General features: G+C 28.2%; 80 protein-coding genes (2 of these 80 running past the window's edge). 29 read left to right on the forward strand and 51 right to left on the reverse strand.

Features of this window, described 5'->3' with window-relative positions; all coding sequences use genetic code 4:
* The 3 genes from coaD to ACXYRR_RS00615 all read right to left on the reverse strand — a co-directional run.
* A protein-coding gene (gene coaD, locus ACXYRR_RS00605) for a pantetheine-phosphate adenylyltransferase (protein WP_458597284.1) crosses the window boundary here: on the reverse strand, positions 1–245 show its 5' portion. It extends 187 nt beyond the left edge of the window; 245 of the gene's 432 nt are visible here — the first part of the coding sequence; the start codon lies at positions 243–245; its stop codon lies beyond the left edge, outside the window.
* The gene (locus tag ACXYRR_RS00610) at positions 220–1,407 is read right to left on the reverse strand and encodes an acetate/propionate family kinase (protein WP_458597285.1); all 1,188 of its coding nucleotides are present in this window, start codon (positions 1,405–1,407) and stop codon (positions 220–222) included. The genes coaD and ACXYRR_RS00610 overlap by 26 nt, the downstream gene beginning before the upstream one ends.
* Positions 1,408–1,468: 61 nt before the next feature.
* Positions 1,469–1,987: a dUTP diphosphatase gene (locus ACXYRR_RS00615; protein ID WP_435130350.1), complete on the reverse strand. Its 519-nt coding sequence runs from the start codon at positions 1,985–1,987 to the stop codon at positions 1,469–1,471.
* Between the two features lie 157 nt (positions 1,988–2,144).
* Between ACXYRR_RS00615 and ACXYRR_RS00620 the strand changes: the two genes are divergently transcribed.
* Together ACXYRR_RS00620 and ACXYRR_RS00625 are read left to right on the forward strand one after the other, a co-directional pair.
* On the forward strand, positions 2,145–2,975 hold the full coding sequence (locus tag ACXYRR_RS00620) for a hypothetical protein (protein ID WP_458597286.1): 831 nt from the start codon (positions 2,145–2,147) through the stop codon (positions 2,973–2,975).
* On the forward strand, positions 2,960–4,078 hold the full coding sequence (locus ACXYRR_RS00625; RefSeq protein ID WP_458597287.1) for a hypothetical protein: 1,119 nt from the start codon (positions 2,960–2,962) through the stop codon (positions 4,076–4,078). The genes ACXYRR_RS00620 and ACXYRR_RS00625 overlap by 16 nt, the downstream gene beginning before the upstream one ends.
* Positions 4,079–4,130: 52 nt before the next feature.
* Here ACXYRR_RS00625 and ACXYRR_RS00630 read toward each other — a convergent pair whose 3' ends face one another.
* The 13 genes from ACXYRR_RS00630 to ACXYRR_RS00690 form a co-directional block, all read right to left on the reverse strand.
* Entirely contained in the window at positions 4,131–8,552 is a 4,422-nt protein-coding gene (locus tag ACXYRR_RS00630; RefSeq protein WP_458597288.1) for a DNA-directed RNA polymerase subunit beta', read from the reverse strand.
* On the reverse strand, positions 8,542–12,189 hold the full coding sequence (rpoB, locus tag ACXYRR_RS00635) for a DNA-directed RNA polymerase subunit beta (RefSeq protein ID WP_458597289.1): 3,648 nt from the start codon (positions 12,187–12,189) through the stop codon (positions 8,542–8,544). The genes ACXYRR_RS00630 and rpoB overlap by 11 nt, the downstream gene beginning before the upstream one ends.
* 289 nt (positions 12,190–12,478) lie before the next feature.
* Positions 12,479–14,164, reverse strand: a complete 1,686-nt coding sequence (locus tag ACXYRR_RS00640) for an ABC transporter permease family protein (RefSeq protein ID WP_458597290.1) — start codon at positions 14,162–14,164, stop codon at positions 12,479–12,481.
* Positions 14,157–14,870 (reverse strand): ATP-binding cassette domain-containing protein, encoded by a 714-nt coding sequence (locus tag ACXYRR_RS00645; protein WP_458597291.1) that lies wholly within the window; start codon positions 14,868–14,870, stop codon positions 14,157–14,159. The genes ACXYRR_RS00640 and ACXYRR_RS00645 overlap by 8 nt, the downstream gene beginning before the upstream one ends.
* 1 nt (position 14,871) lies before the next feature.
* Positions 14,872–16,074 (reverse strand): ABC transporter thiamine pyrophosphate-binding lipoprotein p37/Cypl, encoded by a 1,203-nt coding sequence (gene cypl / locus ACXYRR_RS00650; protein ID WP_458597292.1) that lies wholly within the window; start codon positions 16,072–16,074, stop codon positions 14,872–14,874.
* A 142-nt stretch (positions 16,075–16,216) separates the two neighbouring features.
* Positions 16,217–18,622 (reverse strand): MAG1360 family OppF-related protein, encoded by a 2,406-nt coding sequence (locus ACXYRR_RS00655; RefSeq protein WP_458597293.1) that lies wholly within the window; start codon positions 18,620–18,622, stop codon positions 16,217–16,219.
* Positions 18,623–18,630: 8 nt separating this feature from the next.
* Positions 18,631–19,644: an ECF transporter S component gene (locus tag ACXYRR_RS00660; RefSeq protein ID WP_458597294.1), complete on the reverse strand. Its 1,014-nt coding sequence runs from the start codon at positions 19,642–19,644 to the stop codon at positions 18,631–18,633.
* A 145-nt stretch (positions 19,645–19,789) separates the two neighbouring features.
* The gene (locus ACXYRR_RS00665; RefSeq protein WP_458597295.1) at positions 19,790–22,282 is read right to left on the reverse strand and encodes an MSC_0775 family lipoprotein; all 2,493 of its coding nucleotides are present in this window, start codon (positions 22,280–22,282) and stop codon (positions 19,790–19,792) included.
* A 17-nt stretch (positions 22,283–22,299) separates the two neighbouring features.
* Positions 22,300–23,202: an MAG4940 family membrane protein gene (locus ACXYRR_RS00670; protein WP_458597296.1), complete on the reverse strand. Its 903-nt coding sequence runs from the start codon at positions 23,200–23,202 to the stop codon at positions 22,300–22,302.
* Positions 23,203–23,459: 257 nt separating this feature from the next.
* Positions 23,460–24,392, reverse strand: a complete 933-nt coding sequence (locus tag ACXYRR_RS00675; RefSeq protein WP_458597297.1) for a hypothetical protein — start codon at positions 24,390–24,392, stop codon at positions 23,460–23,462.
* A 9-nt stretch (positions 24,393–24,401) separates the two neighbouring features.
* Positions 24,402–29,072: a hypothetical protein gene (locus tag ACXYRR_RS00680; RefSeq protein WP_458597298.1), complete on the reverse strand. Its 4,671-nt coding sequence runs from the start codon at positions 29,070–29,072 to the stop codon at positions 24,402–24,404.
* A 110-nt stretch (positions 29,073–29,182) separates the two neighbouring features.
* Positions 29,183–33,604, reverse strand: coding sequence for a PolC-type DNA polymerase III (locus tag ACXYRR_RS00685; protein WP_458597299.1), 4,422 nt, complete (start codon positions 33,602–33,604; stop codon positions 29,183–29,185).
* 1 nt (position 33,605) lies between these two features.
* Positions 33,606–34,613 (reverse strand): phosphatidate cytidylyltransferase, encoded by a 1,008-nt coding sequence (locus tag ACXYRR_RS00690; RefSeq protein WP_458597300.1) that lies wholly within the window; start codon positions 34,611–34,613, stop codon positions 33,606–33,608.
* Between the two features lie 70 nt (positions 34,614–34,683).
* Between ACXYRR_RS00690 and ACXYRR_RS00695 the strand changes: the two genes are divergently transcribed.
* The 6 genes from ACXYRR_RS00695 to ACXYRR_RS00720 all read left to right on the forward strand — a co-directional run bounded on the left by ACXYRR_RS00695 (position 34,684) and on the right by ACXYRR_RS00720 (position 46,184).
* Positions 34,684–35,427, forward strand: a complete 744-nt coding sequence (locus tag ACXYRR_RS00695) for a phosphotransferase (protein WP_435130382.1) — start codon at positions 34,684–34,686, stop codon at positions 35,425–35,427.
* A 19-nt stretch (positions 35,428–35,446) separates the two neighbouring features.
* On the forward strand, positions 35,447–35,800 hold the full coding sequence (locus ACXYRR_RS00700) for a hypothetical protein (protein ID WP_458597301.1): 354 nt from the start codon (positions 35,447–35,449) through the stop codon (positions 35,798–35,800).
* Positions 35,801–35,861: 61 nt separating this feature from the next.
* The gene (locus tag ACXYRR_RS00705) at positions 35,862–36,416 is read left to right on the forward strand and encodes a hypothetical protein (RefSeq protein ID WP_458597302.1); all 555 of its coding nucleotides are present in this window, start codon (positions 35,862–35,864) and stop codon (positions 36,414–36,416) included.
* A 45-nt stretch (positions 36,417–36,461) separates the two neighbouring features.
* Positions 36,462–39,161 (forward strand): cation-translocating P-type ATPase, encoded by a 2,700-nt coding sequence (locus ACXYRR_RS00710; RefSeq protein ID WP_458597303.1) that lies wholly within the window; start codon positions 36,462–36,464, stop codon positions 39,159–39,161.
* A gap of 43 nt (positions 39,162–39,204) precedes the next feature.
* Positions 39,205–40,833, forward strand: a complete 1,629-nt coding sequence (locus tag ACXYRR_RS00715; RefSeq protein ID WP_458597304.1) for a hypothetical protein — start codon at positions 39,205–39,207, stop codon at positions 40,831–40,833.
* A 20-nt stretch (positions 40,834–40,853) separates the two neighbouring features.
* A complete protein-coding gene (locus ACXYRR_RS00720) occupies positions 40,854–46,184 on the forward strand; it encodes a hypothetical protein (protein ID WP_458597305.1) in 5,331 nt (1,776 codons plus the stop codon).
* Position 46,185: 1 nt separating this feature from the next.
* Here the strand turns inward: ACXYRR_RS00720 and ACXYRR_RS00725 are convergent, their stop codons facing one another.
* From ACXYRR_RS00725 to ACXYRR_RS00795, 15 genes are all read right to left on the reverse strand, one after another.
* On the reverse strand, positions 46,186–46,380 hold the full coding sequence (locus tag ACXYRR_RS00725; protein ID WP_458597306.1) for a hypothetical protein: 195 nt from the start codon (positions 46,378–46,380) through the stop codon (positions 46,186–46,188).
* 216 nt (positions 46,381–46,596) lie between these two features.
* Positions 46,597–46,851, reverse strand: a complete 255-nt coding sequence (locus tag ACXYRR_RS00730) for a hypothetical protein (protein WP_458597307.1) — start codon at positions 46,849–46,851, stop codon at positions 46,597–46,599.
* Entirely contained in the window at positions 46,841–47,854 is a 1,014-nt protein-coding gene (locus ACXYRR_RS00735) for a hypothetical protein (protein WP_458597308.1), read from the reverse strand. Before ACXYRR_RS00735 ends, ACXYRR_RS00730 begins: the two co-directional genes overlap by 11 nt.
* Positions 47,854–49,140, reverse strand: a complete 1,287-nt coding sequence (locus ACXYRR_RS00740) for a glucose-6-phosphate isomerase (RefSeq protein WP_458597309.1) — start codon at positions 49,138–49,140, stop codon at positions 47,854–47,856. The genes ACXYRR_RS00735 and ACXYRR_RS00740 overlap by 1 nt, the downstream gene beginning before the upstream one ends.
* Positions 49,141–49,148: 8 nt before the next feature.
* A complete protein-coding gene (locus tag ACXYRR_RS00745) occupies positions 49,149–51,587 on the reverse strand; it encodes a putative immunoglobulin-blocking virulence protein (RefSeq protein WP_458597310.1) in 2,439 nt (812 codons plus the stop codon).
* 153 nt (positions 51,588–51,740) lie between these two features.
* A complete protein-coding gene (locus tag ACXYRR_RS00750) occupies positions 51,741–54,341 on the reverse strand; it encodes a coiled-coil domain-containing protein (protein WP_458597311.1) in 2,601 nt (866 codons plus the stop codon).
* Between the two features lie 22 nt (positions 54,342–54,363).
* A complete protein-coding gene (tsf, locus tag ACXYRR_RS00755; protein ID WP_458597312.1) occupies positions 54,364–55,245 on the reverse strand; it encodes a translation elongation factor Ts in 882 nt (293 codons plus the stop codon).
* A gap of 9 nt (positions 55,246–55,254) precedes the next feature.
* Positions 55,255–56,112 carry a 30S ribosomal protein S2 gene (gene rpsB / locus ACXYRR_RS00760; RefSeq protein ID WP_435130408.1) on the reverse strand — a complete coding sequence of 286 codons (858 nt, stop codon included), beginning with the start codon at positions 56,110–56,112 and terminating at the stop codon, positions 55,255–55,257.
* A 681-nt stretch (positions 56,113–56,793) separates the two neighbouring features.
* Positions 56,794–57,411 carry a hypothetical protein gene (locus tag ACXYRR_RS00765; RefSeq protein WP_458597313.1) on the reverse strand — a complete coding sequence of 206 codons (618 nt, stop codon included), beginning with the start codon at positions 57,409–57,411 and terminating at the stop codon, positions 56,794–56,796.
* Positions 57,396–58,112 (reverse strand): hypothetical protein, encoded by a 717-nt coding sequence (locus ACXYRR_RS00770; protein ID WP_458597314.1) that lies wholly within the window; start codon positions 58,110–58,112, stop codon positions 57,396–57,398. Before ACXYRR_RS00770 ends, ACXYRR_RS00765 begins: the two co-directional genes overlap by 16 nt.
* The gene (locus ACXYRR_RS00775; protein WP_458597315.1) at positions 58,076–59,179 is read right to left on the reverse strand and encodes a S8 family serine peptidase; all 1,104 of its coding nucleotides are present in this window, start codon (positions 59,177–59,179) and stop codon (positions 58,076–58,078) included. Before ACXYRR_RS00775 ends, ACXYRR_RS00770 begins: the two co-directional genes overlap by 37 nt.
* Before the next feature lie 139 nt (positions 59,180–59,318).
* Complete coding sequence (locus ACXYRR_RS00780) at positions 59,319–61,529, reverse strand: type 2 periplasmic-binding domain-containing protein (protein WP_458597316.1); 2,211 nt, start codon at positions 61,527–61,529, stop codon at positions 59,319–59,321.
* Positions 61,530–62,321, reverse strand: coding sequence for an ABC transporter permease (locus ACXYRR_RS00785; RefSeq protein ID WP_458597317.1), 792 nt, complete (start codon positions 62,319–62,321; stop codon positions 61,530–61,532). It abuts the gene before it with no gap.
* Positions 62,314–63,156: an ABC transporter permease gene (locus ACXYRR_RS00790; protein WP_435130416.1), complete on the reverse strand. Its 843-nt coding sequence runs from the start codon at positions 63,154–63,156 to the stop codon at positions 62,314–62,316. The genes ACXYRR_RS00785 and ACXYRR_RS00790 overlap by 8 nt, the downstream gene beginning before the upstream one ends.
* Entirely contained in the window at positions 63,140–64,576 is a 1,437-nt protein-coding gene (locus ACXYRR_RS00795) for an ABC transporter ATP-binding protein (protein WP_435130417.1), read from the reverse strand. The genes ACXYRR_RS00790 and ACXYRR_RS00795 overlap by 17 nt, the downstream gene beginning before the upstream one ends.
* 395 nt (positions 64,577–64,971) lie before the next feature.
* On the opposite strand from ACXYRR_RS00795, the gene efp reads away from it, so the two are divergent.
* The 8 genes from efp to ACXYRR_RS00835 all read left to right on the forward strand — a co-directional run bounded on the left by efp (position 64,972) and on the right by ACXYRR_RS00835 (position 73,732).
* Complete coding sequence (gene efp / locus ACXYRR_RS00800) at positions 64,972–65,535, forward strand: elongation factor P (protein WP_458597318.1); 564 nt, start codon at positions 64,972–64,974, stop codon at positions 65,533–65,535.
* 2 nt (positions 65,536–65,537) lie between these two features.
* Positions 65,538–65,849, forward strand: a complete 312-nt coding sequence (locus ACXYRR_RS00805; protein ID WP_458597319.1) for an MMB_0454 family protein — start codon at positions 65,538–65,540, stop codon at positions 65,847–65,849.
* A gap of 62 nt (positions 65,850–65,911) precedes the next feature.
* Positions 65,912–66,919, forward strand: coding sequence for an MAGa3780 family membrane protein (locus ACXYRR_RS00810; RefSeq protein ID WP_458597320.1), 1,008 nt, complete (start codon positions 65,912–65,914; stop codon positions 66,917–66,919).
* Positions 66,909–67,958: a nicotinate phosphoribosyltransferase gene (locus ACXYRR_RS00815; RefSeq protein WP_458597321.1), complete on the forward strand. Its 1,050-nt coding sequence runs from the start codon at positions 66,909–66,911 to the stop codon at positions 67,956–67,958. Before ACXYRR_RS00810 ends, ACXYRR_RS00815 begins: the two co-directional genes overlap by 11 nt.
* 51 nt (positions 67,959–68,009) lie before the next feature.
* Positions 68,010–70,853: an excinuclease ABC subunit UvrA gene (uvrA, locus tag ACXYRR_RS00820; RefSeq protein WP_458597322.1), complete on the forward strand. Its 2,844-nt coding sequence runs from the start codon at positions 68,010–68,012 to the stop codon at positions 70,851–70,853.
* Between the two features lie 20 nt (positions 70,854–70,873).
* Positions 70,874–71,806 (forward strand): HPr(Ser) kinase/phosphatase, encoded by a 933-nt coding sequence (gene hprK, locus ACXYRR_RS00825; protein ID WP_435130429.1) that lies wholly within the window; start codon positions 70,874–70,876, stop codon positions 71,804–71,806.
* Positions 71,799–72,782, forward strand: coding sequence for a prolipoprotein diacylglyceryl transferase (gene lgt, locus ACXYRR_RS00830; RefSeq protein WP_458597323.1), 984 nt, complete (start codon positions 71,799–71,801; stop codon positions 72,780–72,782). Before hprK ends, lgt begins: the two co-directional genes overlap by 8 nt.
* A gap of 23 nt (positions 72,783–72,805) precedes the next feature.
* Positions 72,806–73,732, forward strand: coding sequence for an NAD(P)/FAD-dependent oxidoreductase (locus ACXYRR_RS00835; RefSeq protein ID WP_435130433.1), 927 nt, complete (start codon positions 72,806–72,808; stop codon positions 73,730–73,732).
* 42 nt (positions 73,733–73,774) lie between these two features.
* On the opposite strand, the gene nusG is transcribed toward ACXYRR_RS00835, so the two are convergent.
* The 3 genes from nusG to rpmG are packed head-to-tail and all read right to left on the reverse strand — an operon-like array spanning position 73,775 to position 74,750.
* Positions 73,775–74,374, reverse strand: coding sequence for a transcription termination/antitermination protein NusG (nusG, locus tag ACXYRR_RS00840; protein WP_458597324.1), 600 nt, complete (start codon positions 74,372–74,374; stop codon positions 73,775–73,777).
* A 7-nt stretch (positions 74,375–74,381) separates the two neighbouring features.
* A complete protein-coding gene (secE, locus tag ACXYRR_RS00845; protein ID WP_458597325.1) occupies positions 74,382–74,597 on the reverse strand; it encodes a preprotein translocase subunit SecE in 216 nt (71 codons plus the stop codon).
* A complete protein-coding gene (gene rpmG, locus ACXYRR_RS00850) occupies positions 74,598–74,750 on the reverse strand; it encodes a 50S ribosomal protein L33 (protein ID WP_458597326.1) in 153 nt (50 codons plus the stop codon). It lies immediately after the preceding gene.
* Between the two features lie 155 nt (positions 74,751–74,905).
* Between rpmG and ACXYRR_RS00855 the strand changes: the two genes are divergently transcribed.
* Genes ACXYRR_RS00855 through trmB form a run of 4 tightly spaced genes read left to right on the forward strand, consistent with a single transcriptional unit; the run spans position 74,906 to position 77,750 of the window.
* The gene (locus ACXYRR_RS00855; RefSeq protein WP_458597327.1) at positions 74,906–75,346 is read left to right on the forward strand and encodes an RpiB/LacA/LacB family sugar-phosphate isomerase; all 441 of its coding nucleotides are present in this window, start codon (positions 74,906–74,908) and stop codon (positions 75,344–75,346) included.
* Complete coding sequence (locus tag ACXYRR_RS00860) at positions 75,346–75,585, forward strand: DUF2188 domain-containing protein (protein WP_458597328.1); 240 nt, start codon at positions 75,346–75,348, stop codon at positions 75,583–75,585. The genes ACXYRR_RS00855 and ACXYRR_RS00860 overlap by 1 nt, the downstream gene beginning before the upstream one ends.
* Before the next feature lie 43 nt (positions 75,586–75,628).
* Positions 75,629–77,134 (forward strand): phospholipase D-like domain-containing protein, encoded by a 1,506-nt coding sequence (locus ACXYRR_RS00865; protein WP_458597329.1) that lies wholly within the window; start codon positions 75,629–75,631, stop codon positions 77,132–77,134.
* Between the two features lie 7 nt (positions 77,135–77,141).
* Positions 77,142–77,750 carry a tRNA (guanosine(46)-N7)-methyltransferase TrmB gene (trmB, locus tag ACXYRR_RS00870; RefSeq protein ID WP_458597330.1) on the forward strand — a complete coding sequence of 203 codons (609 nt, stop codon included), beginning with the start codon at positions 77,142–77,144 and terminating at the stop codon, positions 77,748–77,750.
* A gap of 18 nt (positions 77,751–77,768) precedes the next feature.
* Here the strand turns inward: trmB and ACXYRR_RS00875 are convergent, their stop codons facing one another.
* Positions 77,769–78,308 carry a hypothetical protein gene (locus tag ACXYRR_RS00875; protein WP_458597331.1) on the reverse strand — a complete coding sequence of 180 codons (540 nt, stop codon included), beginning with the start codon at positions 78,306–78,308 and terminating at the stop codon, positions 77,769–77,771.
* Positions 78,309–78,429: 121 nt separating this feature from the next.
* Here ACXYRR_RS00875 and ACXYRR_RS00880 point away from each other — a divergent pair, with 121 nt between their 5' ends.
* The 8 genes from ACXYRR_RS00880 (at position 78,430) to ACXYRR_RS00915 (ending at position 96,356) form a co-directional block, all read left to right on the forward strand.
* Positions 78,430–80,451 (forward strand): Mbov_0121 family peptidase domain-containing ABC transporter, encoded by a 2,022-nt coding sequence (locus tag ACXYRR_RS00880; RefSeq protein ID WP_458597332.1) that lies wholly within the window; start codon positions 78,430–78,432, stop codon positions 80,449–80,451.
* The gene (locus tag ACXYRR_RS00885; RefSeq protein ID WP_458597333.1) at positions 80,432–80,830 is read left to right on the forward strand and encodes an MAG1140 family protein; all 399 of its coding nucleotides are present in this window, start codon (positions 80,432–80,434) and stop codon (positions 80,828–80,830) included. The genes ACXYRR_RS00880 and ACXYRR_RS00885 overlap by 20 nt, the downstream gene beginning before the upstream one ends.
* A gap of 17 nt (positions 80,831–80,847) precedes the next feature.
* Positions 80,848–81,318 carry an rRNA maturation RNase YbeY gene (gene ybeY / locus ACXYRR_RS00890; RefSeq protein WP_458597334.1) on the forward strand — a complete coding sequence of 157 codons (471 nt, stop codon included), beginning with the start codon at positions 80,848–80,850 and terminating at the stop codon, positions 81,316–81,318.
* A gap of 1 nt (position 81,319) precedes the next feature.
* Positions 81,320–81,718 carry a cytidine deaminase gene (cdd, locus tag ACXYRR_RS00895; RefSeq protein WP_458597335.1) on the forward strand — a complete coding sequence of 133 codons (399 nt, stop codon included), beginning with the start codon at positions 81,320–81,322 and terminating at the stop codon, positions 81,716–81,718.
* Entirely contained in the window at positions 81,718–82,596 is an 879-nt protein-coding gene (gene era, locus ACXYRR_RS00900; protein ID WP_458597336.1) for a GTPase Era, read from the forward strand. The genes cdd and era overlap by 1 nt, the downstream gene beginning before the upstream one ends.
* Positions 82,597–82,959: 363 nt before the next feature.
* Positions 82,960–90,093, forward strand: coding sequence for a beta-N-acetylglucosaminidase domain-containing protein (locus tag ACXYRR_RS00905; protein WP_458597337.1), 7,134 nt, complete (start codon positions 82,960–82,962; stop codon positions 90,091–90,093).
* A gap of 10 nt (positions 90,094–90,103) precedes the next feature.
* Positions 90,104–94,453, forward strand: coding sequence for a glycoside hydrolase family 20 zincin-like fold domain-containing protein (locus ACXYRR_RS00910; protein WP_458597338.1), 4,350 nt, complete (start codon positions 90,104–90,106; stop codon positions 94,451–94,453).
* The gene (locus tag ACXYRR_RS00915; protein WP_458597339.1) at positions 94,407–96,356 is read left to right on the forward strand and encodes a hypothetical protein; all 1,950 of its coding nucleotides are present in this window, start codon (positions 94,407–94,409) and stop codon (positions 96,354–96,356) included. Before ACXYRR_RS00910 ends, ACXYRR_RS00915 begins: the two co-directional genes overlap by 47 nt.
* A 59-nt stretch (positions 96,357–96,415) precedes the next feature.
* On the opposite strand, the gene ACXYRR_RS00920 is transcribed toward ACXYRR_RS00915, so the two are convergent.
* The 16 genes from ACXYRR_RS00920 to ACXYRR_RS00995 form a co-directional block, all read right to left on the reverse strand.
* Positions 96,416–98,353, reverse strand: coding sequence for an ABC transporter ATP-binding protein (locus tag ACXYRR_RS00920; RefSeq protein ID WP_458597340.1), 1,938 nt, complete (start codon positions 98,351–98,353; stop codon positions 96,416–96,418).
* Positions 98,343–100,091 (reverse strand): ABC transporter ATP-binding protein, encoded by a 1,749-nt coding sequence (locus ACXYRR_RS00925; protein ID WP_458597341.1) that lies wholly within the window; start codon positions 100,089–100,091, stop codon positions 98,343–98,345. The genes ACXYRR_RS00920 and ACXYRR_RS00925 overlap by 11 nt, the downstream gene beginning before the upstream one ends.
* Entirely contained in the window at positions 100,091–100,411 is a 321-nt protein-coding gene (locus ACXYRR_RS00930; protein ID WP_435130465.1) for a hypothetical protein, read from the reverse strand. The genes ACXYRR_RS00925 and ACXYRR_RS00930 overlap by 1 nt, the downstream gene beginning before the upstream one ends.
* On the reverse strand, positions 100,411–104,175 hold the full coding sequence (locus ACXYRR_RS00935) for a DEAD/DEAH box helicase (protein WP_458597342.1): 3,765 nt from the start codon (positions 104,173–104,175) through the stop codon (positions 100,411–100,413). Before ACXYRR_RS00935 ends, ACXYRR_RS00930 begins: the two co-directional genes overlap by 1 nt.
* Positions 104,176–104,181: 6 nt before the next feature.
* A complete protein-coding gene (locus tag ACXYRR_RS00940) occupies positions 104,182–104,538 on the reverse strand; it encodes a PTS glucose transporter subunit IIB (RefSeq protein WP_458597343.1) in 357 nt (118 codons plus the stop codon).
* Positions 104,539–104,754: 216 nt separating this feature from the next.
* Positions 104,755–105,804, reverse strand: coding sequence for an FtsZ/tubulin family protein (locus tag ACXYRR_RS00945; protein ID WP_458597344.1), 1,050 nt, complete (start codon positions 105,802–105,804; stop codon positions 104,755–104,757).
* Positions 105,804–106,958: an MAG3720 family protein gene (locus ACXYRR_RS00950; RefSeq protein ID WP_458597345.1), complete on the reverse strand. Its 1,155-nt coding sequence runs from the start codon at positions 106,956–106,958 to the stop codon at positions 105,804–105,806. The genes ACXYRR_RS00945 and ACXYRR_RS00950 overlap by 1 nt, the downstream gene beginning before the upstream one ends.
* 11 nt (positions 106,959–106,969) lie before the next feature.
* Positions 106,970–107,872 carry a 16S rRNA (cytosine(1402)-N(4))-methyltransferase RsmH gene (gene rsmH, locus ACXYRR_RS00955; RefSeq protein WP_458597346.1) on the reverse strand — a complete coding sequence of 301 codons (903 nt, stop codon included), beginning with the start codon at positions 107,870–107,872 and terminating at the stop codon, positions 106,970–106,972.
* The gene (locus ACXYRR_RS00960) at positions 107,872–108,297 is read right to left on the reverse strand and encodes a division/cell wall cluster transcriptional repressor MraZ (RefSeq protein ID WP_458597347.1); all 426 of its coding nucleotides are present in this window, start codon (positions 108,295–108,297) and stop codon (positions 107,872–107,874) included. The genes rsmH and ACXYRR_RS00960 overlap by 1 nt, the downstream gene beginning before the upstream one ends.
* A 209-nt stretch (positions 108,298–108,506) precedes the next feature.
* A complete protein-coding gene (locus tag ACXYRR_RS00965) occupies positions 108,507–109,181 on the reverse strand; it encodes a potassium channel family protein (protein WP_435130478.1) in 675 nt (224 codons plus the stop codon).
* 8 nt (positions 109,182–109,189) lie between these two features.
* The gene (locus tag ACXYRR_RS00970) at positions 109,190–110,977 is read right to left on the reverse strand and encodes a potassium transporter TrkG (RefSeq protein ID WP_458597348.1); all 1,788 of its coding nucleotides are present in this window, start codon (positions 110,975–110,977) and stop codon (positions 109,190–109,192) included.
* 15 nt (positions 110,978–110,992) lie between these two features.
* Entirely contained in the window at positions 110,993–111,229 is a 237-nt protein-coding gene (locus ACXYRR_RS00975) for a YneF family protein (protein WP_458597349.1), read from the reverse strand.
* Positions 111,230–111,245: 16 nt separating this feature from the next.
* Positions 111,246–112,367 carry a zinc-binding metallopeptidase family protein gene (locus tag ACXYRR_RS00980; protein ID WP_458597350.1) on the reverse strand — a complete coding sequence of 374 codons (1,122 nt, stop codon included), beginning with the start codon at positions 112,365–112,367 and terminating at the stop codon, positions 111,246–111,248.
* A gap of 65 nt (positions 112,368–112,432) precedes the next feature.
* Complete coding sequence (locus tag ACXYRR_RS00985) at positions 112,433–113,026, reverse strand: hypothetical protein (protein ID WP_458597351.1); 594 nt, start codon at positions 113,024–113,026, stop codon at positions 112,433–112,435.
* Positions 113,016–113,738: a 23S rRNA (guanosine(2251)-2'-O)-methyltransferase RlmB gene (gene rlmB, locus ACXYRR_RS00990; RefSeq protein WP_458597352.1), complete on the reverse strand. Its 723-nt coding sequence runs from the start codon at positions 113,736–113,738 to the stop codon at positions 113,016–113,018. The genes ACXYRR_RS00985 and rlmB overlap by 11 nt, the downstream gene beginning before the upstream one ends.
* Before the next feature lie 15 nt (positions 113,739–113,753).
* On the reverse strand, positions 113,754–114,974 hold the full coding sequence (locus tag ACXYRR_RS00995; RefSeq protein ID WP_458597353.1) for a class I tRNA ligase family protein: 1,221 nt from the start codon (positions 114,972–114,974) through the stop codon (positions 113,754–113,756).
* 151 nt (positions 114,975–115,125) lie between these two features.
* Between ACXYRR_RS00995 and ACXYRR_RS01000 the strand changes: the two genes are divergently transcribed.
* Positions 115,126–115,343: the 5' portion of a DNA-methyltransferase gene (locus tag ACXYRR_RS01000; protein ID WP_458597354.1), read on the forward strand. 571 nt of this gene lie beyond the right edge of the window; the window shows 218 of its 789 coding nt (coding positions 1–218); the start codon lies at positions 115,126–115,128; its stop codon lies off the right edge, out of view.

A 115,343-nucleotide genomic window follows, 5' to 3' on the forward strand; every position in this document is an offset into this window, starting at 1 on the left:
TCAGCAGTAAGCATATTTTGATTTTCTAAAACCTTGACATTATCAAGAAATTTAGTTTTTTCTTTCAAAATAGCAGTATTAGTTTTAAAATCGTTACTAGGTTTATCTGGGTTTTGACTTACTACAACATAAATATGGTCAAATAGATCTGCTGCTTTACGAATTATATCCAAATGTCCCTTGTGTATAGGGTTAAAAGATCCAGCATACAATGCTGAATTAATTTTTATAGATTGCTTTGGCATTACGTGCAATCACCAATTCTTCGTTTGTTCTAATTACATAAACTTTAACTTCTGAATCAGGTGTAGAAATTAATTGATAATCACCGATTGAACCTTCATTTAATGTTTTATCTAACTTAATCTTCTTAAAGAAAAGTCTATCAACTATATCTTGTCGAGTTGCTGCTGAGTTTTCACCAACTCCTGCTGTAAATACTAGTGCATCAAGGTGATAACCAATCTTATTTGCATAAATAGCAGTGTAATCCGCAATTTTTTGAGCATATAAATCAAGAGCAAATCTTGCTTGTGGATTTGAATCTGCTGCATTACGAACATCGCGCATATCAGATGAAACACCTGATACACCTAATAAACCACTTTTTTTGTTCAATAAATCAGTGAATGCATTAATATCCATTTGAGTTTGCTTAAGGACAAATTGGTGAATAGATGGATCGATATCACCACTACGAGTTCCCATCATAATTCCTGCTAATGGAGTAAGTCCCATTGAAGTATCAATTGATTTCGAATCTTTAACTGCAGCTAAACTCGCTCCATTTCCAAGGTGTAAATTAACAAAAGAAACAGTTTTTTGTCCTAGAATTTCAGCAAGTTTTTCAGTAATAAATTGATGTGAAATACCATGCATACCATATTTTTTGATATTAAATTTGCTTGCTAAATCATGTGGTATAGCATATGTATAATTAACTTTTTCAATACTTTGGTGAAATGCTGTATCAAAATCTGCACTTAATTTAGCATCTGGAAAAACTTTCTTAAAACCTTGCATCGCTTGCACAGCACCTGGATTATGTAATGGTGCATAAATTGCACATTCTGAAATTAAATCAATTTCTTTTTGTGTAATTTTGGTTGTAGAAGCAAAATAATCTCCACCATGTACTACTCTAAATCCGATAAATTCAATTTCTGCTTTATCTTCAATTAATTTGATTTGTTGCATTAATTTATATACTTCTTCAACTGCAACTTCATGATTTGGCATCACAACATCTATTTCGTGTTTTTGTCCATTAAATTTGATGGTTATATTACCTTTAGGTAAGGTGATTCGTTCAGCAAGCCCACTCGCGATTAACTTTAAAGTATCCTTATCAAAAAGGCTTAGTTTAATTGAACTACTACCTGCATTAATAACTAAAATCTTTTTCATTATATCTCCTAATTATTTTATATTTTACCAAAAATATTGGTAATAATCATTATTATTTAAATTAATAATTGCTATATAAGCGTTTAAAATTCTTCTGATTTTTATAAAAATATGCCTGAATCATTTGTCCATATGTAAAACCAAGCATTACAAAACTCCCTAATGCAATTTCAAAAACCTTTGTGATTTGAGTCTTCAAACTCTGTATATCAGCATTATTGGCCATTTGCATAATTTTACCAATGCCTATAAAAAGTTGTTGAAACTGTTGATTGATATCATCTGAAATTTGTCTCGGTTTTATAAATGGATTTACATCATAAGCATAAGCAAGGTTGATTAAAAAGTGTAATAAGTCCGCAAATTCTTCAGTAACATTTCTTAAATTAACATTTTTGTTAATTTTCCAATATTTGAAACTTTGTACTTCGTTTACAAATTCACCTGCTTCAATCATTAAAGCTAAGGTTTTTTGGGTTAAAACATCTGATTTAGTGAGTTCAGGATGGTTAAGTTGCTGCTTTTGCTCTATTTTTTGATCCAGTTTCTTTTGTAATTGAAATAATAATGATAAATCCATGAATATATTTTAATACAATTTTTATTTTTGTTTATTAATCATTTTTTTGTTTCTCATATTATTTTCATAATTAAAATGATTTAATATTTGTTTTAAATTTATTTTCAAAATATTAAAAGATTTTTTATATAATAAATATATATAAAAAGGAGAGAAAATGATTGTTTATCCATTACAAGAAAAAATTAATAATGCAAAGATGCTAACATCTGATGAAGAAAATATTAAATTACGAATTACTGAAGCAATATTAAAAAATAAAGAAAAAGATTTTGCAAAGCAATATAATGATTCAGATGTAGAAGACATCTTAGAAGGTCTTTTTAAGATAGCTAAACAAAAACAGACAAACCCGTTAAAAACTGTACGTGAAATTATAGAATCTAAAAGATATACAAATAATGAAAGATCAATTGATTGAGTAAATTTACAAGGGTTTTATAATATAACTTATAATATTTCGAATGAATATAAAAATAAATTTATTATTAATAGTTATATAAGCGAATATCAATGAAAGAGTCTATATTCATCATTTCGTTCATATGTTTATAATGTTATTTCATATAGAAATTTTATGCAAAATATTATAAGCAAGGTTGCTGCATTTATTTCAGAAAATTTAAATAGAGCTTCCGATTCATTTGATGCATTTATAGAAGCTTCCGATAGTTTGCCATCGCAATTAGCTGCACCAGTAAAATTCGCTTATGCATTGTCACAGGTGATAAAAGAAATTTCACAAATAAAAATACCTAGCGAAAGTGTAAAAGCATATGCAGAAGTCATTGATCAAATGTTTCAAAAAAGAGTATCAATGAATTTAATTTCTGATGTATTAATGAAATTGTATAATAAATCATCTGAGGTCCACTGAATTTATAAAATTTCAATTTCTTATTGAATATATCATAATGAAGCATATAGATTATCTGTGTTAGCAAATAGATATTGAAGTGAAGCAGAAACTAAATGAATAAATTCATAGCATCCTCTAATAAAAATACAATACTTTATAAATTTAAGATAAGGTATGATGTACACTCTTATATGTTTTATTATATAATTTTGATAATCTTATCGCTTTTATATATAGCATCATTAGTTAATGTTGGATTATTTATATATTTAGATATTTTTTATGGTGTCGGTTGAGTTATGTTAGGAATTTCAATAATTTTTCTATATTTATTAGCAAGATTTTTATCTAAATTTTTATTTATTTATATGTATAGACATAATCTAAGGCTGTATGCTTCTTATGCATTGCAAGTGTATATGATTCTTAGATTAAAATTTGGGACTTTTAAAAAATTATTAATTGATGAAAAACAAAAAATAATTTTAAAAGTTGCAAGAATACTAAATAAATATGGTTTGGTTTCTGATGAAGTTTCGGGATTACAAATATTAAATATACAAATAAATAAAAATAATTTAATTTTTTATAAAACAGATTCAAAAGTCAATGATATTAACATAAATGATGTATTAAAACCAAAAATAATTTATCAACTAAATCAAAATGAAATTAAAATAACTATAAATAAAGAGATATTATTTAAAAACTATATTCAGAAGAAAAATGTTTATAGAATATCATGTGAATTTTATTTAATGGATAGCATCTTTAATATGATAAAAAATATTAATAATAAAGATTTTAATTATTATCTTAATATAATGCAACAGATTGATAAAACTTGATTTATAACAACTAATGCAAAGTTAGTTTCTATTTACTTAGATGTAATACTAAAAAATTTAATAGAAGGCAATTTTGAGCATATTACATATGATTATAAGCAATTGAATTTCTATAAAGAAGCATTCAAAGAAGTAAAAATAAATTTATCTGATGAAGAAGTTGTTACATGGGATTTATGAAGTATTCTTTATTATTTGCATAATGATATAAATGTAAAGGCTATGTTAAAGATTGTAAGAGAAAATAGTTATTCGGATATAAAGGATACACAAGAAATAAACCTAAATAATTTTTTCTTACAGATCAAAGATGAAGAAATATTAAAGAAGATAAAACAAATACAATTTAGTCGTAAAAAATATCTAGCTAAAATAGACACATAACTTATTTATCAATAAAAAAGACACTATAACAAACATGTTATAGTGTTGAATTTTATTCAAATGTTTCGTATTCAAATTCTCCAAAGTCATTGTCATGCACTGATTCAAATTGATCTTCATAAGATGATTCGGTTAATTCATCGAAGTCTACATGAATGTTATCTAAAGTATCGTTATCAATAGGAGCATTCGGATCATATTTTGATTTAAAATAGGTTCTGGGATTTCGGATATCATATTTTCCTTTTAGTTCAAAATTACTGTTTGTTCCAGCAGGAATTTTATGTCCTAAAATGATGTTTTCCTTTAAACCTTCAAGTTTATCAACACGATTTCCAACAGCAGAGTTAACTAATATCTTAGCAGTTTCTTGGTAAGAAGCAGCTGACAACCACGAATCTGAAAGTAATGGTACTTGTTTTGCTCCACGGATTTTCACTTCACCATAAGCAGGTTTTAACCCTGCAGCAAGTAGTTTTCCGTTTTCTTTTTGATATACAAATGTATCAATTAATGCACCATTAAAGAATTTTGAATCCCCAGGATCAGTAATCATAATTTTTGATAATAATTGACGGATGATAATTTCAATATATTTATCAGCAATTGTAATTCCTTGAAGACGATAAAGTCTTTGAGTTTCTTTAAGTAAGTAGTTTTGCACCGCACGAGGTCCAGCAACTTCTAAAAGATCTTTTAAGATAATAGGGCCTTCGAAAATCTTTTGTCCAGGAACAACATTATCACCTTTTTTAACACGCAATTTTTGAGAAAGTTTTCCGTTATATTGTGTTTCAATAATTTCACCATTATGTGCAGTTGAACGAACTGTTACAATATAAATATCTGTTTTTTGTCCTGTATCACGGTTTTTAGCTTGTTCGATTTTAACAACCTTACCAAAAACTTTTGAAATAATAGCAGGTTTTCCTCACGGAAAATCATAAGCATCGATAAGCTCGATGAGACGACCAAATCCTCCGGTAATATCTTCAACCCCAGCAACCCCACCAGTATGGAATGTACGCATTGTAAGTTGTGTCCCGGGTTCCCCGATTGATTGAGCTGCAACAACCCCGACCGCTTCACCAGTACTTACGACACGATTGGTTGCTAAGTCTTTTCCATAACAGTGTTTACATACTCCATTACGTGTATGACATGATAATACAGAACGGATATCTACTTTCTCTAATTTTAATTCCTTGGTAATTTTATCTGCGATATCAGGAGTTATTAAGATGTTTGCCTCAACTGCAATATTTCCGTTTTTATCAAGAATCGCAGAGTTGGTATATCTACCTTCAATCCGATCCCATAATGATTCAATAACTGTATCAGTTTTGGTATCTTTAATAGCCTTAACCTCAAAACCAAAATCAGATCCACAATCTTCTTCACGAACAACTATTCCTTGCCCGACATCTACTAATCTACGTGTTAAATATCCAGACTTAGCAGTATTTAAAGCAGTATCGGTAAGTCCTTTACGCGCCCCGTGAGTTGATGAGTAAAATTCATATGCGCTAAGTCCATCAAGGAAAGAAGATTTAACAGGGATTTCAATTGTAGAACGAACCACACGATCATTTTCAGCATCAGCCTTTAAAATTTTGGTGTTGTTGCTCATTAAACCACGCATACCAGCAAGCTGAGTAAAGTTTGATGCATTACCACGGGCTCCTGATGTCATCATCATAAATAATGGGTTTTCAATATCTGATTGTGTAACTTTTTTAAGTTCTTTTTCAATTTCTTCTTTAACCTTTGATCAATGCTGAATTGTTAAATTGTAGCGTTCATCATCAGTTAAGTATCCATCTTCGTAGAATTGACGCAGTTTTGCAGTATGTTCATCTCCTTCTACTATTTTTTCCTTGGTTGATTCTAATGTCTTAACATCGTTCATCGAAATAGTTGTTCCAGAAATGGTAGAATATTGAAAACCTAAGTCCTTAATTTTATCTAAAATTGTAGCGACATAATTTGTATATTTGAATCAAACATTTTCTAAAACTTTTGTATATTCATCGATTGTTCAACTTACTAATGAGTTATCAATTCCTTTTAGATGATTGTTATAATTAATTTTTTCAAACTCTTCAACTAAAAATGTGTTAATTAATTTAGCATGTTCTAATGGAATATAATCACCATTATAATCACGCAATGCTTCACAATCATTTAATCTAAAAGTGTAGTTTGAATAAGTTGTAGCATCAATTATGTTAGCGACATCTTCTTTGGTTACTACATACACATATTTTTCGTAAATTTTACGAATTATCTTTGCAATATCTTTTTTAGCTAATCCACGGGTAACTTCAAGATGTTTAATTACATCCCGAAAGTTTTCACCATAATTTAGTGTATAACGATCTAAAGCATTTTCAGAAGTATGAATTACTTCTTTTTCGATTACAATTTCTTTACCATCAGAATCTTGTTTATATGTTTTTTCGCTGTATTTACCAAAAACAAATTCAAATTCATCTGGGAAAGCTTGATTTAAAATAAATTTACCAACTGATGAAATAATATAAGGTTTATTGGTCTGTTCTGATATGAATTTTTTATTTAATGCAGCAATAGGTAAAACAATTCGAGCATGTAAATCTAGATAATCTCTTTCATAAGCTAGCATCATTTCATCGAATGAACCATAATAATTTCCTTCACCTTTAACACCTGCTTTTTCAATAGTTAAATAGTAAAGTCCTAAAATCATATCTTGTGACGGGTTAATAATTGGTTCACCATCTTTAGGACCTAAAATATTTTTTGAAGCAAGCATTAATTCTTTTGCTTCAAGAACGGCTTGATCACTAACTGGGATGTGTACTGCCATTTGATCCCCGTCGAAGTCGGCATTAAATGCTGTTGTTACTAACGGATGCAATTTGATTGCTTTTCCACGAATTAATACAGGATAAAATGCTTGGATTGAAAGACGGTGTAAGGTAGGAGCACGGTTTAATAGTACCGGTCTATCTTCAATTGCGCGTTCTACATATGGTCAAATTCTTGGATCAAGACCTTCGATGAGTTTTTTAGCTGTTTTAACACTTGTAACCCCATCTTCATTAGAAATAAGTTCGCGAACAATTCAAGGTTCAAATAATTTAGCCGCCATATCACGAGGAATACCGACTTCATACATTTTAAGTTTAGGACCACCGACAATAACACTACGTCCTGAATAATCAACACGTTTTCCGAGTAAGTTTTGACGGAAGCGCCCTTTCTTACCTGTTAAAGCATCTGAAATAGATTTAAGTGGTTGTCCATCTTTTGAAGAAACCGGAGCTGGTTTTTTTCTACCATTGTCAATTAAAGCATCAACTGCTTCTTGAATCATCCGATATTCATTTTGCTTGATTAACATTGGAGCATCTTGTTCGATTCATTTCTTTAAACGGGTGTTACGAATAATGATGCGACGATAGAGTTCGTTAATATCACTTGTTGAGTGTCTTCCACCATCTAATTGTACCAATGGTCTAAGATCAGCAGGAATAACTGGTAAGTTATAAATTAACATATCGGTAGGTTTTTGTCCAGAGCGAATAAATGAAGTTATAATAGTAAGACGTTTGTATAATTTGGTTCGTTCTTGGATTTTTGAAGCAGAATTATTTACTCCGTTTTCTTCAATTTCTAAGTTTATTGCATCAATATCAGCTTGAACTGCTGCTCTTTCTGCTTCTAAATCAATATGTTTAAGTAGGTATTCAATAGCATTTGAACCTGTTCCAATTTTAGCATCGGTAAATTCTTCAATAACTTCATTGTAAGAATAAAAGTCAATTCCAAATGATTTTCCATCTTCAGATTGTGCATATTCAAGCAGTTCATCTAATGTTTGTTGAATTTCTTCGATAGCATCTGGATCATCGTATTCTAATGTTAACATTTCACGAAGAACTTCAAGATAAAATTCAGGTGCTTCGTTAATATTTACAATAGTATTCTTTTTAAGTGATTTTAAATTACCTGTTTCTAAAACAATATGAGATTTATAATAAATAAGTTTTTCTAAATCAGCCTTTGTTACCGGTTTATTACTATCGTGAACTCTAAGACCTAAAAGTTTTGAAATAATAGAGTGATCAATTTTGAAAAATCAAAAGTGTACAACAGGGTTTTCAAGTTTGATATGTCCCATTCTACTACGACGTGAAATTTTGGGTAAAATCACTGGTTTATATTTTTCACATTGTGGATTTTTAGTACAGATTTGATTTTCATCAGTTTTTTTGTATTTAGTACCACACACAGGACATTTATAATCAGTTACTGGACCAAAGATTAATTCATCAAAAAGTCCATCTTTTTCTGGTTTATATGTTTTATAGTTAATGGTTTCAGGTTTAGTTACCTCGCCATAAGATCATTTTTCAACATCTGCTTTTGTAGCAAGTGAAAGGGTTATTCTGTTGATGGGTGATTTTTTATCAAAAGTATTATTCATCATCACCTCCTGTTTCAAATTGAATCATATCAAATTCGGTTATTTGGTCGCTTTCATCGATTGTGTCAGAAAGTTCTAATTTCATTCCTAAACCTTTAAGTTCGTGACTTAAAACATTAAATGATTCAGGTGTTCCTGGAGTTGGTAGTTGTTTTCCGGAAACTAATGCAGAATAAAGGGCATTACGTCCTAAAATATCATCGGATTTATAAGTTAATATCTCTTGTAAAACATTGGTTGCACCATATGATTCAAGTGCTCATGTTTCCATTTCACCAAATCTTTGACCACCATTTTGTGATTTTCCTCCAAGAGGTTGTTGAGTAATTAGTGAATATGGACCGACAGAACGAGCATGCATTTTATCATCCACCATATGGTTAAGTTTAAGCATATACATTACACCCACAGAAATAGGTTTATCGAACCTACGTCCTGTAATGGGATCAATTACAATTTGTTTACCTGTTTTATCTAATCCTGCTTCTTCTAATGCGGCCTCAATATCTTGTTTTTTTACTCCATCAAAAGACGGGGAAACAAATTTGGTGTTCAATTTACGAGCAGCCATTCCAAGATGAAGTTCTAAGATTTGTCCAATGTTCATCCGTGATGGTACCCCTTGTGGATTAAGCATAATATCAAGTGGTGTTCCATCTTCTAAATATGGCATATCTTCTTCTGGTAAAACAATTGAAATAACACCTTTGTTTCCATGGCGACCTGCCATTTTATCACCAACTTTAATCTTACGTTTTTGTGCAATTGAAACTTTAACAATTTTCTCTACACCTTCTTCTAAAACATCATTATTTTCTTTTGAAAGAACTTCAACATGGATAACAGTTCCTCCATGACCATTTTTTACTTTCAAGGATGTATCTTTAATTCCGGTTGAACGACTTCCTAAAATAGCTTGAAGTAACTTTTCTTCTTGTGAAGGGTTTTCTTCACCTTTTGGAGATGTGCGACCCACTAAAACATCACCGGGTAACACTTCGGAACCTACTTTTACAATACCTGTTTCATCAAGATGACGAATCGAATGCTTAGAAACTTGTGGGATATTAGCTGTTAATATATCGTTTCCAGCACGAGAACTACGGAATTGGATAATTTGTTCTTCAACATGAATAGATGTATAAACATCATCTTTAACCAGTCTTTCGTTAATAATAACAGCATCTTCAAAGTTGTATCCGTTTCAAGTGGTAAAACCAACTAAAACATTCTTACCTAGTGCTAATTCACCGTCCTTAAAAGAAGAACCATCAGTTAATAAATCTCCAGCTTTAACTTGTTGTCCTTTACGAACTAGTGGTTTTTGCTGAATAACTGTTCCTTGGTTACTTCTTTCAAAATTACGCAGTGAATATTTATCAGTTACACCACTTTCGCTACGCTTTACAAAGATTTTTGAACTATCAACATATGTAACAGTTCCTGAGTTTTTTGCAATAAGGTTATAAGAAGAGTATTTAGCAATATCTGCTTCAATTCCAGTTGCAATTAAAGGTGCTTCAGCTTCTATTAATGGAACTGCTTGACGTTGCATATTCGATCCCATCAGTGCACGGTTAGCATCATCATTTTCTAAGAATGGTATACCTGCAGCAGCAACGGAAACCATTTGTTTTGATGACACTTCCAAAAAATCAACATCTTTTGGGGTTCCAACAATATAGTTGTAATCACGTCTTATAGTTAGTGTAGGAGTAATAATTTTGTTGTTATCATCAATTTGTACTGATGATTGGGCAAATGAATATCCGATTTCTTGGGCAGCTGTTAAATAACGAACATCGTTATAATCAACAACGCCATTATTAACTTTATAATAAGGGGTTTTTAAGAATCCAAGTTCATCAACTTGTGCAAATGTTGCATAGTTTAAAATCAAACCGATATTAAGTCCTTCAGGTGTTTCGATCGGACAAATTCTTCCATAGTGAGTTGAATGAACATCCCGAACTTCAAATTGAGCTGTATCACGACTAAGACCACCAGGACCTAATGATGTAACACGGCGTTTGTTAGAAACTTCTGCTAATGGGTTAATTTGATCCATAAATTGTGAAAGTTTTGAAGAGTTAAAAAAGGTTTTCATCTGATTGGTTATGAGTTTATTATTAGTTACGTTTTTTGCAGTAACTTTTTCGGCTTCCTTTGAACCAATACGTTCGCGAGTAGTTTTTTCAAGTTTTGCTAAAGCAATCATCAATTGTGCTTCCAATAATTCACCAACAGAAACAATTCTTTTGTTAATCAATGAATCCGGGTCATCATCTTGACCTACTCCAACAGTAAGATTGAAATAGTAACTAATAGCAGCAACAATATCGGAAATTAATAAGTGTGTTTCGATTGATTTAGGATCATTACCAATTATAATAATAGGTTGCTCCGGCTTAGTTTCCATTCATTTTTTAGACGGATATACTTTGACTTTAATAATTTTAGTTCGTTTTCTTAATTCTGGATTATTGTATCCGTGATGGTTTTCGTAATGATGTGAATTTGTTTCACTAGCAGGACGATAAACTTTATGATAAACATGTTCTGGATCGATGTCTTCTAACTTCTCTGATGGTAGAACACGTGTATTAAATCATCCTTGGATTTCTCGTGCTTTTTTATAATCAATAAATGAACCTTTGCTTAATAAGATTTCACCGTTTTTTGTTTTTAAATCTTCAGCAAGGTATGTTTTAGTAATACGGTCTACTAAAGAAAGTTTTTTATTAAGCATGTAACGACCCGTTACAGAAAGGTTGTATCTTTTTTTATCAAACAACATACTTGGAAGCAATGATTTTTTTGCTTCTGCTGTTTCGCGATCTCCTTTACGAATGGTTTTGAAGATTTCCTCTTGTGAAAAATCAATAATTTCTTGTTGATTATATTCTTCATTACCAAGAATTTTATCCTTTTTCAAGGTTTCAACTAGCAATTCATTCTTACCAAAAAGTTTATACAGCATTTTTGGAGTAAATCCAAAAGAACCAAGCAAGGTACCTAATGCAATACTTTTATTCTTATCGACTTTAACTTTTACAACATCCAGATTCGATGAAGTAACCTTGTGCGAAACTTCAAATCATGAACCGATTCTTGGCAAAATTTCAAGTTTGTTAAACAAGTCATCTGATTGCTTGTTACGTACACCTAATCCGAAATAAGCACCAGGTGATCGGATAAGTTGGCTCACAATAACTTTTTCAGAACCGTTAATAATAAAACTACCACCAGAAGTTATATATGGAATTTCTCCTAATAAGACTCTTTCTTGTTTTACAACTCCGGTTTTTACATTTTCTACATTTAAATTAACATAAACTTTTGCACTAAAGTTCATACCTTTAGCTTTACATTTGTTGATTTCATCACCTTCACTAGTGATTTTTTTATATGGTAATTCAACATCAAAACTAGATTTTAAGCACTCAAGTCTAATTTGTCCAGTTGTAATAGGATAAATTTCCATTAATGCATTTTGAATACCATTCTTCATAAATTCTGCAAAAGATTCTTTGCTTGTTTGAAGAATATCAAAAAGAGGTAGAGATTGTTTGGTGATAGAATAATCTCTACGTTCAGTTTTTGGACCAAATTTACGAATTCGATATTTTTTTTGTTCCATTTTAACCCTTTCGAAAATTGCAATTTTCTTTTTTATGAATTTCATTTTTGTGGTATTATCATAAAAACATAAAAAGTGAAATAAATTATACCATAAAATAAAGTAAAGAGTATGCAAATATTTTAGAAAAAAATCTCCAAAAAGTCTTAAAATAGTTGGACTTTTTAGAGAAAAAGTTGTTGATTTTTATTTTTTAGATGCTTTGTAATTATCTTAAAGTAGTTAATTTTTTATTTATTTTAAAAGTAAAATCTTAATTTTAAAATAAATTGTCTTTTGATTTAGTTTATTAATAAGTTTGAACTTGCTTTTTAAATCTTTTACACAACTTTTTATAGATGTTTATAACAAGTTCGCATAATCATTTTCATAATTTGTGCAGTAAAAATGTTTTATAAAGTAAAAATAATAATTCAAGTAGTACATAAATAAAGAAAGCCGGTAAAAAAGCAGGGATAATTTTTCCAAATTCTTGTTTTTCTTCATAACGACTTATATATGTGTAAATTATAATGTTAGAAAACACCCCATATGTTATGAAATTTCGATAAGTTCCTTCGCTCTCAAAGAGCAGTAAGGAAATAATAGCCTTTTTATACATAGGAAGCAAGATGTTTTTATAAATAAATCATCTGCTATAACCTAGTTTTCTTCAATGTTTAACTTTACTTTCATCGATTCGATTAATAACTTCTGAAAACTGCTTGCTCATAGCTCTAAATGCGATGATGATAACGGCTAAAATAATTGCAGTTTCAAAGTAAAAGATTGAATTAAATAATATAAAAAAGATTAAAACAGAGATTGATTTTAATAGCACTATAAATAATTTAAAAAAGTATGTTTGAATCGGTTTAAATAATTTTTCACTCATCAAGATTGCATATAAAATAGCTAGCAAGAATGCTAAATAAATCGCTATATAGGTCTGTTTGAAGATACTTCAGTAAGAATTATATATATTTGGATCTATAGTAACTTCTGAAAAATCAAAAATAAACAAGTTGTTAAATCACAATTTTAAAAACTCTATATTAACTTTTGTTTGTGATAAATCTACAAAACTTGTTATTATAATAGCGAAAAAAACTGCAAAAATAAGATATTTAAGGATTTTTTTATAATTATATGCTAATGAATATGGGGTTTTTTCTGATGGATTTTTAATTTTAGGTGACACAAATAAAAATTTATTAAATAAAATTAAAATCCCCTCAAAAAAACCAACTAAAATAACAACAAAAAGGATACTTATTCCTAAATATTCAATTTTTTCCTTGAAAAAATTGAATACAAATCCGATTCCATAGATCCCGACTGAACCTAAAATAGAATTTCAACGGATATTAGATTCGATTGCTAATAAGGAGTTCATTATAAATTTGTTTTTGTTTGATAAAACAATATTGATATAAAAACTTTTATAACGTGGCATTCCTAAATTAATATCTTGTCAGAACTTTTTGGTATTACTTGATTCAAAGATATCACAAAAATATCGATGCAATCATAATCATGTTGTGTATCAAAAAATCATAAACGCAATCATATCTTTTTGATAAGATGATCCGAATATCATTATTGGCACCAAAATCGGCATTGAACGTAATAAGATAATAGCAATTCGCACAATTCATGTTCATCAGTTTTTTCTTCATAAATTTAATGAACTAAAATAAGCAGTTATAAAAGCAAGCAAAAGTCCGACAAAGGTTCCACTAAAAACAGATTTAATGGTAATTCACATATATTTAATATTTAAAATTCATAAATTTTCATTAATAAAATCAGGTGAATTAGAACGGAATTCAAAGAGATTTTTTAAATTAACCCAAAAAAGCTTTAAACCAATTTTTGATGGTTTGATGTTAAGTTGATATATAAATATAAATAAAATAATTAAGGAGGTTATTAATAGGGTTCATTTAGTTAAAGTTTTTTGTCAAACTTTAACTAAAAATTTCTTTTTAGTCAAAATATTTCCTTAGCTCATCAGGATCATATTCACCTTTATAATATATTTTTTGAATTTCTTGATTTTTAATTGCAATGATTTTGTCAATATATTTAACTGCATCAGAAAGGTTATGCAGTGCAATAATAATATATTTATTTTTTTTAATACTTTGCAGGTAGTCAAAAACTAGTTTGGCATTAGTGATGTCTAAATTACTAGTTAACTCATCACATAGGAGGATTTTAGTGTCGTTAAGGAGATTTAAGATGATAGCAAAACGTTGTTTTTGCCCAGCAGAAAGCTGTTCTATTGGTTTAAAAATAAATTCTGACATTCCAAAATGATTGCAAAGTTGAAAAATTTCTTCTTTTTGCTGCTTGGTGAAAATTCTAAGTCATTTAAATAAAGGATTTTTGTATTTTTTGTAAAAATGTTGTAAATTTTTATAAAAATCTAAAGAAGTTATTAAATTATCATCAGGAGCAATATAGATTATGTCGTTTTTATACTTTTTTAACTTGTTTTTAGGTATTTTAGCGCCATTGTATAAATAATAACCTGAAGTAATTAATTCAAAATCAAAAAAGGATTTTAAAATTGTACTCTTACCAGTTCCGCTTTTTCCGATTAAACCAACAATGCAATTGGTCGTGATGTCTAAATTGACATTTTTTAAGATAATTTTATCGGTATATTTTAAATCAACATTTTTAAAACGAATCATTTTAACCTAAGATGTTATCAACAATTGGTCAAAACTCAACATCAGGATTATCAATTTTACGATATCCATTGAATCCAACGGTTGGACCAAAAATATCTTTATCATTTTTGTATAAGTTTACAAATGCAGTTGTAACTTGATTAATTGCATCTGAACTTACATTAGGTCCAAAAACTCCTACATTATATGGTAAAACCTCTGTGACAATAAATTCTTCAAGTTTTTCATTCGGTCTAGTGCTTTGATTAATTTCATATGCATCATGTGGTTTATATTTGGTTCATGCTCACGATGTTTCATCATCAAAAAAGATGTGTTTTTTTGCTTCGTTAGGGTTGTTCATTTCTTTGATTTTACCCCCAATTAAGATGTTGTCTGGTGTTTCGGATGCAACTGTTGCTAGTGGTTTAAAACTTGCTCCAAAGTGTTTTTTAAGTAGTGCTTGTTGTAATAAGTATTTACCACCAGATGTGTTTTTACCGGTGACAATACCATATTTGATAAATTCATTTCAGTTTTTGCTATTTCAAGCTTGCTTGATTTTAGAACGAATATCATCAGTTCCTATCAATACTATTGAACCTCTTTGGTAAGGGACTAAATCTGTTTTAGCATTATATAATGATTGATAAATTTGTCCATCTCAATTGTAACCATTATTTTTGTCATCTCATTGAGATCTTGGTTTAGCATGAAAAAGTGTATCTTCATTTTTTGCAATTTTTCTTAAATCATCATCATCGAGTCCATCGGTATAATGTCCGTGTGCCTTGGTAGTGAAATCATATGTAATATCACCATTAAATTGACGAGTTAGTGTCTGGATGCCTAGTTTAAAACCAAGTTCTCCGACTTTTGCTTTATTCGATTGTAGATAACCAGCTGAAATAAAAGCAAAATCAGATGTACCTTTGGTTAAATCATCGAAAGTAGCTTTGTAATCTTCTTGTCCTCGGAAGATTACTTCAACTTTAACATTTGATTTTAAAGCTTTGAGTTCATCGTTTAATGAATTTTCTAATTTACTTTTGTATTGGTCAAGTGTTAAATTTCCAAGTGCATATTGTTCAGGGGTTCCTAAACTTAATTTTACACTTTGGTTTTCTTGTTTATCTGCTTTAGTAGAAGTTCCACAAGAAACTGCAACTGATATTGATGCAGTTGATGTAAGAATTCCTAAACTAAATAATTTTTTGAATTTCATTTTTCTCCTATCTTAATATAGGACAGAAAAATTTTTAAGAAAGACTCACCACGCTAGCATTACCTAGATCGGCTCTTAAGAGTGTTTCTCAACCTACAAAAACTTGCAAGTACCTCTGCCCTTGCAAATATTATACAAAATTTTAAAAATTATCTAAATCATTACTTGAAATAATATATATCTGATTATTTCATTCATCGTAATCTAAAAAAGCATTTTCTTTATCATTATTCTCGCTATTGCTTGATAAATCAAATTCTATTTCATTAAAAACAGAAGTTAAGGAATATTGCTCAGAATTTTGGGTTTTATCAATAATTATGGTATCAAAATTTTGATTTATCTCTCCTTTTCCTTGTTGTTTGTATGTTTTTAAATTAGTATAGACTTGATGATTAATGCCTGAATGTAAGTTTATTATATATTCATTGGTAAAAAATGCATCAGTAGGCTCCTCGTCCATTATTTTGTGTTCATTAATAAGTTCGTTAGCAAATTTTGTAAAGGGCTTTGAAATAACTTGACTATAATCGCCTGATTCAACAAGTTTGCGATCATTGAAAAGAAAAATTTCATCAAATTCGTTTTTCAAGATATTAAAATCATCGGTTGTATAAATATATGGAATCTTATATTTTTGTGAAAAGACATTTAAAACACGAATGAACTCATTTTTATGATCATATGAAATATCATTTTTTAAATCTTTAATGATTAATAATTTACTGTCATCAACTCAATATTTGATAAGTTTAATTTTAATTTTATCAATGTTTTTTAAGTATTTAAAAGGGATTAAAAAGTTCTTTTGCGAAATTGATATATTTTCAAGTAATGAAACAAATTTTAACATCGCAATAATTTCGTTTAACAATGTTTTTGATAAAGGTTTTTTGTTACTGCAATACTCACTAATATGTTCTAAAAGATTAATCATCCATGGTTTTTTAATAAGTGAATTATAAAAGGAGCTAAGGTTTTCGAAAATATTAGTTGAATTTTCATCTTTATCTGTAATTGAATTAAATAAAAAAGAAACCTTTTTAAATGATGTGTTAAATGACTTAATTACATTTTTTAAATTTATTGAAAACTGATTAATTTTGTTATTTTTGTGAGTTAATAAGTTATCAAAAATTTTGTTTTCAACATAATTACTTCAATCTAATTCGGCCGATGCTGACTGTAACTGTTGATTTAGATTTTTCATTTCAACTAAAAATTTGTGATTGTGAATTTGTTTATAATTGGTATTATCAAATTTACGAATTTTTGACTTGACATCGTTGATTTTATTAATAATCTTTTGATAATGCAGTTTTGAAAGTAAAGTGTAATGATCAACATTGATTTCTAATTCATATTCAATATAATTTTTTAGTTGTTCTTTTATTAATGAATGATTTTTTTCTTTGGTTTTATATCTATTATGAATAAAAAAATCTATTTTATTTGTTACATCGTTATAAAGAAGTTTTAATTCTTCATTATTTAAATAATATAGATTTTTCTTATTTTTTTTTCAAATAAATAATGACTTTCTTTTTGCACAGTAATCTTTATATAATTCAACAAAATCTGAGTGTTGTATATTTGCATATTTAAATTTATATTTTAAAAGTGATATTTCCTTATTTAAATTATAAATTTGCTGGTTGATAAACGTTTTAGAAGTGGTTTTTGTTGTTTTTAAAAACTTATAATAATAATTTATTTCAGTTTTTAAATCTCGTTTTTTAATTTCACCTGAAACTTTTGTAATTGATGTATTATTTATTTTTTGTAAATATTCGTATCTTTTTTTTAGTTCACTAATTTTTTCTTTTTGCAAGATAAAATTAGAATTTTCAAAGGTTGAAAAAACACTTTCGATATCGGATTTTAGTTCTTTCAAAAAGTCCACAAAGTATTTAAAAAGCATATTTTGATACTCATACAGGTTGTAGCGATATTTATAAATTATTTCTTCTAATTCTTTATTTAAAAGCAATTTACTACTTTGTAAAGCACTAATTTTTTTATCTAAGGTATCTTTCTCTCTCTTGTATTCTTGGTTAATGTTAATAATTAAAGGGATAAATTCTGTAATTCTTTTAAAGAAGAGATTTTTTAAAATAAAAGTATTTTGATTAGTGATGTTTGTGATTTTTTGTAAATATCAATCATATTTATATTCAGAATCTATGCAGGCTTTTCAAATCTCGTTGAATGGGATGCTTAAGTCCTTGTTATTACTTATTTTTGATACATCAAAAAAAGATATTTTGTTTAATATTTTCTTTTTATTTGTGATTAAATTAAAATTTTGTTGATTTTGATCATGAAAACCTAAAACAACTGACTTGTTTGTTTTAATAACATCTCATAGGGTCTCAAATGTTAAATTAGTATTAACAGCAGGAATAAAAAAAAGAGATGTATAGGAGCTAATTAAAAGTTTTGGAATGCTGATACTGAGTTTGTTATTTTTTTTAGATGTAAAAAAACCTTTTTGAAAGTCTTCAAATAAATTTTTAAGCACGAACAAAAACTTTGCATCATTGCTCATATATTCTCCTAACGATATGATAAATTACTGTTTTTATTAATTAATTTTGAAATAATCCCATATGTATAATAAATAACTAAGGTATTAAATCATATTTTTACAGGCCCTGTAAGAATGTGTTGAGTGATTCAAAAGAAAATATCTTTTTGTTCCCCATTACCTAATGAAATCAAGTCTGCATACGCTAAAACAGGAACATTTACAAGCTCCAGAAATGCACAAAAAACTACAATAGGAATCAAAGTTAAAAATGTTTCAGTTTTAAAGAAAAATCTTCCAAATAACACAAAGAAAATCATTAATGATGTTCCTGTACTCATTAATCCTAATAAAACTCAACGGTTTTTAATTATACCTTTTTCAATTGCCTCAGGTGAAGCGGCTGAAATAAACCAAGCAACCGAAGCGATTACTACTAAAAGCAGGACAATTGCAGTGATTAAATAGATATTTTTTAGATAATTATCTGAAGCAAGTTGATCAATATATTTCTTTTTATTGTTCAATTTTATCATTTTCATTGCTGATTTTTCGGCTTTTTTTATTTCACCATTTGCTTTAAATTGTAAATACTCCATCGCAAGAATACTTAATTTTTGTCCTATTCTTTGTAGTCTAAACTCCTTGCTAAATGCAGTTTTAAGAATTTGATTAAAATATATCCCAAGTAGTCCGGAAACAAAACCATTTAATGCAGTAGCAACTGTATACATTGGATTATAACCAGCAGGTGGAATAAATAATAAAGATAACAAATCACTTATGATTCCAACAAAGACCCCTACAACTGGTCCAAAGATAAAACCTGCTATTTTTACAGGTAATCCGATAAATGAAAATTTATATGTAGGTAAATTGACAACGGGTAAAATTTGAGCCACAACGATGGTAAAACTAACAGAAATTGCAATTAAAATAGCAACCATCACCATATTTTTAATGGTTCATTTTTTAAACAAACTAATTTCTTTTCAATTTTTACCTTTGACTGTATTTTTCACCGTATCAAAAAAGCGTTTCATATATTTATTTTATATTATTTTTATTGATGTTAAAATTATAAAAGTTTTTTACATCATATTTTTAATCATTTGATAATAAAACTGGATAATTATTCAAAAAAGTTTATTATTAAAATCTCCATTTGAAAAAGGAGATTTTATAAAATTATTTATTATCACTAATTCTAAAGAAGTCTTCGATATCAAATCTATAACTTTGTGGTCCTCTGATTTTAAATAGGATGTTTGGATCAAAAACTGATCTACGAATTTCAAAACCTTGGATTGGATTTGACACTCATCTTAATAATTCGCTTGGAACAGTATCTTTTGTTGGTGTCCCTGTGATAGGATCAACTTTAAAAATTGGTTTTTTACCCGCTTCTATGTCAGTGTTTCTTGCAATATATATCCCATCAACACGAGCAGTAAATGGATTAACTTTAGGATCTTGTGGGTTATATTTTTCAACACGTTCACCATAAAGGTTTGCGGATGTTAATGCTTTTTGAAAGTCGTTGTCGTTTGTCAATAATGTATTATTTGCATAAGTAGTTACATGCACATGTGGCATTCAACCTCCGTTAGTTGCTGATGTTCCTAAATAAGCAAGTGTATCCCCTTTTTTAAAAGGTTGTGGGTGTGCCGGAGAAACATTATCTAAAATATCATATACTCTAGTCGACTTGTCTTTTCCAATTGTGATTGTTTTAGGTGATCAATTAAAGGTTTTATTGTTCATTGTCAAGTTAGCATCTAAGTGGATAAATCCGATGTATACTCAACGATCATCGTTTGTATCATAAGTTCCGAAGTATTCTTGTAGAATTTTAGGTGAAAGGTTAAGTTTTGTTAATTTAACTCTTGTGAGCATAACTGTTCCTACACCTTGTCCTGTTTTGATTTGTGCAAATGAAAGGTGTGCATTATATACTGCGACAACTTCACCATCATATGGAGCGATAACTGGGGTGTGTTCTTTGGCTAAATAGTCTTCACCAACATGGATAGCGATCGGGGTTTTAACATCATCTAAATAAAATGAACGAGTTGAATCATAACCTCCTGAAAATAAGTTGCTTCCATAATCGTTATAAATTGACTGATTAACTCTTGATAAATCAGAATATGTAAGATGTCCAGCATGGAAGTTATATGCATGTGGATTTGCTTGCATAAAGTTGCTATCAAAGATTTCAGCAAATTTACCTACTCCAATATGTTTTTGTAATTTCACGATTTTACCATCATATAAAGCGGTAAAAGTTAAATATCCATTGCGATAATCAGTTGATTTAAATGAGTCTTTAAGGTATTTAAAATCATAGTTTATTGGTAAAATGGTAATATCTGAAACATTGTCTTTGAATCCTTGTTCTTCAAAGTTTTGGTTATAAATATTTCAGTTTGCAGGTTTTGCTAATAAGTTTGCCCGAATTTTTTCATCACGTAATACTGTGTTGTCTTTATCAAATGTAAGGTTAATTATTTTGTTAAATCCTACATTTGCAAAAGGAAATTTTTCATATCCTTTTTGGGTATTATCATAACCATTTGCAATTCTGATTTTAACAGTTAACTGATCGATTTTTGGTGAGTGAGTAAAATTAACATCATCAATAAAAATTTTAATAATTTGTTTATTTTTATATGGACTAAGTAAATTAGAAAAATCTGGATATGTTAAATTAAACATCGATGCAAGTTGTTTACGATTTAAATCATCAAAACTATAAATAGCATTTGATTTATCATCGATTAATGCTTGAATTTTAGCAAAAGCAGGATCAGATTTATCTTTAATAGATATTTTAATTACATCTCCTTGTGTTAAATTTTGCAATTTTTTAGATAAATCATTTACATCTTTGTAATTTTTTTCATCACTTGTTGATAATTTTATTCCTTTAAGAACAAAATTAACTTTGGTTTCAGCCTTTAAATTTAAATTCTTTCCTGTTGCTTCAACAGGGATAAGAATTTTCATTGGAATTATGATGTCATTATTATTATTGATATCTTGGCGAATGTTGTGATAGTCATATTCATATGATAACTTAGCAGCTTGTTCATCAGTTACTAGTTTTTTGTCTTTTAATATTTGTGTAAATGCAGAATCGTTAAAATCGAGGTAATCAGTTATATAGTTGTTATTACTTAGGTTTTTAAAAGTTATATTTGATGCATTAGTATTAGCTTTAAATTGTAATACTTGTGAAGATACATCGTTATATTTAAAATAATCACTAATTCTTCTTAAAAATAATGTTTCATTAGTCAGTTTTGTTTTATTATCTGCATTCCCTTTGGCACGAAGTGCTTTAAGTTCAACTTGCTGTGGGTCTAGTGGTGTACCTGGTTTTGGTTCAGGATTGGTTTTTGGTTGTGTATTTGCTGCTTTTTGAATTGCTGCATTAATATCAGATAAAATTGCACTAAGATCTTCAAGGGTGTTTGCTTGTCCGATTCTGTTTTGGAAATCCTGTTTTTGTTCAGGTGTAAGTTTATCAGAAGCAAGTGCTTTTGTAATTTCATCTCTTTTTTGTTGTTTTGGGTCAACTTCCTTTTTAACGGTCGCTTGGTGTGAACAAGCGATTGCAACTGGAGCAATTACAATAGGGGATAAAGACAAAAATAATTTTTTAAATTTTTTAAACATAGAGCCTTTCTTATAGATTAGAAATTAAGTTTCATTGGAACACTTTTGCCTATTTCAACTGCAACAATTCCGTAAATGAGTGGGATAATAACAGTAAATAAAAGTGTTGTGGTGATTTTTATAGTCTCTAATAACATTAATTGTTTTATTTGTTTTGTTTTTTGATCATTTGATTTGATACTTTTTAGATGATATAAAATTTCAATAACTATTAATAAATAAGCAATCACATTAAAAACTATATCAAAGGCAAAGAAACCAAAAAAACTTGAAATAAATAAAAAGATTCAAACAACTATTAATGTTATAAAAAGTTTGAAGTAAGGGTTTGTTCCATAATTTGTGTCGTTGATATAACCTAACATTGGAACGATAATAACAAAAGTTGTAATAAAAATAAATTCTTTGATAATATATTTTCATCAACTTTCATTATATGGATGTCTTACTTTTAATAAATCTCAAATTTGTAAAGTTTGAAAAATTTCTTTATATTCCTTACTTTTAGATAATGAATTTTTTACTAAGAAAAATATTCCAGCAAAAACAATTAATCCACCAAAAGCACCTGAAAATTGCCCGCCTATTAAATAGTAAACACCTTTATCTAATGTCCCTGCCTCACCTGTAGAAATGCTAAATCCTTGCAATCTAGTTTGTAAAATCACACTTAATGGATTTAGCTGTGGAAATGCAGGAACATTTGCGGTGAAGTATGATAAAGCTCATGGTATGATAAATGCTAAAAAAGTAGCTAATGTGAATCCGATGGTATTAAAAAGCTTTTCGTTTTTGGGTTTATGCATATATTTTATTAAAAGTCATAACAAAATAAAAAATACAAGTGTAAAAGAAGCGAAAAACTCAAATAGAAAAGCACTTTTGTTTCAATAAGTTGATAATAACTGTTTTGCTGTCATAATTTCCTTAGTTATATGTTTTATTGGTAAAGCATATACTTTGTATGAAAAAGTAAGTTATGAAAATAATAGCACAAAATTATACAAGTAAACTAAAAAGATTAAAAAAATAGCAATAATTAAGGTAAAAATTGCTATTTTTTTCATTTTTTAATTTTCACAAAAATAAATTTTATTAACATTATTTTGTGTAATATTTATAAAATATTTATAAATACGACTTTTTTATCTATATATAGTATTTAAACAAATTTAAATTATTTTTTAATTTTACTTTTTATGGTTAATGGTTTCATGATTCTTGATGAGAAAAAAATATTATCACCATCAGAAATTGATTCATCAGGTTTTTCCTCTATTTCATCTTTTGTTCTCAAGGATTTCATAATTCAACTCATCTCAGCAGGCTCTAAATTAGGGTCTAAATATTCCTTTACATTTAATCCATCAGATAAGCCTTCATAAATAAGATGTAATTGATTAAGACTATATGCATAGGGTTCAAAGTTATTTTCTTCTACAAACTTCTTAAACCTTCTTGTTATTTCGTATGATAATTCTTTATGTTCTTCAATATCACTAATTTCTCATAAAATATCTTTATGGATTATATTAATCTTTCTATTGATTGCTTCTCATTCTTTTTTTGCTGCATTATTGTTTGGATCATCAGATGATTTGGATATCTCTGCGATTTCATCATTATATTCTGATTCCATTTCAGTTATATTAGTTATGATGTAAAAGTAAAATTTTATTTCATTACCTAAATAAAGGATATTAAAGTTTGTTGAATTATTTTCTGATGTTATTTCAATTAAACCTCTATATTCGGTGTCATATTTTGTAAAATCTAATACCGAACTTAATAAATGTTCATGTGCAAAAACATCAATGGTGTTTTTATCTAAGATAATTTTTTTATTTTTAACAAACGATGTTTGAAAGAGTTTTTTATCAATTCTATATAACGTGGATACATTCATATAAACAGGAATAAAATCTAGTGAATTATTTAAGAAAATATCATATTCATTTTCAAAATCCTTAATACTTCTTCTAGTTTTATTACGTTCATAAGCCAGTAAAAAATATGTCATTCCTTTAAAATCAAATAATTTACAAAGAATTGCACCTTTTAATTTTGATAAAACAACTTTGTTTTCAAGTTCTTTTAGAGTTTTTTGCATTATACCTTCCTAGTTAGTCTTTTGATTATTTTTGATTGTTATGTCATCATCTCAATAAATATCTGTATATTTTTTAGGATATAAGAAACTATTGTGTTTGATATATTCATAAAATGAATCTTGATTAATTTTATTGTCTTTTGAACCGAAAACATTGCGTACTTGTCCAGCGAATAAGTGTGCCGAAATAGCTCCATCAAATGAATTTCATCCTTCGGTTATCAGACCTACTACATTACCTTTTTCATCGTATACACCACTACCTGATGCACCACCGGCTAAATCAATCCCTTCACGGTTGAATGATATCTTGGTTGATTTATATCTTGTATCTTCGTAATCTAAATCATTCATAAAGTATGGCATATACATTAATAAGTATTCTCGATAACGGATTGATTTAACCGTTTCAGGACCAATCGTTCTTTCACCAGGAAAGGAAGCAACATATCAATTTAATGCATCGAAATCTTGTAAGTATTTAACCTCATTACTGAGTTTTGTAGGTGCCAAGTTTTTTCAGTTTAAAATGTATTTAATTGATTCTTTTGTTTGTGCATCCATTTGAATTTTTGATAAATCTACTCCTTGATATTGCTCAAAAATAGATCTTAAATCAATTGTTGCAATTACTAAGTCTTGATTTGCTGCTTTGTTATCTTTTTGATATCTTCCTTCGTTATCAATGAAACTTCCGATATTATAGTAATCTTTAATCAGTTGATAGTTATATTTATAATTTTCAAATTCATAAATTTTAGTCAATTTTCCATCTTGTACACTAGGACCAGTTTGGTATGTTCCTGCAGCAGGATGATCTAATAAAGTTGGAATGTAAAAACTTGTAGGAGTATTTGGAACTGGAACATGCACAGCAACATGGTGGTTAGTCATTACATAGAAGCGATAATCATTATCATCATCTGGTTTAACCTTACCAATTAAGTTTCAAGTTCCTACACTGATTCTAAATGCACGTTGTCGCATTAAGTCAGCAGCATCTGATTTATCTTCTTTAAATAAACGTTTTGATTGTCAAGTTTTTATATCATCAACTGACATACCTGGAGAAAAGCTAAAATCATAGTTTTTATTTATATTTTCATTATTTAGGTATGATATTTTTGGATTAAAGTTTGATAATGCATCAACTTTATCTGAGTTGTATTCGATTTTAACATTTTCATTTGTATGAATTACAGCGATTCTAGCAGGTCCGATGAAAACATTTTTTTCTAAACCTATATTATGTGTGGCTATATCTTGGGTAAAATTATAATCTTTATCCTTAGAAATTACTTTTAAGGTAATAGTATTGTTAGAACTATCATAATATAAATTAAAACTAAATTTTGCATTTATTTTATTATAGTTGTGTTCTTGAACAGCTTGTGAAGTAAAAATTTGATAAAAATAAAAGTTTAAGTTCTCTAATTTACCAGTTTGCTTGAGTTTGGTTAAATTAAAAGGTAAACGAACTGTTGAATTTATTGTGTAAGCATAGTATAAGTCATAATTTGTGCGATCATGTAATTCAAATTCAAAATCAAACATCATTAATGATTCATTTTCAGGAATTTGATCAAGGTTTTTAAAATTAGATAATTTCTTAGTTAATGAAGTGGTTTTGTTTGAATTATCAATGTTAAATAATTTTGCTTTAACTTGTTCTCTTGGACCAAAAAGTTGAATTTTTTTGGTTTCTGAATTTTTGTTAAATTTATATACAATCGGGTTTGGATATGCTTGATTTAAAAATTCACGATCCTTGATGAATGTATAATCGGATAAATATTCTGAAACAGATCATAGATTATATAAACTAAAATCAACAGTATCGTTTGCGTCATTTGCTAGTCATTTTTTTCTTAAATCATAGCGACTAAAATCATTTGTGGTTCTGCGTTCAATTCCGTTTGCAGAGAAATTATTTTGATCAACACTTGCATAATTAAAATGATATGCCAGTGTTTTTTGTAGGTTTGCAGCAACATCAATAGTAGCTAATTGTTTATAGGTAACAGGTTTTACGATCCGGACTTTTTTTAGTGTATATTTAATATATTCATTAAAATTAGGTAGTTCAAATTTTCATAAATCATCAAATCTTACCATTATGTGCTTTGTGGGTTCAAATCCTAATACTAATTGATTATCATAGTTTTGTGTTTCTTTTTCAAACATAAAATCAAAGTACATATTTTTTAGGTATTTTAAGTTATGTGAATTAAAATTAAAGAAAGCAGAGGCATAAACTTTTTTAGTATTTTGATCCATATAATAATTAAAATCACTTAAATTATTATTTTCAATTGTTGTTATATTAAATTGGTATTTTTTATATTCACTTAAATCAATAAATCCATCATTTAATAAAATATTAGTTATAACATATGAAATATTTGCATTTGAAAGTTGATTTATATCAAAACTTGCAATATTATTATTAATTGTTGGGGTTATAGTTCGAATAAATGGAATATTGTGATCAATTCCTTTAACTATAAAACTTAGATTATTAGCATTTGTAACATTAGAATTTAATGTAACATTCACTTTTTGAGCATTTTGATCAACTGTTATTGAATTAATATCATATGTATTTTTGCTTGAATCAAAATTAATTTCAGTTAATGGTAAATCATGCATTTGCGTGGTGGTGCTAGTATTATAAACAAATGATACAATTTGATCACCAGCTAAAATGGTTGCATGATAATCATCAATTCTTCTAGTAGCAGTTACTTCAACGATGTTATTATTGCGTCATACCTTTAATTTTGTATTATTTAGATATGCTAAACGATCTGGATAAGTCTTCTTCCGAACTTTAACAAATACATCGATGTTATTACCTGTTTTAGGTTGTATTGAAATGCTTCTGATGTTTGCATCAACAGTAGTATCAAAATTAAATGTATATGGATGGATTCCAAAACTACTATTGAATGTTTTAATACTTTGATTGTTGTCATCTATCAATCCAATTAAGTCAATTGTCGCAGAGTGATCATATGGTATTTCATATAGATAATGATCATATTTCATTGAGGTTGCTGATATACTTTCTTCAACATTATTCTTACGAATTTTTAGTGTGTATGCTTTTGCAAAAGAGTTAGGAACTAAATAATTTAATCTGTATTTTTGATGTGTAGAATCATATATATAACTTTTTAATTGAGCAAATGTACTATTATTTTGCTTGTTTTCGCTTGTTTCTTTTTGAGTAAAATAATCACTATGATTTGTGTTGTTTGATTTAATACTATCCAAAGTTAATTGATCACTTGTTTTGCTAGTTGCTGTATTTTGTAAATCATAAACAACAGGAATGTTATTTTGTTTAATTGCACTATATTTAGGTTCTAATAAAGCATTCGATTGTATTTTTTGATTTGGTGTTGTAAAAGTTTTATTATTTTGGAAAGTCATGTTTACATTTAATGGATTTGAACTACCTGCATCAGAATAAAGACTTACACCTTTAATAATATATGTTGTGTTCGGATCTAGGTTTAAAAAACTGATTTGTTTATGTTTCAAACTCGATCTAAGTGATCTATATTCTTGATTTTGATTGCTTGATTTTACCACTTTTAACTCTATATAACCATTAAAATCAGAATTTGTATTAAAACCTAACACATAACTATCTTGATTTTGACTTAGATTATCATTAAAAGTTACATTTATATTTAATGAAGGTGTATTAAATTCTGGATAATTATTAATTGAAATGTTATCAAGCTTAGAAAGTTGATTTTCGCTTCCTTGTTCAAAGAAATCTATTGATTTAATGCGATATTTACTATTAAAATCAAGATTATTAAAACTAAATGAAAGATTTTTATCATTTATAGTAACAATATTTGATGTAATATCTTGGTTAATAACTTGATTATTACTGTCTATTGGATTTACTGTAATTAGTGCAAATTTATTTGCTAAATCTTGATCTGAATCAAGTTTTAGCAAAACATTGAATTGATTTTGGTAGCTAACACTGCTAACAGTTGCATTAATATCAATTTTTTGGTGATTATTTGGATTTTGATTTTCAGAACCAGGATTTTGTTCTTTGCTTTCTTCGTGTTCTTTATCAGGCATATTGCCAGAATGTGGATTTTGTGGATTTTCTGATCCTTTTTTATCATCTCCATCACCATTTTTTCCTTGTTGGTTGTTACCATTTTCATCTTTGCTACCATTTGATTCTTGATTTAAAGTTGTAAATGATAAAGAGCGATTATCAACTGTATTTAAAAAACCAATCTTATTATTATTTTGCAACAAATTATCTATTTTATAAGTTGTATTAGGACTTAATCCATCGATACTTACTCTTACACGATTACTGTTTATATTCACATTTTGCACTATATTTCTTATTATAGAAGTCTTCAAATCCATAAGAGCAATTTTTAATTGATCATTTTTATGCAATGTCGCACTAAAATAAAGTTCAATAGCAGCAGAATTATCAGTTACATTATCAACTGTTATATTATTTACTTTTAAAGTGTTTTTATTTTCATCATTTTTAGGATTATTTTTTGGTTTTTTTGAACCATAATTGCCATTATCATTTGATGTACAAGCTGATGCAATTGTAGGAAGTAAAATAGCAGAAGAAATAAATAATTTGGAAATGATGCGTTTATATTTTTTATTTTTCATAATAACCTCTTTACATGTTATTTTAAGTATACAAAAATATTAGCAAATTCTACAGATTTTATTATTCATTTTACAAAAACCTGTATGAACAAAATACATGTTTTGTTAGATTAAAATAAAGTCATTTGATCATTTTCCTGCAAGTGATCTAGTATTTTAAGTTCTAATAACCTTTTATACAAAGTTTGATTGATTCCACTTCGTGTTTTAAAGTCTTCACGTGATTTAAATTTCATTTCAGAACGGGCAGCAACAAGTTTTTCCGCAGCAGCAATACCTAAACTCTTAATAGTTGTAAATGGAGGTATTAGACAGTTATTTTCATAATCAATAACTCATTCCTTAACTTTTGAAATTTCTAAATTTATATTACTGATGCTAAATCCACGAGCATAGTATTCACGTGCTATTTCTAAGGTAGTTAGAAGTTGTTTGTCATTCACTTTAGGATTTACCAATGCATTTAATTCACGAATTTTTTCATTTATTTTATGCATCCCAATATCTTCTACTAAGGTATCTAAGTCAAATTCTTCAACACGAGTACTAAAATAAGTTGCATAATACTCTAATGGTTTATATAATTTAAATCATGCAACCCGTCAAGCCATTAAAACATAAGCAGTAGCATGCGCTTTTGGAAACATATATTTAATTAATTTCATACTTTTTATTGCTCATTCAGGTACATTATGTGTTCGTAATTCATTTTCTTCTTCAGGTGTTAATCCTTTCCCTTTACGCACTTTTTCCATAATGTTGAATGAATAAAGTGGATCAACACCAAGCGAGATAAGAAAATTCATAATATCATCGCGACAGGAGATAACTTCGTTCAATGACATCCCGTGTTCTTTAACTAAATCCTGTGCATTACCTTTTCATACATCGGTTCCGTGTGAAAGGCCAGAAAGCGAAATTAAATCAGCAAATGATTTAGGTTGTGCTTCAGCAAGCATTTTACGAACAAATTGTGTACCAAATTCTGGTAATCCTAATGCTCCAGTTGTTTCATTACCGATGTCATCTGGTTTGATGTTCATAGCTTTTGTTGAATAAAAAAGCGACATTACTTTTGCATCTTTTTTAGGAATGTCAGTTTTAACATTTAAACCTGTTAATGTCTCTAACATTTTAATTGCTGTTGGATCAACATGTCCTAAAATATCAAACTTAATAATATTATCGTGAATTGCACGATAATCTAAATGTGTAGTTTTTCAATCTAATTTAATATCATCAGCAGGGAAATTAATCGGGGTGAAGTCTTCAACACTAAATTGATTTGGTATGATAATGATTCCACCCGGATGCTGTCCAGTTGTGCGCTTGACACCTTCTAATTTAGTTGATAAAAAGTCAATAAAATCGTTTGAGTATGGAATATTAAATTCTTCAGCCATATTTTTTATATAACCGAAACCTGTACGTCCTTGTATTGTTGAGATTGTCCCAGCACGAAAAGTTTTATCTTGACCAAAGATATGTTTGATTTCATCATGAATATTTTTTTGATAATCACCTGAGAAGTTTAAATCAATATCAGGAACTTTATCGGCATTAAAACCTAAAAAAGTTTCAAACGGAATTGAATTGCCATCTTTATCCATAATAGTTGCACATATAGGACAATTTTTATCATCTAAATCAAAGCCGGATGTGGTAGGTGGATTTTCAACTAATTCAAAATGCTTGCATTTATCACAAATATAATGTGGTGGAAGAGGATTTACTTCGGTAATACCCGCTAAAGTTGCAACTAAAGAAGAACCGACACTACCACGACTTCCTACTAAATACCCGTTATCAAGTGATTTTTTAACCAAAAGATGTGAAATTCAGTAGATCACATCAAAGTCATATTTTAAAATGGGATCTAATTCACTTTTGATGCGTTCTGAAATAATTTGTGGTAAATTTTCTCCATATTTATCTTTTGCAGTCTGATAAACTAAATTCTTAAGTTTTTCTTTTGAGTTTTCAACTGTAGGTGTATACAATTTATCTTTAATAACAACGATGTCATCATCAATCATCTGTGAAATTTTATGGCTGTTATCAATTACAATTAGCTTAGCTAATTCAAAATTTAAATAACTAAAACCTTCAAGCATTTGCTTAGTATTTAAATAATATAAATCGGGGATAACAGTAAAATCAATTCGTTTTATTGTGTCTTTTTGATTATCATCTTCATTATCTTTGCTACGTTCTTCTTTGCTATTTTTGGTTTTAAGTAAAAAATGACGACTTCCACCTAGGCCTTTTGCATAAACAAGACTCTTATAAAAAATTTGATCATTAGGATTTTCATAACGACAATCCCCGATCGCTACAACAATTTTGTTTTTTGAAAGTGCTAATTTGATAACTTGTTTCAAAAGATTTTCAATCTGTTCTTTTGTATATTCAGTGTTTATATATAAATGTTTTAATGCATCAATATGCGGAATTTCGATATAGTCACAGCGATCTATAACTTCATTTATTTTCAAATCTGATGAATATATTAGTGCATTAATTAATTCACCTTTTAGTCCACCAGAACCTATTAGAATATTCTTTTTACCCTGTAAATCATTATAAAAAAGTTTTGGTTGTCCTCAAAATCTTTGTGTTAGAGTCATTGAAACCAGCTGAAAAAGTTCTTTTAATCCCAACTGATTCTTAGCCAAGATGCTGTATTGATAATTTGAACGAACTTTTTTATAAAATGCTTCAGGATTAGGTAAATAATGATATAAATCACCTAGTGTCAATACTTGTTGTTGTTGAAAACTAAAAAGCGATTGAATAAAAGCAAGAGAAAGTATTTCTGCATCATAGTCAGCACGGTGTGCTACAGATGAGTTGTATTCAACATTGAAATAACTGCAAAAATCTCCTAATGAGTGCTTGTTTTTATCAGAAAATAAAAGTCTAGAAATCATCAATGAATCGATAAAAACTGTATTAGGAAGTTTCATATTATTATCGATAAATTTTTGTAAGATAAAATGCATATCGAAATTAGCATTGTGTGCTACAGCGATTTTGTTATTTAATAAATTATAGATTTTTTGTAATCCTTCTTTCAAATCTAATCCATAATCATCCAGCATCGATTGAGTTATATTGGTAAGTTTTTGAGTAAATTCAGAGAGCTTACTGTTGCATTTGATAAAAAATTGTTCACTACCTATTTTTTTACCATTTTGAACTACAGTAGCACCAAATTCAATTATTTCACCTAGTTTGGGAGAAAGTGAAGTTGTTTCAATATCGAAAATCACATATTCACTTTCAACTAATTTGATATGTGCATCAAAGTCTTTTGTTAATATTATTTGATTATTTTCATTTATTAAATCTAAACTTGCTCCATAAATAGGTTTGATTCCTGCTTTTTTTGCTTCAGCAACAAATTTGGGGAAAGATTGCACACTATTTGAATCTAAAATAGCCACTGCTTTATGTCCCATTTGTTTAGCAATTTTAACTATATCAGCTGCATCAAAGACACTGTCCATTGCATTCATCTTGGATTTTGTATTTAATTCGATTCTTTTTTCTTCATTATCATCAACTCTTAGTGAAATAGGATTATTAATTTTTGTAATTGAATAAATTCTTAATGTTCGACGGTATTCAGCACCAACTTGTTTGAAAATTAATACCCCGTTGATTTTGACAAAATCATTTATTTTAAAGGTTTCAACTTGTTCTGCATCATTGTTTAGATATTGAATACATTGCAACGCATCTGAAAAATCTGTTATAAAGTACTTATTAATTTTGTAATTTGCATTATCAGATATATCGGTTTTATAAATCATTCCTTCAACACTAATATAATGCTGTTCTTTATTGTGGTCTAAATTATCAATATCCTTGATTGATGTTTTATAATACTCTTTTGATTTTCTTTTGATTAACGGTTTATTGCTATTTTGTGCAGGGATTTCAACTCTAACTTGTTCTTCTTTGAGTTTTTGATATACTAAATTTAAATCAACATCAGGGATCTCTTCTTCAATAACTTTTTCATAAAATTGAGATCCGATTTGAAATTTCAATAAACCAAATTCGTGCATTTTTTTAGTTAAAAATTCAATTGCTTCAACTACCTCGTACTTAATACTTGCATCATCGTATAAAATAAATCACTTTTGATTTTCATGATTTACATAAAGATTTTTAGGTGTTTGATTTAGCATGTTATCCAAATTTACAAACATTTTACTTTTTGTTTTTGACTTAATAATAGTGGTAATATAATCACGAAACATCGGAGCATCGATAACATAGTCATTAATGCTATAAATAACACGGTATTTGCTTCCTCGTTCGCTTTTTAATGCTTTTAGAAGTTTTACTAAATCAGTTATTTTTGGTGCATATGGTAGCTTTAAATCTACTTCGATAATTCTTTTTGAATTTCGTGTTTGCAGTTCTGAAATTGCAGCAATGTATGCTTCAGAAAATGCTTCAATATTTCCTAAACCAATTTCTGAAGCAAAGTTTGCAAAGGTGCGATCTTTGTAAAAACTCATTTTATCCCCTAAATAATGCTAAAAATGTTCAAATAAAGAAGATTAGTGAAATACTATCGATTCGATCAACAATTCCACCGTGACCTGCTAAAATTCTCGAAAAATCTTTTATTGCTAATTTACGTTTTATAAAAGAAAAATATAAATCACCTGTAATTGCAGCAATTGGCGCTAATGTAAGCAAAATAACTATTGCAGCAGTGGTATTTTTAGATGAATTTAGAACAGATGCAACATCGGTATTAATATCATACCCCTTTGCAACTCCAAAATAAGCATAAATAAACACAAAACTAATTATTAGTGCAGCAACATACCCTACAAAAGCACCTTCTCAAGTCTTTTTAGGCGAAATTAATGGTGTCATTTTATTTTTAAACATCTTATGTCCTAGGTATTTTCCACCAAAATATCCACCTATATCCGAACTAACAGCGATTAAAATAAATAAGAGGATATATTCTAAACCAGATGAAACAGTGTTTAAAAATAAAAATGTTTTTATGAAAAAACTTAATATTAAACTAGTTAGTAAAAACAACAATGCCTTTAAAAATAATTCTGTAAAATAAACATTTTTGATAATGATAATTCTAAAAATAATAAAAATAAGAACATTAACCAATAACATCAAGTGTGCTTGTCAATCAGTTCATAATCTTAATTCAAAAGCATCCAAACTGCTTATATTACTTGATGTGATAACTAAGTTTAAAAAATTAGTTCCTAAAAACATTAATGAATTTAGCAACAGTGCTTGAATAGCAGCATAAATTTTATGCTGTAAAAAGGCTAAGGAAACTTCAAAAAAGATTCAATATGCAAAAATGAAAACAAAAATCAATGCTATTGCTCGCACTGCTCAAAAACCACCTAATGAGCTTTGATATAATGGATATGATCAATAAAAACTATATCGTGTTAGCACCAATAAAGCAACTAATGCAATTAACATTATTAATGCAGGGATTAATCTAGATTTTAAAAAACTCTCTTTATTTATAGACATAATTAATATTATACATTTTATGCTTTAAATTTTTATTTAAATATATAATATTTCAAAATAAAGGAGTAAAATGGAAAAAATTAATATCGGTTATACAAATGAATCATATCACGATGGTGATTACTTTTTGCAATATAAAAAGTTTGATAAATTTAATCATAAACTTGATTATAGCATCCTTTCAGTGTTTGATTTTGTACCAAAATTACTTGAAAATGATCAAAATCATTCAAAATGGGAGTTTATTAAAAATGTAAAGGTAGATTTTAGCACATCTGATTTACATCAAATTGCTGATAACTTTCGTAAATTACATGATTCAGGTTTAAAATTTCCAAAAACTAATCATGCGGCACGTGTTAAAGAATACCGTCGCATTATAAGAGACAAAGGCTTGAAAGTACCTGTTATCGATGAATATTATAAACGCATCAATAACATCCTTTCTCATAGCGAAAATAATCGTCCATTGCATAATGACTTATGATCTGGCAATATAGTTAAAGATGAACAAGGAAAAATTTATTTTGTAGATTGAGAATATGCATCTATGGGTGATAAGCATTTTGATTTAGCATACTTTATTTGTGGTTCATTTTTAAATCCAGAGCAAGAACAAATTTTCTTAGATCGTTATGAAAATTATTGAGAAGAATATTTAATTCAACAAAAAATCTTTGTTTATTACCTTGTAATTTTGTGAATTAATGAAAAAGATAATAAACCTTATGATGATAGTGCATCAGTTGCGAAACTTAAAGAGATGGTGCAATTATACGAGTACAAAAAAGCTAATAATTTATTCAAAAAATAAATTTTGCTAAAATAAAAATATGATATTTAATTTGAATGATTTGTTTATGTATTTTGATGTAGACGTTCCAGGTAGAGCAGCAGAAAAAATACCTAAAAACACCTTAATTCCCTTGGGAGTATTATTTGTTGTTTTAGCATTAATTTGTTTTGTAATTTATGCTAAATATTCCATAGCAAAAATTCGTAATTATAAGCAGTTACAAATGGATGAATATAATCGTGATAACCCTAGAAACAAAAAAACTACTTATGAAGCAACCGGAATGTATTTACCTGCTTGGCAGCGAGCAAAGTATAATATTCCATTATTTTTAGGTGTAGTTTTTATCGCATCTGCATTTATTATGTTTATGTTGTTGTTAAAAAGTTAATAATATCCTTAATATAAAATAAAAAATAGTTATAATTTTTATATATAAGGATAAACAAATTATGGATAAAAAACAAAAAAGAATATATTTTTTGACTTGAGGTTTTTTTGGGTTATTTATTTTACAACAATTAATTGCAACTGTTTATATAATTATTTTATTTGTAGGAATAATAAAGAGTATAAGTGATGATGAAAAATTAAATGAAACAGAAACAGGATATAAAATTTTGAATTTTTTAGCTGATTCTTCATCCCCTGTAGCAATTGTTTCTTATGTTATTTTTGCAATTATGTTTATTATTGGTATAGTTACCTTGGTTTTCCTCTATCACGATGATTTTCAAAGTATTCAAATGCAGAAAATTAAGAAATTATGACCTTTTATGTATGCTTTGCTTGCACTTAGCATTGCATCTCATAATATTCCATACCTTAATTATGTCAGCACATTAGGATTATTAGGTATTTTTGCATTAGGTGGAATAATAATACATAACTTTAGAATGATAAATAAAATTAAAATAGTTAATGATTTAAATATAAATGGTTCTTATCCTAATATTAATTTAGATATAGAAGACATTGATATAGAAACAAAAGATAAAATAGAATAATAAAAACACATTAATTTGTGTTTTTATATCTAAGAAAGGAGAGTTTTGAATCAAGATATTATTTATAGTGGTTTAACATCACAACAAGCAAAACAAAAACAACAAGAAAATGGATTTAATAAAATTACTAGTGAAAAAAAATTAAATATTTTTAAAGTTTTTATATCACAATTTAAAGACTTTATGATTATTTTGCTTTTAATTGCTGCAGCTTTTTCATTTGCAGTTGCAATATATGAAACAGTAAGTAAAAATTCTAAAAGTCAAACGGATATTATTGTTGGATTTATTGAACCTTTAATTATTTTAATAGTGATAGTTTTAAATTCGATTTTAGGTACATATCAAGAAATAAAAAGTGATCAAGCAGTTAAAGCATTAGAAAAAAACAATCAATTGATTTCTAAAGTGTATCGTGATGGACAACTGATGCATTTACCGGCTGAAGAATTGGTTGTAGGTGATATTATTGTTTTAGATGCAGGAGATTATGCCGGAGCCGATGCAAAAATATTGCAAGCTTACTGTGTTAATGTTGTTGAAGCGGCCTTGACTGGTGAATCATTACCTGTTGAAAAAAACGCATTAGAAGATAATCAACATCAAAATATTATTGAAAATACCAATCGCGTTTTTGCGGGAACTTATTTAACTAACGGACACTGTGTTGCAGAAGTAGTCGCAATTGGAAAAGACACTCAAATAGGTAATATTAATAAACTGATTCAAGAACAAAAACCGCAATTTACTCCTTTACAAATTAAACTTAATAAATTAAGTAAACTTTTTGGAATATCAGGTGTTGTTTTATTAGTTATAACAACAGTTATTCAATTTATTATTTCAAATGTTTTCACAAACATTTGAAATAACCCAGAAGTTTATTCTAATGCTGTAATAATAGGGATTTCACTGGCTGTTGCTGCTATTCCAGAAGGATTGATTACTTTTACAACTGTGTTATTGGCTATTGGTGTAGCAACAATGACTAAAAAACATGTCATTATTAAAGCATTTCCTGCAGTTGAGACCTTAGGAGCTACTAGTGTAATCTGTTCAGATAAAACCGGAACACTTACTGAAAATAAAATGACTGTAATGCATTTATATGATGCAATTGATCCAGATGTTCCATATGAAAAATCTTCGGCATTAGGTGCTTTTGTTGCTTGTTGTGATGCTAGTGTGCAAATAGGAGAAAATGGAGAATACATTGAAGTAGGGGACCCAACCGAAACTGGAATACTTAGGTTTGGACTAGATAACCAAAACTCTGCTCAGATGTTTTATCAAGCTTTTCAAAAATTAGATTCACTTCCTTTTGATTCAGATCGAAAAACAATGTCAGTTTTGGTAAAGAATCCGAAAGGAGAAAAAATTCTAATAACTAAAGGTGCCCCTGATGTAATTTTTGCTAAGAGCAAGGATGCTAGTGAATATCAATACCAATTAAATGAAAGTTGGGCACAAAAATCTTACCGTGTAATCGCAGTTGGTTATAAAAAAATGGATGCAAGTGCTGAAAAAATTACATTTGATGATGAAAATAATTTAGTCTTTTTAGGACTTATCGCAATGCAAGATCCACCTCGGGCAGGTGTTAAAGAAAGTATTGAAATAGCAAAACAAGCTGGTATCCACCCTGTTATGATTACCGGTGACCATCTTACTACTGCTACAGCAATAGCTACTGATTTAGGAATTTATAAATATGGTGATAAAGCTATCACAGGAGTTCAATTAGCAACGATGACTGATGATGAGTTATATAAAAATGTTCGTAATATTAGTGTCTATGCTCGTGTGTCACCGACTGATAAATTAAGAATAGTGAAAGCTTGACAAGGTTATCATGAAGTAGTAGCAATGACTGGTGATGGAGTAAATGATGCTCCTGCTTTAAAAGCATCCGATGTTGGTGTTGCAATGGGGATTACAGGGACTGATGTATCAAAACAAGCAGCAGATGTGATTTTGACTGATGATAACTTCACTACAATTGTTAAAGCAATTAAAAGTGGTCGCGAAACATATAATCGCATCAAAACTGTTATTTTAAACCTTTTAGTTTCTTCATTAAGTGAAATTATTGTAATGATTATCGGATTGTTTGTTTTATCAATTATCTTTAAAAAACACATAATAGCGGATGCTGAAGTAATAGTGCTATCGGCTTCACAACTTTTATGAATTAACTTATTAACTCACGGACTACCAGCGATTGCACTAGGTATGACACCAAGCAATTTAGATGTGATGCAGCAAAAACCTATTAATAAGAACCAGAGTATTTTTGCAAATGGTTTATGAAAGCAATTACTTATTCAAAGTGTAATTATCTCAATTGGTGCTCTATTAGCATATTTGACAGCTGCTTTAGTGGCCATTTCTAATAACATCAAAGGCGATGATTTTATCAAACTGACATCTACTGCAACATTCATTGCCTTAGGAGTTGGTGCAAGTATTAATTCAATTAATTTGATGTCTGTAAAATCTATCTTTAGATGTAATATTAAAGAATATAAATTAGTTTATGCAGCATCACTATTTTCATTGATTTGTGTAATCTTTGTAGCATTTGTACCTGGAATAAGAGTAGCATTTAAAATGGCTGATATCTCTAAGATAACTAATTATAATGTTGCATATTGGTTAGCACCGATATTATTTGGATTATTACTTACTATATATTTTGAAGCAAGCAAACTAATAAAATGATACAAAAAACCTAAAACTGCATAGTTTTCTATGTAGTTTTTTAATTTCATAGTGATATAATTTTACTATGAAATTAGTTGTAAATTTAGATAATAATGCAGATAAAAATCTTCATGTTTATATAGCAAAACAAAAGAATTATGATGGTATGGATAAAATGACTAATGTTGTGGATTTAGGATTATATACTAAATTAAGTAAAAAATATCCATGACATATACCATTGATTGAATCTGCTATTAGTGATTATGATTTAAAAAATATAGTTAATGAAGATTACACAGATTTAAAAGCATATATTGAAAACGCTTTATCGGAAGCAAAATTAACTTATCCAACTAGAAATCCTAATGAATTATGATTAACAAAACTAATTAATAACATCGGTTTGTTTGATCATTTTAAATATGATAAAGATGATTTAAAAAACACTGTGACTATGACATTACTTAATTTGTTTTTAACAGATGTAAGGGGAGCATCGGATAAATTAATTGAACTTGATAAAATATATAAAAAATCAGACTACAAAGATAATATATACATAAAAGCACTTAATAATATTTGAAAGAATCATAAAATATTATATAAAAATGTTCAAAGAATTAGTGAGCAAATGACAGATAGCAAAATTTTATATGTTGCAGTTAAACCTATGACATATGCAGAATTCGATAATTCTAAAAAAGCAGGAACAAAATACTCCTATAATGATTTTTGACGAACCCAAAAGAATGTTGTTGCGGCTTTTAACAAGTTAGGTGCTCCTGTGTTTGTGCAAACTTATAATGTAACTTTTGGTGATGAATCCCAGTATCTTGCCGACTTTTTAGATGCTTATTTAAAAATGTTTCCTAATTCAAATCCAACATTTTCAATAGAAAAAGAAATGATAACTGAAGAAAATATTCATTATATGCTTGAAAACAATATAAATTTCATTACATCAATTTCTGCATTTTATGGTGATCGTTCAGATTTTGATTACATTCTGGATCAAGGTGATTATAAACATTTTAAAGATGGAAGTAAAGAAAAACAAAGAGACAAAAAACTACAAATTGATTCAAAAACGTATGATATTAAACAGGTTATAATTTGAAATAAAAAACTTGAACATGAAGATCAGATGTTAAGGAATGAATTTTTAGAAGATTATGAAAATACTGCTGAAGATGAGAGAACTTTGGGTAATTTATCAGGATATGATTTAGGACGCTTTTTAGATGAAGACCCAATAATGGATCTCGATTTAGAATCAATTGAGAAATCAAAGGAACTCGATGGTTATTTGGTTTATAAAACTAATTTAATAGATATTACTGCATCGATGATTAAAAAGGTTGATTCAGATGCAAAACAAGTTCTAAAAAATGTTGACTTATTTGAAGATGATATTCGAAATGAATTTTGGTATATATATCAAAAAAACCACTATGATGCATATAATTTATTGATTTGTTTAGCAAGTTTTTTAAAAGAATATATTATGTATCTGCTTGATAAAAATTATCCGAACAAGAAAACAAAATATACAAGAGCAAAACTTCAAGTGATGCTAAAGGCACTGCAAGCAAAATCTGTATTTAATCAGACTACAAATAAAGTTATATCTTACCAACTACCAAAAGAAAATGTGACAAAGCCTGAATGAGAACTTTATAATGATATTTTCAACATTATAAATAAGGATTAAACAACTGAATAAGGACTGTTATGAAAAAGAAATTATGAACTATAATGCCACTTGTTTTAGCAACACCAATTATAACTATTGCATGTGCAAATAATTCGGATAAACAACCACATTTAAAAGATATTGTAGTTGTTTCAACAAGTTCAAATAATGCACTTATATCAATACAAATCGATAATTTATTACTAAATAAAACTTATAATCTAGAAGTAAAATTAAGTAATGGAATTTCTAAGCATATTAGTGTTAATTCTAATAAAGCTATCAAAGTTACAATTGATAATTTAACAGCTAATACAACATATCATATCAATTCAATTTTGCTTGATTCGCAAAATATTATTAACAATAATAATCAAAAAATTACTTTTACAACTAAAAAATCTGATGATCAAAGTATGTTTGATTTTAATGATGCAACATTTAATGTTTTAAAAACTGATGCAAATTCTGCATCGGTTGTTTTGGATTTTATAGCAAAGAATTTTCGAAATAATAATGTGCAATTTAAAGTAGTTTTAAATAATGACAAAAACTATGATGCAACTTATGTTTTAGATGGCAATAAGATTCGTTTAAGCATTAATGCCAGTGGTTTGAGTGCTAACACAAGTTATTATGTTAAATCTATTTTATTAGTTAATCAAGAACAAAGCAAAGAAATTTATAAAAATAGCGATGCTAATAAGTTTGCTTTTCAAACAACATCTATTGATACAATAAATCCTGCCTTAAAATCTGTAAATATATCAGATATAACAAAAAATAGTGCAAATTTAAATGTTGCTTTTAACAATTTGCAAACAAATACACAATATAATCTTAAAATTAAATTCACCAATGGAATGCAAAATGATTTCTTATTAACATCTCAAAATGCTACATTCTTGATTGATAATCTTCAAACCAATACAACATATCAAATTGCTCAAATTCTACTTAATAACCAAGAAGTTATTACATCAGATAATCAAAAAATATCTTTTAAAACATTAGATGATATGCAAACTAACCAGCCACAACAAAAAGAGTATAAATTTAATTTTGATAATGCAGTTTTTAAAACAAGTGAAATAACAACAAATTCAACTAATGCATCGATAACTTTTAATAGTGAAAATTTTAATAATTCAGATGTAAATTCAACATTTAAAGTGATATTAAATAATGATCAAATCTATAATGCTAGTTATAATGTTATCGATTTAAATCAAATTAAATTAACTGTAAATGCAACTAATTTGAAAGCTAATACAAATTATTTTATCAAAAGCATTTTATTTTCTAATGGTAGTAGTAAAGTTATATATACCAATAACTATTCTAATAAATTTAGCTTCAAAACTAAAGCGAATCCTATTTTAAGAAGTATTAAAACAACTGATATAAAATCACATAGTGTAAATTTATCGTTAGATTTACAAAATTTGGAACCTAATAAAGAATATAATCTTAAAATTCGATTCAAAAGTGGATTTGATAAGGATTTTGTTGTAAATAACAACACATCTTCTTACCAAATTAGTGATCTTGCTGCTAGTTCTACATATCATATTTCACAAATTTTATTAAATAACATCGATATAATCACTTCGGATTCCCAAAAAATCTCTTTTACAACTTTAACAGATAACTCTAACAATCCTGAGTCAAAACCAAATGAATATCATTTTGACTTTAATAATGCACAATTTTCGTCATCTGAAATAACTACAAATTCTGCTAATTTATCTTTGAATATCCAAACAAAAAATTTTAATACTATTAAGCCGAATTTAACTTTCAAACTTATATTGAGTAATGATTACCGATACAATGCTACTTACCAAATTCTAAGTCCTAATCAGCTAAAACTAAATATTAATGCAGATAACTTAAGTGAAAATACAAGTTATTTTATTAAATCTATTTCATATAATGAAGATAATCAAGATCATTTAATTTATAGCGATTCAAATAACAAATTTAATTTTAAAACCTTGTCATTACCAGATCAAGTAACTAATGTTAATATTTATCATAGTTCGCTATTGGTAGAACCAAATTCAAATGCTAACAACCAAGTTGATGTAACTATAAATAACATAAAAGATATTTATCAAAATAAATCTGCAAGAATAGTATTAACAAAAAATGGGAGTGATATTTATAGCAGTGAAATAACATTAAATAATGCAACAAATTATACTTTTACAATAAACAATCTTTCGAATGGAACATATACATTTAAAAACTTTCAAGTAAATATAAATGGAAATTGAAAAACATTTGAAAATAGTTTCTCAGGCACATATTCATTTACTGTCACAGAAAAACAACCACAAAAAGAAAATACTGCACCAGTTTCAAATGATGATATCAAAAACTATGGTAACATTTTTACCTTGCAAAATGCTAATCTAATTTCAAAGAATGATTTAAATATTAAAACATCTAATGATTTTCATGAATTGAATAAAGATACATTAAAAACAAAAGATTCTTATTATCCTATATATTTTAATTATTTAGATGCTCCTACTACTAAAACAAGTTCAAATGACACTGAAAACAAATATACTCAAACATCTAATGTAGATGTTTCTAGCATAAATGTTACAAGCGATACTATAACCATAAATATTACTAACACATCGGAAGGCATAACATCTGCAAAAGCATTGGTAAAAAGTTTTGACCAATATAATCCTTGAGTAAAATACATTGATTTAAGTGTTAATAGTAATCAACTTTCATTTAATGCAAGCAATCTAAGTAACTATCAAAATGACTATATTATTACCCAACTTGTTATTAATAATGATAAAGTAGCAATCTTTAATTTGCAGTCAAAATATAAGTTTTCTAAGAAAAATAATTCATTTGATAATTTAATGTTGCAAAACTTTGATATTTATAAAAATCAGAACACAAAGGAGATTTTTGCAACAACTTCATTTAATTGAACAACTGAACAAGTTAAAATTTTATCAGATAAAGTTTTTGTTTTCTACTTTGAAGTAGAGAAAAAAGTTTATAAAGAAGAAAAGAAAACAGATTTTCCGTTTGGTCCTACTGTTATTGTAAACAAAGATCAAGCCTTTGATGTTGAAAATGCTGTGCCAGCAAGTAAGAAAATTTATATCCCTTTTAAAGATTTATCTAAATTTTCACTTGCAGCCTTTCAAGAACAAATTAAGTATAAACTTAAATATATTGATGTAGTAAATAATAAAAGTTATCTAAATTTTATTCCCAGAAAAGAAGTTACTAATAAGAACATTGAGTTTTCATATAATTTTGACTGAACATCAGAAAATAAACTTAAAAACCAACTTGATGATGGTTCATCTGTAAGTAAGGTGAAAAAGTATGATTTATTATCTACAACACATCAAAGCAACATTACTTTTTCACCTGAAAATTTCAATGCAGTTTTAGACTATAATTTTGATTATTTTAACTGAAAAACCAGATATAAAAATTCAAAAGAAAACCATCCAGACCGTAATTACACAATTACAAAAAATAATATAGCTCAAAAAATTCATTGATTTAAAACTCGAGAATATCTTAATGATTCAATTTTTAAATTAAGCGAAAATAATGCTACTGCATCTATTTCTGAAGATTTAAATTCAATTATTATCCCAAGTGATTTTGATAAAGAGAACATAATTTTCTGATTTGTTTTTGAACTTGATTTAAATCCAAGAGAGTTTAAGGATGCAAATGAATTTGATAATATTCATTCGCGTGTTAGAGTTCCTGTTTCTTTGAAAACCTTGCAAGAAAATCAATATATTGATGATGTTGATTTTATGTATGATTATGTTTCTGAAACACCTGCATTTCAACAAAGTCTGTATTCAAAAATTAAGAGCAATATTAAATTTAGTTTATCATTAACAAATAATCAACTTACATTAAAACTACATACAAGAAATAATAATATCCATTTTAATAACATCCTTGCTACACATAATCATTCAACTAGTCGCTCAGCATTTATTTCGAGAAATGAATTTTTTGTAAATTGAATTCAAAATGAAACTGATACAGATGAAAAAATTAAATTTAAACAAGCTAAGAAACTTGATAAAAACTCAATTCAAGGTTCATCAATTGGTTATAAAAATACATATGAATTAAAAACACATAATCAAACAGTTCAAAATATAGAAGCGAGAAATAATATTTTAGATGATGCACCTGCCAAGGATGACCGTTCAAAACGTTTATATAAAGAAGATTCAGTTAAACCAATCGAAGAGGGTAGATCCAGAGTGTTTAGTTTAAATGCTGATGCTGATGGAACTTGAAATATCTTTGCCAAAGTTAATGATAATCCTAATGATTTTCGTTATTATGCCTTTGTTAATTTTCATGTTTGAAACACCAATCGTCATTCAGGGATTGGAACTTGAACGCAACATCATAACGGATATGAAAGAATTGTAGTTCAACATCCTAAATTGATTTCTTCGACTAATATTAACAGACCGACCCAAGATCAACAAAACAATAAATATTTACCAATTTATACTGATAAACAAGCAAATAATGCTTCGGATGATACAAATGATAAAAAATTTACATATCCAAAACTAACACCTGATGGTGATATGTTTGATTTTGAAATACCAAGCAGTGAACAAGGAATAACTTTTGATTTATTTTTAGATTTTAGCGGACAAGTTCAAAATTCATATGGAAATTTTAAAAATACTGATGGAGAAATTATCAGCAGAAGCACAAATAATAATCTTGATGCGATTGTTGCTATTGTAGATTTCAAACCAATTTTTACAACCTTTGATGGTAAAGATTTGGATACATATAAATACAAAGAAAGATTGCTAACTCAGCATGAAAAAAATGCAATAAAGCACTTTCTTAATTTCAAAAACCTTAAACCATTAAACATTTCGGATTTATCTTTATATCTTAGTTCCTTTAATAATTTAAACTTCTATATCGCAACTTTACCTAAGGTTGTTACCTTAGGTAATCAAGAAAGTTATCCTGGGTTACGCTATCGCGAATATTTAATAGGTAATAACCCGATTAAATATTATGGTAATGATAAAAGCACCATTGATGCAGTTCGTCCTGCACTATGAGGAGAAGTTCCAGATTTTGACTGGGGAAGTGGTTCATCAGGTAGTGGAGTTTATGATAGTGACGGTAATGTAGTTGGTTTAGATAAGCAAGCCGGAAACTGAGGATCAAATAATTTTTTAGTTTTTGATACACAAAAATATGCATATTTAAAAAATCGTGGATTACCTTATAATCCAACTACTTTTGAGCAGGTTGTAAAGAAAATGGCATATTTATACCCTGATCAATTTAAGGATATCTTCAAATAATTTATTTTACTTTTTGATAAGTCTTAAATTCAAAGAAATCATATATTTGTGATGAATTTAAGACAAATGTCTTTTCAGAATTAATACATTCTTTAATCTTATTAATTTGATCAACATAGTAATTTCCATCCAAGATGACTAAGAATTTCACTTTGTCATCTTGATTTTTATTAGCATTTTCAATAAATATCATCACATCGTTTCTTTGATTATCTTGAGCACCACCTTTTTCATTGGTATATTTGAAAGTGCAATAAAAAATTATATCGTCTTTGATGAATTCAAAGTCGATACTTTTGTTTGTAATTTCATTATATTCACGATCAGATAAATTAAGGATGTTTCCGAAACTGTTGATAAATTTAGCATTCTTACCAGTTTTGGGTAATTTGTGGATGGTAACATTATAAAGTTAATTGTGAAAGTATTCGAGTAAAATATCTTCGTGGATGTTTTGTTTATTTGGATCTTTTGCATATCTTATGAGAGCAAAAATATCCTCATTTATGATTTTATCCTTAATAAAATCAACATCTAAATCATATCTATTTGCATCCTTATAAATTTTTTCTAGCAATGATTTATCATTTTGTATCAGCAATCTTTTAACATCCTTGATATTATGCATTCTTCTTTTTCTTAATTCCAATTCTCAGTTAATCATCATAACCACCTAGTTCATAAACAACACTCATTATTCGTTTTGCCTCAGTCCAACTAAGTCTACGACGGTATTTAAAGTCCTTTCTTAAACCTTTAAACGAAGATAAAAACACATCCTTAGTTTCGCAGCGATATTTAACTAAATAATCGTTTAATGCATTGATATATGCTTTTAATTGACTATCATCAAGATTTCAGTCATTAGGCAATTTAATTCTTGTATAACTTCGTGATGAATTATTGACATTTTTGCATTTTGAATCTGCTAACGAAAACATAATACTATCATTTTTTGTATTATCGATGCCATTTAATCATATTTGTCCATTATTATCATTAAAAACAAATTTATATTGATTTTGTGGTTGCTTTTGAAGTTGTTTTAACTCTTTATATCAACCGATAAAAACATCATTTTTATATACCAAAAAATCCTCAGTAGGATTTTTGTTAAACAAAGCAAGACAAACTGGACATTCAGTATCATTAAACATTTTCATTTGCAACGAAATTACTGCATATAAGCGACTTTTAAGATTTAAATTAGTTGATGTGATAAAAGTTTCAGGAATAATTGCGGCAACAAAATCAGTATGTTTAAGCATAATATCCAAAGCATATTTATATAAGTCATCATAACCACCAAAATCATTATTTATCTTAGAACGTGTTGCATTATTTTTTGCTAAATACGGTGGATTAGTAATAGCTAATTTATATCCTTTAGGATAGTTTTTTAATGAATCATTGATGTTAATTTGATATTTATCAAAATGATTAATTTGATTGTTGTTTTGATCATAAAAATGTTGAATATCAAAACATTTTCATGGGTTATTTAAATTAAGTTGTGATAACAAGAAAGGTATATTATTAGAACCCGCAAAAGGCTCTAAATATGTGATATTATGGGATAATAAATTATTTTCTTTAAGTCACTTAAAGAAAATAATATTATCAAATGGATTACAAATAGTAAAGAATTGTCCTAATCGTTTTTTGTTCATTATTTCTTTTCTAGCATACTGAACATATTCTTTTTATATACTTCGACACCAGGTTGGTTGAACGGATTAACTCCTAATAAATATGCACTCATTGCTAATGCTCGTTCAAAGAAGATAAATAAGGTTCCTAAGGTTGCTTCATTAAATGTGTCAAATAACATATGAATTACAGGGATTTTACCACTGATATGATGTGCATTTGCAGTAGCATTAAAAGCAATGTTATTAACTTGGTGTAAATTATTTGAAGCTAGGTAATTTAGTTTGTCATAATCAATTGCTTCTTTTGAAAATTCAATGTTAGCAGAAGGGTTTTCTAAGGTTAAAACAGTTTCAAAAAGAATTTTATTACCATCTTGAATCGTTTGTCCTAGCGAGTGTAAGTCGGTAGAAAATAAGCAACTGGTAGGTCATAACCCTTTTCCATCCTTTCCTTCAGATTCACCAAACAGTTGTTTTCATCATTCTAAGAAGTATTGTAGTTTTGGTTCATATGAAACCATCATTTCGATAGCATAATTGTTATTATATAAATGATAACGAGCAGCAGCATATCAGTAAGCAGGATTTGATTCAAGTTTTGATTCAGAAAGTTCCTTATTAGTTTGGTTTGCTGCATCTAAAATTCCTTTTGCATCGATTCCAGCACATAAAAACGGGAATAAACCAACTGCTGTTAATACCGAAAAGCGTCCACCGACATCATCAGGAACAACAAACTTTTGGTAACCTTTTAAGGTTGCTAATTCAAATAAAACACCTTTTTGTTTATCGGTTGTTGCAACTATATAATCGCTTGCTTGATCACCGATTTTACTTTCAAGCAATTTTCTAAATTCACGAAAAGCAATTGATGGTTCTAATGTGGTTCCGGATTTGGAAATTACATTAATAGCAAATTTTTTATCATCAACATATTTTAGTTTTGCAACTAATGTTTCTGCTGAAATATCATTTCCAGCAAATAAAAGTTCCATTTTAGGTTTTTTGCTTGAATAAGGTCCGTAGATAAAATCATAACCACTTTTAGCACCTAAATATGAACCTCCAATTCCAATGACAACAACAACTTCGATTCCAGTTTTAAATCAAAAATCGGCTTTCTCTTGCATTGCTTTAAATTCATCTTTATCATAATCAGCAGGTAGATTATATCAACCTAACCAATCTTTTTCAGCGACATTTTTGTTAACTATATCATTATGGATTTGGGTTATTTTAGGTTGTAAGTATTTTAATTCTTCTAATGATGGGGCTTTTGAAAAATCTAATTTTAAGTGTTTCATATTTTCCTTTATGTGATTTCTAATGTATCTTGATCACTATATACTTGCACATTGTATCCGTTTTGTTGTAATTGTGCTGCTAAATTAGTAGCAATTTTATCAACTAAAATAGGTTTACTTGCAAATTCTTGGTATAAGGTTTTTGTTAATGTTCTTAATTCGGATAAACCGATTGATGTAAGTGTTCCGTTACCACTGATATATAATTGATTAGTTTCTCCGTTGCTAAAGGTAATTTTTGAATTTAGTTGAGGGGAATTAAGTACAAAGTTTTCATTAAATCCCGCATTATTAATATCGTCTGCAGTCATTGTAAAAATTTGCGAATTATTATATAACTTTAAACGACGGATTTTACGTGGTTTATTATTTGATGCTTTTTGATTATCAGAAAATATTAATCCTTTTAATGATTTAATTTCTGGTACCCTAGAAAAATCAAGTCCTTGAGGATATGAGTTATCTTTTTCTTTGGTATCTGGATCTAATCCAGATCCGTAACTACCTTGAAAGAATGGTTCATTGTTGCGAGTTCAATATACCATTCTTAAACCTAAATTAATTTCTTTATATGGATCAGAAGTATTTTTTAAATAATTTGATTCATCAAAAGCAATGGTATCAAAGATGATTCGTGTTGCTATCGGGATGTTCTTTTTATAGTTTTGGTTAGGATTATAATCATTAGTATTAATTCAAGCAACTTTGTTTAATGCTCAAGGGTTATAACTTCAAGCATCTAAAACAGGATTTCCATAGGTATATAAACCTAGTTCATCAATGTTTTTGTCTTTTAAAGCAATTAATGCAGATGTATTAGTTGCTGAAGCATCAAAGAATAATTGTAGTTGTGGAATATGATTAGGAAGCAATTTAAAGATATCAATATATTTTTGTGCAGCACTTGCTTTACCTAAGTTATTAAAGCGATATGAAGTAATTTGTATTTTATTTTCTTCAAGTTCTTTAATTAAAGAAGCTGTTTTTTGGTAAGCATTTGTATCATTCATATCAATATAGAGCGCATACCCTTGGTTGCGTAAGGTTGGGCTTTTGTCATCACGGGTATAATCATAAACTTTAATTCCAGGTGTGTTATTAACATATTTGCTAAAAATTGGTTCATTAGTTACATCGGTTTTAGTTCAACCTGGATAATTTCCTTCTTCTAAATTTCCTGGTGTGATAGCTTGTCAGTCATCATAACCAAAAGCTCTTTTGTATTTGTTATCTCTGGTAACTCTTGCAGTTACACGGTTAAATCCAGGAGGTAGTTCTTGTCCATAACTATCTAGTTCTCCATTTTCATTAATAAATACATTATCAGGATCAAGTGTGTAACCTTTTTTTAGAAAATCGATTGCTCTTTGTGAAAGATTAGTAAATTTGCTGCGATCGAGATGGAAAGCGACATAAACTTTTTCTTCTATGAAGCTATTAAATTTACGTTTTAAATAGATATCACGATAGTTTTGTTTGATATATTGCAGATATCTTGGATCATTTTTATGTCTTATAATTTCTTCAGCGATTCTACCAAAACGATCATTTATTCCAGTTCAAAAACCTTTAGATAGTATATATGGAGCATTTTCAGATTCTGAATCATCGGTAGCATCTGCAATTTTACCTGCATTAGCATTAATCCCATCGATAGCAACCTTAGCATCTGCTGCAATAAGTTGTGGTGTTACTTCAACAGAGATAATTTTTCCGGTTGTAACATTTTGGTATCCTTTCGGATTGGCAATTCCATCTTCGATATCTTGTTTAGAATATTCATGTGGTATAACCTTAAAATCTACCTTAGCCCTTGCTGTTGTGTTTGCAATATTTATTTCTGTATAACCATCTCCGATTCCGTCAATGTTATACTGTGTATTTGTAATAGGTTGAGTAGGTTTTGGCGTTGTTGGTTGTTGTATAGGTTTAGGTTGCTCGACTATAACAGGTGCAGAAGGTTGTGGTTTGCTCTCTACTTTTTGCACAGGTGGTTTTTGTTTTATCGGCTCTTGTTTTACAGGTTGTGTAGTAATAACAACTGGTTTTTGTAAATCAATAGGTTTTTGTTGTGTTTGTGGTGGCTTAAAATCTGGTGCATTTATTATAATTGGCTCTTTTGGCTGTTTTGGTTGATTTTCAGGTTTTATGATAGGTTCTTTTGGTTGTTCTTTTTGTGGTTGACTTGGAGCGATATTAATAACAACCGGATTAGTAGGTTGCTCTTTAATTTTTTGCAAGTTATTATCTATATTTGATGAGTTTGCTAGATTGGTGTTTAATTTGTTTTCAGGAATTAATCTAGCATCTTGATTTGATAAATCAGTTTTGCTTCCACTTAGAATTTGAGCTGATGTTTGATAAACTACTGAAGCAATGCTGCTAGATAAAATTAAGCTACCAGAAATAGCTGCTAAGAGAATGAAATTCTTACGTTTATATGACATCTTAACCTCCATATAATTTATATATAAGTTATAACAAAAAAGCAGAATATCAAAAATTATTTTTTAAATATTTTTTGATTTTTTTATGCTATGATAAAGCAAAAAAACTAATTTACAATTATGTATATTTTAATGATAATAAAAATACAAACTCTACGAGTTTGTATTTGTTTTTGTTGATTTGTTTTCTGCAGGTTGATTATTTGTAGTTTTGTTATTAGATTCGGTATTAACCTGTTCTTTTGCTCCTTGATTTTCATTAGTGCTTGCTTGTGATTTAGGATTATTTGAAGTTACTTTTGTTGTTTCTGTGGTGTTTCAAAGTGTATTTAAATGTTCTAAAACAACTAATGAAGCTTTGAAAGTTGCAAATGCATTTGCAAGTGTGTATGGGGTGAATGCAGCCTTGATTTGTGTTGCAGGAGCATACACAGACGTATCAAATTTAGTAAAAGCATTCGATCTAAAACTGATGTTTGGATCATTTAATTTAGTATAGTAAGCATTACGAGCATCTGTTAGTTCTTGTTTAAGTTGTTCAAGGTTGGCATCTTTACTTTGTATTGCTTTAAATACTTTTTCTGATGCTAAAAAGTAATTTTTCTCTAGTGCATCAAATTCTTTGTAAAAAGTTTTTGCATCAAAAGATTGTGAAGTTGATACAAATGAATTTGCATCTGTGCTATTGATATAAGCAATATTATCGTTTTGCGATATATCTAATAAAGATTTAGTAGTTGTATTATAAGCATCGGTATCGACTACTGTTGATTCTAATGATAAATCATTTCATTGATCAGAATATAAATTAGTTCATTGACGAATTCAAGCAATAGTTTCTTGACCAGGAATATAGTAGTTATATTTATTATTTTCAGATGTATCTTTTTGATATCCTAATTGATCTTTTAGCTCCTGTGAGTCAGGATTTAAGCCTAAATCTTCTCAATATAAGTATAAATTAGATAAAACTAATAATTTTTCATATAAAAATCTAAGTTTAAGTTTCTTATCGAAAGTTTTTAGCATATTATCTTCAGTTTTAGATTTAATTGGTGTATACTCAGTATTAAAATCTTTTAAAAGTTGATCGATTTTTTCATTATGAAATTTTTGATTACCATCGTTTTGCGATTTTTTAGCAGTTATTTCTGTAATTTTGTCATCAATTTTTTTAATGTATTCAGTATTTTCTTTTTTGAATTTTTCTAAATCAGATTTAAGATTATCTGCAGTTAGTTTATATTTACTAAAATCTGAATTTGCTTGTGTAAGATATCCTAAAATTCCTAATTTAGTTTGTTCTCCATTAAAATAATCAATATATTTTAAATTACCTAGAGCGGAATAAAAAGGTTTGTTCAATTTATAGTAGTATATACTTCTAAAACCATCTCCAAGCGTTTTTAAATAATCAGCATATTTTTTATGAAGCTCTTGAGCTTGATTTTTAAGACTTAAAATATCATCGGTTTTTAATAAAGCATTTGAAAGTGGAAAGTCACTTATGACAAAGTCGATAAATCATTTGCTCTTGTCAATTATTGGATTACCATCAGAAGAAGTTGCTTTTGATGCATAATTAGGAGTTCAAATTTGTGATAAAAAAGTTGCATAATTAATTAATTGTTCTTGAAATGGTTTTGCTTCTGCAATAAGGTTTGCATCTTGTTTTTTATCATTTGACATTAATGTCTGCAGATTTAATCCACCTAATCTTGCTGTTGTGAATGCAAAAACTTTTGATTGTTGGATTTTTTCATCCTTAACTTTTTGCCCATCTGTTTGGTTTGTAGATACAAATTTTGATTTATCAGTTGCACTAACTTGTTGTTCGATTGCAACAATGTTATCATATCTTCATCTAAATAAATCGTTCATAAATGATTTATTGGATTCTAATAATTTTGGTAACTTAATTTTTGCATCTTGTAATGCAGTTGAAATTCGAGAAAAATATGAAATTCTAGATTCGATGATTGAAGCGATATTTCATAATGATGCACGGTTTTCTACAGTTTGCTGATATATTTCACGATTATTTTTAAGTGGTTCAATTAAACGATTGATTTGATTTATAAATGATCTTTTATTTGCTGCACTTATGTCTTTTGCTTCTCTAATTTCTTCTATAGTTTTTTCTAAAAATAAGATAGTAAAATCATTTATTTCAATCAAAGCTTTTTTGCCTGAATAATGTCGCTTTAAAAAACTACTTTTAATTTCTTGGTTTTCATTCTCTAATTTTTCTTTATCTGATTGTAGTTGTTCGATAGTTTCTTTGTTATGCTGAGCATTTTGTTCGTTTTGTTTTTTTAATAACTCCTCATGTTGTTTTTGCTGTTTAGTACTTTCTTCTTGAATTTTAGTATTTTCTTTTTTAAGTGAATCAACTTCAACTTTTAAATCAGAATTTTCAGTAAACAGATTTGGAATAACTGATAAAGCAGCAGTATTATAATCAGATAATATTTTATTATATAAAGCATTTAATTGCTCTATGGTAGTAGTTTTTGAATTAGTTAATTCATCGAATTTATTTTTATTCTCAAGATATTTTTCAGAGTTAAGATTGTATAAATTTACTCTTTTTAACATCTCGTCTATTTGTTTTGATTTTAAAACAATTTCCTTTGATTGTTGTGGTTGTTGTGTTGTTTTTTCTGGTGTACATGCAACAACTAAAGCAACGGACAAAGTTAATAAAGATGTACTAGAAAGTAATTTTCATTTTTTTAATTTTTGAATTTTCATAATCTCCTTTTTTTAATATAAATTATTTCCTTACCATTTCAGCAACATCGGCAGCGAAGTTTGATTGAGTTTTTTCAATTCCTTCACCTACTTCAAATCTTATTGCTGATACAAGTTGGCTACCATGATCGTTTAAGTATTTACCTACTGAAATAGAATCTTGCATTACAAATGCCTGTTTTTCTAAAACAAATTCTGAAAGTTGTTTAGTTAATCAACCATGAAAGATTTTTTCTTGAATTTTAGCAGGTTTTGATTCGAAAGCCACTGGTTTTTCAAAACGTTCTTTTATTTCTGATAATTGTTTTTCACTTAAATCAGAAACTAATGTAACTTCAGGGTTCATTGCTGAAACATGCATTGCAACATTTTTTGCAGCATAAATATCTGTACCTTTTATTTTAACAACAGCAGCAATTTGATTATTAGCATGGACATATGTTCCTAGTATTTCACCTTCTTTTGCTTTTACCATAAACATACGACGGAATGAAATTTTTTCTCCAATAACTGATGTAGCTTCGATTAATGCTTTTTTTACTGTTAAACCAATTGGCAGAACAACTTCTAATGCTTTTTCCTTAGTTCATACATTGGCATCAAAAATAGCATGAGCGATTTGTTGAACAAGTTCTAAGAATTTATCATTTTTTGCAACAAAATCGGTTTCACTGTTTATTTCTATTAATAATGAACGATATTTGTTGGTAATTGCAGTAACAGCACCTTCAGCAGCAATTCTGCCAGCTTTTTTTGCGGCTTTAACAATTCCGTTTTCCTTTAGTCATTTAACAGCTGCTTCGATATCATAATTAGTTGCTTCAAGAGCTTTTTTAACATCAATTAATGCTGAATTAGTTCTTTGTCTTAATTCTTTTATAAGTTCTATTTTATTTACTGACATAATTCACTCCTAATTATTTGTTTCTGTATTTTTTGATTGAAATTCTGGTAAGATAACTTTTTCATCATCTTGATATGCAAATAATTGTTGCCCACCTCTTGCTTTAGCAATTGCATCAGCTAAAATTGTCATAATTAAATTAATTGATTTTGATGAATCATCATTAGCAGGAATACCGAAATCTACTGCATCAGGGTTTGCATTCGAATCAAGAATAGCGATTACTTTTAATCCTTTTCTACGAGCTTCTTTGACGGCGATTTCATCTTGCAATGGATCTGCTACAATCATAACATTTGGTAATCTTCTCATATTACGAATACCATTTAGATTTTTATGTAACTTGTCTAATTCTTTTTTGAAATTTAAAGCCTCTTTTTTGGTATAACCTTTAAAATTATTAGCTGCCTTTTCTTCTAATTCTTCCATCTTTTTAACACGAGACATAATTGTTTCATTGTTTGTTAATGTTCCACCAAGTCATCTTTCAGTAACAAAAAATGAATTTGTTCTTTCGGCTGCATTTTTAACAGAATCACGAGCTTGTTTTTTAGTTCCTACAAAAATAAATTGTGCATTTTTAGCGGCTAATGAATTTACAAGTGAGTAAGCAAATTCTAAATATTTTTGTGTTTTAAAGATATCAATAATGTGAGCGCCTTTATTCATTTTATTTGGAACAAGGTATTCCTTCATTTTTGGATTTCATGAATGTGATTTATGTCCAAAATATGCTCCGGCTTCTAAAAGTTTTGTTCTTGAAACAATAGGATTTTTTTCTTTGTTTTCTTTAACTTCCTTTGTTTCTTTATTAGTTTTTTCTACCTTAATTTCAGGTTTAATTTCAGTTTTACTTTGATTTGTCATTTTTTTCCTTTAGTTTGTTTTGTCTAAATAAACTATTCTAACACCTAGCACTTATAATTATTCAAGCACACCCAAGCGAATCCTAGTTTATTGTGATTTATAAAAATAAGTATTAAAATACTTATGTTTATTTTATCATTTTTTCTTTGCTATAAAAATATGGTAACTTAATTTATTTGTCTGTATACTAGATAAAAAAGAAAACATACTTCTGAAAACTTAGTTTTTTATTTTAAAGTTGGTATAAAACACAAAAAAACACAACCAAAAATAGTTGTGTTATTTTTACGAAAGAGTAATTTTTATATTATTTGGTTTACCATCTTTATCATAAGATAATTTAGTATTTTTTAAATTTATTATATATAACTTAGCAAGTAATTTTAATACAGATGTTTGCGTATTTGATGTTAATTTAGCATATTTATCATAATTTGAAACAAATTCTACATTATTTCGAGTTCAAATGCGTCCTTCAAAGTGATTATAATATATTGCATATCATATATCATCAAATTCTCTTTGTTGAATTTTAATAATTTTATTAGGAACAAGAGTTTTATCTGGAACATAGTTTTTACTATAGAATAAATACGATTTATATGAGGGAAGTTTAATGTTATCTTTAAACTTTGTATATATTTGATTTGTTTCAGTTACTGGACTAATATTATTATTTTTTTATTTTATAGATATATTAATTTGATTATTTTCATTTTTTACAGTATAGATAGAACTGTTATTCAGTTTCTCAATTTTGTCAGGATAATAATAAAAGTAACTTGGATATCCTATTGGTTCTGCACCGTATTGTGTAATAAAATTGTAAACACGAATTGGAAAAAAATCTCCTTCGATATCTCTTACAAATAATAAATTTATAAGAACTTTATTTTCATTTTTAATTGGTAACATCTCGATTACCATATTATTATTTTTTTTATAAAATAAATTATTTTTATCATTTGAAAATATGTTCTTGATATTATCATAGTTTCATTGAAAATTATAAGAACTACTTATTTTTTTGAAAGTTAGAGTTTGTTCATTGTTTTGTGTTACTAAAGCAAAAAAAGAGTGCTCTTTATCGATAATATTGTTTAATTTTGAATATTTAGTATCAAGAATTAAATTTTGAGATTTCAAATTTTCTTTTAGTTTTCTTACTTGATCATTATTTTCTGATTCGTTTTTTGCTTCCCAAGGAGTTTTATTTTCATAATGACTACATGCTATCGAAACTGTTAATAAAGGACCAGATAAACATAGACTCAATAATTTTATTAGGTTTCTGGTCATGATTTTTCTGCTGTTAATTTTGAACGAGTTTCATAAATAGCATATTTATCATTTAAAATGTAATAGACATTTTTGTTTGTAAGGTTTGTGTTTTCAAAGTCATTTCTTAGTTTAATAGTTAAGGTAAATTCATATGGTCATGAATGATAATTTCTACCCGCTACAAACATATTGCGATTTGTTGCATCGCTATTATCATTGTTCAGATTTGGATAATTAACTTTTAATGTTGAAAGGTGGTATTGTCTGTAAATCCATCATGAATTTGCATAAATAACACCTACCATACCTACATTAAATATATTAGAGTGATTATGTATTTCAGATACACTTAGTTTTCTTCTCTCAGAATTTGATAATCTTCATAAATCAGAATATGTAGAATAAGCAGCAAGTGGTTTTTCACCACCAGAGATTAGATTTTTATATGTCAATTGTTTTGACTTACTGTAATATAAATCATATATACTGTATTTTCTAACATTGTCTGCATAAAATTTCATTCTGTCTCAATTTATATATCCTGCACCAAGGTTTAATGGTAATATATTGATTTTATCATTATATTGTTTTAAATCAAAACTTGCTATTAAAATAGCTTTTAATTCTGGAACTTGATAACTTGAATTAGGTTTTTTTATTGCCGATAGTAAAGCAGAAGCAGCTAATAAATAGGTGTAGAAAAACTTGTTCCTGATCATCGTCAATAATCTGGATCATCAACTAATGTGTCTGTTTTTCATCATTGATCATTTAAAAAAAGTGATTGATTACTAAATTTATCTGGACCTATACCTAAAGGAGAATCCTCAAAACCTTTAATTTTACCATTTGAAAAATCTTCAATTTGATCATTATTAAAATTATATGCACCGATTATAAAAGTGTTTTTAGTTCTTTGGATAGAAGAAGCTTTTTTTCAAAAGGTGGGGTTCTGGTTAATTGTATCTCTTAACTTTTCTAATATTATTTTTTGATAGGTAGTAGGTTTAGAATTAAGTTTTTCATTTATCCATTTATTAACCTCCATTATATGATTTGGTGTTTTAAGATTTTCGTTATCAGCAGAAATGAAAAATTTCATATTATATTTATATGCATATTCATCGATTAATTCGGCTTCATCTGGATAATCTGTGTTAATTTCTACATTTAAAATATCTATAATATTGTTTATATATGAAAGGTTACTATTTTTATAATATTCATTCATTTTATTTAGATCTAGTAGTTTGCGATATGAGGTTGAATAACTCATATTAATATATTCAACATTATTTTTCCTAAAGAACTCTAAATTTTCTTTTAATATGTCATAATTGCTTGCATTATATGTTCTATTATAACTTGTTGAATAAATTTCAGCATTTTTTAGTAATCCAGAATCGCTACCAATGATTGAAGCAATTTCAGTTGCATGATAATTTTTATTTCAATAATCTAAAAATGAGTGATTCATCTTGGAAAAATCATATATTTTATCATCAGTAAGGTTAGGGTCATATTTAACTCTGTTACTATTAACAACATTTGGATTATTAATTGAACCTAGAATATTATAATTATCTTCATTTATTTCTTTATCAATATTTAAAGTTGTATTTCCATCAAATTTTAAAATTCGATAATCAACTAATCCACCATCGATGATACCTATTTTAATCTTTTTATCAGTTCTTTCGTGGATTCCTAGTTTATCTCATAATTTATCAAATAAATGATTGTATTTTTTAATGTCTCTAGGTTGATTTGCAAAAATTGCTGACATTGTTAAAGGAAGGCTTGAATGCTAGATAAACCAATAATATATTTTCAAAATTTCTTTAATTTCATAATAACCTCCTAATTTAATTATACTCTTTTGTATGAAATTATTTTCAGTAAAAAAAAATCAGGTTCCCCTGATTTTAAGATTTTACTTTTGAAAAATAGTAAGTTGTAATTTGACTTAAGGTTTTATCATCAACAGGTTGGATTGCTTCGTGAATCATCCCATCAGTGTTTTTAATTTCATAAATATTTATTAAATTAAAGTCCTGACCTTCGTATTTATCATTAAAATAATTTCTAAGCACTACCTCATAGTCTGTGATAGCCACCGGATCATAATTAACATAATCAAAATTTTCTAAATTAAGATGTTTTGCCAAATATTCTTTATCTGATATATTAACATATGCCAGCATTTTAGCAATAAAACTTGTTATAAATTCGGTTCATATTTCTTGTTTTTCATTATCACTTTTTTCATTTGTTTCTTTTAAAGCATCATCAAATAATCCTTTAATTGTTTCAGATGTATCTTCATCTGAAAGATCATTGTTTACAACTGAATAAACATAAGTAGCAAGAATTTTATCACTTATTGTTTTTGAAACTTTATTAATAAATTCTTCTTTTGAAATAGTAAACAAATCAGTTTGTGATTTTTGTGCTAATTGCGAAAATTTATTTATAAATTCTGAATAATTTTTACTAAGATAATTTTCTAAAAGATGTGGGACATATGAGATTCTTTGCTCTTGATCTACATCGTTACCTTGATCGTAGTCATCTCTTAGTTTATAAAATTCATTGAATTTTTCAGTGTTTTGTTTTGATGCTAAGTTAATTTCATTGTATAAAGAATTTATAAATGTATTAATATCACTAGTTTTTATATCTGAAGAATCAATTTTGCCTAACTCTAGGGTTTTTAAATCCTTTCATACATTAGCTACATATTCTTCAGTCACTAAATTTTGTGCTTTAGCAATCTCTGCATCAGATGTGTTTTCATTAAAAGTAGATATCATTTTTTGGTTAACGAGTTTATCATACCTACTACCGATATCGTTAAGATATGAATAATAACCTTGAGAAATAGCTTTTTGATATTCATTACTTAATTCTTTTGGAATATGTGATGAAATAACTATACCATCAACTAAAAGAATGTTTTGGTGTGGTTTAACAGCACGAATTGATCCATCAGGAACATCTGGAAAGTTATCTTCACTATAATATGCATCAATTGCATCCCCGTTATACATAATTGCAGATGTTACATCGGGACGTTTTTTATTGATTAAATCATTTGCTATTTCTAATCCATCACCTTTTAAACTTATATGTTTTGCATTGCGAACATCAAAACCAGTCCCGTCTTTAATTAAGTCTGCAAATGAATCGATAAGAATTTTATATGGTTGTGTATTAGTCGAAGAATCATCTTTTACTACTGCACCAGTAAATTTGTCTAAAGTGCGACCACCATCGGGTAGTGGTCAGTAAGCAGAACCATACAGCATATTATCACGAATTGCATCGGTGATTTCTCAGTCTTGATAACCATTAACTTTTAATGTCTTTAAAATATTAATTAATGCATATGGGTCTTTTATACTGCTTTTGTTAGGTGTGATAAATTTATCAGCATATTTGCTAAAGTCAATTCCTGAATCTTCATCAAAGGCATTCTTATTTAGCTTTTCTTTATTAATTTTATGAATATTATATGCAACTACCATATCTTGTGAATAATATGGATAAAAGTATTCTCATAATGATTCATCGCTGTTGTTATCACCTTTTTTGCTTAAATCGTAACGATTTAAATGTTCTCATATCTCTGGACGCATCGATAAGCGAACATAATTTTTAATTTGAATGTATGATTTTTGTGCATCTTGATATTTAATTAAAATATCATTATATGCATCTTTTAATTTTTGGTTATTCGGATTGTCAATGAGTTGCTTTTTAAGATCATCCAATTGATGTTTTAAAGTTTGATATTCTAAGTAATTAGAATACTGTGGTAAGTTGAAGAAAATCGAGTAATTGAGTTTACCGATAAGTTGTTTTTTAGCAAGTTCTACTGCTAAAAATTCTGAACCAATTCCAGCAACTGCTTTGTTATTAATTAATGCATTACTAAATTGATTAATTTCATCGAATTCTTTATAATCAAATGTATGTGCAAGTTGAGCAATATTAGCATCAGACATATATGATTTATAGTTATAAAAACTTGGTTTAAATTGATTTTCGACTTTTGATGCTAAAACTGCTGAGAAACCTGAAATTGCACCTATTGTGATAGTTGATGCTAATAAAAGTTTCTTATTTAGTTTCATTTATCCCTTTTTCTTGGTTTTGTAAATTGCATAACCAATGTTTCCTAAAATAGTAATAAATAAAACGATTGAACCGATAACCAATCCCCATGGCTCAAATGCACCCTCATATAATTTTGTACCTAAAGTACTTGCATTTGATACAGTGCGTGTGATGATAAAGTCATCAAAACTAAGAACACTTGAAACTAAAATAACTGTAATAATTGATGGAATCATATAAACAAGGTAGGTTTTAAATCATGCACGAGTTTTTGAGTAACCTAAATCCTGCGATGCTTCGAAGAGGTTATTGTTAAATTTTTCACTACGTGGTAGCATTAAAGAAATTCCGTAAGGTAATGCCATAATTGTATGTGCAACTATTAATCTACCAAAACCTTCTGAATCAACTGCAACAATACCGAAAAACAATGAAAACACTAATACAAGACCTAAAGCAGTAATGTTATCAGGATTGATAAGTGGGATATTTGATGTTGCTGTCAAAGTAGAACGCATTAAACGATTTTTTTGTCGATAGAGAGCATAAACGGTAATTAAACTTATAATAACAACTAATGTTGAAACAATAATTGCTAATAAAATTGTGTTTAATAAAGCAAGCCCACGTCCGTTATCAAATAAAGTTACTCAGTTTTCAAAAACACCTTTAGTTCAAGTTGGATTAAACTCACCTTTTGGTGTTTTTTGATTAAAACTAAATACTACACCTGTTATTAAAGGAACATAAATAATTGCTAAAATAATATAAATATAACTACGTCTTAAAAATTCAGTAAATTTATTCATAGTGTGCTCCTTTTTTAAATTTAAAAATGAGTTTTGGTATGAATATAAATAACGAATATACACCGATGAAGATAGCGGAAACCACTATAACAAGTGCAGAACCACTACTTAGATCATATTTATTACCAGGATTTAGTTTTGAGTTGATTAAATCTCCGATAAGTTGGTGTTGTGAACCATCTGGAAGTAATTTTGCACTAATTACAAAGGTTGTTGCACTAGCCAAGAAAATAATTGCTAAACCACTTAATATAGCTTTAGTTCCATATGGAACGATAACTTTAAACATTGTTTGAATATTATTGTATCCTAAATCATTACTTGCTTCAATAATATTTTTTGGCATATCTTTAAATACTGTATATAAAGGTAAAACCATTAGAGGTAGGTTTAAATAGGTAAGACCAAAGATTATAAAAAGTTCACTATTGAGTGTTTTAGGATTTGTATGAAAAATAGCTAATGCTAAACCTTTAATTGAGTAAATTCGAGCAATGGTAAAAATTGCCATAGGACTAATCATTAAACTTAATGCAAAAAGTTTAAAGATTTTTGATTTAGATGTTGAAATAAAATAAGCATATGGAAAACCGATGATTAAGCATAAGAAGGCAGAAACAATTCCTATTCATAATGAACGACCAATAATGTTTCAAGTGTTAAGATCTTTAAGCAACACTGCTGCATCAAAAGATTCATTATTGGTTGCTGAAAAAGCACTGATAACAATCATTAATACAGGTAATACAATTAAGAAAATTGCAATTAATAAGTAAGGTAAGAATAACCAGGCTTTTTTGTCAAAAGTGAATGTTTGTTTAATTTTTGAAAACATTAGTTGTATAATCTCACTTTGGATCTTTTTTCATCAAATGAATGGTATCAATTGTTCAACTTAAATATACTTTTTCATCAATGTCGAATTTTTTGGCTGTTTCAACATATAAAATATCTTCATCTTCTGTTTCAACTGTTAAATAATAATAACTTCCTCGGTAGGAAATATCTTTTACATAACTTGGTATTTTTCCGCTCATCGATGTTGGATTACTTGTTATATCTATATCTTCAGGTCTAATTAATGCATCGAGGGTGTTTTCACTTCCGAATTCTTCGATATCATGGATAGTTTTGAATTCTCTACCTAACAATTTTACATTCCCGTTAGGTAAAAATTTAGCATCAAAAATATTTGAATCTCCAACAAATCTAGCAACTCAAATATTTACAGGGTAGTCATATATGTTTTTAGGTGTATCATATTGTTCGATTATTCCATCGCGCATTACAGCAATGCGATCAGAAAGTTCAAGTGCTTCAGATTGGTCATGGGTTACAAAGATGAAAGTGAGTCCTAATTCTTGTTGTACACTTCTTAGTAACTCCTGCATCTTTTTACGGATTTTAGCATCCAGAGCAGATAAAGGTTCATCAAGCAGCAAAATTTCAGGTTCAATAACTAAACTACGAGCTAGAGCAACACGTTGCTTCATTCCACCTGATAACTCAGAAATTGCTTTAGTTTCATTACCTTTTAAACCAACTAATTCGATGATTTTTTCAATTTTTTCATCCATTTCACTAGCAGTCATCTTACGTTTGAAATATCTATTTTCAAATGCTTCCTTCTTTTGAGCAACATAATTCTCTCAATAAGAATATTTAAAATCTAAATCATCCAACCAATTTTGGATGCGATTATATTGCGATGTATCTGCTGGTATCTTTTTTAAAGCTTCGATATATTTATCTTGCTGTGTATCAATTTTATCCATTTTTGCATCAGCTTTTTTGGTTCATTCTTCAATTTTATGTTTAAGTAAATCGATGTGTTTTTGATTGATTTCTTCTTTTTTAATACGTTTTAATTTCAAACCATATGCAATGTTTCCTTGCACATTTAAATGTGGAAACAATGCATAATCTTGAAAAATGGTTGAAACATTACGTTTATGCGGAGAAAGGTCTTTAATATCATAACCGTTAAATAAAATTTCACCACGAGTTGCTCATTCAAAACCACCTATAAGTCTTAGGATGGTAGTTTTTCCTGAACCAGATGGACCAAGCATAGTAACAAATTCACCACGCTTGATTTGTAAATCTATCTTATGCAAGACAGTTTTGTCACCGAACTCTTTAACAACTTCTTTAAGTTCGATAATTGGCATATTTGCTTTTTTAGTTTTTTTCAAACTAATTTCACGAGTTGTTTCAATTTGTTTTGATTGATTATTATCTGAATTAATATACATTGTATCTCCTTTCTTATTGATTTAAATAAGCAGCAGGGAGACGGTATCGAAAAGATTCTCACAGTATTCTTCGATACTGTAAGATAAAGACGGATATTCTAAATCACAAAAATTGCTTAAGATGTTTTTAATAGCTAATTTTTGAATTAAAATATTTTTGCTTTTCATATTTTTATATTTTATATAAGAGCAAAAAAAATCATAATAAATTCTTAATTTTTTTGTAATGTTATTTATAGAAGTAAATGATTAATATGTTGTCGTATGATAAAACCATATATAAATTCTTCAAAATAACAAATATGATTTTATTTGTTATGAGATAAAAAGGATGCATATTTAAATTTTTTCAGTTATAATTTATAAAACATAAAAAAAGTCAGAAACGAGGAAATATGATAAATGTAAATGAATTTAAGCCTGGAATAACATTTCAAGATGATGGAGAAATTTTTGTTGTTTTAGAAGCTCAACATTCTAAACAAGGACGTGGACAAGCAAATGTTAAAGCAAAAGTAAAAAATCTAAGAACAGGTTCAACCACCGTAAAATCTTATACAGGTGGAGACAAGGTAAAACCGGCTCACATCGATAAAAGAAAAATGGATTATCTTTATTCAGATGGTGAAAATATTATTTTAATGGACAAAGAAACATATGAGCAAATTGAAATTTCACTTGATAAAGTTACTTGAGAAATGAACTTTTTAAAAGAAGGACGGGAAGTTCAGATTCGTATGTTTGAAAACGAAGTTTTGGATATCGAGCTACCTGTTAATGTAACTTTACAAGTTATATCAGCACCAGATGCTGTAAAAGGTAATACCACTACAAATCCACAAAAAAAAGTGATTGTTGAAACAGGTTATGAACTAGAAACACCGATGTTTATTAAAGAAGGTGATATTATTATTATCTCAACTGAAACAGGTAAATATTCTGGTAAATCAAAAGAGTAATTATGTCAAATTATATTAATGTTCCCTTTAATTCAGATCAAATTTATGTTGTTAAAGAGGGTGCTTTTTTAGATATTATAAAACTTACAATGTCAGATTTTAAAGAAATTAAAGTTGTTGGTAAACCTAATTTAGTATTTGAAGAAAATCATACAAATCTAATGATATTCCTTGAAGTAAAGGTAAAGGAAACATCGCGAAAATCATTAAATACATTATTTAAAAATATCAGTAACCAGTTAAAAATTGCTATAAAATCTTTAATTGATATTAAACCCAAAAATATTCAATTAATTTTAAGGGGATTTTATTAGTTTTACATAAAATAATATTAAAAGTTTATCTTATATATCATCAGTTAAATAAAAGGAAATATATGGAAAAAGGTTTTAGAAAGTTTTATTATACTTATAAACATTTCGATTCCAAAGATTGAGCAACCTTTATTATAGGAGTCAATCTTATTCTTTTATATATTTCAATTATTTTATGAAACTGAGCAGATAAAAGTTATGAAACTTGAAAAGTATATAATCAAAATCCAGATTTACTTAGGAAAATCAAAGAAATAGCAGATTCAAATCCAAATATGCAACGTGAAGTATATCGTAGTTTGCTTCCTAATGCAGTGCTATTATTGTGAGGAGGAACAACTTATTGATTTACTTTTATGTCAAATGTTTTAATGGCGATTACGATTTTAATCTTTCCGTTTTTTAAAAAATCCCGTAAAATGCAAAAATTTTATTTTTCTGGAATAGTTTATATTATCATAGTTGTATCAGCTTTTTGGTTTGGTTATATAGTCGATTCTAGCATCGGTGGAAATGATACAGATAATGATTTTTATCGAACTTTAGTATGACATGCGATCGCTCCATTCTTTGGTATAATTACTCTTTTTTGAGAAAGAAAAAGAATTCGTGTAAGTACCCGTGTCATATGAAGTTTTTCGATTTATCCAGTAACATATTTGATTTTTGTTATTTTTATTTATACATTTGGTTATAAATTTAAAAACCTTAGTCAATATTATTTTTTACCAAGTATTGTAGCACAAACTAATGAAGAAAATTATATTATTCCAAAGATGTATAATACCGAATTAGATCGCGGGATAGCAATTTATTCAGTTATCAGTTTCTGACATCCACTAGGTTATAGTGGAGATAATTTATATTTAAAATCTATTTTAATATTAATAATGATTTCTCTATCTTTCTTTTCGGCGCCTGCTGTTGGTTTTATCCTTAGAAAAGTATTGAGAATCTTACAACCAGGACAAAAAGCCTTACCTCCAGTTTACTTTATTAAAACTAAAGAAAGAATTGAAGCAATAGAGCAACATAAAGCAGTTATGCAGGAAGCAAAAAATGAAAAATAAAAAGGATGATAAAGCAACCGATTATGTTGCAAATTATTTTAATAAAACCCAAGAAGTTATAAAGCAGCATAATCCAAAAAATATTATTACACTACAGTTTTTTCAGCGTCGGGATGATAGTATTTTAGCAGGAATGCAGGAAGTTTTAAGATTACTTGAAGAACAAACTGACACTTCTAAGTATAAAATTAAATATTTACCTGATGGTAGCAAAATTAATAACTTAGAGATTGTATTAGAACTTACAGGACATTATCAAGATTTTGGAATTTGAGAAGGTATGATAGACGGGATTTTGGCTCGCTATACTTCGATTGCCACCAATGCATATGATATTAAGAAAGTTGCTAATAACAAAGAAATAATTTTTATGGGTGATCGTGCTGATCATTTTATCAATCAAACAATCGATGGATATGCAGTTGGTATTGCAGGTATTCACATTGTATCGACACCGATGCAGAAATTTGCTCAAAAAAATAATCAAGAAAGTGTTTTCGGAAGTATGCCTCATGCTTTAATACAAAATTTTGATGGTGATGTAGTTGCAGCCACACTTGCATTTCAACATAGTTTTCCAAACGATAAAATTATCGCTTTAGTAGATTACAATAATGATGTTGTTAAAGATTCGTTAGCAGTATGGAATGCATTAGGTGATAAGGTTTGAGGTGTTCGGATTGATACATCTAAGAATATGAAGGATCATATGTTTGATAATGAACCTGATAATCCAGATTTTTATGGTGTTAATGTTGAACAAGTAAAAAGATTGCGTGTGGCATTGGATGATGTAGGTGCTAACAATTATAAAATTGTTGTTTCATCTGGATTTAATGCATCTAAAATAGCATATTTTGAAGCTTCAAATGCACCTGTAGATTTTTATGGAGTTGGACAAAGTATATTTAAATTAAATAATTCATTTTCTGCTGATGCAACCTTATTAAATGGTAAAAAACAAGCCAAAGAAGGCCGTGGATATCGCTATAATCCAAACCTAATTGATTATATACCTAAATCAAATAATAAAGCATAAAATGTTTATTACTGGTATATAGCATTAAACATTTATATTTAAAGAGGTGATATGAAAGATGATGTATTAGTGATTAAAGGAGCGTGCGAAAATAATTTAAAAAATATTGATTTAACAATCCCAAAAAACAAGTTAATAGTTTTTACAGGTCTCAGTGGAAGTGGAAAAAGTTCTCTTGCTTTTAATACCATCTACGAAGAAGGTCGCAGACGATATGTTGATTCGCTAAGTTCATATTCTAGAATGTTTTTAGGTGGAACAAAAAAACCTGATGTGGATAAAATCGAAGGACTTAGTCCTGCTATTTCAATTGAACAAAAAACTGTTCATAATAATCCACGTTCAACTGTTGGGACTGTAACTGAGTTATATGATTACTTTAGATTACTTTTTGCAAGGATTGGTAAGGTTTTTTGTCCAAATCATAACATTGAAATAAGTTCACAAACTTCAAAAGATATTCTTGATCAAATTTTTTTAAATAATCAAGATCAAAAAATTGCAATATATGCTCCATTGGTTGAAAGTGAAAAAGGAAGTCATCAAAACCTACTTGAAAAACTTAAAAATGATGGTTACACACGGGTAAAAATTGATGGAGATATGTATTTACTTGAAGATGAAATTAAACTAAATAAAAATAATAAACATAACATCGATTTAGTTATCACTAGAGCAATCGAAGTAAGTGAGCAAAAATATAATGAAATTTCAGAAGCAATTAATATTGCTACTGAAAAATCAGGTGGGATAGTTAGAGTAGAGAATTTAACTACTAAACAAGTAAATATTTATTCAAAGTTATATGCATGTATTTATAAGGATTTTTCAGTTCCAAAAATAGAACCAAGAATGTTTTCGTTCAATGCTCCATATGGGATGTGTGAAAATTGTAAGGGATTAGGTTTAGAATTTAAAGCAGATATCGATGTGTTAATCCCTGAGCAATGAAGAACAATCGAACAAGGGGCAATTAAATATTTTGCTAATACTGTAAATACTCAAAATCTTGAATGACAAGAATATGATGCAATGTTAGAATATTATCATATTCCTAAAAATTTACCAATTGATGAGATGAACGATGAGCAAATGAAGCGAATTTTATACGGTTCGCAAAATGATGAAATAGATTATGTATTGATTTCATCATCAGGGAATAAATATCGCCGTCGCGATAAAATTGCAGGAATTATAACCTTAATTGAAAATCATTATTACAATACAACTTCTGAAAATCGTCGTGATTATTTAAAAAAATATATGGGAACCTTTGCTTGTTCATTATGTAAAGGAGCCCGTTTAAATCAGCATGCATTAGCAGTAAAAATAGATAAGTTGAATATTTTTGATTATATAAAAATGTCAATTGAAAAATTGCTTGAAAAAATCGAAGAAGTACAATTAAAACTTAGTGAGCATCAACTTTCAATTTCGAATCTAATTTTTAAAGAAATTATCGATCGATTATCATTTTTAAAGAATGTAGGTTTAGAATATTTAACCCTTGACCGTAGCGCAGAAAGTTTGTCAGGAGGTGAAGCACAACGGATTCGTTTAGCTACCCAAATCGGATCAAATTTATCAGGAGTTTTATATGTTTTAGATGAACCTTCAATAGGATTGCACCAAAAAGATAATCAAAAACTAATTCAAACATTGAAAAATATGGTTGATTTAGGTAACACTTTAATAGTTGTTGAACACGATGAAGAAACCATCTTTGCTGCTGATTATATAGTTGATATTGGCCCGCAAGCCGGTGAACATGGTGGAAAAATAGTAGCTTTTGGTGATTTAGAGAATATTATTAATTCACCTGAATCAATTACTGGTAAATATTTATCAGGTGAATATCAAATCAAGATACCTAAAAAGCGTCGATCTGGTAATCAAAATTTTATTGAAATCAAAGGTGCTCGTGAGAACAATCTAAAAAATATTGATGTTAAAATTCCCCTTGGGATGCTAGTAGGGATAACAGGTGTATCAGGCAGCGGGAAAAGTACATTAGTTAATGATATTTTAGTTGCAGGAATTCAACATATGCGAGGTTTAACCGAAGGAAGTGCGCAACGAAAAGCTAAGTTTGATACCATTAAAGGACTTATTAATATTGATAAAGTTGTACCTATTTCACAAAGCCCGATTGGACGAACTCCTAGATCTAATCCTGCTACATACACAGGTGTTTTTGATGACATCCGAGATGTATTTGCTAATGTTGCAGAAGCTCGTGCTAGAGGTTATAATAAAGGAACTTTTAGTTTCAATACCAATGGGGGTCGCTGCGAAAAATGTTCTGGTGATGGTTATTTGAAAATAGAAATGCATTTTTTACCAGATGTTTACATCCCTTGTGACCAATGTGATGCCAAACGCTACAACCGTGAAACACTTGAAATCAAATACCGTGATAAAAATATTAATGATATTTTAGAAATGAGTGTGGAAGCAGCTTTTGAATTTTTCAAAAATCATAAAAAAATTAGTGAAAAACTTCAATTTTTATTAGATGTTGGATTAGGTTATATCAAACTTGGGCAAATGTCTACAACTTTATCAGGTGGAGAAGCACAAAGAGTTAAATTAGCAACCTATTTACAACGCAAACCTACAGGTAAAACATTATATGTTTTAGATGAACCAACAACTGGATTACACATTCATGATGTTAAGAAATTAATTGAAATTTTAGATCGCATTGTTGATAAAGGTGATTCAGTAATTGTGATTGAGCATAATTTAGATGTGATTAAAAACTGTGATTATTTAATTGATTTAGGTCCTGACGGCGGAGTTAAAGGTGGTAGAATAGTTGCATCTGGAAGTCCTGAAGAAGTTGCTAAATGACATGTTGGATACACAGCTGAATTTTTATCTAAAATTTTATAATTTCTTTATAATTAATTAATATGAATCGTAAAAATATCAGTGTTAGACATATTGTGAACTTATTTAATTTAAAACTTTTAAATAATGATTTAAATAAAGTTAATTGAGGATGTGTGTATCGGCCTGCAATAAAACAAGTTGGTCTGGAATTAACCGAACATATCGGAAATAGTGATTTATCAGGAAATATAATTTCATGAGGAACTACCGAATCTATATGATTTCAAAGCATCGGGCGAGTAGCAGCATTGCGAGCAATTGAACATGTGTTTTTAGGTAATCCACCATTGGTGCTGCTTTCAAGACGTATTTCTAAACCTGCTTTAAGTTGAATTCAATTAATGGCTGATAAATATGGTGTACCAGTTTGCTTGACTCCGATGTCTTCATCTTATATAGCAACCAATATCGGGTCTTATTTAAACAACCATTTTGCAGATGAAAAATTAGTACATGGTTGTTTAGTTTTAGTAGGTGGTACTGGTGTTTTGATAACAGGTGTATCAGGGATAGGAAAATCTGAAGCAGCCTTAGAGTTAGTGCAAAAAGGTCATGTTTTAATTAGTGATGATTCAGTTTTAATCAAAGATAATGGAAATTTATTTATCGGTAAATCACCAAAAATAACTCAAAATATGTTAGAAGTACGTGGAATTGGTATAATTGATGTAAAATATACATACGGAATTCGAGCTGTAGCACCATCATCGATTATCAATTTAGTTGTTGAATTGGTTCGTACTGAAAAACAAAATGAGTTAGATCGCATTGGAGTCGATTTTCTTAAATACCCAATTTTAGGTCGTAGTATTAAGAAAATACAAGTTCCGATCAAAGAAGGGGGTTCAGCTGCTTCATTAATTGAAGCTGCTGTCAGTGCCTATTTATCGCGTCACGATGGACTTGATATCTTGAAAGAAATAGAAAAAAGGAGGTTAGAACTAGATGACTAGTATTCCGATATGAGTACCTGAAACAGCAAAGCATGAAGGGATACCAGATGCACCTTTATTTAGTATTGGTTCATTTAGCGTGCAGGTATATTCATTAATGATTATGCTCGGTTATTTAGCATCCATTTTAACAATCATTTATTTTTGAAAACGAGAGAAGTTAAATATGGATAAACTCTTTGTGTTAATCATTATTACCATCCCACTTGGGATTTTAGGTTCACGTCTTGGATATATAATCGAGCAACTTATTTATCAAGATGAACCATTTAAAGGTTCAGCTTGGTATAAAATCTGAGAGGGTGGATTAAGTATTCAAGGTGGACTTGTAGTAACGATTTTAGTAGATTTATTTTATGTTTATACACAACGCAAAAACTTAGATATTCGAAAAGCTGCATCAATAATTATTCCTACCATCTTAATAGGTCAATTTATTGGTCGTTGGGGTAACTATGCAAACCATGAAGTTTATGGAAAAATCGATTGAAGCGGACAAAGTTCATTAATCTTTGGTAAAACCTTTGCACAAAATATGTATATCTCAGATGCTTTAACTAATTCAATGGGATTAAACGGAGCATATCGTTATCCATTATTCTTATATGAAGGATTAGCAAACTTAGTTGGATATATTTTAATTGTATGAGTAATAAACTTCTTTGGTATCTTTAAACCTGGAAGCAGCATTGGTTTATACTTAATTTGATACGGACTGCTACGTATGGCGATGGAACCACTGCGTGAAGAAGCATATGGATTATATCAATATGTTGCGATCGCATTTGTTGTTGTCGGTGTATTAGTATTTATTTACTATCAAATGTGAGCTAAAGTTAAATATAAAGTAGAATACAGACATAAAGTGTTTAAATTCTATCAATATCAAGATCAAAATGCTTACTTTCAATATGTTGATGCTACATCAATAATCCATATGTTTAAAAAAGCATATTCTTATATATGATTTAAATAAGTTGAATTAAATAAGGAGTTATTATGGAAAAAGAAATTTATGATTTAGTTATTATTGGAGCAGGACCTGCTGGTTTAAATGCAGCATTATATGCTTCACGTGCAGAATTAAAAACAATTTTTATTGAAAAAGGCGCACCTGGTGGAAAATTAGTGGTAACAAATAAGGTGGAAAATTGACTTGGAACCGAAATGACTGAAGGGTGACAACTTGCAACACATTTTTTAGAACATGCTAAAAAATTTGGTGCAAAATATCAATATGGTGAAGTTGAAGAACTGATTAACCATTCGGATTATGAAAAAGAAGTTAAATTAACAAACGGGAAATCAGTATTTGGTCGCACTGTATTGATAGCAACCGGAATGAAAAACCGCGAACCAAACTTTATTAAAAACTTTCAAGAATTTTTAAACCGCGGAGTTAGTTATTGTGCAATTTGTGATGGTCCACTTTATAAAGGATTTCCATCATTGGTGCTTGGTGCAGGTAATTCAGCAGTTGAAGAAGGAACTTATTTAACCAATATTGCTTCACATGTACATATTGTAATCAAAGATGCAGATTTCACAGCAGAAAAAAGATTAGTTGATGAATTACTTGCTAAGCCAAATGTTACTGTTTATCGTGAATCACAAATTAAAGAATTACAAGGACATGATTCGTTAGAATCTGCTGTTATTGTAGATAAAAACGGAAATGAAACAACTATTTCAATTGGATCATTTTTCCCTTACATTGGAATGGTTCCTACCACAACCTTTGCTAAAAACCTCAATATTTTAGATAAAAACGGGTTTATAGAAACCGATGAATTTATGCAAACTAGAATTAAAGGAATTTTTGCTGCAGGTGACATCCGAACTAAAGATATTCGTCAAATTATCACAGCTGCCTCAGATGGAGCAATTGCTGCTAAAAAAATATCAGATTATATTAATTTTAAGTAAGAAAAATAAAGGATGCTAATTACATCCTTTATTTTTGATCAATTATTTATCTGCTAAGCGAACCGAATCTAAATCAACTGTTACTTCAGATTTTTTACCATAACTTTCAATCAACAAAGTCACTTCTTTATTTTTATGATCAATCGCTATTACTTCTGCAACATAACCAGTATATGGACCTTCAATAACTTCAACAAAATTATGTTCTTCTAAACCGAAATTGTATTCACCTGAATCAAAACGTCGTTGTGCTTCTTTTTCTTTTTTATGCATTTTAGTAATTTCAAGATTAGATACTGGAGTAGGTTTTGCTCCCTTACCAGAAGAACCAACCAATCCAGTAACATATTGAGTGTTACGCACCAAGAATCAAGCTTTATCAGACATATGCATATGAGCAAAAATATAACCTGGATATAAATTTACATATTTAACCTTAAATTCATTACCTTCTAATTTCTTTTGATGTTCTTTAGAAGTTAGTGTTGGACGTTGAAAGATTTTAAATGCTCCTTGTGGTGTTGCGGTTAAATCAAAATCATGTAATAAATCTTCAGCAACTATTCGGTTATTTAATGATTCGATAACTTGTTGTTCTTTACCTCTAACGGTAGAAATCATATATCATTTCAAATTACTCATAAGCCTCCTAAATGTTTCATAATTTGAATAAATGTGTAAAGCCAAATGATAAGGCTGTTACAAAAATAGTGAATATTACAGTAAAAATTAAAATTTTTACAAAGTTAATTGAATTTGTTTTTGCATCGGGTCATCTAACACGTCTAACCTCTTTAACTAGCTTGCGCATCCAAAAACGTTTTTTTCGCTTCGATTTAACGATATGCTCGTTTTCTTGTGACATTTAAACCTCTTCTTTATGTATTGTATGTTTGTGACAATGGATACAATGTTTTTTAACAGTTAAGCGTTCAGTTTTACCTAAACTCTTATTAGTTGTGTAATTTTTACGACGACATTCACTACAAGACATTGTTACTTTATGATTAGTCTTCATATTTATTAATTCTACCATATTATTTAAAATTTGCTATAAATCAAGCAAACAAAACAATTTAAGATTTTTATAATTCTTATGTAAAATTTCATTTTTTCTTTATAATACTATAAGAATTTAGTATAATACAAAAAAATACACAAAAAAGGAATAAAATGGATAAAAAAATTGTTGCTTTTGCAAGCGATCATGCCGGTTATAAACTTAAAGAAGAACTTAAAAATTATGTTGAATCTTTAGGTTATAAAGTAGTTGATTTAGGACCAAACACTGATGCAGTTCCAAGTTCATATGCGACTCAAGGACATAAATTAGCTGAATATATGGATAAAGAAGATCCTGCATTTGGTATCGGGGTATGTGGTACAGGTTTAGGAATTTCATATGCACTAAATCGTCATAAACACATTCGAGCTGCTAGAGTTACTTCGTTAGAAGATGTTCATTTAGCAAAATTACACAATAATGCCAATGTTTTAGCATTCGGAGGACGTCAAATTGCTCCAGAAAATGCTAAAAAAATGGTTGATGAGTATTTAAAAACAAATTATGAAGGTGGTAGACACCAATCAAGAATAGAGGAGTTAGATAAATAATGGCTGACAAGTTAGTTGAGAAAAAAGACTTAAAACCTACCTGACATATCACATTAGATAAAGAAAAAGGTAAATGAAGAGTATCGCGTGAAGGTTCAGAACGCGCAACTATTACATTTGATACTCAAAAAGAAGCGATTCCATATGCTCGTAATTTAGCTAAAAAACATAACGGAACATACTATATACACGGAGAAAACGGAAAAATCCGTGCTGGAAAAGGTTATAAACCAGAATAAAAATATACGCAATATCAACCAATATTGCGTATTTCATTAAATTATGAAAACAGGGATTTTTAGTAAAAGATTTTTTATCTTTATAGCTCAATTTATTTTTCTTTTTGCTTTATTAGCAGGGATAGCAAGTCTGTTATTTTTGATTAATACTAACTATATTTACTTATTTTTAACAATAGCTTATTTTGTTAATACTCTTTTTGTGTTTTTTATTGGTTTACAACGTCGCAATTTTGAAGCAAAATTAGGTTGATTATATATCTTAATTTTATTCCCGGTTGTAGGACATGCTCTTTTCTTTGGTTTTGGTTGAATTTCACGAAACAGAAGTGAAATCAAACTAAAAAATGATCCTAGATATAAAATTAATACATACGAATCGCTCGGATTAACTAGCACACATGAATGTTATGATGCAAATTTAAAGGCTGTTGCTCGCATTAATGATACCAAGACCAAAAGTTCCCAATACCATTTTTATAACGAAGGTTATCGGTTTTATAAAACATTATTTGAAGCAATAAAAAATGCTCAAAAATCAGTATTTATTATTTCATATATAATCAAAAAAAGCGAAATTTCAAAAGAGTTTTTAGATCTTATTAAACAAAAACACTCACAAGGTATCGAAATAAGATGATTAATTGATTTTTTTGGTGCATATCATTCTCAAAAAAAACAAATAAAGAAATTAATTAAGTTAGGTATTAAAATTATTTATATTGGTAAAATTTATTATCCATTTATTAATGCTGCAAGTTTTAACCGCAACCATCAAAAATTTATTATTATAGATTCACAAATAGTGTTTTCTGGCGGAAATAATATTTCTGATGAATATGCTTCATTATCAAAAAAATATGGGCACTGAATTGATGTTAATTATAAAATAACAGGTGAATATGTTAATGTTTATATCTTACTTTTTTTAAAACTTTGACATATTTTTGCTAAAGAAGAACTAAAACCTACTCAATATTTGTCATCAATTTGCGATGATGACCATCGCAATCATTCTGTTTTAGTTGCTGAATCACCAAGTTTTCCACATTCTGTTTCTGAATTTACTTGATTAAAGTTATTTGCTAATGCTAAAGAAAGTATTAAAATTGCATCACCATATTTTTCAGCATCCGATGCTTTGTATCGACAATTTTTGTTATGTTTAAAAAGTGGGGTAGAAATAACTGTGTACTTTCCAGGCTTACCAGATAAGAAAATAGTGCATCAAATTGGATTGTGACAACTTAAAAAGCTTATTAAACACGGTTTGAAGGTAAAAATATATAATGATCATTTTATGCATTCTAAAATCGGTATCATTGATTCACAAATTGCTTGAGCAGGTAGTGCTAATTTAGATAGTCGTAGTATGAATTCGCAGTATGAAACAATGGATATTATTTATGGAGATGCAGTTGCGCAAGTTAATGATATTTTTGATGAATATGATAAATATTGCAGTGATTTAACAGATAATCCAAAGTTAAATAAAGATTACAACATCTTTGAAAAATTCTTTTTTTCTTGAATGAAATTATTAATATAAGGAGTATATGAGGTTAAGATTTGATAAAAATGCACAAGGTAAATTAGATGAATCTAGTTATTATCTAAAAGAATTTCCGATACAATTAAATCACACTGATGTTATTGAAATAGGTGCAGGTAAGGGTGAAATGATAACAGCCCTTGCAAAGCAAAATCCTGATATCAAATATTATGCTCTTGAAAAATACGCAACTGTAGCAGTTAAAATTCTTAAAAAAATTGAAGAACTTAATTTGACAAACTTATTTATCATAACTGCTGATGCGAACAAAATAAATGAAATATTCAAGGGAACTTGTGATAAAATTTGACTTACCTTCAGTGATCCATGACCTAAGAATGCACATTTTAAAAGACGACTAACATATAAAACATTTTTAGATACATATAAGCAATTATTAGGACAAAGAGGAAAGTTATGATTTAAAACAGATAATGACAAACTTTTTGAATTTTCACTTGATTCGTTAATACAAAATAACTGAAAAATAATTTATCAAACTAATGATTTACATAAATCAGAATATAATAATCAAAATATTAAAACAGGTTATGAAATTAAATGAAGTCAAAAAGGCAAGAATATAAATTTTTTAATAGCAAAACCAAAATAAAATCGTTAAAAGACGATTTTATTTTTGTATTTCCATTTGTGCTTTTGATAAAACAGCAGATGTATTATCTGAAGTGATGCTTGCTCTAAATTCTGTTTCTAATTGGTTTTGTTTATTAACATCCTTAATTTTAGGTAAAATCTGATAAAATTCTTCAATATTATCAATGCTATTTCAAGCATCCACTAATTGTTTAGTGTTTTGTGTTTGGACAATTAGTGAAATATTATAATTAGTAAATTTATCTAATCGAGGCTTTAATGCTTGTTTTAAAATTTCGCGAAATTGTTGATATAAAAAATCTAAATCATCAAATTGCTTAGGATTATGATAATTAACATCTGCTTTTTGTAATAAATTTTTTACTTGTTGATCTGCTAAACCAGGTAATTTAACAGAATTTATATATGAATCAAGCGTTGAATATTTATATTCATAATACTTTCTATCACTTGCTCCTGTGTTTAAAACTGCAATTGATAAACCAAAAGCACCAGCAGTTACAGTTGTTGCAAGAACAGAAAATCAAAATAATTTTCTTTTAGTTTTTGCTTCCATTTTACCCCTTTGTTTATTTTATAATTATACTAATTTTTGTCATATTTTTAAATTATTTACATAATATTCACATTTTTTGTTCCTTATTAGTAACTTTTTTTTAAAAAATAATATAAAAATTATGTATAAACAAATTGATTCAAGAGATTGTTCGTTATATGTATTTATACATCTAGCAAATAAATACTATAACGAACAATATGATATAAACCAATTAAAGTTAAATGTTAGTTATGATGAAGAAGGTATTAGTCTATTTCATTTTCAAAAAACTTTATCACAATACCAATATCAGTTACAAAGTTTTAAATGTGGTGCAAAAGATTTTGAAAAACTTGATGTTGATGAATATCCGCTTGCTGCAATAATCTTAAATCAAAATATGCAACATATGGTGCTAATTGAAGAAGTGCAAGGAAATAAATTGTTAATCTATGATCCAAAACAAGGAAGAATAAAACAAGATAAAAATATTTTTTTAAAGTTATATCGAGGAATATTGGTCAAAATAAGTAAAGATAAAGCAGCACAAAAACAAATAATAAAAAAGTATAGAAATACTTATTTCGGTGGTTTAAGTATTTCCATAAAGTTGATTTTTATGTATTTGCTGCAAATAATTATTTCACTTATTACACCATTAACAACAAAATATATTTTTGAAAATATAATTCCATTTCATCTTAAAAAGGAATTATGATTAATGAGTGGATTTTTTATTATTTTATTTGTAATTATTAGTTTAATTCAAATAATGATCATGAGAATCTTTGAAAATAAAGTATTGACTAGTTATTCAAAAGAATTCAATAATTTATTGAAATCTTGAAGTCATCAAAATATTAAAATTATTAATCAATTAGGTGAAATAGAGATAAAAAATCGCATCAGTTCTTTAATGAATTACTTAATTCATAAAAAGACTTTTTTGTCTAAGGTTTTTGTAAATATTATCAGTTTTATCATCTCATTGATTATTATTTTTGCTATAAATAAAAAATTGTTATTTGTTGTAGGTGCTTTTGGAATAATTACAAGTGTTTTTGCTAGCATTTATATGTTTTGGTATTTTAAAAACAAAAATCAAATTGTTGCTCAAAGTATTCTAACCGATAAACAAATCAATAATTATATTAATATTTTAAAAGATAATTTTGATTATACATTTGCAAATTTATATCAAAAGAATTTATTGAATGATTATGCAGCATATATACAAGAAAATTCTAATTTTAATTTACAGATGCAAAATTTTAATCATTTTGAATTGTTTTTAGATGTTTTTTATCCATTTTGCATCCTAATTTATGGAACATTTCAAATATGATCGCAGAATTTGAAAGTATATGAACTGTTATTTTTTATCACAGCATCAAATTTGTTTATCAGACCTCTTAAATTTATTCCACAAGCACTTCAGATGTCAAAGGATTATAAGATTAGCAAAACTATGCTTAATATTTTTAGAACTGGTAAACCTGTAAATTCAAATCTTTTAGAGAATATAAATTCAATTGATAAAATACATCTATCATATGTATCCTTTTCATATAATAGCAATCCTAATTACAAAGTTGTTAATATTCCAAGGCTCATAATTGATCAAAAACATATCATCAAAGGTGATAATGGTAGTGGCAAAACTACATTATGCAACATCATTAGTGGTAAATATCAAATTGATTATGGGGAAATCTTAATCAATGATCAAAAAATAAATTTACACAATAACCAAATACGTGAAAAAATTTATTATGTAGGGGATAAAAATCAAAAATTAGATATGTCTATATCTGAATATTTAATGATATCTGATTCTTTTGGTTTCAATGATACCATTAATAGATTTAGGCTATATCCTATTTTAAAAAAAGCAAATTTGGATGATATAGAAAATATAAATATCAATTCCTTATCAAGTGGACAAATGCAAATAATCAAGTTGTTAAGAATTTTTATTTTAGATTACGATGTGGTTTTACTTGATGAGGCGTTTGAATCGATTTCACAAGAGATTTTTTTGATGGTCCAAAAACCACTTCGATATATTTTGAAAAACAAAAAAGTAGTAGAAATTTCACATAATAATAAATATCTTTTTGCTGATTCGCAAGTAATTAATCTTGAAAAAGTACAAAATTAGTTTTTTAGAATATTTACTACTTTTTTCATTATTAGCATTGTTTGCGATGTTTATTTATTTGATTATGTATCAGCCGATTAATAAATATCAGCAGGTGATAATTAAGCAAAATAATAATGAGTTGATTTTAAGAAATATAACTTACGATAAATTAGCATTAAAAAACTATCAAATTGACTTTAATTTTCAAGATAAATTGCATCAATATCAAATTAATATTGATGCAATAAACGAAAATGAAGAAATTATTATCAAAAATTCAGATTTATCAATGTTTTTAAAACAAAAAAACCTTGAATTTATTCCAGTTCGCTTAATTGAATCAAAAGAATTGATTTATAAATATATTTATAACTGATTTATACATTTATTTAACTAATTTTATATAATTATGTTATGTTTAAATATAACCTGCAAATTAACCTTTCAAATCAACCTAAAAATACTGATATTTTTATCAATCAAATGTATGATATTTTAAATAATTTTGCTAATTATTTTAAAATTGATAAAAATAAGCAAATTATTTTAGATGTAAGCTTTGTTTCAAAAAATAAAATTAAACAACTTAATTCAGAGTATCGTAATAAAGATTATGTAACCGATATTCTTTCATTTAGTTTTCAAGAAAATAATTTATATGACAAACTACCGATTTATTTTTTAGGTGAGCTAGTAATATGTTGACATAAAATGAAGATGCAAGCAAAAGAGTTTAATCATTCACTTAAACGTGAATTTTGTTATTTATTTACACATGGATTGGTACATTTGCAAGGTTATGATCATTCAAATGAAAGTCAAAAACAACAAATGGATAGTATTGTAGATATAATTTTTAATCCATTAAAAATCACAAGGGGATAAAATGAAAATAAATGTTGAAGAATTAAAAGAATTATTAAAATATTCATATTGTCCATATTCAAAATTTGCAGTTGCAGCAATTGCAATCGATGAAAATGGAAATCAATACAAAGGTGTTAATGTTGAAAACGCTGCATATCCATCTGGTTTATGTGCCGAAAGAAGTGCCTTGTTTGGTTCGGTAGCATACGGGGGAAAAGTTGGAAAATTCAAAGAAATACATATTATTTCTTCAGGAAAATCAGAAGTAAGTCCATGTGCAGGATGTAGGCAAGTAATGACAGAATTTATGCCTGATGATGCATTGATTTATCAATATAGCAATGATGCTAGCAAAGTTCGTATTAATAAATTAATCGAGCTTTGTCCATATCCCATTCACTCGGAGAATATTAAATAATGAAAATTTGTTTTGCAAGCATTCTTGGTAGACCTAATGTTGGAAAAAGCAGTTTATTAAATGCTATTATCGGTTACAATGTTGCAATTGTTACAGATACTGCTCAAACTACTCGAGATCAAATTACAGGTATATATAACGATGATAATTACCAAATTATTTTTACTGATACACCCGGAATCCATAGACCTGAAAATAAGTTAGGTCAAACATTAAATAAAAATGCTTATGAAGCAACTAACGATGTTGATGTATTGTTGTTTTTAAGTCCATCTGATGAGAATCTCGGTAATGGTGATAAAATGATTTTAGAAAAAATACAGAATGTAAAACACAAAATTGCTGTAATTTCTAAAATTGATAAAATTCAAGGTAAACCTGAACTTTTACAACAAAAAATGCAGCAATTACTTGCGTATAATTTTGAACATATTATTTCAACAAACATCAATAATGATAAATCTATTAATGCATTAATAGATTTAATTAAAACATATACTTATGATGGACAACCACAATATGATAGTGAATATATCACAGATAAATCGATGCGATTTATTGCTAAAGAAATTATTCGTGAATCAGCAATTAATTTATTATATGAAGAATTACCACATTCAATTGCTGTTGAAATCTTGGAATTCGATGAATCTAATTCTCAAAAAATAATAATCGATGCAGTTATTTATGTTAAAAAAGATTCACAAAAAGGAATGTTAATAGGAAAAAATGCCGAAAAAATTAAAGCAATAGGAAAATCAGCGCGTACCAAAATTGCACATCAATTTGGATTACCCACAACCTTATCATTGAAAGTTAAAGTTGCTAAAAAGTGAAATGATGATTTAAATTTCTTAGGTAAATTTGGCTATAAATAGTTGTTTAACACTTTGATAAAAGTGTTAAACATTTTTTGTTCAAAATTTTAATAAATTTTAGTTTTTTATTGGTTTTTATTTTATATACATACAAAAAAATTTAATAATAATGTGTATATTTAAAACTTAAATAAGTAAAAATATAAATAGTATTAAACTTTTTTATCTTATTTATAGGCATAAAATATTTAACTTACATATTTCAATGATTTTAAAAGTAGTAACGAATTAATAGCATTATGTAAGCAAAAAAAAAAAAAAACATTTATAATTTCTTTGTATATCTTTAAAAAGATAAAAACATACATTTGTATGTTAATAAAAGTTTAAAGTTATACCTAATTATTACTTTATTGAGGTGAAATGAAAATCAAAAGAAAATTAAAATTATTTCTTGGTGCTAGTGGTAGTTTAGGACTACTTGCTGGTGTTGCTGCTGCTTCAGCAGGAACACCTACACAACAAGGACAAAGTCAGACTACTTCAACAACATCAAGTGTTTCTGACCAACAAGGACAGACAACCACATATAAAATTACTCCATATGTGCATTCTATTTCATATTCAACAGATACAACTAACAGTGCAAAACGAACTTTTTTAGTTACTAGAGAAGTCAATTTAGTATTTGAAAACGGAATTGATTCTGTTACTAGAGCAAAATATGAAACAATTTTTAAAGATAAAGGATTAAAATATTCTGTTTCTAGAAGGTTTGTTAAAGGTAAAACAAATATTTTAGTAGGAATTCACGGAGATTCAGATGTTTTAGTTGATAATAAATTATCTGATTTATCAAATAATCTACCTTATGGAGATAATTTATGACTTCAAACTGATGCATATTGAATTTCAACATTGAAAGATGGATATGTTTCTGTTTTAGCAAAAAATACTAATGCGGCATTTTATGCTGCAACTACCTTAGCAGAAGTCTTTAAACAACTTAATGGTTATGAGATTGAAAAATTTACCATTAAAGACTATGCAGATATAAAAATGCGTGGAACATTAGATGATTTCAAAGAATCACAGTGATCACAACAAGATCGTCTTGATTATTTTGCATGAGCATCTAAATATAAATTAAATACATATTTATATGCTGCTAGTGACGACTTAAAACATAGTAGTCAATGAAAATTATTATATACACCAGGTGAGCTTGCTAATATCAAAGAATTAGCAACAACTGGAGAATCTACTAAAGTAAGATTTGTATATACAATTAATCCATTTAACCAAGGTGACTTTACAGCAGATACATATAATTCAGATTTAGCAAGTTTAGAAAGTAAAATTTGACAACTTGCAACAGCTGGTATTAAACGTATTGCACTCAACGCAAGCAACGATGCAAATTTAAATACTAGAATCTTAAATGATTTAACATCTTGAATTAAAGAAAAAGTCGTTACTGCTTTTTCAGATTTTGATGCATCAACTTTATTTTTAGTATCTAATACTGAATACCAAGATTATTACAATTTATTACCAAAAGAAATTGAGATTGTAAAATTACCTAAATCTAAGGCAGCAGAAGTTGCATCAAATGTAAGTGACTTTGTAAATAAAGCAAATCGTGGAGTTAGTTTATTATTAAATTGACCAACTACACAAAAATATGAAGATCAAGGAAATATGGTTTTAGGTGGTTTATCAACATATCTACCATCTATTACAAATAATCAATCTTTAACCAAAGGATTAGATGGAATTATAGTAAAACCAATGCAAGCTAAACTTGCTTCTCGCATCGCATTATTTGAAACAGCAAATTATGGCTGAAAAGTATGACAATCATCTAACGATGCTTGAGTACAATCGTTTAATTATCTTTTAAATGATTCAGATTTAGAGAGCAAAGACGCACAAGCATTACGTACCATTGCATTAAGATTATTTGATAATCCTTATTCAGCAACAAACACTGTTGCTAATACCGATTCAGTTGCTTTAGAAAGTCATGCTAATAAGTTTAAACAAACATATAATACTAAAGCATTTAATTTATATGAGGTATATACATTACAAGATGAGTTAACTAATTTAACTGATGCAGTGGATTTATTAAAAATTTCAACAGCAACAAAAACCAAAGCATTCTTTTCAGAAATTAAACCTTGAGCAAATATGCTTAAAGATTTATCAACAGCAGCAAATCATCTAATTGATGCAGCTGTTGATATTAAAGCAAATAAATATGATGATGCACTTAATGCATTCACATTAGGAGTAAATTTATATAAGAGTGCTATTGAATCACATCAGTATAACTACGATGGTGTAGCAGTTGAAGTAAATGCTGGAAACAAGGTTCTTAAGCCATTTATTCAATGACTTATCCCAGTTGTAAATCATGAATTACACAAGAGTCTTGGAGATGTTCCGAGAAATCAAGAAGTGATCACAAACTTACAAAACAAAGATTCTAAATCTGATGTAAAATGAGTTTTACAAAAAAATAACCAAAGAGTTTTAATTTATGGAAATCAAACAGGTTCAGTACCACTCGATATGAAAAATAAATACTTTGGAACATTATTTGATAAACCAATTCAATTCAGAGAACTTTGATTAAGATATGCAGGATATGAAAATAGTAATGTCAAGGATCACTTTGATAATGCTAAAATTCAAGTACTCTATGCAGATGATGTAGATTATGCATCAGATTTGGATGTTACTACATATACTGCAGAGAAAAGACAAAATACAGAAGAACGAAATACAAATATAATTGATTTAACAAAAAAAACAATCAAAGAATCTTCGTGACATAGTATTGATGGTGAAAATGCATCCGTTGCCACTGTAACTGGCATCCAATCATCAGTTCGTAAGGTGATTAAACTTACTAAACCGATCGATGATGTAATTGGGGTAAGAATTAAAAATGTTAGCAACACTACTAATAATGATGAATTTAGACTTTTAGAATTCTTAGTAAATCCACAAACAGATATAAATGATTTACAAAAACTAAATTATAATTTTTATAATAATTCAACCGATTATCTTAGTGGGGTAGATACTTCGAAGTTGAAAAATCCTACTAGTACAATTAAAACTGAATTAGAAAAATTAACTGATGACAATTTTTCTACCACAGAAACTTTTGGAACTGAAAATGCAAAAGATTTAGATCAAATTATCTTTAAATTAGATAAATTATCAGAAGTTTCTGCTGTTGCTTTCCAACAAGATATAAACAATACTAACAAAGGTTTCCCGCTAATCCAAGTTAAATATTATGATTCTGCTACATCTACTTGAAAGAATTTTGGTAAAGGTTATGATAATAGTTATATTAAAGCACAAAGTTCTGAAGATGCAAAAGCAGAATACTATGAAACATATGGATATGCAAAAACTCAATATATCTCACTTGTTTCTAGAGCAACAAACTCAGAACAAGGAAATAATCCATTAAAACTAGCAGGTTTACAAATATATGGACCTAATGAAGCTGTTGAAGGAGTGCATTATTATCCTTTTACAGTAATGAAATATACTTCCGATCAATCAATCAATGATATTGTTAATCCAGATTCAGATACTGTTACTAAACTTACTACATCAGTTACAGCATCTGGTGGTTCAGGAACAAATAATGTTTCTAATAATAATAATAGCAATAATGTAGATTATTCTGGAGACTATGTTGATGTAAACTTTGATCGTCACAGTGCGATTAGTTCAATCCACTTTGTGCAAGGGGATAACTTTTTAGATAAATATATCGTGCAAGGGTATGTTAATGATACTTTTACCACTTTATCGACTATTCAAAATTCTACAGGTGATGATGTAATTAAAATTACTGATACTAAAAAATATAATGGTATCCGTATTAAACCTACAACTGGATTTACAGCAAAACCATCATGAGATATTAAACATTTATTTATTACCCCACTTGAAAATCCGGTAACAACTGCTTATATATATCATTCTTATAATGTTAACACTGATAAATTATTATCATCATATAATAATGATACCTTTAAATTATTTGCCAAAGAAGGAAACACAGTATCAGTTAAAGTAAAAGATAAAAGTGGTTTCGGATTAGATTTACAAAAGATTTATACTTTAAAAGATGTCAAATTTGCAAGTGCGCTTCCAGAATACCTTATTAGTCAAGCATCAACTGATGGTGTAATTTGATTTAATTTATATAATAGCACACAACTAACTGATAAGCCGGTTAGATACATTCGATTACAATACTCAAAAGACTTATATGATAATAGTGATTTTGGTTTAGGCGAAACTAAAACTGATACAACATCAAAAGATATTTACTTTAGTGGTATGACAGTAACAGTTAAAGACTTTGATCGTTTTGGTCGCATTGTAGATAGTGATTTAGAAGCTTCTAACATTGAAAATAACTATGGTGGTTTTGATGGTGATTTCGATACATCAACTAAATTTATCTCAACTCCAAAAGCAAATAACGAAGTTGTTTATGATTTAGGTTCTGATATTGATTTAACATCATTAAAAATCTATGCAAATAACAACTCATATAATTATCCAAGAGACTTAGAAGTATTAGTAGCTCAAACAAATGATAAAAATACCGAATGAAAATCATTATTTGAAATCGGAAATGATCCAAATAACTTAGAAGATATTTTAGCTCGCACCAATAGTGGAACTATTGATACTGAACATCCACGATTTAAATGATGAGGTGTTGATAATTTAACTGATACTAAAGCTAGATATGTAAAATTATTAATTAAAAAAGATTATCCGGTCAATCGCTTATTAGAAATCAACGAAATCCAAGTTAATGGTGGAAAATATTATTCAAAAACTGATCCTAGATTCTCTGGAACTAATTATCAAGCTGCTTCGGTAGAACATGAACCTGCTGCAATGCTGGATGCTGATTATACTACCTATTGAGAACCAAAAGAAGAAACTGGTGAGTTATATTACAATGTTGCTGATACCAACTGAAAAGATAAAAACTTAATGGTAGTTTCGACTGGACAACCATCAGATGCTGTTGTCTATCAAATTACATATAATATATTAGATGGTAAATATGAATACAAAAGACTTGGAACCTTATTTAACAACATCGTAACATTTTCTTTATATAAACCTGAGACCTATTTACAGGGTATAAACAGTGCAAACTTAGTTGGATTTAAAATTAAATGAAGTGGTAAAAAACCAAAAATTGTGCAATTTAACCCTTATGTAATTACTGGGGAAGTTGCAGATAAAACAGCAATTAATAAGTTAAAATCATCTTATGAAATTCAAAATGATACTAATAATCGAACCAAAGAATCAAAGGATGCATATGTAAACGCTGAACATGCTCTTAAGCAATTAATTGATTCTATGGATAAAGCTACTGAACCAGCAAAAAATACAAGAGCTAAACGTGCAGCAGCCACAACTGATACGACAGATACTCAAAAAGATGCAAAAGCAGAGGAAAACATCCAAAGAGTTACAAGACAAGCTCTTCAGCGTTATGTTGATAAATATGTAGACGCTTTATACTTTCCAACCATTAAAGCAACTGCTAATGTGGATGCAGAAAAATATACTATAAAAATACCTGTTCCTTTTCCAACATATGCTAAAGTTTCCTCAGCTACTTATCTGCAATATTTATTAAATGGTTATGTAAATCCTGCTTTATATACAAAAACTTCATATCAGCCATATCAAGATGCTGTTAATGAAGCTAAATTAGCATTAGCAAATCCAAATAATTTAACCACATCAGTTACAAATGCGATGATCAATCAACTTATGAAAACTAAAGAAGCATTAGTTAAACTACCAACATTTAACAAGCAAATTGCTCAGTTAAATGTTGCAAAATTTGATTTATTAAATCCAATCGAATATCAATATCCAAGTTTCAATGATCTTAAAACTCATGTGGAATCAATTCGTTCAAAAGTTAATACTTCTAGTGATTCTACAACTGAAGATAATTACAAACAACTAAATGAACAATTTGATACTAAATATGCTGCATTAGAAGAATCTACTGTCGGTGCAAAAATTAAAGAATACGAAGCATATCGTGATGCTCATTCATATCCATTTAATGATAAATACCAATTAAAGTTCCCTGCTTTATCAAATCAGTTGTTAACTGAGGTGCAAAATGATGATAATATAGTATATTCACAATATATTACAGCTGATAAAGTGCAAGAAGCCTTAGATTCATTAAAAGCTGTTACTGAATCAGTTATTAATGAACGTAATTTAGCAATTGCAAAATACAAGTTATTGTTATTAGATCCGATTTCTAATGATAATAATGTCTGAACCGATGCATCATATCGTGAATATCAAGCTGTTTTAGATCGCATTGCATCTAATGTTTCTGGTTCTAAAATTGATTTATTATCACAAGCGCAAATTAACCAAGATGAAGCCAATCTTAAAGAGACTGCTAAAGCATTAGTTGTAAATTCTACAAACTTAGATGATGCAAAAACATTAGCAAAAGCATTAATTGCTAAATTAGATGATAAATCCAACTACTTAGCTCGTGTTGATGCAACTAATAACTCATCTGAACTTACTCGAATCATCGAACATCTTCAAGAAGAATATTCATTCCAAGAATGAAGTAAATACACCGATGCTGTAAATGCAGTAAACAAAGATTTACCAAAATTATTGCAAGAGTCTAAAAAAGCTGCTCTTCAAAATCTTTTAGCAAAAGCATTTACCAAAACCGATGTAGACAAAGTTGCAAGCCAACTTACAGCATTATTAGACAAACAAAATCAAGTAACCACATTAAACCAAGACATCGATACTTTAATCGCTGGATTAGCTTCACAAGCCTTAAAAAACACTTATTCTAACTCACTTACAGCACTAAATGCACAATACGATGCGATGGTAAATGGTTTACAAAGCACAGATAAACTTGATAACTTAGCACAACCTACCTTAGATGCTTTAGCTGCGCTAAAAGTTAAGGTAAATGATGCAAACCAAACTTCAAAAGCAATTTCTGAGGAAATTAAAGATTTAACACCAGATATTAAACAAAGTATTTTAGATGATGTTAATAATGCAACTAATAATGATTTATTAGCAAAAGAATTAACAATTGCACAAAAACTTAGTTTCAATTATCTGTTAAATTTAGTTTCACAGCAAGTTGATCAAATCAAAGATGCTGCATCAAAAGAAAGTTTTAAGAACGAGTTAAAAGATGCAACCACAAAAGAACAGTTGTTGCAAATACGTAAAAAAATTGCTGACGTCCAAGAACAAGCTGATAAAGAAGCTCAAAAACCTGCTCCTGAAAGCAAACCAGAGCAACCTACAACTCCACAAAAACCTAAAGATGAAAATCCAAAAGTTGTTACAACTTCAAATAACAAAGGTGCCATTGCAGCAATCGTTGTGTTATTAGTCTTAGCAGCAGTATTAGTTGCAGCATCAGTATTTGTATTTAAGAAAAAATCTAAGAAAAAGGATAATTAAGTAGTATATAATGAAGAAAACTAAACTTAAAGCATTATTTTTTGGCGCTTCTACCGTAGCAACTGCTTGTGTAGCTGCTGCTACCAGCAACCAAAGTGAACAAGTTGCTTCTTCACACCAAGAATATGCTATTTTTCCGATGGTTCATAATATTTTGTATCAAAACAAAACTTCTTTGATTAGTCAAGATGTTAACTTAGTATATGAAAACGGAATCGATTCAGCAACTAAAAACCGTATCCAAGAAGCGCTTGCTTTTAGACATATTACTTCAAGTGAATCAAGAAGTGTTGTGAGTGGAAAAACCAACATCCTAGTTGGTATCCAAGGAGATAACGATAATTTAGTTGATAACAATATTACAAAAATAGATTCAAGCGATGATTTTGCAGCAAGTAATTTTGTAAAAAATGATGCATATGTGATTAAAACACAAGATAATTACATTTCATTATTAGCAAAAGATTCAGATGCAGCTTTCTTTGGTGCAACTACTTTATGACATATTTTCCAACAACTTGATGGATATAAAATAGAAGACTTTACTATTAAGGATTATGCTGATGTTAAAATCCGTGGATTCATGGACTCACACCGTGTTTTTGATGGTGCTGAACATAATCAGACTAAAGATGAAATGATTGATATTATGCGCTTTTCAAGCTACTATAAAATCAATACTTATATCTTTGAACCTGATAAAACACTAGCTGGAGCTTATGCTAATAACCAAAATCAAATAACTACTAAAGAAGGTGATTCAGATACAGATAAACAAACACAAAAAGCTTGAATGGTTCCACTCAATCAAGCACAACTGGATGAACTTACAGAATTAGCCAAAGTTTCAAAAGAAACTCATGTTAAATTTGTTTTTGCCTTAGATGCTTTATCAGATTTTACCAATGAAAATTATGATGCTAATTTAACACTTTTAAAAGCTAAATACTTACAAGCAATTAAGGCTGGCGTTCGTAAAATCGGATTAATGTCTATGGGTGAGCAATCACCTAAAACGGTGCAATTATTCACTGATTTAGTTGCTTGAATCAAGAGTTTAAAAAGCACCTATCCTGATTTAGATACTAATATTATCTTCCAAGGATATTTTGGTAGATCATCTGCGATTACTCCACGCTTACAAAAAAGTGCTTCTACTAAAACACCAGGATTTATTTCATATTATGCATCGCTTCCATCAGAAGTGCAACCGCTAATTTTAGATGATGAATTTAATGATCACCAATACATTAATGAATACGATGTAGACAAATATACCCAAGATGGACAACAAATTAAACCGATCTTCTTTAAAGAATACCCAGATGATTTTGCTCGCGATGCAAATAAATTATATTTAAGAACTGCTGAGGAATTGATTCGGCCAAATGCTCAAAATGGTTATAATGGTGTTTATACATCAGTTAATGTTGACCCAAGTAAATTTACCGGATTTATTTTATCAACTGGAAATAAAAAAGCAGAGTTTTCAAAATTTGGTTTCTTCGATTTGGCTAACATTACTTGAAAAATATTACCAGCAGGTGATGGTAGACAAATTGAAAAGGATCTTATATATCAAGCCTCATTTCGTGCTATTGCTAATAATACAGCATTTGAAACACCTGAATCAATTGCTTTAAGAAGACTAGGAGCATACATTGCTCAAGATACTTATTCAGAAGCACTTTTTGCTGGTGATGCTATCACTCCTGCAGTAGAAAATTTTTATAATGTTTTAAATAGTGATAATAGCAATGGAACTAGTACTTATCATGAAAATGAAGCGCAAACTTATTTAACACAATTAAATTATTTATTTCCACAAATACAGATTTTATTAGAAAACAAATCACATTCTAAATTTATCGATACCATTCATGAATTTGTTTTAGCTGCTTCGGATTATTTTCAAGCACAAAAATACTTTGTGTTAACTTATATTGAAGCAAATAAATCTAATCCAGATGATGAAGAAATTGTTGATTATTATATAAAAGCGCAAAATTATTTTTTATCATATCAAAGTCGTAACTATTATTCAACTTCATTTAGGGATATTGGTATCGGATCACACTTTACCCGTAATCTTACTTCGTTATTAACACCACAGCTATTGGCAAAGGTAGAAAAACTACTTCCAACTGCTGCAGACCCACAAAATAATGGAATGAGTATTATTACCGATTTAACTAGTCCAAATACTCAACAAAATATTCCTGGTTCAATATTTACTTTAAATAACCAAAGACAATTCGTCTATACATTGGATGCGAATCGAACAAATAATAATCGTATCTTACCTAACAACTACTTTGGAGTTAAATTTGATAAACCAATCGATGTTAAAGACTTACAAATTAAATTTGGAACAAATACTAATAATTTTGAAGAGTATTTCACTAAATTTAAAATTCAATATCATCTAGATACAGATAACAAAGATGTATGAAATGATTTACCTAAGGATCCTAATGCTCAATCAAGTAGTTCGTCTGATGGTTCGACTACAACAGATAACTCTTATACTTTAAGCACATCTAGTTTTTTAACTTCAAATACCTTTAAAATTTCAGTAAACCAAGAAAATGTTCGTGCCATTCGTATGATTGATACCGAAACTGGAACTGGTAGAAATAAATGATTCCGTATTTATGAATTTGTTGTTAATACTGATACAGCTCCAAGGGCTGGAACAACTGCATTAGTCTTGCAACATGATGACCAAACCCACGGAAGTGATTCTGCTAATAAACTAAATTTTACAACTGATAATGTTTCAAATATAAATAAATCTATTTTTGATAATAGTGTTTCAATCAATAATTTTACTAATAATAAATTTATTCAATTTAAATTAGCTAATGCAGCAGAGGTTTCATCAGTAGTTATCGACCAAGGAAAAAATGACTCATCAGTTAGTTATTTAAATAATGGTGTAATTGAATATTGAGATGCTAATGTATCTGGTTCTGAATCTGATACTGGTGCTTGAGTTAAATTTGGTAACTTAGTTCCATCACAAAGATACCAAATCATTCGTGGTAAGGCATTTGCACAATTTTTCAGATTACGTTCTACTGATACTTCATTTTCTGGACCATTATCATTAGTTTCGATCCATTTATTTGGACCTGGAAATCAATATTTATATACTGATGAAAACTCAAGTCATAAAACTAATTTGTTTACACAAATTGTTGATAAGGATGAATTTGGATTATTTGTTGGTAAAACAACTGGTTCCGATGGTGCTTCATCAACTACACCAGTAAACTTAACAACAGATAAATATGTTGGCTTAGACTTAAAGCAAATGTATCAACTTAATACTATTAAGTTAAACGGACAAGATAGCATTCCTAATAATGTTTCATTAGAAACATCAAGAAATGGAATCGAATGATATCCATATACAGGAACTTTTAATGATAACAACAAGTTTGCAAGATACATTAGAATTAAAAAGGCTACAACTACAACAGGTGAAAATAATCAGGAACCAACCCTTTCTAGCTTAGATGTAAAAGTTGTAGATAGTAAAACATACGGAAGAATGATTGGTTCAAATGTGCAAACAATTAACGGTTGAGGTGAAGATACTCGTTATTCAGGTAATGCTATAGATGGTAATGTATCAACATATGATATTTATAATGGGTATCCACTTCAAAATGATTACATCATTTATGATTTAGGAAATACAGTAACCTTAAATTCATTAAAGATGTATGTAGATAAAGATACTTATAACTATCCAAGATTCTTTAAAATCTTAGTTTCTGATAAAAATACTAATACTGATTCGGATTGACATGAAATCTATAACAGTACACCAGCAGGTGAAAGTAGCACTAATCCTACTTCGTTATCAGAAGTTAAAGATCCACAATATATTCAAACTAACAATCTATCATATCCACAATTTAAAAATATTGTAAAACTAGATCCACAGCGTCCAAATTATAGATATTTTGATGCTGATAAAATTTCTGCACTAACTAACAAGAATGTTAGATATGTAAAAATAGTATTTACCAAGAGTCTTAATATACTTTTAGATAATAATAATCATAATTTATCTCGTGGAGTACAAATCAATGAAATTGTAGTAAATGATAATTGAGATAATGTTCCAAAAGACCCAAGATTTGATGGAACTAATTATTTACCTGCTAATAAAAATAACTACCCAGTTAAATTCTTAGATGGAAATTACAACACATACTGAAGTCCAGATACACAAAATGGAAGCTTAAAATTCTATGTTGATCCTAATACATATGATGGTAAGGATTTATTAGTATATTCTGATGGATCAGCAACCAACGCAACCATTTCAGTGATGCTTTGATGATAAAAATACTAAAAAACAAGAAACACAAAAACTTGGACTATTAGCATTTTCAAATATGACCTTTGATTTAACTCAATCAGATAGCAATAAGAAAATCATCGGCTTTCAAATAGATTGAAGTGATAAAAAACCAGTTATTTATGAACTTGCTCCATCAAGGCGTCCTACCACTTCTAGCGATGATAGCCACGAGCAAACAACCTTAGCAGCATTAAAAACACAAGTTGATAAGACACCAGAAAACTTTGATGCTTGAACTAAGGAAGCTCAAGATCGTTGAAATAAATTAAAAGAACAAGTTAGTGCATTAGTTGCAGATAATGCAAAATTACAAATTAACACTTTAAATAACATCAAAGAAAGTATTGAAAATGCACAAAAAGGTGATCTTAAAATAACAGCAGATAATGTTAAAACATTAAATGATATTATTAATGCTACACTTCCTAATACCTCATATGTGCAAGATGCTAACTATGCACTATATCAATTGTTATTAACCAGTGCAAAACAAATAATTGATCCAAAGAATCAAAATCTTTATTCACAAGCTGATTATCAAGCTCTAAAGGATAGATTCGATCAAGTGCAACCTACTTTAAAATACACCAGTTTCGATCAACAAGTTTCTGATTATAATTTAACTAAAATCGATTCATTAGATGCAAGTCACTATGATCCACTAACTTTTGCAAAATTAGAGCAAGCAAAGAAACAACTTGATTCAAAAATTAAATCTGGAACAGCAACCCCTGCTGATTACTATCAAGTTAACCAATTAGTAAAACAATCAATTGATAGTTTAAAACCAAATGATTTAGGAACTACATATACAAACCTAGCAGATGCAATTACTAAAGCAAAAGCATTTATTGCTGAAAATGCTCTAAAATTCCCACAACAATCACAACAATTACAAAAACAAATCGATCAATGACAAGCAACTTTAAACAACAAAGATGCTAAGTTAGAGGATTTACAAAAAGCTTTAGATCGGATGAATCGTGCTAATGAAGATGCACAAACTCAAAAAGATGAATTAGTTGCTTCATTGGATAATTTATTAACACCACTTGCTAATACTGATGAAATCTATACTGATGATTCATATCAAGCATATCTTGATACAATCAATCAAATTAAAACAATCAATCATGATCCATCGATGTTAACTGCATCAGATATCCAAAAATATGTAAAACAAATTCAAGATGCACAAAGTATGTTAGCAATTTCACCAACTAAACTTGAAACTGCTAAAAAACAAGCTGTCACATTGACCGAAGGCCTAGATTCAGAAGTTCAACAAGAATTTAAAGATCAACTTGCAAAAGCAAAAGATACTGCTGCATTAGCTAAAATCATTAATGCAATTAATGATAAAGTGCAACAAAGCAAGAAAAATAAAGAAGTTTTATCTAATAGCATCAAACGTTTATTAGATAAACTAACAAACGAAAAACTGAAAGCAGACTTAGAGCAAGAAGTTAAGGAAGCTAAAACCGAAAATGAATTAGCAAACTTTAAATCAAAGGTATTACAACTATTAAGTCCAAAACCAACCTTACCTGCTCAGCCAGATACACCAGAAAATGGTGATAATGATACTCAAAAACCAGAGCAAGGCGGAAGCACTAATAACCCATCAAATACTGATGGTTCAAAACCACAAGAAGGAGGCAATAGTGGATCAACAACCACTCCACCTACTTCTGAAAACAAACCAAAAGACCAAAATCCACAAGATAATAAAAATGCACAAACATCAAAAACTGTTGAAAAATCTACTGGACCAACTGGTGGAGCAATTGCTGGTATTGTAATCGCTGTATTAGCATTTGTTCTCGGTATAGCAACCTTTGGATATACTTGATTTAAAAACAAGAAGAAAAAATCAAATCAATAATTTTTAAAAACATCGCATCTGCGATGTTTTTTTTGATTCAAAAACACTGCAAAGCAGTGTTAGATATTTTGTTTTTGTGAATTATTTCATAACTGAAAGTATTTACCTTGATTTTGTAGCAGTTGCTGATGACTGCCTTGCTCGATAATTTGTCCATTATTAATTACTAATATCAGATCAGCATTTTTAATGGTGCTTAATCGATGCGCGATAATAAAAGTAGTTCGATTTTGCAATAATTTATCCATCGATGTTTGTATTTGATATTCAGTTAAGGTATCTATATTCGATGTTGCTTCATCAAAGATTAAAATAGGTGGATTTTTATAAGTAACCCTTGCAATTCTAATAAGTTGTTTTTGTCCTTGCGAAAGTTTGCTGCCACGATCTTTGAGATAGGTGTGTTCTTTAGCATCTAATTTATCTATATGCTCTGTTAAATTTGAGACAAGAATGGATTTATGTAACTGCTGATGGTCAATTGTATCGAATCCGTAAGTTATGTTGTTGGTTACTGTGTCAGAAAATAATGATGCATCCTGTAAAATCATACCTATCACCTTGCGTAGTGAGTTTTTATCAATCTCTTTGATATTAATCCCGTCGATATAAATATCCCCGCTATTTTGCTCATAAAAGCGTATTAATAAGGAAGTGATGGTGGTTTTACCAGCGCCAGTTGGCCCAACTAGTGCGATTTTACTTCCTGCTTTTGCTTTAAATGAGATGTTTTTTATAGCAATATTTTGATCATATCCAAAAGACACATTATCAAAAACAATCTCTCCTTGAACTTTTTGATAACCTGTTAAATATCCATATGCATCAGTAAATTTATATGCTCAAAATGCTGCATCTGATTCAGATTCGATGTATTGGTTGTTTTTTAAAACAACTTTAACAGCTTGGATGTTACCGTGATTGAGTTCTGGGGATTGCTTAAGAATATCAAACACACGTTTACCACCTGCTAATGCGATGATTATCGAATTGGCTATTTCTAAAATAGAAGAAACAGGGCTAGAAAAACTTTTAGCAAACTGTGTAAATGCAATTAATACCCCGACGCTTAATCCAAAACCTTCGCTTTGTCCGTTGATCAATAAAATTGCTCCGAAAATAGCTACAATAATATATCCTAAGTTGCCTGCTCACATTGCAAACGGAAACAACAAATCAGCATAACCACGGGCTTTTAGTTCGTCTTGGTATAAAGAATTTGAATATTTTTGATAATCATTTAAAACATTTTGCTCTTGACCAAAGATTTTTAATGTCTTTAAATTTGATACTACTTCTTCAGTAAATCCTGATAAAGCACCATTGCTTCTTTGACGCTTGATAAATCCTTTTTTAGATTGCATCCCGATAAAATATGAAAACATTAAAATCAGTAACATCACTGCAAGCATAATTAAGGCAAGTTTTCAATTCAGCGAAAACATAACTACTACTGAAACACTTAAAGTGATAAATGTATCAATAACCTTAGGAAGCGAGTTAGATAAAAAATCCCTTAATGTATCAATATCGGATGTAAAGCGAGCCATTAAGTCGCCTTTAGAATTAGCATCAAAGAATGCAATGGGTAGACTTTGAATATGCTTATATAAGTTGCTACGTAACTTAGTTAATGTATGATTCGAAACTTTAATTAATAATCTTTTTCAGATAAAACCAGCGAAAACTGTTATAAAAAATCATACAGCTGATAAAGCAACAACAATATAAAACCATTTATAGTTAAATGTTTTTGCATAATTTTGTGCATTAGCAGAAAAATTATGCAAAAATCCATCAATAATAATTTTTCCGATAAAAACTTGATTATATAGCAGACCACCTGAACCAATAATGATTAAAAATAGTGAAATAATTAAAGTTATTTTATTATCTTTTCATAGTAGTTTTAAAATATTTTTAAAGGTAGAAATTTTTTGTTTATTTGTTAGTTTTGGAACTTGCTTAGCAAAAGAGGTATGAAAATTATTTCGCATCAAGACCTCCTAAAGCACCTTGCAACATATTTAGTTTCTGATAATATGAATTAGTTTTTATAAGTTCATTGTGAGTACCTACATTTGTTATCATTCCATTTTCAATCACAACAATTTGATCACAAATAGCAAGTGAAGCAATTTTTTGTGAAACAATGATTTTGGTAGTTTTAATGTTATTTAAAACTGATAAAATACTTTTTTCAGTTTTAGCATCTAATGCTGATGTTGCGTCATCTAAAAGTAGTATTTTAGGATTTTTAATCAATGCTCTTGCTAAATATAACCTTTGCTTTTGTCCACCTGATAAATTTTTACCACCCTGTAAAATTTGATAATCCAATTGTTCTTTTTGGTTTGCTACAAAATCTCAGATGCAAACTTGTTTTAGCACATCGATAATTTGCTCATCGCTGGCATCAGGATTACCTCATTTGATGTTATCACGAATGCTTCCTGAAAAAAGTGATGTATCTTGAAAAACTGCTGAAATACCAGAGCGAAGCGAAGCAAAAGAATAATCTTTTACATCAATTCCATCTATTAAAACACATCCATCGGTTGTGTCATAAAATCTTGGTATCAGAGAAAGCAAGCTACTTTTTCCTGATGATGTAGCACCAATTATCCCGATGCTTTGACCTACCTTAATTTTTAAATTAATGTTTTCTAATGAGTTGAAAGAGTTACCATGATATTTTAAGTACACATTTTTAAATTCAATTTCACCTAAAATTTCTTTATTAATGCAAGTTTCTTTTTCAATAATCGAAACTTGATGCTGAATTAACTCATTATATCTTTTAGCACTTGGTATGGAGCGAAACAGTTCACCTGAGATGTTTAAAATCCCTAAAAAAGAACCAGTTATCATTCAAATGTAAGTTGAAAAAGCTGTAATAGTACCGATTTTTATTTTTTGTGCAAGCACTTGATTTACTCCAATAACAACTAAAGCAATCACTGACATAAAAATGGTATTCATAATCACAATATGATATCAAGTAAAAACCTTTTCACCTTTGATGTTAATATCTCGCATTTGATTGTTTACAGCATCGTGGTTTTGTGCTTCTTGGTTTTCTGTTACATATGATTTAATCAGCCTCATAGAATTAAGGTTTTCTTGCAACTTTGTATTATATTGATCAGATTTTTTAAATGTTTTATAAAAAATTGGGATACCGTATTTTCACATAATTAAAAAGAATCCAAATAATAATGGTAAACTGACTGCAAAAATAATTGATAGCACACCTGATTGTGTAATAGCAAAAACCAAAGAACTGATAAACATAATTGGTAGTCTAAATAACGGTCGGCCCATAATACCATACAACTTTACAATGTTATCAATATCGGTATTAAGTCGGTTTACAATTACTCCAGTTGAGAATTTATCCATATCTTCAAAAGAAAAAGTTTGTATTTTGGAAAAAAGTTTTAAACGTAAATTCTTTGCAAAACGATACCGAGCAATAACATTTAAATAAGCACTAAGCATCGTGAAACCACCGATTAAGATACCAAAAGAGACTAATAATGCAGCATTTTTAAGCACAATGTGATATTTATCATCATAGTTTTTGAATGCATCAGAAACTGTATCAGTGATGTCTTTAACAAATAAAGGCATATATGTTTCTAAAATGATGCTAGAAACACCTAGCAAAATAGTAACCAGAAATAAAATTCTGGTTCCATAGGTGATAGAAAATAAAGAAATTTTATGATTCATTATTTGATGTGTCCATCGTTAATGCATTTGCAATCAACATTTTCAGTATTTAATGTATGTGTAATGTTAAGAAGATCGAAATATTTCTTTTTAAATTTTTTATTTAAAAAGTAATAAGTAAATAAACCTTTTTTGTTAGCATCAATGATGTTTTTTTTCTTTAGATCGCTAAGGTGTTTTGAAATATTGGCTTGTTTGCTTTTTAAGGTTTGAGCAAGTGTTAAAACATCGCATTCTTGTTCGTGACAGGTAAATAAGTGCAAAATAATTTTTCGTTTAATATTTTTTGAAAGTATTGATAAAACATCAGAAAGGTTCATTATTTATCCTTTCGTTCTATTTTCATTTCAACAGTTTTGGTAAATTCATCCACACTTTTTAAAAAGTCATCATTTACCACAGTTTTAGTTTGCTCATCAGATATTTCATCAGTATTACTCATAATTCAATCTTTTGGATCTTCATATAAATAATCTGTTGTTAAATCATCAAAAGTTGATTTTTTATCAACTTTTATCCCGATTGAATCTCAATAATCACTTTCATTTTCGGTAAATTCAATATCCTTATTAACGTTTAAATATACCGGTGCTGCAACTTCTTCATCTTTACCAATCACAGCAACTGATGCATCTAAATCATCTGGGATTGAAATATCTTCGGTTTTGACATCAAGGGTTTGATTTCCTGTTTCTTCCTTAATATCTTCATTAGTTTGGATACTCTGACTAAAAATTTTATGTAATTCTGCATCTAAATGATCATCATTTTGGATAAGTGATGTAAGAATCATTGCCTTATTTTTATCTTCTTCAATTGAATGATAATTAATTTGTTGTGTAACCTTTTTAACTTCTGTATCTTGCTCTTGCTGCAAGGTATTTTGCGAACTTGTAAGTTTAATATCAGCATCAGTAGCAACAAAAATATTAGTTTTATTTAAAATGTAGGTATTGGTTGGTTGGTTTTCTGAAACTACTTCATCAAAATCAAATCATAAACTAATTTGATTTTGCATAGTAATTCAATTGATTGGATTAATTACAATAACATCGTATTTTTTAGCCTTTAAGAAGCGATATTTATCGCGGATGGCTAAATATCCATTTATAGCATTTTCTCCGTATTCAAAAGTGTCAAAAAGCACACATTTATAAGGTTTTTCATTCTTAGTAATAACTAAATCGATGTCTAAAGATCCGATGTTATATTTGGTAAATAATTCATAATTGTGTTTACCTTTAATAATATCTTCAAATTCAGTCTTCACAAGTTCTTTAAATCAAGTTACTTTACTTTGGTTTTCTACCGATGAATCAAGTTTTTTAGATGCAAATGTTTCTTTTAGAAGCTCTCTTTTTGAATCAGCATCCCTTTCTAAAAACTGTAATCATTTTTTAAAAATAATTAAATCATCCGATGAATTTGGCAGAATTTGTATATCATCTGCTTTAATAGTTTTGATCACTATCATTTTCTCTTTAGCACGCGATATAGCAACATTCAAAGCATTTGAACCACCACTTCGTGAAACATATGTAGAATTTAACTTAGTGGATTTATCATATGAAATAGTAGCAATTACTAAGTCTGCTTCATCTCCTTGGATATTTTCGATGTTGCGGATTAATAGTTTTTTTTGATTAATTGCTGCTTCTAAATTTGGATGGTAAGAATAAATTAGGTTAGTTAAATAATCACTTTGTCGTGAGTTGAATGCTAATAAAATGATTTTATTATATTTATCTAAATTTAAATTAAGTAACTGTAATGCTTTTTGTGCTTCAACTTTGTTGTGATTATCTTCTCAGTTTCCATCAACTTGATATACTTCAACTGAATTTTCATCACTAGCAGATGCATTATCAACTACATCGAGGGTTGATTGATAAAAGTACTTAGATGAAAAAGTCATTAATGCAGCATTTTTAGCACGATAATTTTTATCTAAAATAATTTGATACACTCCTAGTGATAAAGCATAATCAAGTAGTGAATCTACTTTACCAAAAATGGTATCATCAGTATTTCGTGAACCAAATCAGTTGCTTGGACGCATTTGTTGTTTATCTCCGGCTAATATCTTAGTTTTAGCTAAATATAAAATCGGTAAACCTTTTTCAATGAATATTTGACTAGATTCATCTAAGATTGCATAATCAAATTCTTCTTTATTTCAAGCAGATAAATCTGTATCTGGTGTTGCTACAATTACAGGGAAGATTAATTTAATCATTTCAGCATATTTTTTAACAAAACGATATGGTTCAAGATTTTGGATGCGAACACTTTGTGAAAATTCACGATATAATCGTTGCAATTGTGGGTTAAATTCTTTGATTTGCTTTACATAGCGCTCTAAGGTAATGTTTTTAACTATCTCAGCACTTAATGTTTGCTGATCGAAATTGATATTTTTAGATTCTTTGATAATGCGATTTAGGTATTTTACCGAGTTACTAACATTTTTAATAGAATGAAAATTGTTTATTAATCGGTATAAACTTCCTGAAAAGTTGCTTAATTTGTTTTCGATCTGCTTAGCAACATCGCGAATCTTTCAATATTTTTTCATAAAAAATAAGAAATAACTATTATTTTCTTTTAAAATGCTTTTTGCAACTTTTCCTTCTTGTAAGGTTGATGAAGGGTAAATAATATCTTTTGGTAAATCATTAATAAACTGTGGATCATTTTCTAAATCGGCATCCATTTTGTATTTGTATAAATAGTAATATGCTTGAAATAGTTGGTTTATCCCATCTTGATTCAGGATATTATTTACATTAACAATATGTCTGCTTTCTTGTTGGCTTATTACTGGATATTTTTGTAGTTGTTGCTTTGAATCAAAATTTTCCAGCATATCAAGGTATTCTTGAATAGGTTGATAAAACTTTTTCTTTTTAACATCTTTATAATTAAGTAAAAATAAACAAAATTTACTTAAAATTCCAAGACGTTCATTAATAACATCTAAGGCAGCTTTCTTTTGTGAAGCAACAATAACTTTTTTACCATAAATTAAAATATTTGTTATTAAATTAACGATTGTCTGTGATTTTCCAGTTCCAGGAGGCCCTCAGATAATGGTATTTTGCTGTAATGCAGATAAAACTGCTTTATCTTGTGAAAGATTGGATTTAGCAACATTAAATAATGAAATATTTTCATTTTTAAGAAGTTGTATCACTTTGTTTTTATATTTGTTTTTATCAAATTCAACCTTAAAAATATCATTAATTTCATCGTTATTAATAATTTCTTTCATCCGATTGCGTGAATATCCACCTCAAGGTTGAAAAATCCCTAATAACATACCCTTATGAAACATTAAGTTTTCATTAATAATCAAATCACTGCGAAGTGGAGTAAATTTATCATATAAATCATTAGGTAAGGTAAATAAATTGTTTCAATCGGTTTTTAGTTTTTCAAAAATTGCATTAATTTCAAAGTTCTCAAAGTTAGAATCGATGTTAAGGTTAAATCCTGAGTTGTTTAAAAAGAAAATGAGTTTTTCATTAACTTTAATATCTCCATCTGAAAATAAATAAGGAATAGTATTTTTAAATTTAATTTGAACTTCTTTAAAAAACATTGGCGCATAAATAACTTTGTCATCTTTGCGCAGTGAAACAAACAAAAATCCGATGTGTAACGGTCATGTATTGGTTTCATCCAAAATGGATGTTACTTTATTATCTAAAATTTTTCATTTGCGAATCGCTTTTTGTTGTATATGTTCTAAAAAATTAATCACATTTTTTTGTTCATATTCAAAATTAACCTTAAAATCTACCTTAGATGTTCTTATATATTTGTTTGCTTTTGATTCTAAAAGAGATTTTAAGGAATTAAAATCGTAAGTATTTTTAACTTGATCGATAAAATCGATCAAGTTTCCATCTAATAAACTGATCTCAAATTTTTCCTTATTTAAAACTTCTTTAAAATCTTTAAGACGTAAAAGATTATAAATATCTACACAATTATTTTCACTAAGTTTAGTAAAAATTGATGCATCATTTTGTGAGATATCGAGCAAATTATCTAAAATTACTTGGTATTTGTTTTCTTGCATAAGTACCTACTTGATATATTTTGCTAAAGCATCTGCTACTGCTGCTGTATATTGTTCAAAAGTGATAGAAATAGAATTAGATTTTAAAAACAACCCACGAACACCTTTTAAAGCCTTTATTGACTGTATATCAATTATTTTAGTATCTTTTAAAGTGATATTAACTCTGTAGTGTGTATTGGTTATTTTGATAATATTTTCTTGTTTTAATGCATTAATTAATGTTTGAATTTTAAATGGTAAATTGTTTTCTTGGTAAATAGTATTTTTTTGATGATTTTTACTTTTATTTTTTCATTTTAATCAAATGAATCCAAAGGTTATAATGGTATAAAAAATAATAATTCAGGTTCTTTTTTTCATATATTATTAATTTTACAACATTTACCATAATATAAAATAGAATATATGAATTTAGTCAAAATTTACTTATTTTTTTTAGTTGTTTTTAATTCAATTTAACTAAAAATTTAAATAATTAATTATTTTTATATAATAAATATTATTATGCTTATTTATATAAAAAAACTAGTAAATATTACTAGTTTGCAATCTATAATTCTGATTAATAATTATCTTCTAAGACTTCGAGAATCATGAATCATACATTGAATTATAGTTTTTTTGATTCGAAATAATTTTTGTGTTTTCTGAGTTTATTTGCTTCAATCCTTGCGAATATTTTGCATCAGTAGATTCAACATCATTTATATGTAAATTTTTTATATTATTATCAAGAGAATTATTTCGATTTACTAAATTTTGATTTATTCCACTTATAAATACATTTACATCTATAAAACTAAATGATTTTTGTTGATAAACTATATTTTTTATAATTTGTACATCATTAGATAAATTAAAATATTTAACAATTTCAGAAATTATTCGGCTAATTTCTTTATTTGTGTTGACATCTGTTTTAATGTTTACAAAAACTTTTGCAGCATTTTGGATTTGGGAATCATTTAAATTATATGTAGAAAACTTCTTAATTATTTTACTACTTAAATTGCTTCCGGATGCTTTTGCAGCAGTAATATAAGTTAATCCTGAATTCTCTAACGTCTTCTTTAAATTTGCAAGATTTATTGAATTATTCGCATTTTCATTTAAGAAGTTAATTAAATAACTTAATTGTAAGTTTGCGATTTTATTAATTTCTTGATCTGGAAAGTCTGGATACATATGATGTATTTTTTGCGTTGATACAAAAGTGTATGCATCAGAACATTCAATGATTTTATCTAAATATTGCTTTATATTAGGTAAATATGAATTTTGTAAAGGTATTTTGATAACTGAAACAACTAATTTGTTTAGCATTTTTGCTAATTTTGTTATTGCAGGAGTTAACCAAGTTCCCACATTGTCTATATAACTGCTGATTAACACAATTTCAGCATCTGCTAGTATATTTTTTAACATTAATGCATCAATATGACTGCTAAAGTCATCAATATTATCTTTTAGATTCTCTTTTATTAGTATTTTGCTTTCACAAGAACTTTTACTAAATTCTTGTTTATTTGCAAAAATTGCAATATATTCAATTTCATCATTTTGCTGAAAAGAAATTGGGTTTTCACAAAAACTACCACATATATCTAAAATTTTAATACTTTTCATTAATGTTTAAAAGCAAAGATTCTTTGTCAAAAACTTTTATTTTTGATATATGTTAAATCAATTTCACGTGTAACGGTTTGTAAGTGTCCGCTATCATCATAGTTAAATGAATTAGCAAAAATAATTGACTGTTTAATAATTGGATCAAGTTTATGTATCAAGTTAAAACCACCTTGGGTAATGGAATTTAATTGATAAAAACCTTTCAGTAGTTTTGAATCAATGTTTATTTGCTCTGTAAGTTTTTTAGTTATAAAGTCTGTTAATAAGTCATTGCTGCTATTAATTCAAACTTTTAATTCTTTGTTATTATATTTTAAAATTTGGTTGATTTTTGAACATAATATATTTACAAAGTTTATCAAAAGTGAATATATATCATTGTTGATTTCATCGAGAATTTGACCAGAATCACAAGATAAAATTTCATTGATTCTTGCAAAAATAACTTTTTTACTTAAATTTTGATCTAAAAACTTATTTACTATAACATCTGTACCCATTGCGATGTTAATAGTATTGAGAATATAGCCATTTTTTACAAAACTTACATAAATATTACTATCACATATGTTAACTAAAAGGTTGTTATTTTCTTGATTAAGTGAGCTTGCAAGAATTTGTTGAAAGGTCGCAAGTGTGTATGTAATATTTTTTTTATTTAAATTTGTCAAGTATTTATATGTCTTTACAAGAAAGGAATTTAATTGTAAATTATTTGTATTAAGAAATAATTGACTTTGAAATTGATGCAAACTTTGATAATCTTTGTCTTTTGGAAAAGTATCATAGTATTTATAAACACCATTATAAAAAGTTTGATATTGGTAGTTAAAGGTATTCAAATGAATAAAATCTTCAATTTGCTCAGGTTTTTCATTTAAAACATCTGTATTAACTTGCTTTTGACTAAGGATGTATTTAGTTTCTAAAAATAAGTCATCTTTTAAATTGATATTAATAAAAATATCATCTTTTTTGTATTTTTTGGTATAAGTGTTGATTTTATCTTTAATAAAATCTAAAATAATTATGGATTTTTGATAATAGATTTTAACATCTTCGGCGATTTTGCTAAAGTTGTTATTTGAATTTTTAATAGAAGAAAAGTAAAAATGATTTTGATGAATATTGAAATTTAAAAATATTTTCATTTTAACTCCTTCTATATTAATTTAGTTAATTTACGTAATTTTGCACTTTTTGAGCGTCGATTAATTTGAATTTCTGCTTGAGTAGGCAAAATTTGTTTTTGAATAAATGCTTTTGGTTCTTGAATCGGTAATTTGCTTGGTAGTTTTGACTTACAAAGTTGATTAAAATGCTCTTTTACTACCTTATCTTCAATTGAATGAAAGGTGATAATTACTAAGGAAGCATTGATTTTTAACAAATTAATGGCATCTTTTAGCATTGTTTTTAAAGAGTTGATTTCATCGTTTACTTCGATGCGAATTGCTTGAAATACAGGTTTTGCAGGATTTTTAGCACGTAATAATGCAGCAGGATATGCTCTTTTTATCACATCAACTAATTTTAGTGTTGTTTCAATAGGACGCGATGCTATAATGGCTTTCGCAACCCGACTAGCAAGTTTTACATCAGCGTATTTATATAGCAACCGTACTAAATCACTTTCACTATATTCGTTAACTACCTTATAAGCAGTTAATTGTTGATCTTGATTCATACGCATATCTAAAATTGCATCTTTGTTGTAGCTAAATCCACGGTGACCTTGATCGATTTGTGGAGATGAAACACCTAAATCAGCAATAATTCCATCAACTGAATAAACACCTAAATCCGATAATCTTGATTTTATATCTTTGAAATCACTTTTGATTATCGTGAAGTTATTCGATACTTTTTTAAGACGTTCAGATGCTATCTTAATAGCATAGTCATCTTTATCAAAAGCATACAAGTGTCCGTTTTCAAGTTGCTTTAATATCGCTTCTGAGTGACCACCCATTCCAAGGGTTAAATCGATATATATTCCATTTTTATCTATGTGCAAGGATTCGATGCTTTCATTAAGGAGTACAGAATAATGTAAGTTTGTCATTATAGCAGCGAAATTTTTTCTGCTAATGCCGACATATCTGAAAGTGATATTTCAGCATTTTCTGCATCAAATTTTTCCTTAGCTCAAATTTCAACAAGCGAACCCATACCCACAAATGTTATTTCTTTTTTGATAGCAAGATCAGTAGTAATTTTTTTCGGGATGCTAAAACGACCCACTGAATCTAGTGTGGCTAAAAAGGAATTACCAAGAATAAATCTAGTTACCTTTCTCACATCCTTATTAAAGAAGCTTTTTGATTCAATATTTTGACGGTATTTATCAAATTCTTCAATACTGCGTAGTTCGGCATTACCATCAAAACCGATGCTAACCATAAATTGATTACCCAACTGTTCTTGAAAGACTGGAGGTAAGATAACACGGTTTTTGTCATCTAGGTTTCTTGTATGTTGTCCAACCATTACCACGTCCTCCCACTATCTAATAAAATTCTACCACTATTTACCACCACTTATAAATAAAATTTTAATATTTTTTATCTTTTTAGTTTCTTAATCAATTTTGTTTTGACTAAAACAAAAGAAAACACCTATTTTTATGTATATTTAAAAATAGGTGTTAAAAAATTTGTGAAAAAATTTTCCACATTTTATCAATGTGGAAAATAATTTTAGTTTTGGTTATTAAATCATTCAAAGGCAGCAGTAACATTTTCTATTTCACCGATAACAGTAACTGTATCATTTTCATGTAAGACAGTATCAGCAGTTGGTCTAATTTTCTTTTGTTGGGTTTTAATTAACACGATTGTTATTTCTCATTTGTTTAAATTTAGATCACGAATTGGTATATTACAAATACTTTTGTTTTTAATTACAGAGTTTCCTAACACAAAACCATCACCGAGTTCTTGTAGATTCTTGCTATATAAAATAAATTTTTCATTTGATGCAATTAATGCAGCACGGATTCCGGCTTCTTGTTCAGGCCGCAAAATTGCACTAACACCAATTTGTCTTAGCACCCTTGCGTGACGACGACTTACAGCGCGAGCGATAATGTTTTTAACTTTTAATTCTAATAAGGCTGCAATGATTTCGATATTATCAGGGACAGCAACAACGATTGTTCCGATTTTTTCTACACCAATTGCTTTTAGCAATTTTGTTTCCGCAGCATCACCTACTATAAGCCTTTGTGCATCATCTTCATAAAGTTTTAACCGTTCTGAGTCGGTATCGATAATTGTAATTTGCTTGCCTAATTTAATTAACTCTTCAACAACGGCCTGTCCGAAGCGACCTAACCCGATAACAGCGATGTCATCGCTTTGTTTAAATTTCATATTTTCTCCTAACCGATTGCTAGATCAGCATCGATGTATTCATAACTGCGATCTTTTGATTTCTTACGTTTTCATACCAACAAGGTTGATGAAACACCGAATTGACCGATAAACATTGTTAATATTAATGCAAGTTTTGAAGCAACATTGAGATCTTTAGTTATTCCAGTGCTTAATCCGGTAGTTCCGAAAGCACTAGAAACTTCAAAAATGATATGCATTGGATCATAATAAGGTTTTGATAAATTTGAACCAGTTTGCATCATATTTGATGTACTGATGTGTCCACCTGAAACATCAAAGGAAGTAAATGTGATTAAAGTGACAAAAAAGACTAAGACAAAAGCTAAAATAAAAGTTTGTGTAGCCATAAAGACGGTTTTTTGTTCAATAGCACGTTTAAACATTCTTACCCGTTTGCGACCCATTAAAACAGAGATGGTAGTCATTAGCAAGACAGCAAAAGTAGTTGTTCGTATTCCACCACCTGTTGATGATGGTGCAGCACCAATAAACATCATAGCTGTTCATATTAAAATTGAACTTGCACTAAAATCTCGTAAATTCACACTTGAAAAACCAGCAGAACGTGTTGAAAAAGTTGTGAATATTATCGCAAAAGTTTTATCAAAATTGTTTCCGTACATATAACCTTGATTAATATAATGTTTTAAATTTTCAAGATTATCCTTACTTGTGTTTAATAAATTGTATATTTTTAATTCCGAATCACTAAGATTATTTGAATTTGTGATATTTAAAAGATGTGAAAATTTTTGGTTATTATTAATTGCAGATAATCAAGTATTGTATTCTTGATAATATGCTCCTGGGATATAAACTTTATTTCAGATAGTATTTTGTGATTTAGATGTTGCTTCAAAGGAAATTGTTAAAATAAAACCTACTAAAAATACTAAAATATAGGAAATAATTGAAACTTTGGTAAATAAACTAAAGCGATGTTTTCCTTGGTATCTACGGATTTTATGTTTTAAATAGCGATGGATATCATATATTGTTGGATAACCTAAGCCACCTATCACAAAAAGGATGATAAATCATATTTGTAATCCAAAATTAAGATAATAAGGCATGATTGAATTACCAGAAATAATGTCAAAACCAGCATTATTGATAGCTGAAATAGTGTGAAAGAAACCAAATCTAAATGAGTGTGCTCAGTTTTTATAAGGATTTATATATTCGCCTTGTGTTTGTAAATATGATTTAATTCCTAATGTTTGTTGTGGTGGAGTGTAATAAAAATAAATCGACATTAAAATACTTGAAATAAGTATGACAATTAATAAAAATTTCAAAGAAGATATAATTAATTTTATAGTTACATTAACATCCGAACTACCGCGTTCATGCTGGAGCAGTTGCACATTTCCAATTGATGTGATTTGTCTACCTAATAAATAATTGAAAATAAAGAATTTTAAGGCAAATATCCCGATTCCACCAAGTAAAATTAAAATAGCAATAATCGCTTGACCAAAATAATTTCAATGTGAAAAAGTATCATAGACAACTAATCCGGTATCTGAAAAAGCACTCGCTGTTGTAAATAAAGCATTGATATAATTATCAAATGAAGTTCAGTTATGATTATATGTCTTTTGAGTAATTGGACTTCAAAGCAGTAAACTAAAAATCAAAACTACAAAAAAATAAACAATTAAAAGATATTTTAATTGCGAAATATTTCTGCGTCAGTTTAAAAATTTTATAAATAACTGGACTAATTTTAAAGACTTAAGGAATTTACGAACCTTAAACCAAAAACTCATGTAACTCCTTAGAGATTATTTATCAGATTGCATAGAACGCATAATTTGTCTAATTTGTGATTCACTAGCAGTGCGTCCCATTTGTTTAAACATTATTCGAATTTGTTTTTCTGTAATAGGTGGATTTTCTTTAAGTTGTTTTTGAAACATTTTTTTTGCAACAATAAATGTTACAACTGCAGCGGCAAAAATAACAAAAATGATAACACCTATCATCATACCAACAAATGCTCCTGTTGACATTTCAACCATTGTTACTCCTTAATAATTAATTATACTTAATTTTTTGATATTCTGAATCATTAAAATCCTTAAGAAAATTAACTATCAAATCACTAGCAGCTAATAAATCAGAAATTGCACAAACCCCGATGGGACTATGTAAGTATCTTTGTGGTAGTGAAATTGTTAACACAGATGCCCCACCTGGAGCAAATTGTAATTCCTTAGCGTCAGTTCCTCCACCAGCAGCAACAAATTTATAAGTAGGAATTTGATATTTATTTGATATTTTTATAAATGCATCAATTAGTTTTGGGTCCATCAAAGTTCCACCATCTTTTACACGGATTGCAGCACCTGCATTTAATTTGGTGCTACCTGGTATAGTTGCATATGTATCATGTGAAGATGTAGTATCAAGAGCAATTGCAATATCTGGGTTAATAATTGAAACTGATGTTCGAGCACCACGGGTTCCAACTTCTTCTTGTACAGTTCCTACTAAATATAAATTTACATCTAAATCACAATTGGCTATCTGTGAGGCAATTTCATCTAAAACTGCTACACCTGCACGATTATCCATTGCTTTTCCACCAATTAAATTTGTATCATTGAACAAAATTGTTTCACCTGATAAATAAACTCTATCCCCTATTTGAACTCCTGCAGCAATTGCTTGTTCTTTTGAATAAAAACCAAAATCTGCATATAAATCATTATTTGTAAGAGCTTGTGAAATTTTTGATGCTTCCATAATATGGATGCTGGTATGCCCGAAAACACCTATATACTCTTGTTTTGATGAAGTGATTAATTTTGCTTTAGTTCCAATAACAACAGAGGCTCAAATTCCGCCTACTGGAGTTAAAAGAAGTTGTCCAGTTTTGGTAAAATCACGAACTAAATATCCTACTTCGTCCATATGAGCAGCAATCATTACTTTTGGAGCATTAGGGCTACTTGCTTTTTTATAAAAAATAATTGAACCAAATTTATCTCTAGATACTTCAAAATTATTACTAATATTTTTACGAAGCAAACTTGCAACAGGTTCTTCGTAACGCGACATTGCATCAGTTTGCATATAAGAAATTAATTTATTTTTAAATTCATTTTGTCTTGGTTCTGTAACATAATAAGATGGTTTATTGCTTTGATCTGACATAATTTCCTTTTGTAATATATTCTACCAAATTTTAAAAAATAGCCCATAATTATTGGACTATTTTTTTAGAAGAAATCAGTAATTTTTGCTCGGATGTTTGTTGTAATTTCTTTTTGTTTTGAATTTGTATAATGCATTTTATTATTATTTAATAAGTTTTGCAAATAATTTCTTTCTTGTTCATTTAACAGATGCATAATTGAAATTAATTTTACATATGCTTCGTTTTTATTGTTTCTTTCTTGAAAGTTTTTATATCATGAAAGTTTGTTTTGCAAACGATTGAAATTTATATTGTGTCTACCGATCTTGTTTTCAAAACGACTTTGACTTCCATAATGAGCATTAAAAAAATTGATAATGCGATACTTTAGCATACTTCAAAAATAGTTAGCAAAAGGGATGTCCTGCTGATTGCGTTTTGTTTTTAACATCTGCAATAGTTCATAATATGCTGCATTTAATATCTCATCAAAACTAAATACATGATCAAAATATACATTTTGGATTTTATGACATACAGCGAATAAAATTTGCTGGTATTGCTTTATAAATGATTGAATAATCTGATTATTTGTGATGTGTTTCTTGCTTTCATCCAAGTTTAAAAACTCAATAACTTCTGAATCAAGATTTTTGATCTGGAACTTAGTCCTCATTTAATTTACTGATATAATCAAAAAGGATAATACCAGTTGCAACCGAAACATTTAAAGATTGTATGCTTCCGTATTGTTTGATATAAACACTTTGATCGCAGACTGACAAAACACTTTTTGAAACTCCATCTCCTTCATTTCCTACAACTAAAATAGTTGGTTTATTATATTTTATTTGTGTGTGTGGAATTGCCTTAGCATCTATGGTGGTAGCATAAGATCAATACCCAAATTTTTGAAGTTTCAAAATTGTTGCCGAAAGACTAGATACTTTGTAAAAATTGATATTTACAAAACCACCAGATGCAACTTTTAACACGGTAGAATTAATTAAAACACTTTTTTCTTTTGGAATAATAATGTCTTTGATTCCGGCTGCATTAGCAGTTCTAATGATTGCACCAAAATTATGTGGATCTTGTAAATGATCTAAAATTAAAATACATTGTGGTTTGGTTTTAATTATAAGATTTATATCTTTATAATTAAAACCATCTAATATACCAATAAACCCTTGGTGGTTTTCCTTGGTTATATTATTTAAAAAAGCATTATCCTTTATTTCTACATTGTTAGTCTTCTTTAAAAATTTAGTGTATTCTGCTTTAGCTAAATATATTTTTTTAAATTTATATTTAGCAGCAATTGCGTCAAGCAAGGTGTTTTTTCCACACACTAATAATTCTTTCATATTTTCTTTAAAATTTTTCATAACATTTGTCCATATTTAGACCAATTTTTGTTCCATTAAGGTATTTCTGAGTAAATCTGCATTTTGGTAGTCTTTATTTTGCAGATGTTCTTGTCATTGATGATATATTTTGACATAAGGTAGATAATCAAAATCACAGATATCAAATCTTAAGGTACTAAAAATTTCAGTAAGTAAACTAATATCATTGCTTTTTTTATTGATATTAATGTTTTTAATTAAATCATTAATCTTTTTATTAAAATCAGAAAATTTTTGTTGATATAAAAGTCGCATAATATTTTTGTATTTATCTTTATCATAGTCATTTCCGATGTTTTTCAGGTATTTTAAAAAGAAGATATTCTTAATTCTTTTTAACAAAATTTCGATATTGTTTATTGCATTATCATCGATGTTAATATTTGCTGTAAAAGAATTTAGTAAAAATAATAATTTTAGGTGATCACCTGTATATTGATTCAAAAAGTCTTTTGCTAAAATAAAATTTTGTAATGATTTAGACATCTTTTGTCCTTTTAAATTAATTTGTCCAGTTCGCAATCATTTTTTGGTGATATCATTATCTGTTACTGCAAAATATTGGATATTTTCATTTTCATGATGTGGAAATGTCAAATCCATCCCACCTCCGTGGATATCAAGTCCATCAATATTAAAATGTTTATAAACTAATGCAGCACACTCAGTATGTCAGCCTGGTCTACCTGTTCCAAAAGATGAATTATATTTTATCCCTTTATCGGTTGTTTTTCATAAAACAAAATCAGCATAAAATCTTTTATGTTCACTAAGATTTTCATCGAAAATCATATGCTCTATTTTTTGTTTTGATACTACACCATAGTGTGATAAGTTATTTTTTACACTAAAATATAATGAATTTTGTGACGTATATGTATGATTTTTTACTGTCATTTTTTTTATAAAATCTTCAATAATATCCAAATTTTTTGTAACATATTCATATTGATAAACTGTGTCAACTTTTAACTTTTTTAAAATATCTAAATAATAAGTTGCATACTTTGTAGCTATTTCTGATTCGCTGACATTTTCTTGTAAAGCTCTATTAATGATTTTATCATCGATATCTGTTATATTATGTATAAATTTAAAGTCGATATTTAATGCTCTGGCAGCTTTTAAAATAAGATCCATAGTTAATATTGGTCTAAGGTTCCCGATATGCACATCATTATATACAGTAGGCCCACAAACATAAATTTTTAGCATATGATTATTATATAGTTTTTCAAAAGAAGAGAATTAAAGAACAAAAAATATGGAATTTATTCAACAAAAACATCAAAAATAACAATATATAAAACGTTTTGTGAAGATATTCATATATTAAGATTTATAATATAAAAGTTATAGGAGTAATATGGAAGTTAATAAAGTGTATCAGATGGATGTTATTGAGTTTTTAAAGAATTTAAAAGATAACTCAGTTGATTTAATCATTGCAGATCCACCTTATAATTTAAATAAAAGCAGTTGAGATAAATTTGAATCTAATCAGGAATATTTTGAATTTATGTATTCTTGATTAGATTTAGCAGTTATGAAATTAAAAGATACAGCAAGCATATATTTGTTCAA

This window comes from Mycoplasma sp. 246B, assembly GCF_054353935.1.